Source organism: Streptosporangium sp. NPDC004379, from assembly GCF_042873875.1.
Taxonomy (GTDB): domain Bacteria; phylum Actinomycetota; class Actinomycetes; order Streptosporangiales; family Streptosporangiaceae; genus Streptosporangium.
In genome coordinates this window covers 9925-122114 of record NZ_JBIAMC010000017.1, presented here as the reverse complement: position 1 = coordinate 122114, position 112190 = coordinate 9925, and the positions used below count along the sequence as shown (strand labels likewise).

General features: G+C 72.9%; 110 protein-coding genes (1 of these 110 running past the window's edge). 68 read left to right on the top strand and 42 right to left on the bottom strand.

Features of this window, described 5'->3' with window-relative positions:
• On the top strand, positions 1 to 1206 hold the 3' portion of the coding sequence (locus ACFYSC_RS30015) for an FAD-dependent monooxygenase (RefSeq protein WP_389968353.1). Its footprint begins 486 nt before the window's first position; the window shows 1206 of its 1692 coding nt (coding positions 487-1692); its start codon lies beyond the left edge, outside the window; its stop codon occupies positions 1204 to 1206.
• A 285-nt stretch (positions 1207 to 1491) separates the two neighbouring features.
• Positions 1492 to 2493 (top strand): zinc-dependent alcohol dehydrogenase family protein, encoded by a 1002-nt coding sequence (locus ACFYSC_RS30010; RefSeq protein WP_389968351.1) that lies wholly within the window; start codon positions 1492 to 1494, stop codon positions 2491 to 2493.
• A 55-nt stretch (positions 2494 to 2548) separates the two neighbouring features.
• Here the strand turns inward: ACFYSC_RS30010 and ACFYSC_RS30005 are convergent, their stop codons facing one another.
• A complete protein-coding gene (locus ACFYSC_RS30005) occupies positions 2549 to 2929 on the bottom strand; it encodes a VOC family protein (protein WP_362944160.1) in 381 nt (126 codons plus the stop codon).
• Positions 2930 to 3017: 88 nt separating this feature from the next.
• Positions 3018 to 3383, bottom strand: coding sequence for a DUF488 domain-containing protein (locus ACFYSC_RS30000; protein WP_389968348.1), 366 nt, complete (start codon positions 3381 to 3383; stop codon positions 3018 to 3020).
• Between the two features lie 75 nt (positions 3384 to 3458).
• Between ACFYSC_RS30000 and ACFYSC_RS29995 the strand changes: the two genes are divergently transcribed.
• The gene (locus ACFYSC_RS29995) at positions 3459 to 4049 is read left to right on the top strand and encodes a DinB family protein (protein ID WP_389968346.1); all 591 of its coding nucleotides are present in this window, start codon (positions 3459 to 3461) and stop codon (positions 4047 to 4049) included.
• Positions 4050 to 4206: 157 nt separating this feature from the next.
• On the opposite strand, the gene ACFYSC_RS29990 is transcribed toward ACFYSC_RS29995, so the two are convergent.
• Complete coding sequence (locus ACFYSC_RS29990) at positions 4207 to 5250, bottom strand: DUF2776 family protein (RefSeq protein ID WP_389968344.1); 1044 nt, start codon at positions 5248 to 5250, stop codon at positions 4207 to 4209.
• Positions 5251 to 5815: 565 nt separating this feature from the next.
• Between ACFYSC_RS29990 and ACFYSC_RS29985 the strand changes: the two genes are divergently transcribed.
• Positions 5816 to 6073, top strand: coding sequence for a helix-turn-helix domain-containing protein (locus ACFYSC_RS29985; protein ID WP_389968342.1), 258 nt, complete (start codon positions 5816 to 5818; stop codon positions 6071 to 6073).
• Positions 6074 to 6198: 125 nt separating this feature from the next.
• On the opposite strand, the gene ACFYSC_RS29980 is transcribed toward ACFYSC_RS29985, so the two are convergent.
• A complete protein-coding gene (locus ACFYSC_RS29980) occupies positions 6199 to 6843 on the bottom strand; it encodes a TetR/AcrR family transcriptional regulator (RefSeq protein ID WP_389968340.1) in 645 nt (214 codons plus the stop codon).
• A 145-nt stretch (positions 6844 to 6988) separates the two neighbouring features.
• Here ACFYSC_RS29980 and ACFYSC_RS29975 point away from each other — a divergent pair, with 145 nt between their 5' ends.
• A complete protein-coding gene (locus tag ACFYSC_RS29975) occupies positions 6989 to 7768 on the top strand; it encodes a glucose 1-dehydrogenase (RefSeq protein WP_389968338.1) in 780 nt (259 codons plus the stop codon).
• The gene (locus ACFYSC_RS29970) at positions 7765 to 8241 is read left to right on the top strand and encodes a nitroreductase/quinone reductase family protein (protein ID WP_389968336.1); all 477 of its coding nucleotides are present in this window, start codon (positions 7765 to 7767) and stop codon (positions 8239 to 8241) included. The genes ACFYSC_RS29975 and ACFYSC_RS29970 overlap by 4 nt, the downstream gene beginning before the upstream one ends.
• 125 nt (positions 8242 to 8366) lie before the next feature.
• Here ACFYSC_RS29970 and ACFYSC_RS29965 read toward each other — a convergent pair whose 3' ends face one another.
• Positions 8367 to 9257, bottom strand: a complete 891-nt coding sequence (locus ACFYSC_RS29965; protein ID WP_389968427.1) for an alpha/beta hydrolase — start codon at positions 9255 to 9257, stop codon at positions 8367 to 8369.
• Between the two features lie 5 nt (positions 9258 to 9262).
• The gene (locus tag ACFYSC_RS29960) at positions 9263 to 9844 is read right to left on the bottom strand and encodes a TetR/AcrR family transcriptional regulator (protein ID WP_389968334.1); all 582 of its coding nucleotides are present in this window, start codon (positions 9842 to 9844) and stop codon (positions 9263 to 9265) included.
• Positions 9845 to 10145: 301 nt separating this feature from the next.
• On the opposite strand from ACFYSC_RS29960, the gene ACFYSC_RS29955 reads away from it, so the two are divergent.
• Together ACFYSC_RS29955 and ACFYSC_RS29950 are read left to right on the top strand one after the other, a co-directional pair.
• A complete protein-coding gene (locus tag ACFYSC_RS29955) occupies positions 10146 to 10658 on the top strand; it encodes a SigE family RNA polymerase sigma factor (RefSeq protein WP_389968332.1) in 513 nt (170 codons plus the stop codon).
• Positions 10655 to 11974 carry a hypothetical protein gene (locus ACFYSC_RS29950; RefSeq protein WP_389968330.1) on the top strand — a complete coding sequence of 440 codons (1320 nt, stop codon included), beginning with the start codon at positions 10655 to 10657 and terminating at the stop codon, positions 11972 to 11974. The genes ACFYSC_RS29955 and ACFYSC_RS29950 overlap by 4 nt, the downstream gene beginning before the upstream one ends.
• Positions 11975 to 12127: 153 nt before the next feature.
• On the opposite strand, the gene ACFYSC_RS29945 is transcribed toward ACFYSC_RS29950, so the two are convergent.
• Both ACFYSC_RS29945 and ACFYSC_RS29940 read right to left on the bottom strand, forming a co-directional pair.
• Positions 12128 to 13753, bottom strand: coding sequence for an amidohydrolase (locus ACFYSC_RS29945; protein ID WP_389968328.1), 1626 nt, complete (start codon positions 13751 to 13753; stop codon positions 12128 to 12130).
• Positions 13754 to 13903: 150 nt separating this feature from the next.
• Positions 13904 to 15304 (bottom strand): NAD(P)/FAD-dependent oxidoreductase, encoded by a 1401-nt coding sequence (locus ACFYSC_RS29940; protein WP_389968326.1) that lies wholly within the window; start codon positions 15302 to 15304, stop codon positions 13904 to 13906.
• A 165-nt stretch (positions 15305 to 15469) separates the two neighbouring features.
• Between ACFYSC_RS29940 and ACFYSC_RS29935 the strand changes: the two genes are divergently transcribed.
• Positions 15470 to 16582: a GNAT family N-acetyltransferase gene (locus ACFYSC_RS29935; RefSeq protein ID WP_362946000.1), complete on the top strand. Its 1113-nt coding sequence runs from the start codon at positions 15470 to 15472 to the stop codon at positions 16580 to 16582.
• A 24-nt stretch (positions 16583 to 16606) separates the two neighbouring features.
• Here ACFYSC_RS29935 and ACFYSC_RS29930 read toward each other — a convergent pair whose 3' ends face one another.
• A complete protein-coding gene (locus tag ACFYSC_RS29930; RefSeq protein WP_389968324.1) occupies positions 16607 to 17293 on the bottom strand; it encodes an alpha/beta fold hydrolase in 687 nt (228 codons plus the stop codon).
• Between the two features lie 178 nt (positions 17294 to 17471).
• On the opposite strand from ACFYSC_RS29930, the gene add reads away from it, so the two are divergent.
• The gene (gene add, locus ACFYSC_RS29925) at positions 17472 to 18521 is read left to right on the top strand and encodes an adenosine deaminase (RefSeq protein WP_389968322.1); all 1050 of its coding nucleotides are present in this window, start codon (positions 17472 to 17474) and stop codon (positions 18519 to 18521) included.
• A gap of 45 nt (positions 18522 to 18566) precedes the next feature.
• On the opposite strand, the gene pgl is transcribed toward add, so the two are convergent.
• The 6 genes from pgl to tkt form a co-directional block, all read right to left on the bottom strand.
• Positions 18567 to 19340, bottom strand: a complete 774-nt coding sequence (gene pgl / locus ACFYSC_RS29920; RefSeq protein WP_389968320.1) for a 6-phosphogluconolactonase — start codon at positions 19338 to 19340, stop codon at positions 18567 to 18569.
• Positions 19341 to 19531: 191 nt separating this feature from the next.
• On the bottom strand, positions 19532 to 20446 hold the full coding sequence (locus ACFYSC_RS29915) for a glucose-6-phosphate dehydrogenase assembly protein OpcA (RefSeq protein ID WP_389968318.1): 915 nt from the start codon (positions 20444 to 20446) through the stop codon (positions 19532 to 19534).
• Positions 20447 to 22222, bottom strand: coding sequence for a glucose-6-phosphate dehydrogenase (gene zwf / locus ACFYSC_RS29910; RefSeq protein WP_389968316.1), 1776 nt, complete (start codon positions 22220 to 22222; stop codon positions 20447 to 20449).
• Positions 22223 to 23851, bottom strand: a complete 1629-nt coding sequence (locus ACFYSC_RS29905) for a glucose-6-phosphate isomerase (protein WP_389968314.1) — start codon at positions 23849 to 23851, stop codon at positions 22223 to 22225.
• Positions 23852 to 23856: 5 nt separating this feature from the next.
• The gene (tal, locus tag ACFYSC_RS29900) at positions 23857 to 24960 is read right to left on the bottom strand and encodes a transaldolase (protein ID WP_389968312.1); all 1104 of its coding nucleotides are present in this window, start codon (positions 24958 to 24960) and stop codon (positions 23857 to 23859) included.
• 2 nt (positions 24961 to 24962) lie between these two features.
• The gene (tkt, locus tag ACFYSC_RS29895; protein WP_389968425.1) at positions 24963 to 26996 is read right to left on the bottom strand and encodes a transketolase; all 2034 of its coding nucleotides are present in this window, start codon (positions 26994 to 26996) and stop codon (positions 24963 to 24965) included.
• Between the two features lie 394 nt (positions 26997 to 27390).
• Between tkt and ACFYSC_RS29890 the strand changes: the two genes are divergently transcribed.
• Together ACFYSC_RS29890 and ACFYSC_RS29885 are read left to right on the top strand one after the other, a co-directional pair.
• Positions 27391 to 28347: a heme o synthase gene (locus ACFYSC_RS29890; protein ID WP_389968310.1), complete on the top strand. Its 957-nt coding sequence runs from the start codon at positions 27391 to 27393 to the stop codon at positions 28345 to 28347.
• A 114-nt stretch (positions 28348 to 28461) separates the two neighbouring features.
• Positions 28462 to 29610: a PrsW family intramembrane metalloprotease gene (locus ACFYSC_RS29885; RefSeq protein ID WP_389968308.1), complete on the top strand. Its 1149-nt coding sequence runs from the start codon at positions 28462 to 28464 to the stop codon at positions 29608 to 29610.
• Positions 29611 to 29715: 105 nt separating this feature from the next.
• Here ACFYSC_RS29885 and ACFYSC_RS29880 read toward each other — a convergent pair whose 3' ends face one another.
• On the bottom strand, positions 29716 to 30405 hold the full coding sequence (locus ACFYSC_RS29880) for a vancomycin high temperature exclusion protein (protein WP_389968306.1): 690 nt from the start codon (positions 30403 to 30405) through the stop codon (positions 29716 to 29718).
• Positions 30406 to 30599: 194 nt separating this feature from the next.
• On the opposite strand from ACFYSC_RS29880, the gene ACFYSC_RS29875 reads away from it, so the two are divergent.
• Positions 30600 to 31112: a DinB family protein gene (locus ACFYSC_RS29875; RefSeq protein WP_389968304.1), complete on the top strand. Its 513-nt coding sequence runs from the start codon at positions 30600 to 30602 to the stop codon at positions 31110 to 31112.
• 208 nt (positions 31113 to 31320) lie between these two features.
• A complete protein-coding gene (locus ACFYSC_RS29870; RefSeq protein ID WP_389968302.1) occupies positions 31321 to 31764 on the top strand; it encodes an NUDIX domain-containing protein in 444 nt (147 codons plus the stop codon).
• Between the two features lie 122 nt (positions 31765 to 31886).
• Here the strand turns inward: ACFYSC_RS29870 and ACFYSC_RS29865 are convergent, their stop codons facing one another.
• The gene (locus tag ACFYSC_RS29865; RefSeq protein ID WP_389968300.1) at positions 31887 to 32876 is read right to left on the bottom strand and encodes a heme A synthase; all 990 of its coding nucleotides are present in this window, start codon (positions 32874 to 32876) and stop codon (positions 31887 to 31889) included.
• 249 nt (positions 32877 to 33125) lie between these two features.
• On the opposite strand from ACFYSC_RS29865, the gene ACFYSC_RS29860 reads away from it, so the two are divergent.
• From ACFYSC_RS29860 to ACFYSC_RS29800, 13 genes are all read left to right on the top strand, one after another.
• On the top strand, positions 33126 to 34304 hold the full coding sequence (locus ACFYSC_RS29860) for an NAD(P)/FAD-dependent oxidoreductase (protein ID WP_389968298.1): 1179 nt from the start codon (positions 33126 to 33128) through the stop codon (positions 34302 to 34304).
• On the top strand, positions 34304 to 34612 hold the full coding sequence (locus ACFYSC_RS29855; RefSeq protein ID WP_389968296.1) for a (2Fe-2S)-binding protein: 309 nt from the start codon (positions 34304 to 34306) through the stop codon (positions 34610 to 34612). Before ACFYSC_RS29860 ends, ACFYSC_RS29855 begins: the two co-directional genes overlap by 1 nt.
• Positions 34609 to 36099 carry an FAD-dependent oxidoreductase gene (locus ACFYSC_RS29850; protein WP_389968294.1) on the top strand — a complete coding sequence of 497 codons (1491 nt, stop codon included), beginning with the start codon at positions 34609 to 34611 and terminating at the stop codon, positions 36097 to 36099. The genes ACFYSC_RS29855 and ACFYSC_RS29850 overlap by 4 nt, the downstream gene beginning before the upstream one ends.
• 5 nt (positions 36100 to 36104) lie before the next feature.
• On the top strand, positions 36105 to 36998 hold the full coding sequence (locus ACFYSC_RS29845; RefSeq protein WP_389968292.1) for a dihydrodipicolinate synthase family protein: 894 nt from the start codon (positions 36105 to 36107) through the stop codon (positions 36996 to 36998).
• A gap of 116 nt (positions 36999 to 37114) precedes the next feature.
• Positions 37115 to 38116 (top strand): proline racemase family protein, encoded by a 1002-nt coding sequence (locus ACFYSC_RS29840; protein WP_362947511.1) that lies wholly within the window; start codon positions 37115 to 37117, stop codon positions 38114 to 38116.
• Between the two features lie 259 nt (positions 38117 to 38375).
• Positions 38376 to 39545: a branched-chain amino acid ABC transporter substrate-binding protein gene (locus tag ACFYSC_RS29835; protein WP_389968289.1), complete on the top strand. Its 1170-nt coding sequence runs from the start codon at positions 38376 to 38378 to the stop codon at positions 39543 to 39545.
• A complete protein-coding gene (locus ACFYSC_RS29830; protein ID WP_362944052.1) occupies positions 39542 to 40435 on the top strand; it encodes a branched-chain amino acid ABC transporter permease in 894 nt (297 codons plus the stop codon). The genes ACFYSC_RS29835 and ACFYSC_RS29830 overlap by 4 nt, the downstream gene beginning before the upstream one ends.
• On the top strand, positions 40432 to 41427 hold the full coding sequence (locus ACFYSC_RS29825; RefSeq protein ID WP_389968287.1) for a branched-chain amino acid ABC transporter permease: 996 nt from the start codon (positions 40432 to 40434) through the stop codon (positions 41425 to 41427). The genes ACFYSC_RS29830 and ACFYSC_RS29825 overlap by 4 nt, the downstream gene beginning before the upstream one ends.
• Positions 41424 to 42194 carry an ABC transporter ATP-binding protein gene (locus ACFYSC_RS29820; RefSeq protein ID WP_362944056.1) on the top strand — a complete coding sequence of 257 codons (771 nt, stop codon included), beginning with the start codon at positions 41424 to 41426 and terminating at the stop codon, positions 42192 to 42194. Before ACFYSC_RS29825 ends, ACFYSC_RS29820 begins: the two co-directional genes overlap by 4 nt.
• A complete protein-coding gene (locus tag ACFYSC_RS29815; protein ID WP_362944058.1) occupies positions 42187 to 42894 on the top strand; it encodes an ABC transporter ATP-binding protein in 708 nt (235 codons plus the stop codon). The genes ACFYSC_RS29820 and ACFYSC_RS29815 overlap by 8 nt, the downstream gene beginning before the upstream one ends.
• 171 nt (positions 42895 to 43065) lie before the next feature.
• Positions 43066 to 44082 carry a proline racemase family protein gene (locus tag ACFYSC_RS29810; protein ID WP_389968284.1) on the top strand — a complete coding sequence of 339 codons (1017 nt, stop codon included), beginning with the start codon at positions 43066 to 43068 and terminating at the stop codon, positions 44080 to 44082.
• On the top strand, positions 44079 to 45116 hold the full coding sequence (locus ACFYSC_RS29805) for an ornithine cyclodeaminase family protein (protein ID WP_389968282.1): 1038 nt from the start codon (positions 44079 to 44081) through the stop codon (positions 45114 to 45116). The genes ACFYSC_RS29810 and ACFYSC_RS29805 overlap by 4 nt, the downstream gene beginning before the upstream one ends.
• Before the next feature lie 11 nt (positions 45117 to 45127).
• Complete coding sequence (locus tag ACFYSC_RS29800; RefSeq protein WP_389968280.1) at positions 45128 to 45847, top strand: GntR family transcriptional regulator; 720 nt, start codon at positions 45128 to 45130, stop codon at positions 45845 to 45847.
• An 81-nt stretch (positions 45848 to 45928) separates the two neighbouring features.
• On the opposite strand, the gene ACFYSC_RS29795 is transcribed toward ACFYSC_RS29800, so the two are convergent.
• The 3 genes from ACFYSC_RS29795 to ACFYSC_RS29785 all read right to left on the bottom strand — a co-directional run bounded on the left by ACFYSC_RS29795 (position 45929) and on the right by ACFYSC_RS29785 (position 48744).
• Entirely contained in the window at positions 45929 to 46843 is a 915-nt protein-coding gene (locus tag ACFYSC_RS29795; RefSeq protein WP_389968278.1) for a DMT family transporter, read from the bottom strand.
• Between the two features lie 100 nt (positions 46844 to 46943).
• The gene (locus ACFYSC_RS29790) at positions 46944 to 47711 is read right to left on the bottom strand and encodes an ABC transporter permease (RefSeq protein ID WP_389968276.1); all 768 of its coding nucleotides are present in this window, start codon (positions 47709 to 47711) and stop codon (positions 46944 to 46946) included.
• 124 nt (positions 47712 to 47835) lie between these two features.
• The gene (locus ACFYSC_RS29785) at positions 47836 to 48744 is read right to left on the bottom strand and encodes an ABC transporter ATP-binding protein (RefSeq protein WP_389968275.1); all 909 of its coding nucleotides are present in this window, start codon (positions 48742 to 48744) and stop codon (positions 47836 to 47838) included.
• A gap of 196 nt (positions 48745 to 48940) precedes the next feature.
• Here ACFYSC_RS29785 and ACFYSC_RS29780 point away from each other — a divergent pair, with 196 nt between their 5' ends.
• The 17 genes from ACFYSC_RS29780 to ACFYSC_RS29700 all read left to right on the top strand — a co-directional run bounded on the left by ACFYSC_RS29780 (position 48941) and on the right by ACFYSC_RS29700 (position 64909).
• Positions 48941 to 49753 carry a VOC family protein gene (locus ACFYSC_RS29780; protein WP_389968273.1) on the top strand — a complete coding sequence of 271 codons (813 nt, stop codon included), beginning with the start codon at positions 48941 to 48943 and terminating at the stop codon, positions 49751 to 49753.
• A 185-nt stretch (positions 49754 to 49938) separates the two neighbouring features.
• Positions 49939 to 51291, top strand: a complete 1353-nt coding sequence (locus ACFYSC_RS29775; protein WP_389968271.1) for a multidrug effflux MFS transporter — start codon at positions 49939 to 49941, stop codon at positions 51289 to 51291.
• Positions 51292 to 51396: 105 nt separating this feature from the next.
• The gene (locus tag ACFYSC_RS29770; protein ID WP_389968423.1) at positions 51397 to 52173 is read left to right on the top strand and encodes a helix-turn-helix transcriptional regulator; all 777 of its coding nucleotides are present in this window, start codon (positions 51397 to 51399) and stop codon (positions 52171 to 52173) included.
• Entirely contained in the window at positions 52170 to 53582 is a 1413-nt protein-coding gene (gene sufB, locus ACFYSC_RS29765) for a Fe-S cluster assembly protein SufB (RefSeq protein ID WP_389968269.1), read from the top strand. The genes ACFYSC_RS29770 and sufB overlap by 4 nt, the downstream gene beginning before the upstream one ends.
• Positions 53582 to 54703 carry a Fe-S cluster assembly protein SufD gene (gene sufD / locus ACFYSC_RS29760; RefSeq protein ID WP_389968267.1) on the top strand — a complete coding sequence of 374 codons (1122 nt, stop codon included), beginning with the start codon at positions 53582 to 53584 and terminating at the stop codon, positions 54701 to 54703. Before sufB ends, sufD begins: the two co-directional genes overlap by 1 nt.
• Positions 54700 to 55017: a non-heme iron oxygenase ferredoxin subunit gene (locus ACFYSC_RS29755; protein ID WP_389968265.1), complete on the top strand. Its 318-nt coding sequence runs from the start codon at positions 54700 to 54702 to the stop codon at positions 55015 to 55017. The genes sufD and ACFYSC_RS29755 overlap by 4 nt, the downstream gene beginning before the upstream one ends.
• Before the next feature lies 1 nt (position 55018).
• Positions 55019 to 55792 carry a Fe-S cluster assembly ATPase SufC gene (gene sufC / locus ACFYSC_RS29750; protein WP_389968263.1) on the top strand — a complete coding sequence of 258 codons (774 nt, stop codon included), beginning with the start codon at positions 55019 to 55021 and terminating at the stop codon, positions 55790 to 55792.
• The gene (locus ACFYSC_RS29745) at positions 55792 to 57051 is read left to right on the top strand and encodes a cysteine desulfurase (RefSeq protein WP_389968261.1); all 1260 of its coding nucleotides are present in this window, start codon (positions 55792 to 55794) and stop codon (positions 57049 to 57051) included. The genes sufC and ACFYSC_RS29745 overlap by 1 nt, the downstream gene beginning before the upstream one ends.
• A 19-nt stretch (positions 57052 to 57070) precedes the next feature.
• Complete coding sequence (sufU, locus tag ACFYSC_RS29740; RefSeq protein WP_389968259.1) at positions 57071 to 57508, top strand: Fe-S cluster assembly sulfur transfer protein SufU; 438 nt, start codon at positions 57071 to 57073, stop codon at positions 57506 to 57508.
• Complete coding sequence (locus tag ACFYSC_RS29735) at positions 57505 to 57873, top strand: metal-sulfur cluster assembly factor (RefSeq protein WP_389968257.1); 369 nt, start codon at positions 57505 to 57507, stop codon at positions 57871 to 57873. The genes sufU and ACFYSC_RS29735 overlap by 4 nt, the downstream gene beginning before the upstream one ends.
• A gap of 364 nt (positions 57874 to 58237) precedes the next feature.
• Positions 58238 to 59800 carry a DEAD/DEAH box helicase gene (locus tag ACFYSC_RS29730; RefSeq protein WP_389968255.1) on the top strand — a complete coding sequence of 521 codons (1563 nt, stop codon included), beginning with the start codon at positions 58238 to 58240 and terminating at the stop codon, positions 59798 to 59800.
• A gap of 363 nt (positions 59801 to 60163) precedes the next feature.
• Entirely contained in the window at positions 60164 to 60427 is a 264-nt protein-coding gene (locus tag ACFYSC_RS29725; RefSeq protein ID WP_012892448.1) for a phosphoribosyl-ATP diphosphatase, read from the top strand.
• Positions 60428 to 60491: 64 nt separating this feature from the next.
• Positions 60492 to 61337 (top strand): ATP phosphoribosyltransferase, encoded by an 846-nt coding sequence (hisG, locus tag ACFYSC_RS29720; RefSeq protein WP_362944088.1) that lies wholly within the window; start codon positions 60492 to 60494, stop codon positions 61335 to 61337.
• A 164-nt stretch (positions 61338 to 61501) separates the two neighbouring features.
• A complete protein-coding gene (locus tag ACFYSC_RS29715) occupies positions 61502 to 62389 on the top strand; it encodes an ABC transporter ATP-binding protein (protein WP_389968253.1) in 888 nt (295 codons plus the stop codon).
• A complete protein-coding gene (locus tag ACFYSC_RS29710) occupies positions 62386 to 63120 on the top strand; it encodes an ABC transporter permease (protein ID WP_389968251.1) in 735 nt (244 codons plus the stop codon). The genes ACFYSC_RS29715 and ACFYSC_RS29710 overlap by 4 nt, the downstream gene beginning before the upstream one ends.
• 50 nt (positions 63121 to 63170) lie before the next feature.
• Positions 63171 to 64307: a sensor histidine kinase gene (locus ACFYSC_RS29705; RefSeq protein WP_389968249.1), complete on the top strand. Its 1137-nt coding sequence runs from the start codon at positions 63171 to 63173 to the stop codon at positions 64305 to 64307.
• Positions 64304 to 64909, top strand: coding sequence for a response regulator transcription factor (locus ACFYSC_RS29700; protein ID WP_362944096.1), 606 nt, complete (start codon positions 64304 to 64306; stop codon positions 64907 to 64909). Before ACFYSC_RS29705 ends, ACFYSC_RS29700 begins: the two co-directional genes overlap by 4 nt.
• A gap of 82 nt (positions 64910 to 64991) precedes the next feature.
• On the opposite strand, the gene ACFYSC_RS29695 is transcribed toward ACFYSC_RS29700, so the two are convergent.
• Complete coding sequence (locus tag ACFYSC_RS29695) at positions 64992 to 65834, bottom strand: siderophore-interacting protein (protein WP_389968246.1); 843 nt, start codon at positions 65832 to 65834, stop codon at positions 64992 to 64994.
• Between the two features lie 279 nt (positions 65835 to 66113).
• Positions 66114 to 67211 (bottom strand): EAL domain-containing protein, encoded by a 1098-nt coding sequence (locus tag ACFYSC_RS29690; protein ID WP_389968244.1) that lies wholly within the window; start codon positions 67209 to 67211, stop codon positions 66114 to 66116.
• Between the two features lie 211 nt (positions 67212 to 67422).
• Here ACFYSC_RS29690 and ACFYSC_RS29685 point away from each other — a divergent pair, with 211 nt between their 5' ends.
• The 5 genes from ACFYSC_RS29685 to ACFYSC_RS29665 all read left to right on the top strand — a co-directional run bounded on the left by ACFYSC_RS29685 (position 67423) and on the right by ACFYSC_RS29665 (position 73144).
• Complete coding sequence (locus ACFYSC_RS29685) at positions 67423 to 68079, top strand: acVLRF1 family peptidyl-tRNA hydrolase (RefSeq protein WP_389968242.1); 657 nt, start codon at positions 67423 to 67425, stop codon at positions 68077 to 68079.
• 274 nt (positions 68080 to 68353) lie between these two features.
• Positions 68354 to 69949, top strand: coding sequence for a ribosomal protection-like ABC-F family protein (gene abc-f, locus ACFYSC_RS29680; RefSeq protein ID WP_389968240.1), 1596 nt, complete (start codon positions 68354 to 68356; stop codon positions 69947 to 69949).
• Positions 69950 to 70063: 114 nt separating this feature from the next.
• Entirely contained in the window at positions 70064 to 70279 is a 216-nt protein-coding gene (locus ACFYSC_RS29675; protein WP_030904785.1) for a helix-turn-helix domain-containing protein, read from the top strand.
• A 132-nt stretch (positions 70280 to 70411) separates the two neighbouring features.
• Positions 70412 to 71221 (top strand): enoyl-CoA hydratase/isomerase family protein, encoded by an 810-nt coding sequence (locus tag ACFYSC_RS29670; protein WP_389968238.1) that lies wholly within the window; start codon positions 70412 to 70414, stop codon positions 71219 to 71221.
• Positions 71222 to 71272: 51 nt separating this feature from the next.
• Positions 71273 to 73144, top strand: coding sequence for an ABC transporter ATP-binding protein (locus ACFYSC_RS29665; RefSeq protein WP_389968236.1), 1872 nt, complete (start codon positions 71273 to 71275; stop codon positions 73142 to 73144).
• A 100-nt stretch (positions 73145 to 73244) separates the two neighbouring features.
• On the opposite strand, the gene ACFYSC_RS29660 is transcribed toward ACFYSC_RS29665, so the two are convergent.
• Positions 73245 to 74126 (bottom strand): sulfotransferase family protein, encoded by an 882-nt coding sequence (locus tag ACFYSC_RS29660; protein WP_389968234.1) that lies wholly within the window; start codon positions 74124 to 74126, stop codon positions 73245 to 73247.
• Between the two features lie 30 nt (positions 74127 to 74156).
• On the opposite strand from ACFYSC_RS29660, the gene ACFYSC_RS29655 reads away from it, so the two are divergent.
• Both ACFYSC_RS29655 and ACFYSC_RS29650 read left to right on the top strand, forming a co-directional pair.
• A complete protein-coding gene (locus ACFYSC_RS29655) occupies positions 74157 to 75131 on the top strand; it encodes an LD-carboxypeptidase (RefSeq protein ID WP_389968232.1) in 975 nt (324 codons plus the stop codon).
• A 96-nt stretch (positions 75132 to 75227) separates the two neighbouring features.
• On the top strand, positions 75228 to 76151 hold the full coding sequence (locus tag ACFYSC_RS29650; protein WP_389968230.1) for a hypothetical protein: 924 nt from the start codon (positions 75228 to 75230) through the stop codon (positions 76149 to 76151).
• Between the two features lie 108 nt (positions 76152 to 76259).
• Here ACFYSC_RS29650 and ACFYSC_RS29645 read toward each other — a convergent pair whose 3' ends face one another.
• The 4 genes from ACFYSC_RS29645 to ACFYSC_RS29630 form a co-directional block, all read right to left on the bottom strand.
• Entirely contained in the window at positions 76260 to 78029 is a 1770-nt protein-coding gene (locus tag ACFYSC_RS29645) for a glycoside hydrolase family 15 protein (protein ID WP_389968228.1), read from the bottom strand.
• A 19-nt stretch (positions 78030 to 78048) separates the two neighbouring features.
• Positions 78049 to 79182, bottom strand: a complete 1134-nt coding sequence (locus ACFYSC_RS29640) for a hypothetical protein (RefSeq protein ID WP_389968226.1) — start codon at positions 79180 to 79182, stop codon at positions 78049 to 78051.
• Between the two features lie 10 nt (positions 79183 to 79192).
• Positions 79193 to 79765 carry an IS607 family transposase gene (locus tag ACFYSC_RS29635; RefSeq protein ID WP_389968421.1) on the bottom strand — a complete coding sequence of 191 codons (573 nt, stop codon included), beginning with the start codon at positions 79763 to 79765 and terminating at the stop codon, positions 79193 to 79195.
• Between the two features lie 90 nt (positions 79766 to 79855).
• Positions 79856 to 80461 carry a YitT family protein gene (locus ACFYSC_RS29630; protein WP_389968224.1) on the bottom strand — a complete coding sequence of 202 codons (606 nt, stop codon included), beginning with the start codon at positions 80459 to 80461 and terminating at the stop codon, positions 79856 to 79858.
• Between the two features lie 77 nt (positions 80462 to 80538).
• Here ACFYSC_RS29630 and ACFYSC_RS29625 point away from each other — a divergent pair, with 77 nt between their 5' ends.
• The gene (locus tag ACFYSC_RS29625; protein ID WP_389968222.1) at positions 80539 to 81972 is read left to right on the top strand and encodes a PLP-dependent aminotransferase family protein; all 1434 of its coding nucleotides are present in this window, start codon (positions 80539 to 80541) and stop codon (positions 81970 to 81972) included.
• Between the two features lie 28 nt (positions 81973 to 82000).
• Here ACFYSC_RS29625 and ACFYSC_RS29620 read toward each other — a convergent pair whose 3' ends face one another.
• Positions 82001 to 82621, bottom strand: coding sequence for a trimeric intracellular cation channel family protein (locus ACFYSC_RS29620; protein ID WP_362944126.1), 621 nt, complete (start codon positions 82619 to 82621; stop codon positions 82001 to 82003).
• A 40-nt stretch (positions 82622 to 82661) separates the two neighbouring features.
• Entirely contained in the window at positions 82662 to 84170 is a 1509-nt protein-coding gene (locus ACFYSC_RS29615) for a peptide MFS transporter (protein WP_389968219.1), read from the bottom strand.
• Positions 84171 to 84441: 271 nt separating this feature from the next.
• Between ACFYSC_RS29615 and ACFYSC_RS29610 the strand changes: the two genes are divergently transcribed.
• Both ACFYSC_RS29610 and ACFYSC_RS29605 read left to right on the top strand, forming a co-directional pair.
• Positions 84442 to 86277, top strand: a complete 1836-nt coding sequence (locus tag ACFYSC_RS29610; protein ID WP_389968217.1) for an AMP-dependent synthetase/ligase — start codon at positions 84442 to 84444, stop codon at positions 86275 to 86277.
• Positions 86278 to 86476: 199 nt separating this feature from the next.
• Positions 86477 to 87292, top strand: a complete 816-nt coding sequence (locus tag ACFYSC_RS29605) for a hypothetical protein (RefSeq protein WP_389968215.1) — start codon at positions 86477 to 86479, stop codon at positions 87290 to 87292.
• Between the two features lie 96 nt (positions 87293 to 87388).
• Here ACFYSC_RS29605 and ACFYSC_RS29600 read toward each other — a convergent pair whose 3' ends face one another.
• Genes ACFYSC_RS29600 through ACFYSC_RS29590 form a run of 3 tightly spaced genes read right to left on the bottom strand, consistent with a single transcriptional unit; the run spans position 87389 to position 90126 of the window.
• Positions 87389 to 88402: an NAD(P)/FAD-dependent oxidoreductase gene (locus tag ACFYSC_RS29600; protein WP_389968213.1), complete on the bottom strand. Its 1014-nt coding sequence runs from the start codon at positions 88400 to 88402 to the stop codon at positions 87389 to 87391.
• Complete coding sequence (locus tag ACFYSC_RS29595; protein ID WP_389968211.1) at positions 88399 to 88956, bottom strand: isoprenylcysteine carboxyl methyltransferase family protein; 558 nt, start codon at positions 88954 to 88956, stop codon at positions 88399 to 88401. The genes ACFYSC_RS29600 and ACFYSC_RS29595 overlap by 4 nt, the downstream gene beginning before the upstream one ends.
• Before the next feature lie 6 nt (positions 88957 to 88962).
• Positions 88963 to 90126 (bottom strand): type III polyketide synthase, encoded by a 1164-nt coding sequence (locus ACFYSC_RS29590; protein ID WP_389968209.1) that lies wholly within the window; start codon positions 90124 to 90126, stop codon positions 88963 to 88965.
• Positions 90127 to 90382: 256 nt separating this feature from the next.
• Between ACFYSC_RS29590 and ACFYSC_RS29585 the strand changes: the two genes are divergently transcribed.
• From ACFYSC_RS29585 to ACFYSC_RS29565, 5 genes are all read left to right on the top strand, one after another.
• Positions 90383 to 91279, top strand: coding sequence for a UbiA family prenyltransferase (locus tag ACFYSC_RS29585; RefSeq protein WP_389968419.1), 897 nt, complete (start codon positions 90383 to 90385; stop codon positions 91277 to 91279).
• 216 nt (positions 91280 to 91495) lie between these two features.
• On the top strand, positions 91496 to 92683 hold the full coding sequence (locus tag ACFYSC_RS29580) for an RtcB family protein (protein WP_389968207.1): 1188 nt from the start codon (positions 91496 to 91498) through the stop codon (positions 92681 to 92683).
• A gap of 297 nt (positions 92684 to 92980) precedes the next feature.
• Entirely contained in the window at positions 92981 to 93970 is a 990-nt protein-coding gene (moaA, locus tag ACFYSC_RS29575) for a GTP 3',8-cyclase MoaA (protein ID WP_389968205.1), read from the top strand.
• Positions 93967 to 94536: a molybdenum cofactor guanylyltransferase gene (locus tag ACFYSC_RS29570; RefSeq protein WP_389968417.1), complete on the top strand. Its 570-nt coding sequence runs from the start codon at positions 93967 to 93969 to the stop codon at positions 94534 to 94536. Before moaA ends, ACFYSC_RS29570 begins: the two co-directional genes overlap by 4 nt.
• A gap of 4 nt (positions 94537 to 94540) precedes the next feature.
• A complete protein-coding gene (locus tag ACFYSC_RS29565; protein ID WP_389968203.1) occupies positions 94541 to 94792 on the top strand; it encodes a DUF6457 domain-containing protein in 252 nt (83 codons plus the stop codon).
• Between the two features lie 280 nt (positions 94793 to 95072).
• Here ACFYSC_RS29565 and ACFYSC_RS29560 read toward each other — a convergent pair whose 3' ends face one another.
• On the bottom strand, positions 95073 to 95384 hold the full coding sequence (locus ACFYSC_RS29560; protein ID WP_389968201.1) for a DUF3099 domain-containing protein: 312 nt from the start codon (positions 95382 to 95384) through the stop codon (positions 95073 to 95075).
• An 84-nt stretch (positions 95385 to 95468) separates the two neighbouring features.
• On the opposite strand from ACFYSC_RS29560, the gene ACFYSC_RS29555 reads away from it, so the two are divergent.
• A complete protein-coding gene (locus ACFYSC_RS29555) occupies positions 95469 to 95681 on the top strand; it encodes a dodecin (RefSeq protein WP_389968199.1) in 213 nt (70 codons plus the stop codon).
• Between the two features lie 49 nt (positions 95682 to 95730).
• On the opposite strand, the gene ACFYSC_RS29550 is transcribed toward ACFYSC_RS29555, so the two are convergent.
• Positions 95731 to 97098, bottom strand: a complete 1368-nt coding sequence (locus tag ACFYSC_RS29550) for a metallopeptidase TldD-related protein (protein ID WP_389968197.1) — start codon at positions 97096 to 97098, stop codon at positions 95731 to 95733.
• Entirely contained in the window at positions 97095 to 98594 is a 1500-nt protein-coding gene (locus ACFYSC_RS29545) for a TldD/PmbA family protein (RefSeq protein WP_389968195.1), read from the bottom strand. The genes ACFYSC_RS29550 and ACFYSC_RS29545 overlap by 4 nt, the downstream gene beginning before the upstream one ends.
• Positions 98595 to 98671: 77 nt before the next feature.
• Here ACFYSC_RS29545 and fabG point away from each other — a divergent pair, with 77 nt between their 5' ends.
• Entirely contained in the window at positions 98672 to 99376 is a 705-nt protein-coding gene (gene fabG, locus ACFYSC_RS29540) for a 3-oxoacyl-ACP reductase FabG (RefSeq protein WP_389968193.1), read from the top strand.
• A gap of 2 nt (positions 99377 to 99378) precedes the next feature.
• On the top strand, positions 99379 to 100143 hold the full coding sequence (fabI, locus tag ACFYSC_RS29535; protein WP_389968191.1) for an enoyl-ACP reductase FabI: 765 nt from the start codon (positions 99379 to 99381) through the stop codon (positions 100141 to 100143).
• A 155-nt stretch (positions 100144 to 100298) separates the two neighbouring features.
• Here fabI and ACFYSC_RS29530 read toward each other — a convergent pair whose 3' ends face one another.
• Together ACFYSC_RS29530 and ACFYSC_RS29525 are read right to left on the bottom strand one after the other, a co-directional pair.
• Positions 100299 to 101309, bottom strand: coding sequence for a hypothetical protein (locus ACFYSC_RS29530; protein ID WP_389968189.1), 1011 nt, complete (start codon positions 101307 to 101309; stop codon positions 100299 to 100301).
• A 243-nt stretch (positions 101310 to 101552) separates the two neighbouring features.
• Positions 101553 to 102497: an aldo/keto reductase gene (locus ACFYSC_RS29525; RefSeq protein WP_389968188.1), complete on the bottom strand. Its 945-nt coding sequence runs from the start codon at positions 102495 to 102497 to the stop codon at positions 101553 to 101555.
• Positions 102498 to 102562: 65 nt separating this feature from the next.
• Here ACFYSC_RS29525 and ACFYSC_RS29520 point away from each other — a divergent pair, with 65 nt between their 5' ends.
• From ACFYSC_RS29520 to mshC, 4 genes are all read left to right on the top strand, one after another.
• Positions 102563 to 103261 (top strand): histidine phosphatase family protein, encoded by a 699-nt coding sequence (locus ACFYSC_RS29520; RefSeq protein WP_389968186.1) that lies wholly within the window; start codon positions 102563 to 102565, stop codon positions 103259 to 103261.
• A gap of 10 nt (positions 103262 to 103271) precedes the next feature.
• Positions 103272 to 103853, top strand: coding sequence for a DUF3090 domain-containing protein (locus ACFYSC_RS29515; RefSeq protein WP_389968184.1), 582 nt, complete (start codon positions 103272 to 103274; stop codon positions 103851 to 103853).
• Complete coding sequence (locus ACFYSC_RS29510; RefSeq protein ID WP_362937164.1) at positions 103850 to 104611, top strand: SCO1664 family protein; 762 nt, start codon at positions 103850 to 103852, stop codon at positions 104609 to 104611. The genes ACFYSC_RS29515 and ACFYSC_RS29510 overlap by 4 nt, the downstream gene beginning before the upstream one ends.
• Positions 104612 to 104734: 123 nt before the next feature.
• Positions 104735 to 105958, top strand: coding sequence for a cysteine--1-D-myo-inosityl 2-amino-2-deoxy-alpha-D-glucopyranoside ligase (gene mshC / locus ACFYSC_RS29505; RefSeq protein WP_389968181.1), 1224 nt, complete (start codon positions 104735 to 104737; stop codon positions 105956 to 105958).
• 76 nt (positions 105959 to 106034) lie between these two features.
• Here the strand turns inward: mshC and ACFYSC_RS29500 are convergent, their stop codons facing one another.
• Genes ACFYSC_RS29500 through ACFYSC_RS29490 form a run of 3 tightly spaced genes read right to left on the bottom strand, consistent with a single transcriptional unit; the run spans position 106035 to position 108275 of the window.
• Positions 106035 to 106847 carry a class I SAM-dependent methyltransferase gene (locus ACFYSC_RS29500; protein ID WP_389968179.1) on the bottom strand — a complete coding sequence of 271 codons (813 nt, stop codon included), beginning with the start codon at positions 106845 to 106847 and terminating at the stop codon, positions 106035 to 106037.
• A gap of 9 nt (positions 106848 to 106856) precedes the next feature.
• A complete protein-coding gene (locus tag ACFYSC_RS29495; RefSeq protein ID WP_389968177.1) occupies positions 106857 to 107312 on the bottom strand; it encodes a GbsR/MarR family transcriptional regulator in 456 nt (151 codons plus the stop codon).
• A gap of 33 nt (positions 107313 to 107345) precedes the next feature.
• Positions 107346 to 108275 (bottom strand): alpha/beta hydrolase, encoded by a 930-nt coding sequence (locus ACFYSC_RS29490; RefSeq protein ID WP_389968175.1) that lies wholly within the window; start codon positions 108273 to 108275, stop codon positions 107346 to 107348.
• Positions 108276 to 108457: 182 nt separating this feature from the next.
• Between ACFYSC_RS29490 and ACFYSC_RS29485 the strand changes: the two genes are divergently transcribed.
• Positions 108458 to 108985 (top strand): MBL fold metallo-hydrolase, encoded by a 528-nt coding sequence (locus ACFYSC_RS29485; RefSeq protein WP_389968174.1) that lies wholly within the window; start codon positions 108458 to 108460, stop codon positions 108983 to 108985.
• 151 nt (positions 108986 to 109136) lie between these two features.
• On the opposite strand, the gene ACFYSC_RS29480 is transcribed toward ACFYSC_RS29485, so the two are convergent.
• Together ACFYSC_RS29480 and def are read right to left on the bottom strand one after the other, a co-directional pair.
• Positions 109137 to 109340, bottom strand: coding sequence for a cold-shock protein (locus tag ACFYSC_RS29480; protein WP_179828083.1), 204 nt, complete (start codon positions 109338 to 109340; stop codon positions 109137 to 109139).
• Between the two features lie 217 nt (positions 109341 to 109557).
• Positions 109558 to 110037: a peptide deformylase gene (gene def, locus ACFYSC_RS29475; protein WP_362937184.1), complete on the bottom strand. Its 480-nt coding sequence runs from the start codon at positions 110035 to 110037 to the stop codon at positions 109558 to 109560.
• 376 nt (positions 110038 to 110413) lie between these two features.
• Between def and ACFYSC_RS29470 the strand changes: the two genes are divergently transcribed.
• Entirely contained in the window at positions 110414 to 111736 is a 1323-nt protein-coding gene (locus ACFYSC_RS29470; protein ID WP_389968171.1) for an MFS transporter, read from the top strand.
• Positions 111737 to 112190: the final 454 nt, after the last annotated feature.

The following is a 112190-nucleotide window of genomic DNA, read 5'->3' as shown; positions in this document are numbered from 1 at the left end:
CGGAAACTGGCGGGGATCGGCTTCCCCGGCGTGACGCGGGACTCCACGGTCTCCCGCACCGCGTCCGTCACCGTGCCGCCGGAACTGGTGGACCCGGCCACCGGCGGGCTGAACGTGCCCGGCTACGGACTCGTCCCGCCGTTCATGCACCACCGCACCGAACACGGGTTGTTCGTCTTCGCGCCCTTCCCCGGCCGCCCGGCCCTGGTGAGCACCATGGAATGGGAGCCCGCCGCGGCCGGGGGCGACGGTCAGCCGCCGCTGACCCTGGAGGAGCTGGGCGAGAGCGTCCGCCGCGTTCTCGGGGCCGATCTCCCCCTCGGCCCGTCCACGGGGTCCGGTCCGCACGTGATGCGCCGCCTGGCCGGTGGAAACACCCGGCTGGCCGACCGGTTCCGGGACGGCCGGGTGCTGCTGGCCGGTGACGCGGCCCATGTGCACTCGGCGATCGGTGGTCCCGGTCTCAACCTGGGCCTGCAGGATGTGGTCAACCTCGGCTGGAAGCTCGCCGCCGAGATCCACGGCTGGGCCCCGTCCGGCCTGCTGGACAGCTACGAGGCCGAACGGCGACCCGCGGCGGAGCGGGTCGTCATGCACAGCCAGGCGCAGTCCGCTCTCATCGCCCCGGGAGCGGAGGTCACCGCGCTGCGGCGGCTGTTCACCGAGTTGCTGGGCGACCGGAACGTCGTCCGGCACATCGCCGCCACCATGGCCGGATCGGACATCCGCTACGACATGGGCGCGGGCGACGGGGACGACGAGGGCGCGATCGGCGGGGGCGACGCCCATCCCCTGGTGGGCCGGTGGGCGCCCGACCTGTCGCTCGACACCGACACCGGCACCGGTCCGGTACGGCTCGCCGAGCTGACCGCGGACGCCCGGCCGCTGCTGCTCGACCTGACCGGGGACGCGTCCCTCTCCGGGGAACCGGCCGGATGGGACGACCGGGTCAAGGTGGTCGCCGCGCGCCTGCTGGGCCCGAGCGCCCCCGGTGCGCAGGGCGGTTCGGGTGCTCCGGACGGCTCGGGCGGCTCGAACGGCTCGAACGGGGAGGGCGGGACCGGTGAGATCACGGCCCTGCTGCTGCGGCCCGACTGCTACGTCGCCTGGGCCTCGTCCTCGCCCCGTCCGGACTCCGGTGAGCGCGAGGACCTCCGCGCCGCCCTGACCCGGTGGTTCGGGGCGCCGGCGACCGTACCCGCCTGAACCGTCGTGCCCGCCGTACGGCGGGCTCCCGCAGGGGACGCCCGCGGTGCGGCGGGCTTCCGCAGGGGGCGCCCGCCGTATGACGTGTCCGGTCCGCCGGGAGCATCGGGAACCCCGGGGCGGGGTCGTCCGCCCGCCACGGACGCTACAAAACACCATGGGACGCGATGGGACGCCGCGGATACGTTCGGCGCAGATCCTCTTAGTACGACGAACATCGTATTTTGACATCTATCGTACTTCCGTGTTTGAGTCGATCATCGTCTCTCACGGAGGAAGAACGACATGATGGCGAAGGCGGTGCTGTTCCACGAGCTCGGCGGCCCCGAGGTGATGAGGCTGGAGGACGTGGAGATCGGCGAGCCGGGTCCGGGCGAGGTCCGGATCCGCGTGGACGCGATCGGCCTGAACCGGGCCGAGGTGCTGTTCCGCACCGGCCACTACATCGAGCCGGTGAAGCGGTTCCCCGCCCGGCTGGGCACCGAGGCCGCGGGCGTGGTCGAGGCGGTCGGCGAGGGCGTCGAGGGGTTCCGGCCCGGACAGCCGGTCAGCACCGTGCCCGGGTTCTCGCAGAACGACCACGGGGTCTACGCCGAACGGGCGATCGTGCCCGCGGCTTCGGTGCTGCACCGCCCCGAAGGACTCGGCGCCGTCGAGGGCGCGGCGGTGTGGATGCCGTACCTGACGGCCTACGGCGCGCTGGTGGAGGCCGGGGGGATGCGTGCGGGGGACACGGTCGTGCTGAACGCGGCCTCCAGCAGCGTGGGGCTGGCCGCCATCCACGTCGCCGGCCGCGTCGGCGCCACACCCATCGCCCTCACCCGCACCGCCGCCAAGAAGGAGGCGCTGCTGAAGGAGGGCGCGGTGGAGGTGATCGTCACCGGGTCGGAGGACGTGGCCGAGCGGGTGCTGACGGCGACCGGCGGCCGGGGCGCCGAGTTCGTCTTCGACGCCGTCGCCGGTCCCGGCGTGCGGGACCTGGCCCGGATGGTCGCCGACGAGGGCACACTCCTGGTGTACGGCGCGCTGAGCGGCGAGCCGACCCCCTATCCGGGCATCGACCTCGGCATGCCCGCGCTGAACATGCGCACCTACACCATGATCGAGACGGCGAGCCGGCCGGAACGGCTGCGCCGGGCGGCCGCGTTCGTGACCTCCGGGCTGCGTTCGGGTGCGTTCCGGCCGGTGGTGGACCGCACCTTCGACCTGGGCGAGATCGTCGAAGCGCACCGGTACCTGGAGTCGAACGCCCAGGTCGGCAAGATCGTGGTCACCGTCGCGCACTGACCTCCGCAGGTCCTCCGCCGGCCCGCAGACCGGCCCCGTGGCCGGGGAGGCGGGATCAGGGCCAGACCTTGGCCTGGGACTCGAAGAGCTCCCGGTCGCTCTCCACGGGCAGGACGCAGACCAGGTGCCCGCCGGGCACCCGCAGCACGCGGCACTCCTGCCACCGTGACACCTGCTCGGCGCCGAGCCCGACCAGACGCGCGGTCTCGGCCTCGACGTCGTCGGTCTCGATGTCCAGGTGGAAGCGGGGCGCGTCGTCGACCGACTGGACGGCGGTGACCAGTCCGGGCAGGGCCTCGTGCAGCGTGACGAACTGCGGCTCGGAGGGGATGAGCTCGGTCCGCACGCCGAGCGCGGCGGACCAGAAGGCCGCGGCGTCGGCGGCCTCGGCCTCGGGGGCGTCGATCAGAACGGCGTATACGCGGCTTCGATGCATGTCCGCACCGTACCGGTTGGGTCTCCGGCCGGTGCCGACACCCGTGCGACGGCGATGCGGCCGCCGGCTTCGGGGACGTCCGAGAGGGTCAGCCGTCCGGCCCGGCGAGCCGGTCGCGCAGATACTCCCGCAGCACCACGGCGTTGTTGTGCTCGGTGTCCCTGGCCGCGTACAGCAGCGTGACCTTCCCCCCGCGCGCGGCCTCCAGCAGAGGCTGGACGGTGTCCGCCTCGCCGTCCAGCTCCTCGCGGTAGCGGCGGCGGAACTCCGCGAACCGCTCGGGGCGGTGCCCGAACCAGCGCCGCAGCTCCGCCGAGGGCGCGAGGTCACGGACCCAGCGGACCCGCTCCAGCTCGTCCTTGCGCACACCGCGCGGCCACATGCCGTCCACCAGGAACGCCGTCCCCTCGAACGGCCCGCCGTCGTACACCCGCCTGACGATGATGTCCCTCATCCCCGGGATCTACCCGGATGGCGTGCCGCGGAAGCGGCGGACCGGTTCGCGGCATCGGGTGGCAGGATGTCCGGCATGACTGCATCGGATCCGAAGTCGGATCTCCATCGTTACCTGAAGATCGCCCGTGAGGCCCTGGTCTGGAAGCTCGACGGACTGGCGGAGTACGACATCCGCCGGCCGATGACCCCCACCGGGACCAATCTCCTCGGATTGATCAAACATGTGGCCGGCACCGAGGCCGGGTACTTCGGTGACGTCTTCGGCAGGCCGTTCCCCGAACCGCTGCCCTGGATGGAGGACGAGGCCGAGGCCAACGCGGACATGTGGGCGACCGCGGAGGAGTCGCGCGACGAGATCATCGCGCTGTACCACCGGGTGCAGGCGCATTCGGACGCGACGATCGAGGCGCTGGAGCTGGACGCGACCGGCCGGGTGCCGTGGTGGCCGGAGGGCCGTGACGAGGTGACCCTGCACCGGATCCTGATCCATATGATCGCCGAGACCGACCGGCACGCCGGGCACGCCGACATCGTCCGGGAGCTCATCGACGGGGCCGCCGGACTGCGGCAGGACGCCGGGAACCTGCCGCCGGGCGACCGGTCGTGGTGGGAGGGCTACCGCGCCCGGCTGGAGGACTTGGCACGCGAGGCCGGCCGTGCCTGACGGGGCGATCCGGCCGGGGCGTCCTCTGGGATGAGACCCGCGGGGGCGGACCGCCCCCGCGGGTTCCCGGACGCGGACGGCGGGCGAGGCGGGAACCGGCCTGGTCGCACGGGACGCCGTCGCCGTCGGCGGCGTCCCGCCTGCGCGGTGGGCCCGGTCAGCCGGACGTCCCGGCCTCCAGGATCGAGACGATGGAGAAGAGGGTGAAGCACACCGCGCCCAGTCCCACCATCACCCGCGCGGGGACGAAGAACTGCGAGTCGGTGACGGCGGCCTCGAACAGGAAGGCGGAGAGGAAAAGACAGGTCAGTGCGGTGACGATCGGCAGGATGGGGATGCGGTCGGCGAGGGGGAAGGAACGGCGCCACACCAGGGCCAGCAGGAGCGCCTTGGACAGGATGCTGAAGCAGACCAGCGCGAGGCCGATCAGGATGAAACCGGGTGCGATGCGGTAGGGCCTGTCGGAGCCCAGCAGGACGTACAGGCCCAGCACGAGGTTGATCGTCCCCATGACGATGACCAGCCAGCTCCACCGGTACCGTTCGGTTTCGCCGAAGGTGTTGCGGACCTGGCGGACGATGCTCGCCACCAGGGCGGTCAGGCTGGCGCATATCGCCGCCAGCCCGAAGACGACGTGCCCGGCGACGTAGCCGGCGCTTCCTCCCCGGGTGAAGAGGACGAAGGCGAGGGTGAACCCCACGACGGCGCAGACCACCGGAACCGCCACGAGCACCATGCCCAGCCCTCGCAGGTAGGCGCCCTCCGGAGGACCGTCCTCCGGGCTGCCGGCGGCGTTGACCGGGATGAGGGCGAAGGCCGTGGAGGCCGTGGCCACCGTACTGACGCAGGTGGCGATGAGGCCGATGCCGAAGATCACGTGGCCGCCGACGACGAACTCGGCGGCGTCACCCCGGAGCACGGTGGCGACGCCCCAGCCGATGGTGACGAGCGCGACGACGTAACCCGACAACGGCAGTGCGACGCGCCAGAACAGGCTGTAACGGTTGATCAACTGGCGGATGATCGTCGCGGCGGTGGTGAAGAGCGCGTAGCAGATCGCGGCCAGCGCCATGTTCACGGAGCCCGCGACGAAGTGGCCGGCGTCCGCGCCGCCGCTCCTGATGTAGAGGCCGTACGCGAGACAGACCGCCCCGAACACCAGGGGTATGGCGCGGAACAGGACACTCACCACGAAGTTCATGGACCCCTCCAGCCGCCCCCGTCGTGTGGCCTGCCCTGCGATGCCCGACGTTGTCGCGTTTCACGCCAATGTAACCCGCTGACCTGGGCTTTAAGGCGGAGACTCGCCCTTGGCGCCCTTTCGGGGGACGGTCGGGCCCCGGGTGGTCTGCCCGGCTTCATGGGCTCAACCGGAGCCGGACCGTACGGCGGGCCAGGTGAAGTGGGGGGGCGCGGTCAGGCGCTCGCCCGAGTGGGTGGGCAGGGCGAAGCCGACCGCCTTACCGGGCGCTCCCGTCGTGAAGGAGGGCTCCGGGCCGGTCGGCGGGGCGGCAGGGGGATGAAGGCATGCGCGTCCTCCGTCGCCGTCGGTGACCGTCGTCCAGTAGGAGACGGCACCCGGAGCGGCGCGGGGGAGATCCCCCCGATGTCGTCGCCGTTCGCTGCGCGGGTCGTCCCACGGGTACGGCCGCCGCCGTACAGCGAGCGGATCACGCCGCCGGGTGGTCGTTTCCCGGTCGTTTCCGTCGCCGACACCCGACGCCCGTCAGTCGTGTTGACAATGGGTTCCGTATCGGTTGCCATGCGTGATCGGGGTGGCCATGGAGGGGCCGGGATGCGGCGCGGGGCGTCCGGAGCTGGTGCGGGCGCGCAAGCGGATGGGGATGAGCCAGAGTCAGATCGCACGGGCGCTGTGGGTGTCGCCGACGACGTGGAGCCGCTGGGAGCGGGGGCGGCAGGAGATCAGGCCGATCTACCGGGCGCGGATGGCCAAGGTGTTCGGGGCGGACCCGGCCGAGGCGGAGCGGTGGATCGAGGGCGCGTCCCGCTGGCCGGAGCCCTGACCTCCGCCCGCTCGGTCGAACGCCTCCGCCGCTTCTCCGCCCGCCTGGACCCGTACGGCACCACCATCCAGGTCAGAGAGTCCCGCGCAAGCCTGGACGCCGAACTCCTTTGGCGGCGGCGGGACTCAGTCGTTGGTGGACGCCCCCGGCCCAGTCGCGGCGTACCGGGCGGCGATGGTGCGGACGGCCTCGTCGACGACCTGAGCGACGCGTTCGGCGCTCACCTCCCAGCCCGGCACCAGGAGTTTCGGCCAGAAGACGTAATTGGAGATCATGCCTAGGAACTGGGTGGCTGCGAGGTCCACGTCCTCGACCCGCACCGTTCCCGCCTCGTGCTCAGCCAGAAGGTAGCTGCGGACGGACTCGAAGTAGGGCATCTTCCCGTGCGAGAACTGCGCATGGGCCAGCTCCGGGAACCGCGGCAGCTCGGCGATGACGATCCGGAACAGGTCGGTCATCTGGGGCCGGCTCAACAGCTCGGCGTAACGGCGGCCGATGGCGCTGAGCCCGCCGACGACGTTGCCCGCCGGCGGAGGATCCTCCTCGTCGGCGGTTGACCAGGACTCGGTGACGATGGCGTCGAACAGGGCGGCCTTGCTCGGAAATTGCTTGAACAAGGTGGCCCGCGAGACACCCGAGCGCTCTGCGATCCGCGCCAGCGATGTCCGGTCGTAGCCCAACTCGAGGAACAGCGCGGTCGCGGCCGTCACGATCAGCGCGCGCTTTTCCTGGGCGACGCGCTGGTGGTACGTCGGTACGACCCTGTTCATGGACCGAGCATACGAGGTGAGTGGCTTGACTCGCCACTGCCGCCGACCTACTGTCAAGGCAGTGGCGAGTCGCCCGGCTCACCATCGGCCGGCCGTTCATCGCAGATGATCCCGGTCGGTCACCCACGTACCGAAGGAACATCGGATGAACCGCTTCGGCAACCAGACCGTGCTCGTGACCGGTGGGACCGGTGGCCAGGGATCGAGCCACGTACGCGCCTTTCACGCGGAGGGAGCGAACGTGGTGATCGGCGACATCGACACCGAACGCGGCGCCGCTCTCGCCGGCGAGCTCGGGACCCGCGCTCACTTCACCCGCCTCGACGTCACCGACGAGAGTTCGTGGTCCGCTGCCGTGCTGGCCGCCGAGAGCGCCTTCGGCGCCCTGAACGTGCTCGTCAACAACGCGGGCGTCCAGAACCCGCCGGTGCCGATTGAGAACACGGACCAGGCCACGTGGTCGCGCATCCTCGACATCAACCTCACAGGGACCTTCCTCGGCATCAAGGTCGCCGCCCCCGCTCTGCGCCGCGCGACAGGGGGAGCCATCGTCAACATCGCCTCGACGATGGGCCTGGGCGGCACGGCGCACTACGCGCCGTACGTCGCCAGCAAGTGGGCCGTGCGAGGACTTACCCGAACGGCGGCGCTCGAGCTCGGCCGGGACCGCATCCGCGTGAACACCATCCACCCCGGCGTGATCGCGACTCCCTTCATCCAAGAACCAGCGGCCGGCGCCACCGCGGCAATCGCCGACTTCTACTCACCCGAGCCGTTCGCCATCCCCCGACTCGGAGAGCCGGCCGACGTCACCCGGCTTCTCCTGTTCCTCACGTCATCGGACGCGTCGTTCATCACGGGGTCGGAGTACGTCATCGACGGTGGACTCCTCCTCGGGCCCGCCCTTCAGACCGAGACCGCATGAGCAGTCCAGACACGACCGGATGGAACGACTCCGCACATGACGCGTCTTTGTCGCACCTGCCCGATCACGTCCGGCGAGCCATCGAGATCACACCTGCGGCAGGCACCAGCGAACGGATCATCGACATCACGACGCTGGGGCGCCGCACCGGCCGGCCACGCCACATCGAGATCTTCTTCTACCGTGCTGCGGGCACCACCTGCCTGTGCAGCGGCGCCGGCGGTGCCGAGACCGACTGGCATGCGAACCTTCTCGCCGATCCCGGCTTCACCTTCCACCTCAAGAACGGGATCCGCGCAGATCTGCCTGCACGGGCCATGCCTGTCACCGACCCAGCTGAACGTCAGGCCGTGCCGGCGGAGATCGTCGCGGATCTCAACCAGCCCCACGACCCCGGCACCGTCCGGCCGACTCGACTCGAGGACCGGGCTGACCGCCGGCTGATGCGCATCGGCTTCCGCCATCGGCAGTGATCGCGGATCCCCCGACAGATGCCCCGGATCGTCGGCAGTCACGGCAAGGCCGGCTCACCGTACGGCTTCGCCGCCCTGGCTCGCGCCGGCCCACCCGCGCGCCCGGCTGGAACGGGTGGAGGAACTCAGGTCCGGGGCCCTTCGATCATCGCGACGATCTCGTCGACGGCCCGTCTGGACTCGGGCAGGGAGTACAGGGGCCAGACGTGCATCATGCCGGGGTATTCGAACCACTCCAGGGACACGCCCTCCTGTCGTGCCCTGTCCCTGAGCCGGTGGGCGTCGACGTTGAGGATGTCGAGGGTTCCGGTGAAGACGGCGATGGGAGCCAGGCCGCGGAGCGAGCCGTACAGGGGGCTGACCACCGGATCACGCGGGTCCAGACCTCCCGCGTACAGACGACCGGCCTCGCGCACGCCCTCGGGGGCGAGGATCGGGTCGTCCCGCTCCAGCTTCGCCATCGCCGGATCGCTGCAGGAGACGTCGACGCACGGCGACACCAGCACCAGACGCGCCGGCTGCGGCAGGCCGGCCTGTCTGGCCTGCATGACCAGAGACAGGGCCAGGTTGCCCCCCGCCGAGTCGCCCACCACGGTCAGGCGCTCCGGGGAGGACTCCCCGGCGAGATCCCGGTAGAGAGGCAGGAGCATGGCCCACACGTCGCGGGCGCTGTGCTCGGGGGCGAGGGGGTACATGGGGACGGTGATCGAGCAGCCCAGCCGCTCGGCCAGCGTGCCGATGAGGTCCCAGTGCAGCGAGGTGATCGACAGGGACCAGCCGCCGCCGTGCAGATACAGCAGGTGACGGCCGGTGCGGCCGGTCTTCGGGCTCACCGTGTAGACGCGGTGAGCGGCCATGCGCCGCTCCTCGACGGAGAGCCGATCCTTGTATCCGGGTACGGCGGGGCCTCTCCTGCGATCCGCGGCGATGCTCCTGTGCACCTTCTCCGCGCTGCCGTACATGCGCCGTTTGACGCCCATCAGCCTGACCGCGACGGTGGTCAGCCGCGCCTGCATGCTCGTCACAGGCCGCACTCGATCAGGTCGAACGCCTCGTCGATCAGATCGTCCGGCGACCTGCCGGCGTCGTCCTGCCAGGAGGCCCGTACGGCCCACTCGATGATGGAGAACGTCGTGACGACCAGCACGCCGGGGTAGACCTCGCCGGGCGGACGCTTCGTCCGAGCGGCCACGGCCCGCATGAGGGTCGCGAAGATCCGCTCCTGGTCGGCGGGCCTGCGTGCCCGGGCGAGCAGTTCGGGGTTGCGGCGCCAGAGCGCGATCTGCTGTCGGCTGGGCACGAAGGAGTCGGCGATCTCCTTGGCCATGACCCGCATCGTCCGGACCGCCGGTTCGTCCGCGGGACGTGCGGCCACCAGCGCCGCCAGCTCCTCCGCCGACCGTGAGGGCCCGACGGTGAGAGCCTCCTCCTTGGAGGAGAAGTAGTTGAAGAAGGTCCGGGTGGAGATGTCGGCCGCCTCGGCGATCCTCTCGACGGTCAGGTTCTCCAGTCCCACCTCCAGGGCCAGGCCCACCGCCGTGTCCCCGATGAGCCGCCGTTTCCGCGCCCTGTTGCGTCCGCGACGCTCCTCCGCTGCATCCATGATTTGCACAATATGCAATAATTGCATTAAATGCAATCCTTGGTGACCCTGTCCTCAACCGACCACTTCGCCGCCCGGCTGTCGAGTCGGCAGGTAGGACGCCGAACCTCTTCCGTGACCCGGGAAGGGGTTCCCGGCATCACCTCATCGCAGGTCGACCCGGCTGAGCCGTGCGGGCTGGACGTCTCCCGATCGCCCCACCCTCCTACGGTGCCACAGTGGAAACCGGCCGATCCGGGACGACCGGCATAGATCCTCGGCTCGTCCGCGTCCTTGCTCTTTGACATGACGAGGAGGACGGGTGGATCCAGGATTCGAGGCGGACTTCCGGGAGTTCGTCGTCAACCGGTCGGCGGCGCTGTTCCGCACCGCGTATCTGCTGACCGGTGACCGGCATGTCGCCGAGGACCTGGTGCAGTCGGCACTGGCGAAGACGGCGGCCAGGTGGAGCGCTCTGCGCGACCCGGCGGCGATCGAGGGATACGTCCGCCGGGCCATGTACCACGAGCAGGTCAGCCGGTGGCGTCGCCGTTCCCGGGGGACGGAGACGGCCGTCGGATGGCTGCCCGAGCAGGTGGGGGAGGGCCACGCCGAGTCGGTGGACCTCCGGCTGACGATGCGGGCCGCTCTGGCCCGCCTGACGCCCCGGCAACGGACCATGCTGGTGCTGCGCTACTTCGAGGACCTGTCCGAGACCGACATCGCGCGGACGCTCGGCATCCGGGTGGGGTCGGTCCGCAGTCAGATCCACCGATCGCTGGAACGTCTGAGGAAGGTCGCCCCGGAACTGGACACGGTGAGGGAGTTCCGATGAACGTCGAAGACCTGTTGCGCGAGACCTTCGCCGAGATGGCTCAAGAGGAGCCGCCGCCGTCACCGGAGCGGTTCCTGCGGACCCGTGACGTACGGCCCCATGACGTACGGCGCCGCCGTCCCGGCCCCGTCCTGGCCGCCGCCGCGGCGGTCGCCGTGCTGGCGGTGGGTTCCACGCTCGCGGTCGAGGGGTTGTCCTCCGGCTCCGGATCGTCCGGGCAGGCGTCCTCGGAGGCTCCCGTTCAGAAGAGGACGCCCGCACCCCGTTCCGCCGCCTCGGTGCCTCCTGAGCCGGGGACCACCGACGAGGTCGCGCCGCCGCCTGCCAAGGTCTGGCCGGACGCGGTCCACACCATGCCCACGAAGCTGCCCGACGGCAGGAAAATGCTTCCGGAGCTGTTCCTCGACGAACGCACGCTGCTGGTCCGGACCGGGAGGAAGGACGTTGGGAACCGGCCCGACGAGTTCTGGGCCTACGACCTCGGCTCCGGTAGCGCCAGGCGGCTGGTCGACCTCGCTCCGCCCGCCGGCACGACCCACATCCGTTCCGCGGTGTCGGGTGAGGGCCGGCTGGCGTGGGCGACCGTCCGCTGGAAGGACCTCCGCTCGTTCGTGGACGTCTGGACCGCTCCGGTCACGGGCGGGACGCCGCGCCGGATCGCCTCGTTCCCGCAGACCATGAAATACGGCGACCTCGACATGATGGAGATCGCCGACGGGCACGTGGTGTGGTCGCGCGTGGTGAAAGGCGGCGTCTACCGGGTCTCACTCTCCGGCGGGAAGACGACGATGGTCCCTCGCTCCCAGGGATATCACCTTCTCCGGTGGCCCTGGGCCGGGTCAGGGAGCGGCCGCGACCCACAATCCGATTTCGACCGCATCGTCAACCTCGTAAACGGTGAGAAGCAGGGTGTCGTCAAGACCGGAAAGGAGCGGATCAGCGGCTGCGGGGTCACCTGGTGCGCGCTGACCCGGCCTGCCGCGGGCGGGGGCGCGGAGGTGGTCGCCCGCCGCCGCGACGGCTCCGGCGAGCGCGTGATCCCGGGAGGGCCGAGGGGCTTTCCGGCACTCGGCCGGTTCCTCACGTTCCCGCAGTACGGCACCCTCGGCGCCGGCACCGGCGATCAGCAGAGCCGTATCGTGCTCTACGATCTGGCCACCGGCCGCGTCGCCGACCTGGGCTTCCGCGACAGGCGAATGGACCGGGGGCGCAGTTCCCACCTGGAGGACACCTACCTGGACCACACCGCGCCGGGGCTGCTCGACTATGTCCTCAACGGCAGGCGGGTGGTGGTGAACCTCGCCGCCATCGAGTGACCCGTCGCGCCGGGGACGCCCGCTCGCCGCGGACGAAGCAGGCGAACGCCGTGGCGGCGTGCGAGGGACGCGGTCACGACGAAGCCACGGTGCGGCGTGTGCCGCGCCGTCCGGCCCGAGGGGGCCGTACGGCGCGGCGCGGGCGGCCCGACGTCAGCGGCCGTACACCTGCTCGCCGCGGACGAAGGTCGCCGCGACCCTCGTCCGCCAGATGTCGGCGGCGGGCTCGGTGAACGGGTCGCGGTCCAGCACGACGAGGTCGGCGCGGTTGCCCGGTGCGATGACCCCCGCGTCGTCGTCGCCGTTGATCCACGCCGAGCCCTCGGTGTAGGCGGTCAGCGCGGTCACGAGGTCCAGGGACTGACCTGGCAGGAACGGGGTCTGCGCCGTCGGGTAGTCCGCGTGCACCGAGCTCGGCGGCTCGGTGCGGTTGACCGCCACGTGCATGCCCTGGATCGGGTCGGCGCTGGAGACCGGCCAGTCGCTGCCCGCGCAGAACCGGGCGCCGGCCCGCAGCAGGTCGGCGAACGGGTACTGCCACGACGAGCGCTCCTCGCCGAGGAACGGGATCGTCAGCTCGTCCATCTGGGCGTGGTGGGTGGCCCACAGCGGCTGCAGGTTGGCCGTCACGCCCAGCTCCGCGAAGCGCGGGACGTCCGACGGCTCGATGATCTGCAGGTGCGCGACGTGGTGGCGGTTCGCCGGGTCGGTCCCGGCGAGGCTGTCGAGCACCTCGCGCACGGCCCGCTCGCCGATCGCGTGGAAGTGCACCTGGAAGCCGTGCCGGTCCAGCTCGGCGACGTGGCCCTTCAGCAGCTCGGGGTCGACGTACGACAGGCCCGTGCCGCCGCCCGCGCCGCCGCAGCGGCAGTAGGGCTCGATCACCGCGGCGGTGAAGTTCTCCGCGATGCCGTCCTGCATGATCTTCACCGAGGTGGCGCGGAACCGCTCCAGGCCCTCGGCGGCCTTCCGGCGTTCCAGCAGCTCGGGGATCTGCTCGGCGCCGCGCGTCCGGTCCCACCACAGCGCGCCCACCACCCGGGCGGTGAGCCTTCCTGCGGAGGCGGCCTCCAGGTAGGCGGGGAGCTGGTCGTGGGAGCCGGCGAAGGGGCCGACGATGGCGTCCTGCCAGGCGGTGACGCCCAGGGAGAACAGGTGGCGCTGGGCGTCCAGCAGCGCCGCGACCTGGTCGGCGGTGGTGGGCCGCGGGGCGAGCGGGCCGACGAGCTCCATCGCGCCCTCGTGCAGCACCCCGGTGGGCTCTCCGCCGGCGTCGCGCTCGATCCGGCCGTCGGCGGGGTCGGGGGTGTCACGGGTGATCCCGGCCAGCTCCAGGGCGCGGCCGTTCACCCAGGCGGCGTGGTGGTCACGCTGGACCAGGTACGCCGGGCGGCCGAGGAAGTCGAGCTGGGAGCGGTGCGGCAGGCCGCCGGGAAAGGCCGACATGTCCCAGCCGCCGCCCTCGATCCACTCCCGGTCCGGGTGCGCGGCGGCGTAGGCGGCGATCTTCTCCAGATACTCCGGCAGGCCGTAGACCTCCGCCAGGTCGCACTTGGCCCGCTCCAGGCCGGCCTGCACCGGGTGGATGTGCGCGTCGGTGAAGCCGGGGATGAGCAGGCCGCCGTCCAGGCCGACGGTCTCGCAGCCGGGGCCGGCCCGGCGTGCGACGTCGGCCTCGGAGCCCACGGCGGCGACGCGGTCGCCGCGGACCAGCACGGCCTCGGCGAAGGCTCCGCCGGGCAGGAAGACGCGCCCGCCGCGGAAGAGGATCTCGTTCACTCGGTCGCCGCCGGGGTGCGGGCGGCGGGACCGGGCAGGTGGGGCATGCTTCTCCTTCGGGCGGCGACGGAACCTCGGACGGCGACGGAACCTCGGACGGCGATGGAACCTCGGGCGGCGACGGAACCTCGGACGGCGATGGAACCGAACCTAGCGGCCGGTGATGGCGTCGGCGACGCGGGCCAGCGCCGAGGTGCGGCCGAGGCCGGCCTTCTCCCTGGCGTCGGCGCGGCGGTACAGGTCGTACATCGCGTGCACGCCGATCCAGCGCAGCGGCTCCACCTCCCAGCCGCGGACCTTCCGGTCCACCCACGGCAGCGCCACGAGGCCGGTGTCCTCGCGCAGGATCAGGTCGCGCAGGGTACGGCCGGCGAGGTTGGTCGCGGTGACCCCGTGGCCGGTGTAGCCGCCCGCCCAGCCGATCCCGGTCCCGTGGTCGACGTGCACGGTGGCGCACCAGTCGCGGGGCACGCCCAGCACGCCGGACCAGGCGTGCGCCACCCTCGACTCCCGCACGGCGGGGAACATGCCGGTCAGCAGCTCCCACAGCGCCTCGATCGTCCAGGCGTGGGTGCGGCCCCGGTCGTCCACCCGCGAGCCGTACAGGTACGGCTTGCCGCGCCCGCCGAACGCGATGCGGCCGTCGGCGGTGCGCTGGGCGTACATGTAGTAGTGGGCCATGTCGCCGAGCAGCTCGCGGCCCTCCCAGCCGATCGCGTCCCACAGGTCGCCCAGCGGCTCGGTGACGATCATCGAGCTGTTCATCGGCAGCCAGGCCCGGTGGTACTGCCGCAGCTCCGCGGTGAAGCCCTCGGTGGCGCGGATGACATGGCCGGCGCGGACCGTGCCGTACGGCGTGCGGGCCTCGTGCGGGACGATCTCGGTGACCGGGGTGCGCTCGAAGACCTCCACCCCGAGGTCGCGCACGACCCGGGCCAGGCCGCGGGCCAGCTTGGCGGGCTGGATCCGGGCGCAGTGCGGGCTCCAGATCGCGCTGACCGCGCCGTCCACCCGCAGGCGGCTCTCCCGCTCGGCCGGGTCCAGCAGCCGGACGTCCTCCTCGGTCCAGCCCCAGTGGCGCTCGTGGTCGAGCAGGGCGCGCAGCCGCCGGTCCTGGGCGGCGTTGGTGGCGACCGTGGTGACGCCGCCCTTGACGATGTCGGCGTCGATGCCCTCCTTGTCCGCGACGGCGATGACCTCGTCGATGGAGGAGAACATCTCCCGCTGGAGCCGCTTGGCCGCGTCCACGCCGTGCGTCCGGGCGTAGCGCTCGGGGGTGCCGGCCAGCTCGCCGACCAGCCAGCCGCCGTTGCGGCCGGAGGCGCCGTATCCGGCGAACTCCTTCTCCAGCACGGTGACCCGCAGATCGGGTCTGGCCCGCTTGAGGTAGTAGGCGGTCCACAGGCCGGTGTAACCGGCTCCGATGATCACGACGTCGGCCTCACGGTCGCCGTCGAGGGGTTCTCCTGCCACGGGGATGCCGAGGGAGCGGTACCAGAAGGAGACATCCCCGTTGACAAAGTCCCCAGACAGGGGAACTCGCGTGCTCATGGCCACATATCCTGCTATATCCGTCATGAGGCGTGCATCACCCCACGGAAACCGTTGTACAACCGCATCATCCACAACTCCCTTGAGACGTAACGGCGGGCTCACCCCGGTGTAGCGGGGCCGTAACAGGGCTCCGCCAAGCTGATGGCGATGGAGGGAGCTTTGATGGGGTTTCTGAGGATTCGTACTACCGTCGATGAGCGGCCGGGGCGGCTCGCCTCGCTGGCCACCGCGCTCGCCGAACGGGGCGGCAACATCCTGGGCCTGAGCGTCCAGTCCGACGCGGACGGCACCGTGGACGAGTTCGTGGCCGACATCCCCGCCGGCCCGGAGACCGTGCGCCGGGCGCTGGAGGCCGCCGGCGGACGTCGGGTGCAGGTCGTCCCCGCCACCGCCCACGAGCTGACCGACGAGCCCACCCGCGCGCTCCTGCTCGCCTCCCGGCTGCGCGCCGAGCCCTGGCGGCTGCCCGCGTTGCTGGGCGAGCTGCTGCGCGCCGACGACTCCCGCTGGGTCTACGGCGCCGACATGAGCGAGCTGCCCGACCCCACACAGCTCACCGTGCCGGTCGCACCGCGCCGCGCCGTACGGCTGCGCCGCGCCGGGCTGCCCTTCACGCTGACCGAGGCCGCCCGCGCGGCCTCCTTCGTACGGCTCGCCCAGCCGGCCTGCCACCGCCCGCCCGGGGCGACGCGGACCGCCAGGCTGACCGACGGCACCGAGACGCAGGTGCGCCCGGTCACCCGGCTCTACCGCGAGGCCGTCCGCGACCTGCACGACCGCTGCTCGCCGGAGTCGCGCCGGTTCCGCTACTTCACCCCCGTGTCCACGCTGCCGGACCGCGTCTTCGACCGGCTCTGCGACCGCGCGCACGGCCACTCGATGGTCGCCGGGCACGACGGCCAGGCGATCGCACTGGCCAGCCTGATGTTCACCCCCGACCCGGGCATCGCCGAGCTGGCCCTGCTCGTCGAGGACCGCTGGCAGGGCCGGGGGCTGGGCTCGGCGCTGGCCGGGATCCTCCTCGCCGAGGCCCGCGACCTCGGGCTCGCCGAGGTCCGGGCGAGCATGCTGGCCGGCAACACGCGTATGCGCAGGCTCATGTCCTCGCTGGGCGCGACCCTGACCCTCACCGACGACCCGGGCGTGGTGGAGGCCAGGCTCGCGGTCGGCGTCACGGCGACGCCCAGACGGGGCGCCTCCATGGCGTCCCCGGAGTCCGGGACGCCCGTGAGGTCCGGGCCGCCCGCGGAGTCCCGGGCGGCGTCCGCGGCCTGACCCGCGCGGTCTCACAGCGCGGTCCTACAGCGCGGTCCGGAACGCCTCCAGGCGCTCGACGAGCTCCTCCGGGTGGCTCAGCGGCGCGAGGTGGCCGCCGGCCGTCTCGTCGGGGACGATGCCGAGCCGCTCGCGGACGACGCGCCGCTGGAAACCGGCGGGGAAGAAGCGGTCGTCGCGGCAGACGAGGAACCGGGTAGGCACGTCCGGCCACGCCGGCAGCGGCCACGGCTTCAGGAACGGCGTGCCGGACTGGCTCAGCGAGTGCTCCTCCACCTGGGTCGCGATCTCCGGCGGGACGCCGTTCAGGAAGGTGAAGTCCAGGTCGAAAGGGGCGTCGGCCGGTCGGCCGTGGCGCTCGTTCACCTCGCGCACGGCCTGGGCGTGACCGGTGGCGGCCCACCAGTCACCCGGTGACTCGCCGGGCGAGGGGACCATCGCGGTCAGCAGCACCATCAGGCCGACCGGCAGCCGCTCGCACACCAGCGGCGCGGTGAAGCCCCCCATGGAGTGGGCCACCAGCACCAGGTCGGCGCGGTCGCCGACGGCCGTCACGACCGCGTCGGCGTACTCGGCCAGCCCGGCCGAGTCGTCCTCGCAGGGCAGCTCGACCGCCACCGTGTCGTGGCCGCGAGCCCGCAGCAGCGGCGTCACCCGGTGCCAGAGCCACGCGTCGCAGCCGGCGCCGGGGATCAACACGTACGTCGCCATGCGGTTCACCTTTCTGAGCCGGTCGTCCCCGGGGCGCGCCCGCGAGGCGCCGGAGACCCGGAGTCCGTGTCCGCCCAGTCAAGCCTGTGCCACCGACAGAAATGAACATGACTTTTTAGTGTCAGATTCGTCGGTAATCGCTACCGCTGAGAGAGAAGAGGTCCGTAAGGTCTGCGCCATGACGATCGACGCCTTCATCGACGCGCTGCCCAAGGCCGAACTGCATGTCCACCTCGTCGGCTCCGCGTCGGTGCCCACCGTCCTGGAGCTGTCGCGCCGCCATCCGGACAGCCGGGTTCCCACCACCGAGGAGGAGTTGCGGGACTTCTACCGGTTCCGGGACTTCGGGCACTTCGCCGAGGTGTACCAGGCGGTCAACGCCCTGGTGCGCGAGCCCGAGGACGTGGCCTCCCTGGTGACCGGTCTCGCCCGGGACCTCGCCGCGCAGAACGCCCGCTACGTCGAGCTGACCGTCACCCCCTACTCCCACCACGTCGTGGGCATGCCGATGCGGGAGGTCACCGAGGCGCTGGACCTGGCCGCCCGCGCCGCCCTCGGCGACCACGGCGTCCGCGTCGCCTACGTCTTCGACATCCCCGGCGAGTGCGGGGCCGAGAGCGCCCGCGTCACACTCGACCACGCGCTGAGTGAACCTCCCCAGGCGCTGGTAGGTTTCGGCCTCGGCGGAAGCGAACACGTGCGCCCCAGGTACCGAGAGGCGTTCCGCGACGCCTTCCGCGCCGCCGTCGCCGCCGGGCTGCACAGCGTCCCGCACGCGGGGGAGATGACCGGTCCCGAGAGCGTCTGGGAGGCCGTCGAGGGGCTGCGCGCCGAGCGGATCGGCCACGGCATCGGCTGCATGGGAGACCCCCGCCTGGTCGCCTACCTGCGTGAGACCCGCATCCCGCTGGAGGTCTGCCCCACCTCCAACCTCCGCACCGGCCAGATCGCCGACCTCGCCGAGCACCCCCTGCCCCGCATGCTTCAGGAGGGCCTGTTCGTGACCGTCAACAGCGACGACCCGCCCATGTTCGCCACCACCCTCCGCGGCGAGTACCGCGCCGCCGCCGGGATCCTCGGCCCCGACCGGGAGGCGCTCGCCGGTCTGGCCCGCAACGCCGTCGTCGCCTCCTACCTCGACCCGGCCGGCAAGCAGGCCCTCCTCGCCGAGATCGACGCCGTCGTCGCCGCTCAGACCGGCTCGGGAACGCCGGAACCGGCACGCTGACCGCCGCCCGGCCGGACGGCTCGCGCGTCCGGCCGGGGAGGCGGGTCAGGGGGAGGAGATGCGGCTCAGGGAGGAGGGGATCTTGGAGGCGGCGGCGCGGTCCAGCAGGAACAGCGTCCGCTGCCGGCCCCGGGCCCCGGCCGCCGGGACCTGCATCGGCCCCGACTCCGACAGCGCCAGCCGTACGGCGCCCGCCTTGTCCTCACCCGCGACGATCACCCACACCTCGCGGGAGTTCCGGATGACCGGCAGGGTCAGCGAGACGCGGACGGGAGGCGGCTTGGGGGAGCCGTGCACCGCCACCACGGGCCGCTCGTCGTACAGCGCCGGCATCCCGGGGAACAGCGAGGCCACGTGCCCGTCGGGGCCCATGCCCAGCATCATGACGTCGAACGACGGCGCCGGCCCGTGGTCCTCCGGCCGGGCGGCGCGGCGCAACTCCTCCACGTAGGCCTCGGCCGACTCCTCGGCGGTCATCCCCGAGTCGGGGCCGCGCATCGGGTGGACGCGGGCCGCATCGAGGTCGACGTGGTCGAGCAGGGCCCGCCGGGCGCCGGTCTCGTTGCGCTCGGGGTCGCCGTCGGGCAGGAAGCGCTCGTCGCCCCACCAAACGTCCAGGTTGCGCCAGTCGACGGCGTCGCGGGCCGGGCTGGCGGCGATCTCGGCCAGCGTCGCGGTGCCGACGGTGCCGCCGGTCAGCACCAGGGACGCCGACCCCTTGGCGGACTGGGCGTCGACGGTGCGGGTGATCACCCTCGCGGCGACGGCCTTGGCGAGCATGTCGGCGTCACGATGGACGATCACGGTGGGAACGCTCACGGAACCTCTCATTCAACGGGAAGTCGGTACGGCGGGCGAAGGGGGACGTGCGACAGCAGGCTCCCATCGGAGGACCGGCGACGCGAAGACGCCCCGCGGCGTGCCGCAGGGCGTCTCCCGCGTCGGCGGTCCCACCGGGAGACCGCCTCGGCGACCGCGCGGGCGCCCGGGACCGCCGGGCGCCCGCCGCGTCAGCCCTCCGGGCCGCCGCGGGCGATCCGCCGGATCGCCCCCTCGTAGATCTCGTCGGGGTCCAGCCGGCGCAGCTCCTCGGCCAGCAGTTCCGACAGCGGGCGGCGGGTCAGCGCGACCTGCCGGTCCGGCTGGCCGGGCCGCTGCAGGGTGGCCACCCGGGCGTCCTCGCGCAGGATGGCGATCTCCCCGCCGGGGGTCTCCAGCCGGACCGCGGTCAGGCCGGGTCCCGCGGAGTCGGCCACCTTGATCGGGACGCCGAGGCACCCGCCGAGCCAGGCCGCCAGCAGCGGGGCGCTGGCGTGCCCGGGAGCCGCCTCGACCGTGCCTCCGGTGACCTGGCTGACCTGCTGGTCGAACGCGGCGGCCAGCAGGCTCCGCCACGACGTCAGCCGGGTCCAGGCGAGGTCGGTGTCGCCCGGCAGGTAGGCGTCGGCGCGGGAGGAGATCGCCGCGACCGGGTCGGGCGCGGCGTGCGCGTCGACGATGCGGCGCTGGGCCAGAACGCCGATGGCGTCCTTGGACGGCGACTCCGGGCAGTGGCCCGGCCACCACGCCACCACCGGGGTGTCGGTGAGCAGCAGGGGGCTGACCACCGAGTCGGCGTGCCGGGTCAGCTCGCCGTACAGGCGCAGCAGGATCACCTCGCCCGGGGTGGACTCCCCGAGCCGGATCTCGGCGTCGAGCCGGTTCGGCTCGGACGCGTCGCGGGCGATGACGACCAGTATCCGGGAGGGGTGCTCCCGGGCGGCGTCGGTCGCGGCGCGGACCGCGTCGTACTGGTTGCTCTCGTCGCAGACGACGACCAGGGTCAGCACCATGCCGAGCGCGGGCGTGCCCATCTGGTGCCGCAGCTGGGTGAGCTGGGAGGAGATCTTCGACGCGGTCGTGCCGCTGAGCATGAAGTTCGCCATCTACAGCCTCCTCCACGCGCGGCCGTCACGGGCCATCATCTCGTCGGCCGAGGCCGGGCCCCACGTCCCGGAGGGGTACTCCTCCGGCGGGCCCTGCGACGTCCAGAACTCCTCGACCGGGTCGAGGATCTTCCACGACAGCTCGACCTCGCGCTGGTGCGGGAAGAGCGGCGGGTCGCCGATCAGCACGTCCAGCAGCAGCCGCTCGTAGGCCTCCGGGGAGGACTCCATGAACGACTCGCCGTAGGCGAAGTCCATCGAGACGTCCCGGACCTCCATGGCCGTGCCGGGCACCTTGGAACCGAAGCGCACCGTGATGCCCTCGTCCGGCTGGACCCGGACGACCAGGGCGTTCTGCCCCAGGATCTCGGTCTCGTCCTTGCTGAACGGCAGGTGCGGCGCGCGCTGGAACACCACGGCGACCTCGGTCACCCGGCGGCTCAGCCGCTTGCCGGTGCGCAGGTAGAACGGCACGCCCGCCCAGCGGCGGTTGGCGATCTCCAGCTTGACGGCGGCGTAGGTCTCCGTCGTGGAGTCCGGAGAGATGCCGGTCTCCTCGGTGTAGCCGACGACCGGCTCGCCGCCCTGCCAGCCGGCGGCGTAGCGGCCGCGCGCGGTGCCCAGGGCGAGGTCCTGCGGCAGCCGCACCGCCTTGAGGACCTTCTCCTTCTCCCGGCGCAGCGAGTCGGCGTCGAAGGACGTCGGGTCCTCCATCCCGACCAGCGCCAGCAGCTGGAGCAGGTGGTTCTGGATGACGTCGCGGGCCGCGCCGATGCCGTCGTAGTAACCCGCCCGGCCGCCGATGCCGATGTCCTCGGCCATCGTGATCTGGACGTGGTCGACGTAACCGCGGTTCCAGATCGGCTCGAACAGGTTGTTGGCGAAGCGCAGCGCCAAGATGTTCTGGACCGTCTCCTTGCCGAGGTAGTGGTCGATGCGGAACACCGAGCTCTCGGGGAAGACCGCGCTGGTGACGGCGTTGAGCTCCTGCGCGCTCTTCAGGTCGTGCCCGAACGGCTTCTCGATCACCACCCGCCGCCACGACCCGGGGGGCGCGTCGGCGAGGCTGGTCCGCTTGAGCTGCTCGATCACGACCGGGAAGAACTTCGGCGGCACCGACAGGTAGAAGCCGTAGTTGCCGCCGGTGCCCCGGGTCTCGTCGATCTCCTTGAGCATCATGGCCAGCGCGTCGAACGCGCCGTCGTCGGTGAACTCGCCGGGGCAGAAGAAGATGCCCTCCGACAGCTGCTTCCAGACCTCCTCGCGGAACGGCGTGCGCGCGTGCTCCTTGACGGCGTCGTGGGCCAGCCGCGCGAAGTCCTGGTCCTCCCAGTCGCGGCGGGCGAACCCGACCAGCGAGAAGCCGGGAGGCAGCAGCCCCCGGTTCGCCAGGTCGTAGATCGCCGGCAGCAGCTTCTTGCGCGCCAGGTCGCCGGTCACGCCGAACAGCACCAGCACGCACGGCCCGGCCACCCGAGGCAGGCGCTTGTCGCGCGGGTCGCGCAGCGGGTTGGCCGCCACCACCGCGTCGGTGGTGCCCGCGGTGGCCCCCGCCGAGGCGACGGCCACCGAGTCGGAGGTGTGCAGGTCATCGCCGCGGCGGGCGCCGTCCTCCGGCGTCCCGGCGCGCGACGCGGCGCGTGCCCCGTCGCGCGTCTCGGCGGACGTCTCAGCCGACGTGCCGGCGGATGCTTCGGCGGGCGCCGCGGACCGCCCGTCGCCCGTGCCGTCGGGAACGGCCGCCTCGGCGGCCTTCCCGGCTCTCTGCTTGCTCATTCAGACCTCCCGCGCTGCCTCTAGCAGGCGTGCGACCCCGGCGGCCCGGTCGGTCAGGTGCAGCCGCACCGCGGGCCGGCCGCGGTCGGCCAGCGCGCCCAGATCGCCCAGGGCCTGCGCGAGCTGGAGCCTGCCCAGGGTGTACGGCTTGCCCGGCACCTCGACGTCGGTCTCGTTCGCCCCGGTGATCTGGAGGAAGACGCCGTCCTGCGGGCCGCCCTTGTGGTACTGGCCGGTGGAGTGCAGGAACCGGGGACCCCAGCCGAAGGTCACCGGCCGGTCGGTGCGGACGGCCAGCAGCCCGCGCAGCGTGGCCGGGTCGGCCGCGCTCCAGGCGTCGGTCATCTCCTCGAACGAGGCGCCCTCGGCGTGCGGGGCGTCGAACGCGGCCTCCCTGTCGAGGTAGGCCATGACCGCGAGGTAGCCCCGCTCGGGGATGGCCTCCAGCAGCGCGGTGAGCACCTCGGAGAGGTCCTTGGGAGCCGGGGAGCCCGGCACCTCGCCGTACACCTCCACCGGGCCGTCCACCAGGACCGGCGTACCGGTCGGCGGCTCGGCGCGGTCGAGGATCTTGGCGGTGTTCTCCTTCGACTCGGCCACGTTGGGCTGGTTGAAGGGGTCGATGCCGATGACGCGGCCGGCGACGGCCGTGGCGTACTCCCAGATCAGGAACTGCGCGCCCAGCGGGCCGCTGACGGTCACGTCGCCGCCGGACTCGATCCCGGCGACCAGCTCGTCGTCGGTGTCGTTGGGGTCGGCGCCGACGACCGGCAGGATGCCCCGGCCCTGCTTGCCGGTGGACTCGGCGACCAGCTGCTCGATCCAGTCGGGCAGGCCGTTGATCTCCGCGAGGCTGTCCTCCAGGACGAGCTTGTCGCGCCCGGCGGCCGCGGCCGCGCCCAGGGCGGCGCCGAGCGTGAGACCCGGGTTGCCCTCCGCCTGGGCCAGCAGCGGGCGCACGGCCTCGGCGTCGTCGAGGAGCTTCTCGATGTCGGCCCCGGCCAGCGCGCTGGGCACCAGGCCGAACGCCGACAGGGCGCTGTAGCGGCCGCCGACGTTGGGGTCGGCCAGGATGACCGGGTAGCCCGCCTCGATGGCGGCCTGCTCCAGCGGCGATCCCGGGTCGGTGACCACGACGATCCGCTCGGCGGGGTCGATGCCCGCCTCGCGGAACGCCTGCTCGTAGATCCTGCGGTGGCTGTCGGTCTCGACGGTGCCGCCGCTCTTGCTGGCCACCACCACGATCGTGCGCTCCAGCCGGTCGGCCAGCGCGCGGCGCACCTGGCCGGGGTCGGTGGTGTCGAGCACGGTCAGCGGGACGTCCGCGGTGGTCGTGATGACCTCGGGCGCCAGGGAGGAGCCGCCCATGCCGGCCAGGACCACGTGGTCCAGGCCCTGGGCGCGGGCCCGCTCGACCAGCTTGCCGATCTCCGGCAGCAGCTCCCGGCTGGTCAGCGGGAGGTTGAGCCAGCCGAGGCGGATGGCCGCCTCGGCCTGCGCGTCCGGGCCCCACAGGCCGGGATCGCCGTTCGCCAGGGCCTGGTGGAAGCCCGTGGCGACGAGGTCCTTGACGGTCTCGGCGGCCCGCTCGGCCAGCCGCTCGTTGCCGATCGTCACGGATGCCGTCATGTGCCTCACGCCTTCCGCAGCTCGGACTCGACCGTGGCCAGCAGTTCCTTCCAGGACGCCTCGAACTTCTCCACGCCCTCACGCTCCAGCACGGCGACCACGTCGTCGTAGTCGATGCCGGCGTCCTTGAGCGCCGCCATGGTGTTCCAGGCGTCCTCGTAGGAGGGGCGGACCGTGTCGCCCTCGATCCGGCCGTGGTCGGCCGCGGCGTCGAGGGTCTTCTCCGGCATCGTGTTGACCGTGCCGGACGTGACGAGCTGGTCGACGTAGAGGGTGTCGGGGTAGCTGGGGTCCTTGGTGCCGGTGGAGGCCCACAGCGGGCGCTGCGGCCGGGCGCCGGCCTCCTTGAGGGCCTGCCAGCGCGGAGAGTTGACCACGTCCTCGTAGGCGGCGAAGGCCAGGCGGGCGTTGGCGACCGCGGCCTTGCCCTTGAGGGCCTTGGCCTCGGGCGTGCCGATCTCGTCGAGCCGCTTGTCGATCTCGGTGTCCACCCGGCTGACGAAGAAGGAGGCCACCGAGTCGATGCCGGAGAGGTCCAGGCCCTTCTCCTTCGCCTGCTCCAGGCCGGCCAGCCAGGCGTCCATCACCGCGCGGTAGCGCGCCAGGGAGAAGATCAGCGTGACGTTGACGCTGATGCCCTCGGAGATCGCCTTGGTGATCGCGGGCAGTCCCTCGACCGTGGCCGGAATCTTGATCATCGTGTTGGGGCGGTCGACCAGCCACCACAGGGCGCGCGCCTCGGCGATCGTCTTGTCCGTGTCCTTTGCCAGGCGCGGGTCCACCTCGATGGAGACCCGGCCGTCCAGGCCGCCGGTGGCGTCGTAGACCGGCCGCAGCACGTCGGCGGCCCAGCGGATGTCGTAGGTGGTGATCGCGCGCACCGCCTCCTCCAGGTCCACCCCCCGCACGGCGAGGTCGTGGATCTGGACGTCGTAGGCGTCGCCCTTGCTCAGCGCCGAGGCGAAGATCGTCGGGTTGGAGGTGACGCCGACCACGTGCTTGTCGCGGATGAGCCCCTCCAGGTTGCCGGTGCGCAGGCGCTCGCGGCTGATGTCGTCCAGCCAGATGGACACGCCCTGGTCGGAGAGGTTCTTCAGGATCTCGCTCATGATCAGTTTCCCGTCGTCTCGCCCTTGTCGGCCCCGACCCGGGCGAGGCTCGCCTTGGCGGCGGCGGCCACGCGCTCGGCGGTCAGGCCGAACTGCTCGTACAGGGTCTTGTAGGGAGCCGAGGCACCGAAGTGCTCCAGGCCCACCACTTCCCCTTCATCTCCCACGAACTGCCGCCAGCCCAGTGTGATTCCCGCCTCCACCGCGACGCGGGCGCGGACCGCCTTGGGCAGCACCAGCTGCCTGTACGCGGTGTCCTGCTCCTGGAACCACTCGACGCACGGCATCGACACCACGCGGGCCGGGATGCCCTCCTCCTCCAGCAGCTTCCGGGCCCCGACGGCCAGCTCGACCTCCGAGCCGGTGGCGATGAGGATGACCGCGGGCTGGCCGGTGGAGGCCTCCTCCAGCACGTAGGCGCCCTTGGAGACCTTGTCGTAGTCGAGGGTGCCCTCGTAGACCGGGAGGTTCTGCCGGGTCAGCGCCAGGCCGGCCGGGCGGTCGGTGTGCTCCAGGATGGCGCGCCAGGCGGCGGCCGTCTCGTTGGCGTCGGCCGGCCGGACGATGTCCAGCCCCGGGATGCCGCGCAGCGCCCACAGCTGCTCGATCGGCTGGTGGGTCGGGCCGTCCTCGCCCAGGCCGATGGAGTCGTGCGTCCACACGTAGGTGACCGGCAGCTTCATCAGCGCGGCGAGCCGTACCGAGGGCCGCATGTAGTCGCTGAAGACCAGGAACGTGCCGCCGTAGGGGCGGGTGCCGCCGTGCAGCGCGATGCCGTTGAGGATCGCCCCCATGCCGTGCTCGCGGATGCCGAAGTGCAGCGTCCGGCCGTAACGGCTGCCGGGGAACTCCTTGGTCTGGAACTCCTCGGGGATGAAGGACGGCTCGCCCTTCATCGTGGTGTTGTTGGACTCGGCGAGGTCGGCCGAGCCGCCCCACAGCTCCGGCAGGACCGGCGCGAGGCTGTTGAGCACCTCGCCGGAGGCCTTGCGGGTGGCGACGGACGCGCCGGGCTCGAACGTCGGCAGCGCCTCGGTCCAGCCGGCCGGCAGCCGCCGGTGGCTGATCCGGTCGAACTCCGCGGCCCGCTCCGGGTTGGCCTCCCGCCAGCTCGCGTAGGCCCGCTCCCACTCGTGGCGGGCCGCCCGGCCGCGCTCGACGACCTCGCGGGTGTGCTCCAGCACCTCCGCGGGGACGTCGAAGCTCTTCTCCGGGTCCATCCCCATGATCTGCTTGGTGGCGGAGATCTCCTCGGCTCCCAGGGCCGAGCCGTGGGCCTTGCCGGTGTTCTGCTTGTTGGGCGCGGGCCAGCCGATGATGGTGCGCAGCCGGATGAACGACGGCCTGCCGGTCTCGGCGCGGGCGGCCTCCAGGGCCTGGTTCAGCGCCCCGACGTTCTCGCTGTACTCGCCGTCGCCGGTCCAGTCGACGGTCTGGACGTGCCAGCCGTAGGCCTCGTAGCGCTTGGTGATGTCCTCGCTCAGCGCGATCTGGGTGTCGTCCTCGATCGAGATGTGGTTGCTGTCGAAGACGACGACGAGGTTGCCCAGCCTCTGGTGGCCGGCGAGGGCGCTGACCTCGTGGCTGACGCCCTCCTCGATGTCGCCCTCGGAGGCGATGCACCAGATCATGTGGTCGAACGGGCTGGTGCCCTCGGGGGCGTCGGGGTCGAACAGGCCCCGCTCGCGGCGGGCGGCCATGGCCATGCCCACGGCGTTGCCGATGCCCTGGCCCAGCGGGCCGGTGGTGGTCTCCACGCCGACGGTGTGGCCGTGCTCGGGGTGACCCGGGGTGAGACTGTTCCACTGCCGCAGCGACTTCAGGTCGTCGAGGCTCAGGCCGTAGCCCGACAGGAAGAGCTGGATGTACAGGGTGAGGCTGGAGTGTCCGGCGGACAGGACGAACCGGTCGCGACCCACCCACGTCGGGTCGGAGGGATCGTGCCGCATCGCCTTCTGGAACAGGAGGTAGGCGGCGGGGGCCAGGCTCATCGCGGTGCCGGGGTGGCCCGACCCCGCTTTCTCTACCGCGTCCATCGCCAGAGCCCGTACGACGTCGACCGCCCTGCGGTCGAGGTCGTTCCATTCAAGGGTTGGCACGAGTTCGCTGCTCAAGTGCTCGATCTCCGGATCTTGTCGTGTGATGGTGGCGCCGGTTTGGCTTTTCCCGCCCACACCGGACCCTAACGGGTCGGCCTCCCCAGCGTCGCGCAGGCCGATCACCGGCGGCTCCGTCGGGCGCTCACCAGCGCGGACGACTCACGGGAGGTACCCCATGGCCGTCCGCTCACACCGCTTTCCGCACCCTGTGCCGGGACCGCCCCTCTCAGCAACTACAGTTGAGACCTCAAGGCTGGCTGGTGCCCGCATTCACGGATCCGCTCTAATCAGAGGTTACGCGTTGACCCCGCACGTGCTGGAAGCGCCTTAGATGGTGCTGACCGACAAGCAACCGACGACGGCCCCGCTTCACGCGGGCGCTGCGGCGTCCGCCGCTCCGCGCTCGTTCGGCGCCGTCGTGAAGGCATACGTCGCCCTCACCAAGCCGCGGATCATCGAACTGCTGCTGATCACGACGCTACCGGTGATGTTCATGGCCGCGCGGGGCCTCCCCCCGCTGTGGACGGCCGTCTCGACCCTGGTCTTCGGCACCCTGTCGGCGGGCAGCGCCAACGCGCTGAACTGCTACATCGACCGCGACATCGACGCGGCGATGCGCCGCACCCGCCGCCGGCCGCTGGCCCGCGAGCAGGTTCCGCCGGGCAACGCGCTGATCTTCGGCGTCGCCCTCGGCGTCCTGTCGACTCTTGGCCTGGGTTTTGCGGTGAACTGGCTCGCCGCCGGCCTCTCCCTGGCCGCGAACCTGTTCTACGTGTTCGTCTACTCGATGTTCCTGAAGCGCCGCACCTCGCAGAACGTCGTCTGGGGCGGCATCGCCGGCTGCATGCCGGTGCTGATCGGCTGGGCGGGCATCACCGGCGACCTCGACTGGGCCCCCGTGGTGCTGTTCGGGGTGGTGTTCTTCTGGACGCCCCCGCACACCTGGACCCTCGCCATGCGCTACCGGGAGGACTACGCCGCGGCGAAGGTCCCGATGCTGCCGGTGGTCGCCACCGAGCGCCGCGTGGTGCTGGAGAGCCTGGCCTACACCTGGGCCACGGTGCTGTGCTCGCTGCTGCTGTGGCCGGTGGCCCGCACCACCCTGCTCTACCCCGTCGTGGCGGCCGTCCTGGGCGGCGCCTGCCTGTGGGAGGTCTACCGCCTCCTCGGCCGGGTCAAGGCCGGCCGGACCGGTGTGGACCTGCGCCCGATGCGCTTCTTCCACTGGTCCAACGCCTACCTGGCGCTGCTCTTCCTCACCGTCGCCATCGACTCGATGTTCGTCTGACCCACCCGCCCCGTACGGACGTCCGGAGGCGGGCCGATGGCCGTCCCCGGCCAGGGCGCCCCCCGCGGGGGGCGGGATTGGGACACCTCGTGGTTGTTCCGTTACGGTTGCCACATGGCGAGCCGTGACCCCCGCTGGGTGCTGAGGGACCGCCCGTCCGTCGCGCTGATCTCCGGGCTCGTCGTGACCGGGCTGTGCGCGCTGGTGTCGTTCTCCTTCGACGTGCTCAACGGCGACCCGGTGTACTTCTTCATCGCGCTCGCCCTGGCCCTGGCGCCCGTGCCGGTCCTGCTGGCGGCCGTGCTGGCCCTGGACCGCATGGAGCCCGAGCCGCGCAGCAACCTCGTCTTCGCCTTCGCCTGGGGCGCGGGGGTGGCGGTGCTCGTCGCCGGCGTGATCAACTCCTTCAACCTGCTCTACATCGAGAACGCCGCCCAGCTGGGCCCGGGCGCGGCCCGCGCCGTCGCGGCCACCTTCGGCGCGCCGGTGGTCGAGGAGACCATGAAGGGCCTGGTGCTGCTGGGCCTGCTGCGGTTCCGGCGGGCCGAGCTGGACGGGCCCACCGACGGCGTCATCTACGCGAGCATGGTCGGCCTGGGCTTCGCGATGAGCGAGAACGTCAGCTACTACATCGCCGCCCTGTCGGAGGCCGGCACGCACGGCCTGGCGGTGACGGTCGTGCTGCGGGGCGTGCTGTCGCCGTTCGCCCACCCGCTGTTCACCTCGATGATCGGCGTCGCGGTGGCCTACGCCGCGCTGCGCCGGGGCCCGGGCCGGACCTGGGTGGTCCTGGCGGGCTGGGCCGGGGCGATGCTGCTGCACGGCATCTGGAACGGTTTCACCACCTACGCCGGCATCACCGGCCTGGCCGTGGCCTACCTGCTGCTGATGGTCGTGCTGGTGGTGCTCATCGTGATCGTCTTCCGCGACCGCAAGCGCACCGTCGCCCTGATCCAGACCTACCTGCCCGCCTACCAGCCGACCGGCCTGGTGGGCCCGTACGACGTCTTCATGCTCTCGTCGCTGCCGGCCCGCCGCCAGGCGCGCGACTGGGCCAAGAACCACGGCGGCCGGGCCGGGCGGCGGGCGATGAGCGACTTCCAGCTCGCCGCGACCGAGCTGGGACTGCTGCACGAGCGGGCCCGGCGCGGCGTGATCGACGAGCGGACGTTCGACGAGGAGCAGCAGGCGCTGCTGCGCTGCATCGCCGGCGCCCGCGCCTCCTTCCCCGCGCCCGCGCGGACCGTCCCGCCCGTCCGCTGAGCCCGCCGTACGGCCGCGGTGGGCCCGCCGGGTGAGCCCGTACGGCCGACCGGCCCCGTACGGTCGCCCGACCCCCGCACGGCTTTCGGTCGACCGAAGGGCTGCTCAGGGCGCGCCTGCGGCCCGCAGGGCGGCGTCCAGGGTCGTCTCGCGCGGTCCGGCGAAGGTCGGGGAGGAGCGCAGCGCCGTGTCCAGCAGGGCCTTGGCCGAGGCGCCGAACTCGCGGACGGCGTAGGCGTAGGTGGTGGAGGCCCACCGCAGCGAGGAGTCGTCGCCGACGCCGAAGGCCGACAGCCCCGCCGCCCGGCACAGCGCGACGGCCCTGGGCAGATGGAACACCTGGCTCACCACGGTCACCCGGGTGGCCCCGAACACCTCGCGGGCCCGCACGCACGAGTCCCAGGTGTCGAAGCCGGCGTAGTCGAGGACGAGCGCTTGGCCGGGGACGCCGCGGGCGAGGAGGTAGTCGCGCATCACGGTCGGCTCGTCGTAGCCGGGGCGGCCGTTGTCGCCCGACAGCAGGATCGCCCGGACCCTGCCCGCCCGGTACAGCTCGGCGGAGACGTCCAGACGGCGGGCGAGCATGGGGGTGGGGGTCCGGCCGTTGACCCTGGCGCCCAGCACCAGCGCCACCGGCGCCGGCGGGACCTCCGAGAGCCAGCCGGGGGAGGCGTCGGCGACCGCCCGGTGCCCGGAGCTGGCCAGCCACGCCCAGGTCATCGGGGCGAGCGCCAGCACGCTCGACAGGACGGCCGCCAGATAGGAACGCCGGAGAAGCCCGCGAGACAACTGCATGCCCCCATTGTCCCGTCGCGCGGGCTCGCTGTCCCGATCATGCCGGGACGTGACCAGATCACCTGGTGCGGTGACCATGAACGTTCACCGGGTGGACAACACGCCGGCTTGGCCGCGCTCACGTTGATCCATGCGGTTGCCGATCTCGTTGTTGTATGGTCTGAAATCCACAAATATCGGGGGAGAGCAAGGCTGTGGAGCGCGAAACACTGCTCGGTTACCTGGACTCGCAGCGCAAGCACGTCCTGGGCATCCTGGACGGCCTTGGCGAGGGGGACCTACGCAAGGCGGTGCTGCCGTCCGGTTGGTCACCCCGCGACCTGGTGCACCATTTGACCTGGTCCGAGGCGCTTTGGTTTCGTGGAGCGATGACCGCCGATCGCCAGGTCATCGACACGCTCGTGGCCGGCGAGTTCGGTTGGAAGGTCCCCGAGGAGTTCTCCGGCGCGGACGTGCTCGCACGGTATCGACAGACGATCGAGCAGTCGAACAGGGTCATCGGGGCGACGGCGATCGATGCCGTGCTGGCCTGGTGGCCGACGAAGATGTTCGGTTCGGGGCCATGGCGGCTGGGGTCTTTGCGCGAAGTGCTGATGCACGTGATCGTCGACACTGCGACGCACGCCGGACAGCTCGACGCGGTCCGGGAGCTGATCGACGGGCGGCAGTGGCTGGTCAACGACGACCGACCGGCCGCAGATCACTGAACTCGGTGAACGCTGGTGCGCTCACCGGGGTTGATCATGCCGCTGCTCGGCGTGGTCGGCCCCAGCGTTGCCGGCGTTCGCTGCGGATGCGGGCGCGTTCGCGGCGTTGGGCGGCCAGGACGTCGGGGTGCAGGGAGGGGAGGATGTCAACACGGGTCAGTCCCTCCATGTCGACGGCGGATGGCTGCTGCACTGAAAGGACGCCCGCATGCGGGAACGAGTCCGTGGCGTTCTGGTCACCCCGACCGGGTGCCTGTTGACCATCAGACGTCTCCGACCCGGCGTCGCACCGTACTGGGTGCTGCCCGGCGGCGGAGTCGAGGACGGCGACGCGAGCCTGGAGGCGGCGCTGCACCGGGAGATCCGCGAGGAACTCGCCGGAGCCGCCACCGTCCACGCGCTGATCCACATCGAGGACGGGGACGACCGCCAGTACTTCTTCCTGGCCCGGATCCATTCCTGGGATTCGGCTCGCCGGGACGGGCCGGAGTTCGCCGACCCGGCGCGTGGCGAGTACGTCGTCGAGGAGGTCCCGCTCACCTCGGCGGGTCTCGCCGGAATCGACCTCGTGCCGGCCTCCGTCGCCCGCCTGCTGGCCGACCATGCCCACGAGCTGTTCCGGCTCCCCGACCTAAGGGTGGCCCCGGCCTGACCCGGCGCGGGAACGGCCTTCTTCTCCTGACCACGCCGGACGCGACCGGGCCTCCCGTCGTCGGGGCGGCTCCGGTCACGCTCTGACGCGGTCGGTAGGCCCGTCGCCCGTTGCGAGCCCGGTCAGGCCGGGACGGGGGTGAGTCTCTCCGGTTCGGCGGAGGGGACGGCGAGCGCGGGCCGGGTCCGCAGGGCGTACACCGCGCGCAGCGTGAAGATCCACACCAGCGTCGCCCCCAGCACGTGCACACCGACCAGTACGGCGGGCACGGCCAGGAAGTACTGGACGTATCCCACGACCCCCTGGGCCAGCTCCACGCCCAGCAGTACCAGCGCCGCGCGCCGCGCGTGGGCCGGGGCTCCGCTGACCCGCAGGGTGAGCAGCAGGGCGAGGGTGAGTCCGAGGACGACGTAGACGACGTCGGCGTGGAGCCGGACCACCGCCTGGATGTCGAACGGGAACCGGGTGGCGATCTGGTCGCCGGAGTGGGGGCCGGTGCCGGTCACCACGACGCCGACCACCAGCAGCACCGCCACGGCGGCGACCAGCACGCGGCCGAGGATCCGGATGTCGCGGTGGACCAGCGGCTCGGGGGCGCCGTCGCCCTCCCCGGCGCGGGCGTAGAGGGCGAAGCAGGCGGCGATCAGGGCGATGGAGAGCAGGAAGTGCACGCTCACCGTGACCGGGTTGAGCGCGCTGCGCACGACGAGGCCGCCCCAGAGGGCCTGCGCGACCACGCCGGCCGGCTGTACCAGTGCCAGGCCGATGAGGACCCGGCGGCGGGGCGAGAGCCGCGCCGCCGCGATCAGGCAGCCCAGGCCGGCGGCCAGGACCATGAAGGTCAGCAGCCGGTTGCCGAACTCGACGGCCATGTTGGCCGCCGAGATGCCCTCGTGGGCGGTCGGCAGCAGGCTCTCGGGGGTGCACCGGGGCCAGGTCGGGCAGCCGAGGCCCGACTTGGTGACCCGTACGGCCGCGCCGGTCACGGTGATTCCGGCGTTGGCCACCACCGCGGCCAGCGCCCAGCGGCGCATGGTGGCGGTCGTGGGTGACCACACGGACAGCCACATGCCCGCGGCGCGGTGACGAGCCTGGTCGAAAAGGTGGTTCACGGCTCACATGCTAGGCGGCGCGAGGGATGGTCCCGCCTTCGCCCCCGGGTCCTCGGGAGCGGCGGGGCCGCGCGCCGGACGCCCCGGCGGAGGCCGTACGGGGCCGGGGCGGTGGGGGAAGGCCGGGGCGACGGGGCAGGGCGTGGGAGGTGAGGGCGGCGGAGGGTGGAATCAGGACGGGAAGGCATTGATCGCCCTTGAGGTATGTGACATAGTACCGGCGGGCCGGACGAGGAAACGAGGTGGGCCGTGCCGGATGTCGTCGTGATCGGCGCCGGGGTCGTGGGCGCCGCCTGCGCCCACTACGCGGCGCGGGCCGGGCTCGACGTGGTCGTGCTCGACCGCGGGCCGGTGGCGGGCGGCACGACCGGAGCAGGGGAGGGCAACGTGCTGGTCTCCGACAAGGAGCCCGGCCCCGAACTGGACCTGGCCGTGCTCTCCGCCGGCCTGTGGCGCGAGCTGGCCGGGCTCGGCGGGTTCGAGTACGAGCCCAAGGGCGGCCTGGTCGTCGCCGAGGACGACGCGGTGCTGTCCGCCCTCACCGCGCTGGCGGCCGGGCAGGGCGTCGAGCACACCGTGGTCGAGCCCGGAGGGCTCGCCGACTACGAGCCCCACCTGGCCCCGGGCTTCGCCGGGGGCGTCTTCTACCCCCAGGACGCCCAGGTCCAGCCCATGCTGGCCGCGGCCACGCTGCTCCGCGAGGGCGCCCTGGACGCCCGGGGAGCCGGGCACGGCACGCTGAGCCTGCGCACCGGCGTCACGGTCACCGGCTTCCTCCGCGACGGCGAGCGCGTCACCGGCGTGCGGACCGACCACGGCGACATCCCGGCCGGGGCCGTCGTCAACGCCGCCGGCACCTGGGGCGGCGAGGTCGCCGCGCTGGCCGGGGTGTACCTGCCGATCCTGCCGCGGCGCGGGTTCATCCTGGTCACCGAGCCGCTCGACGAGCCGCTCGTGCTGCACAAGGTCTACACCGCCGCCTACGTCACCAACGTCGCCAGCGACTCGGAGGGCCTGGAGACCTCGGCCGTGGTCGAGGGCACCCCGTCGGGACCGGTCCTCATCGGCGCCAGCCGCGAACGGGTCGGCTTCGACCGCACGGTCTCGATCCCGGTCCTGGAACGGCTCGCCCGCCAGGCCGTCGAGCTGTTCCCCGCGCTGGCGGCGCGCCGGGTGATCCGCGCCTACTGCGGATTCCGCCCCTACTGCCCCGACCACCTCCCGGTGATCGGCGAGGACCCCAGGGCCCCGGGCCTGCACCACGCCTGCGGCCACGAGGGCGCGGGCATCGGCCTGGCCCCGGCCACCGGGCACCTGATCGCCCAGGCCCTGACCGGCGTCCGGCCTGGCCTCGACCTGGACCCCTTCCGCCCGGACCGCTTCGAGCCGGACGGTTCCGGCACCGGAACACCCGCGAAGGAGGACTGATGCGGTCACCGTACGAGCTCGTGGGGGCGCGTCCCGACCCCGCGTTCGAGATCAGCGTGGACGGCAGGGCCGTCCCCGTCGTCCCCGGTCAGAGCGTCGGCGCGGCGCTGCACGCCGCGGGTGTCCGCTCCTGGCGCTCCACCCGGTTCGGGGGCCGTCCCCGGGGGCTGTTCTGCGGCATCGGGGTCTGCTTCGACTGCCTGGTCACCGTCAACGACGTCCCCGCCCTGCGGGCCTGCGTGACCGAGGCCCGCCCCGGCGACCGGGTCCGCACGTCCGCGGGGGAGGAGGGGGTGAGCGGACGGTGACGCGCGTGTACGACCTGGCCGTCATCGGCGCGGGCCCCGCCGGGGTCGCCGCCGCGCTGGAGGCTTCCCTCGCCGGGCTGGACGTCGTGGTGATCGACGCCGCGCCCCGGCCCGGCGGCCAGTACCACCGCCACCTGCCCGAGACCTTCCACGCCCGGCGACCCGGGGCGCTGCACCACGGCCTGGAGCGGTTCATGCGGCAGTGGGAGGCGCTGCGGTCGCGCGCCGAGACGCTGCTCGGCCACCGCGTCTGGGCGGTCGAACGGACCGGCGGCGCGGCGGGCGCCACGGCGGGCCCCACCGAGGACGCCCCGGCGGACGACGCGGTGAACGGTGTGGCGAGCGGCTCGGCGGGTTCCGCCGCCGGAACGGTGGACGGTGCGGCGGGCGCCGCGGTGGTCGTGCGGTGCCTGGCCGGGGACCGCGAGGAGCGGCCCCGCACCGTCCACGCCCGCGCGCTGCTGATAGCCGCCGGAGCGCACGACCGCCCGCTGCCGTTCCCCGGCTGGGACCTGCCCGGCGTGCTCACCGCCGGCGGGGCCCAGGCGCTGCTCAAGGGCTCCCTCGTCGTGGCGGGCCGCAGGGTCGTGGTCTCCGGGACGGGTCCCTTCCTGCTGCCGGTCGCCGCCGGGCTGGCCAGGGCCGGCGCCGACGTGCGCGGCGTCTACGAGGCGGGCGGCCGGTTCGGCCTGGCCCGGCACCCGCTGCTCGCCGCGGGCAAGGCCGCCGAGGCCGCCGGCTACGCCGCCGTCCTGGCCCGCCACCGGGTGCCCTACCGCGGCCGCCATGCGGTCGTCGCCGCGCACGGCGAGGACGCGTTGACCCACGTCACCGTCGCCCGGCTCGACGCGGACTGGCGGCCGGTCGCGACGAGGACCGTCGAGTGCGACACCCTCGCCTTCGGCTACGGGTTCGTCCCCCAGCTGGAGCTGCCCGTCCAGCTGGGCTGCGCGACCCGCCGCGACGCCGACGGCACCCCCGTCGTCGCGGTGGACGCGGGCCGGCGCACCAGCGTGGCCGGCGTCTACGCGGCGGGGGAGACCACCGGAGTGGGCGGCGCGGAGGCGGCCGAGGCCGAGGGCCGCCTGGCCGGCCGTACCGTCGCCGCCGACCAGGGCCGTCGCGTCCCGCCGCTGCCCGCCCTGGCGCGGCGCGTGGACCGGCTCGCGGCCTTCGCGCGGGCGCTGCACGAGGCCTACCCGGTACGGCCCGGCTGGCGCGACTGGCTGCGCGACGACACCCTGGTCTGCCGCTGCGAGGAGGTGCCGCTGTCGGCCGTGCGCGAGGCACGCCGCCTGGGCGCCGTCGACGCGCGCTCCGTGAAACTCCTGGCCCGGCCCGGCATGGGCTGGTGCCAGGGCCGCATGTGCGGCTACGCCGTGGCGTGCCTGGCGGGCGAGGACCCCGCCGCGCCGCGGCGCCCGATCGCCCAGCCCGTCCGGCTCGGCGACCTCGCCGGCCTGGAACGCCCCCCTTCGGAAGGATGACCGTGATGACCCGTGAGAAGCCCTGGCGCGGAGTGATGGTGGCCACCGCGCTGCCGCTCGGCGGCGAGGACCTGGCGCCCGACTTCGGCCGCTACGCCGAGCACTGCCGCTGGCTGGTCGCCGGCGGCTGCGACGGCGTGGTGCCGAACGGCTCGCTGGGCGAGTACCAGACGCTGACCGCCGAGGAGCGGGCCCAGGTCGTGGAGACCGCGGTCGAGGCGGTCGGCGGCGACCGCGTCATGCCGGGGATCGCCGCCTACGGCGCGCTGGAGGCGCGCCGCTGGGCCGAGCAGGCCCGCGACGCCGGCTGCGGGGCGGTCATGCTGCTGCCGCCCAACGCCTACCGGGCCGACGAGCGGGCCGTGCTGGAGCACTACCGCGAGGTCGCCCGGGCGGGCGTGCCGATCGTGGCCTACAACAACCCCTTCGACACCAAGGTGGACCTCACCCCCGCGTTGCTGGCCCGGCTCCACGAGGAGGGGCTGATCGTCGCGGTCAAGGAGTTCACCGGCGACGTGCGCCGGGCCTACGAGCTGGCCGAACTGGCTCCCGGCCTGGACCTGCTGGTCGGCTCCGACGACGTGCTGGTGGAGCTGCTGCTGGCCGGCGCGGTCGGCTGGGTGGCCGGTTACCCCAACGCGCTGCCCGAGTCGTGCGCGGCCCTGTACGCCGCGGCCGCGGCCGGTGACCTGGCCACCGCGCTGCCGCTGTACCGTTCGCTGCACCCGCTGCTGCGCTGGGACTCCAAGACCGAGTTCGTCCAGGCCATCAAGCTGTCCATGGACCTGGCCGGCCGGCCGGGCGGCCCGTGCCGCCCGCCGCGCACACCGCTGACCCCCGAGCAGGAGGCCGCGGTGCGCACCGCGACCGAGAAGGTCCTGGCGGAGGGCCTGCGCTAGCACCGCGGGTCCTGAGGGCGCCCGCCGTACCTCCCCGGCAGGGGAGGCCGAACGTCCCCGAGGGAGGGAGACCGAGCCCTCCCGAGGGGGAACCGAACGTCCCCGAGGAGGGGGAGATGAGAACGAAACGGGTCTTCCACGCGGTGGACTCCCACACCGAGGGCATGCCCACCCGGGTGATCACCGGGGGGGTGGGGGTCATCCCCGGGGCCACCATGGCCGAGCGCCGCGAGCACTTCCTGGCCGAGATGGACCACGTCAGGACCCTGCTGATGTACGAGCCGCGCGGCCACTCGGCCATGAGCGGCGCCATCCTGCAGCCGCCCACCCGGCCCGACGCCGACTACGGCGTGCTCTACATCGAGGTGTCCGGCTGCCTGCCGATGTGCGGCCACGGCACCATCGGCGTGGCGACCGTGCTGGTGGAGACCGGGATGGTCGAGGTCGTCGAGCCGGTCACCACCATCCGGCTCGACACCCCCGCCGGGCTGGTCGTCGCCGAGGTGCGCGTCGAGGACGGCGCGGCCGTCGCGGTCACCATCGTCAACGTGCCCTCCTTCAGCGCCGGCCTGGACCGGGTGGTCGAGGTGCCCGGCCTGGGGGAGGTCCGCTACGACCTGGCGTACGGCGGCAACTTCTACGCGATCGTGCCGATCGAGTCGGTGGGCCTGCCGTTCGACCGCGCCGCCAAGGACCGCATCCTCGGCGCGGGGCTGGAGATCATGAAGGCGGTCAACGAGCAGGACGAGCCGGTCCATCCGCTGGACGACGGCATCCGGGGCTGCCACCACGTGCACTTCACCGCCCCGGGGTCCGACGCCCGCCGCTCGCGGCACGCGATGGCGATCCACCCCGGCTGGTTCGACCGTTCGCCGTGCGGCACCGGCACGAGCGCCCGGATGGCGCAGCTGCACGCCCGGGGCGAGCTGGGCCTGGACACCGACTTCGTCAACGAGTCGTTCATCGGCACCCGGTTCGTCGGGCGGCTCGTCGCTGAGACGGAGGTGGCGGGCCGGCCCGCGGTGGTCCCGGCCATCACCGGGCGGGCGTGGGTCACCGGGACCGCGCAGTACTTCCTCGACCCGCGCGACCCCTTCCCCGCGGGCTTCCTGCTCTGATCCGGGTGTGATCCCGGGCCGGGTCCTGACCCGGCCCGGCCCGCACCCGCCTCCGTCGTCCCGTGCCCCGGTACGGCGGGCCGTTCCGCACCGGCCCGCCGTACCGGTTCCGCGTGCCGTGCCGCGGGCGTCCGCGGGGTGCCGGACGCCGGTAGATGAAGGTTCGGGACGAGAAGGCTAACGGTCTTGTTTCGGTCCTTGACGGCTCAGGGCCCACCTATGTGCAATGTCACACATCACTAGCCGTGAGGAGCCGCACATGCGTGCCATCCCCCTTGCCCCCATCGCCTCGCTGGCCGCCGTGGCCCTGCTCGCCACCGGATGTGGCCAGGGGCTGCTCGGCGGCGGCGACGGAGGCGACACCGCCAAGACGAACGAGCCGATCGTCCTCGGAATGCTGATCCCCCAGTCGGGCAGCGAGGCCGCGATCGGCCCCTATATGAGCAACGCGGCCCAGCTCGCCGTGGACGAGATCAACGCCAAGGGCGGGGTCCTCGGCCGAAAGCTGGAGCTCAAGACCGCCGACGACGCCTGCGACGCCCAGTCCGCGGCGGCCGGAGCCAACAAGCTGGTCACCGAGGGGGTGGACGTCTCGGTCGGAGGATACTGCTCCGGCGCGACGCTGCCCACCCTTCCCATCTTCGGGAAGTCGAACATACCGATGATCATCCCGGCGGCCAACTCCCAGGAGCTGGTCGACCAGAAGCTCAAGCACGTCTTCCTCATCAACGGCACCGGCACCCAGCAGGCCGCCGCCGCCGAGAAGTGGATGACCAAGCAGGGCGCCAAGAACGTCGCGCTGATGCACGACAACACCAGCTACTCCAAGGACATCGCGCTGCGCACCAAGACCCTGCTGGACGCCCCCGGCGGCCCCGACACCGCGCTCGTCGAGGCGGTGACCCCCAAGGAGAGCGACTACAGCGCCAACATCACCAACGTGCTGGCCAAGAAGCCCGACTTCGTCTACTGGACCGGCTACTTCCAGGAGGGCGGCCTGATCGCCCGCCAGCTCCGCCAGGCCGGGTACAAGGGCTCCATCATGGTCGGCGACGGCTCGGTCTCGCCCAAGCTCGTCGAGATCGCCGGGCCCGAGGCCGCCGAGGGCGTCTACGCCACCATGACCCAGACCCCCGACACCCTGGAGGGCGCCGAGGGCTGGATCGAGGCGTACAAGAAGAAGTTCGGCACCGAGCCCGGCCCCTACTCCAACCAGGCCTACGACGCCGTAAGGCTGGCCGCCGAGGCCGTCGGCAAGGCGGGCGGCACCGACGGCGCCAAGGTCATCTCGGCGCTGGAGGCGATCGACGGGTTCCAGATGTTCTCCGGCCCGCTGAAGTTCACCCCCGAGCACACCCTGTCCAACGGCGGCTTCCAGATCCTGGTCGTCAAGGACGGCAAGATCACCCTGCAGGACTCCCTGAAATGACGCAGCTCATCTGGAACGGGCTGTTCGTCGGCTCGTTCTACGCCCTGGTGGCGCTGGGCTACAGCATGGTCTACGGGATCATCAAACTGCTCAACTTCGCCCACGGCGACCTGTACATGCTCGGCGCGTTCGCCGGCTTCGCCATCCTCGGCGCGGTCGGCGGCGTGTCCTCCTCGATGGCGCTGCCGGTGCTGCTGGCCGTACTGGTGGTCACCATGGCCGTCACCGGCCTGGCCGGGGTGGCGCTGGAACGGATCGCCTACCGGCCCCTGCGCCGCGCCCCCCGCCTCTCCCTGCTGATCACCGCGGTCGGCGCGTCCTTCGCCCTGGAGTACGGCATGCGCGCCGCCGCCGGGGCCGACCCGCGGGTCTACCCGCTGCGGCTCGGCGGCACCTCGCTGGAGGTCGCCGGGGCCAGGCTGACGCTCGCGCAGCTCGTCCTGGTCGGGGTGGCCGTGGTCCTGATGATCGGGCTGAACCTGCTGGTCACCCGGACCCGCGAGGGCCGCGCCATGCGGGCCATCGCCCTGGACCCGGCCACCAGCTCGCTGATGGGCATCGACGTCAACGCCGTCATCTCCCGGACCTTCTTCATCGGCTCGGCCCTCGCCGGAGCCGCCGGGGTGATGGCGGGCGCCTACTACGGCAAGATCGACTTCCTGATGGGGTTCCTGATCGGGCTCAAGGCGTTCACCGCGGCCGTCATCGGCGGCATCGGCAACATCCCCGGCACGATGCTCGGCGGGCTGGTGCTCGGCCTGCTGGAGTCGTTCGGCACGTTCTGGCTGGGCGGCGAGTGGCGCGACGTCTTCGCCTTCGGGGTGCTGATCCTGTTCCTGACCGTGCGGCCCACCGGCCTGCTCGGCGAACGCGTGACGGAGCGAGTGTGACCCGCATCCCCGACGCCACCCCCGAAGACGTCAAGACCCCGGAGGTCCGCCGCCGCGGCGCCGGCAAGCCGCCCACCCGCGCCTCCCGGCTGCTGCAGAACCGCTGGGCCGGGCTGGCCGGCCTGCTCGTCGCGCTGCTCGCGCCGTTCGTCGACGCCACGCCGTACGCGCTGTCGGTCATGACCAGCGCGGCCATCTTCGTGATGCTCGCCGCCGGGCTGAACATCGTGGTCGGCTACTGCGGCCTGCTCGACCTCGGCTACGTCGCGTTCTTCGCGGTCGGCGCCTACACCAGCGGCGTGCTGGCCACCCGCCTGGACCTGCCGCTGGTGGCCACCGTGCCGGCCGTCATCGTCGTCACGGTCGTCGCGGGCGTCGTCATCGGCGCGCCCACCCTGCGGCTGCGCAGCGACTACCTCGCCATCGTCACCCTCGGCTTCGGCGAGATCATCCGGATCACCGCCAACAACCTGGACGTCACCGGCGGCCCCTCGGGCATCTACGGCATCCCCGGCCTGACCGGGAGCCCGGTCGCGTTCTACTACCTGACCGTGGTCGTCGTCGCGCTGGCCGTCCTCGGCGCCGCCCGGCTGGGCCGCTCCCGCATCGGCCGGGCCTGGCGGTTCGTCCGCGAGGACGAGGACGCCGCCGAGGCCATGGGCGTGCACACCTACCGCGTCAAGCTCGCCGCCTACATCGCCGGCGCCGTCTGGGGCGGCCTGGCCGGGGTGCTGTTCGCCGCCCACCTGTCGGCGATCTCCCCGGGCAGCTTCACCTTCCTGCAGTCGGCCCTGGTGCTGATGGCCGTCGTCCTGGGCGGCATGGGCTCGATCCCCGGCGTCGTCATCGGCGCCATCGTGATCAGCATCCTGCCGGAGATCCTCCGCGACCTGGCCGACTACCGGTTCTTCCTGTTCGGAGTCCTGCTCATCGCCGTCATGCTGCTGCGCCCGCAGGGGCTGTGGCCCGCCCGGTCCAAGGAGGTCCCGTGACGACCCTGCTCAGCGTTTCGGACCTGCGCCTGGCCTTCGGCGGGCTGCTGGCCATCGACGGGCTGACGTTCTCGGTGAACGAGGCGGAGGTCGTCTCGGTCATCGGGCCCAACGGCGCCGGCAAGACCTCGGCATTCAACTGCGTCACCGGCTTCTACCGCCCCACCGCCGGGGAGATCACCCTGCGCGGCCGGAGCCTGCGCGGCCTGCGGCCGTCGGCCGTCGCCGCGCTCGGCGTCGCCAGGACCTTCCAGAACCTGCGCCTGTTCGGCGAGCTGTCGGTCCTGGACAACGTGAGGGCCGGCGCCCACCTGTGGCTGCGGCAGAACGTCCTGGACGCACTGCTGCACACCCCCCGCTACCGCCGCTCCGAACGTGAGTGCACCGAGCAGGCCCACCACTGGCTCGACTTCGTCGGCCTGCGCGGCGACCGGTACGGCGAGGCCCGCCACCTGCCCTACGGCGAGCAGCGCCGCGTCGAGATCGCCAGGGCGCTGGCCCGCCGCCCCGACCTGCTGCTGCTCGACGAGCCCGCCGCCGGCCTCAACCACGGCGAGAAGACCGAACTGCTCGACCTGATCCGCCGCATCCAGGCGCTGGGCGTGGCCATCGTCCTCATCGAGCACGACATGGGCCTGGTCATGGAGGTCTCCGAGCGCGTGGTCGTGCTCAACTTCGGCAAGGAGATCGCCGACGGCCGCCCGGAGGACGTGCGCCGCGACCCGGCCGTCATCGAGGCCTACCTCGGGAGCGACACCCATGCTTGAGATCAGCGGACTCGACGTCCACTACGGCGGCGTGCACGCCCTGCGCGGGCTGTCGCTCACCGTCGGGCAGGGCGAGATCGTCGCCCTGCTCGGCAACAACGGCGCCGGCAAGACCACCACCCTGGCGGCGGCCTCCGGGCTGGTGCGGCCCAGCGGCGGCACGGTCGTCTTCGACGGCCACGACGTCACCGGCGCGAAGCCGCACCGCGTCACCGCCCTGGGACTGGTCCACGTCCCCGAGGGCCGCCGGGTCTTCAGCACCCTCACCGTCCACGAGAACCTCCAGATCGGCGGCTACCTCGTCCGTGACCAGGCCGAGGTGCGACGGCGGATCGACCGGGTCTACGGGCTGCTGCCCCGGCTGGCCGAGCGGCGCGCCCAGCAGGGCGGCACGCTGTCCGGCGGCGAGCAGCAGATGCTCGCCATCGGCCGGGCCCTGGTCACCGGGCCCAGGACGCTGCTGCTCGACGAGCCGTCCATGGGACTGGCCCCGCTGGTGGTCGCGTCGGTGATGGAGCTGATCGCCCAGATCAACGCCGAGGGCACCTCGGTGCTGCTCGTCGAGCAGAACGCCACCGCCGCGCTCGGCATCGCCCACCGCGGCTACGTGATCGAGAACGGCGAACGCGTGCTGGAGGGGCCGGCCGCCGAGCTGCGCGACGACCCCCGGGTGGTCGAGGCGTACCTGGGCGGCGTCTGACGGCACCGTGGGGCGTCCCACGGCGTCCCACGGCGTCCCATGACGTCCCACAGTGCCGCACGGTGCCGCACGGCGCCGCGTCCCGGAGCAGGACCTTCACGGGGCCGCCCCGGGGAGAAGACCCCACGGAGGGCGGCCCCGCACCGGGCCGGAACGACAGAACGGGAGAACATGCGGATCCACACGGTGGACTACCACACCGGCGGCGAGCCGTTCCGGATCGTCACCGCCGGGACGCCGGACATCCCCGGCGGCACCGTCCTCGAACGCCGCGAGGCGGCGCGGGCCCCCGAGGTCGACGCCGTGCGGCGGCTGCTCTGCCACGAGCCGCGCGGCCACGCCGACATGTACGGCTGCTTCCTCGTCCCGCCGGACGACGACGGAGCCCACCTCGGCGTGCTGTTCTGGCACAAGGACGGCTACTCCACCGCCTGCGGGCACGGCACCATCGCGCTCGGCGTCCACGCCGCCGAGACCGGCCTGGTCCCGACCGACCCGGACGGTGAGACCGACGTCGTGGTGGACGTCCCCTCCGGACGGGTGACGGCCCGGGTGCGCCGCTCGGCGGGCCGCGTCGAGGCCGTCACCTTTCGCAACGTCCCCTCCTACGTGCTCGCCAGGGACGTCGCCCTCGGCCCGCTCGCCGCCGCGGCCGGCCCGGCCGCGTCCGTCCCCGGACTCCCCGGCCTGGCCGGGGTGACCGCCGACGTCGCCTACGGCGGGGCCGTCTACGCCTCCGTCCCGGCCGCCGCGTTCGGCCTCAGCGTGGCCCCCGAGCACCTGACCGCGCTGATCGCGCTCGGCCGGGCCGTCAAGGCCGCCCTGGCCGGCCATCCCGCCGCCCGCCACCCGCGGGACGAGAGGCTGTCGGGGATCTACGGCGTCATCTTCCACGACGAGGCGGGCCTGGGCCACCAGCGCAACGTGACGGTCTTCGCCGACGGAGAGGTGGACCGTTCGCCCTGCGGCTCGGGCACCGCCGCCCGGCTGGCGCTGCTGCACGCCGACGGCTTCACCGGCACGCTCGTCCACGAGGGCGTCGTGGGGACCTCCTTCCGGGCGTGGGTGGCCGAGGAGACGGAGGAGGGCGTCGTCCCCGAGATCGAGGGCATGGCCTACCGCACCGGCGAGCACCGCTTCACCCTGGACCCGTGTGACCCGCTGGGCACCGGGTTCACGCTCCGATGAGCACGCCCCCCTACCTGGACGGGCCGGCGCTGCGCGAGCTGGTGCCGATGGCCGCGGCCGTACGGGTCCTGGAGGAGGCGCTGCTCGCCGGGCTCGACCCCGAGGACGGCCCGCGGCGGCCCGTCGTGGAGGTCCCCGCCGGGCAGCTGCTGCTGATGCCCGCCGCCTGGGGCCGCTTCGCCGGGATCAAGGTGGCCGGCGTCGCCCCGGGCAACCCCGCCCGCGGCCTGCCCCGGATCTGCGGCACCTACCTGCTGATGGACGGCGAGACCCTCGTCCCGCTGGCCCTGCTGGACGGAGCCGCCCTCACCGCGCTGCGCACCCCGGCCGTCTCGGCGCTGGCCGTACGGCACCTGGCCGCCGGGGACGCCGGGCACCTGACGGTGTTCGGCACCGGGCCGCAGGCGTGGGGGCACGTGGAGGCGCTGCGGACGGTCCGGCCGTTGCGGCGCGTGACCGTGGTCGCCCGGGATCCGGTCCGGGCGGGGGAGTTCGCCGCCCGCTGCGCCGCCGCGGGCCTGCGGGCCGACGCCGTGCCCGCCGCCGCGTACGCGGCCCCGTCCGGCGCGGCGTCCGGCGCGTACGGAGTCCCCGGCGGCGCGACGGCGGGCGCGGAGCCCGGAGCGGCGCACGTCGTGGCCGATCCCGGACAGGGCGGTCTCGTGGCCTGCTGTACCACCTCCAGGACCCCGTTGTTCGACGGTAGGATGATCCGCGACGGCGTGACCGTGATCGCGGTCGGCTCCCACGAGCCGGACGCCCGGGAGATCGACGACGATCTCGTCGCACGGTCCACCGTGGTCGTCGAGGCGCGCCGCGCCGCCCTCGCCGAGGCGGGTGATCTGGTCATCCCGCTGCGGAACGGTACGATCACCTCCGGTCATCTCGCCGGGAACCTCGCGGACCTGGTCACCGGCGCCGTGTCCCCCGGCCCGGGGCCGCGGGTGTTCAAGAGCGTGGGCATGGCATGGGAGGACCTGGTGGTGGCGGGAGCCGCCTACGAGGCGTGGCTGCGGGCCCGGATGACGAGATGAGAGGCGCGGGGATGGCTCCTTCGGCGGACGACCGGCTCGACCTGCCGGCGGTGGGTGAGCGGCAGAGCCTGCGGGAGCAGGTGGCGCACGCCCTGCGGGCCGCCCTGATCACCGGTGAGATGCGGCCCGGCGTCGTGTACTCGGCGCCCGTGCTGGCCGCCCAGTTCGGCGTCTCGGCCACCCCGGTGCGCGAGGCGATGCTCGACCTCGCGAAGGAGGGTCTGGTCGAGGCGGTGCGCAACAAGGGCTTCCGGGTCACCGAGCTGTCCGACCGCGACCTGGACGAGCTCACCGAGATCCGCCTGCTCATCGAGGTGCCCACGGTGACCCGACTGGCCGCCGGGAACGGCGCGGGCGGGGGAGCGGACGGCGCGGGAGGCACCGGCGGCGCCGCGAGGTTCGATCCGCTGCGCCCGCTGGCCCAGCGGATCGTCGACGCGGCAGACCGCGGCGACCTGCTCGCCTACGTCGACGCCGACATCCGCTTCCACCTGGAGCTGCTGGCGCTGGCCGGCAACGCGCACCTGGTGGACGTGGTGCGCGACCTGCGCGGCCGCGCCCGCCTGTACGGCCTGCCCGCCCTCAGCGCCCGGGGCGGCCTGGCCGGCTCCGCCCGCGAGCACCTCGACCTGCTCGACCTGCTGGCGGCCGGCGACCGGGAGGGCACCGAGCGGCTGATCCGCCGCCACATCGGCCACGTCCGCGGCATCTGGGCCGGCGGCGCCGAGTAACGTCCCGGGCCGCCCCGGCCGGAAGGCCGCGCGCCGTACGTCCGGGAGAACCGGGGCCCTACGCCCCGGGCCGGGCGTGGGTCAGCGGGCGCCGCGGGTGGAGCCCACGCTGGCGGCGACCACGCAGGCGATGGCGGCCCACTCGCGCGCGTCCAGCACCTCGCCCAGCACGACCAGCCCGATCAGCGCCGCCGCGGCCGGCTCCAGGCTCATCAGGATGCCGAACACCTGCTTGGGCATCCGGCGCAGCGCCTCCAGCTCGATCGAGTAGGGGATGACCGATGACAGCAGGCCCACCCCGAGCCCGATCAGCAGCACCTCCGGCCGCAGCAGATCCGCGCCGCCCGTTCCGACGCCCAGCGGCGCGATCACCACGAACGCCACGATCATCGCGAAGGACAGGCCGGTCGTGCCGGGGAAGCGCCGGCCCACGGCCGCCGACAGCACGATGTAGCCGGCCCAGCAGAGCGCGGCCACCAGCGCGAAGGCGATTCCGGTCCAGCTCGTCCGGGCCGCCGAGCCCCACGGGGCCAGCAGCGCGATCCCCGACCCGGCCAGCACGACCCAGAGCAGGTCCAGGCGGCGGCGCGAGGCGGCCACCGCCACCCCGAGCGGCCCGAGGAACTCGATCGCCACCGCGATGCCCATGGGCAGCCGGGCCAGAGCCTCGTAGAAGGACAGGTTCATCACGCCCAGGATCACGCCGAACGCCACCCCGGCCGCGACGTCCCGCCGGGTCAGGCCCCGCAGCCGGGGCCGGGCGACCACGCCCAGGACCAGCGCGCTCATCGCGATGCGCAGGAACACCACCGCGCTCGGCGGCAGCTGCGCGAACAGGTCCTTGGCGAAACCCGCGCCGAGCTGCACCGACAGGATGGCCAGGATGACCAGCCCGGACGGAGGGACGGCGTCGGCGGCGGTCCGCAGCAGCGCTCCCGGCCCCGGCAGCCCCCGCCGGTACGGCTCCGCCGGCCCGGGCAGCCCCTCGGCGGTCATGAGACTCCCCCTATGTCAGTGCCGTATCGACTTTCAGACCTTACTCGCCGGGCCCGGGGCGGGCGGACGCCGTCCGGGATGTGAGATCACCGGCGGCGGGTCATTCCCACCTGAAGGTGCGGGAGGCCAGGGCCAGGGAGGCCGCCGCCCAGACGGCGAGGATCGCGACGGCGCCCAGGGGGAGCGCCGCACCGCCGGTCAGCACCGCGCGCAGCCCGCCGGTCAGCGCGGAGATCGGAAGCAGCCGCAGCACAGGCTCCACCGCCGCGGGGAAGGCCGTCAGCGGGAAGATCACCCCGCCGCAGCCCAGCAGGACGAGGTAGACCAGGTTGGCCCCGGCGAGCGTGGCCTCGGCGCGCAGGGTGCCGGCCATCAGCAGCCCGAGGCCGCTGAAGGCGGCGGTGCCGAGCAGGATCAGCGTCAGCGCGGCCAGGGGGGAGCCCGAGGGCCGCCAGCCCAGGGCCACCGCCACCGCGCCGATGACGACCACCTGGACGACCTCCACGGCGATCACCGCGAGCGTCTTGGCCAGCATCAGCCCGGTCCGGGACAGCGGGCTGGCGCCCAGCCTCTTGAGCACGCCGTACCGGCGTTCGAAGCCGGTCGCGATGGCCTGGCCGGTGAAGGCGGTGGACATCACCGCGAGCGCGATCACACCGGGGGCGATGAAGGCCACCCGGGAGCCGCGGCCGACGTTCACCAGCGACGTGGTGGAGAAGCCGACGAGCAGCAGCACAGGGATGATCAGGGTGAGCAGGAGCTGCTCGCCGTTGCGGAGGGTCGACTTGATCTCCGCACCCGCCTGCGCGAGCACCATCCGCGGCAGCGGGGCGGCGCCGGGCGCCGGGGTGAGGTCGAGGGTGGTCACTGCGCTCTCCGTGCTCTCTGCGCCCTCAGGGCTCTCAGGGCTCGCTGTGTTCTCAGTGCCGGCTGTGCTCCCGGCGCTCCCGGTGCTCGCGCTCCGCCGGCGGGTCCGCCGCGGGGCGTGGCGGTCATCGGAGCTCCCGGCCGGTCAGCTCGAGGAAGACGTCCTCCAGCGTGCGGCGCTCGATGCTGAGGTCGGCGGCCGTGACGCCCTCCGCGGCGCACCAGGTGGTCACGGTGGCCAGCAGTTCCGGGCCGACCTGCCCCTCGATGATGTAGTGCCCCGAGGGGGACTCCTTGGCCGTGCTGCCGGAGGGCAGCGCGGCCAGCAGCTCGTCCAGCGACAGGCCCGGCCGGGCGCGGAAGCGCAGCTGCCGCTCGGCGCCGGTGAGGCTGCTCGGGGTGCCCTCGGCGACCACCCCGCCGTGGTCGATGATCACGACGTGGTCGGAGAGCCTCTCGGCCTCGTCCATGTGGTGGGTGGTGAGCACCACCGACACGCCGGCGGCCCGCAGGTCGGCGACGAGGTCCCAGCAGGCGTGCCGGGCCTGCGGGTCCAGGCCCGCGGTCGGTTCGTCGAGGAAGACCAGCTCCGGACGGCCGACGACGGCCGCGGCCAGCGAGACGCGCTGCTGCTGCCCGCCCGACAGCCTGCGGTACGGCGTGCGGGCGTGCTCGGTCATCCCGAGCCGCTCCAGCAGCGCCGCCGGGTCCAGGGGGTGGGCGTGGAAACGCGACATCAGGCGCAGCCACTCCCCGCAGCGCGCCGCCGGGGGGACGCCCCCGGCCTGGAGCATCACCCCGACCCGGGCGCGCAGCTCCGGCCGGGCGGGCGGGAGGCCCAGCACCCGGACGGTGCCGCCGTCGGGCCGCCGGAACCCCTCGCAGATCTCGATGGTCGAGGTCTTGCCCGCCCCGTTGGGGCCGAGGATGGCGGTGACCGCGCCGCGGCCCGCGGTGAGCGTGAGACCGTCGATCGCGGTGGTGCGGCCGTATCTCTTGACCAGATCGATGATCTCGACGGCTGGGGACTCCATGACCACGAGTTTAGGGACCACCCCGGGTGCTCCCGCTGCCGGACCTGCGGTTGTTCCCGGCGTGGCGGCGAGCCGTCCCCGCGTCCGGTAAAGGCTTCGGGCGGATCCCGCCAAGGCTCCCGATCGGCCGCCCGGTCCGCCGAGGGCCGCGTGCCACTCTGTGCCTGTCCCGAATCACGACATGAGGAGGTTCGGCGTGTCCGAGCGGAGTGGCTGCAAATCAGGTGTCCCGTGCTGGGTGGAGCTGTCGAGCGCCGACGTCACCCTGTCGGTCCGGTTCTACCGCGAGGTCTTCGGCTGGGAGGCGGTGTTCGACCCGCGTCCGGAGTCGGGAGGGTACGGCCGGTTCACCCTCGGCGGCAGGGCCGTGGCCGGCGTCGGGCCGGGCTCGGGCGACGGCGTCCCCTCGGTCTGGAACACCTATGTGGCCACCGACGACGCGGGCGTCACGGCGCTGAAGGTCCGCGCCGCCGGGGGAGAGGTCGTCTGCGAGCCGGCGGAGGTCCTCGGCGAGGGCGTCGCCGCGGCCTTCCAGGACCCCTGGGGCGCCGTCTTCGCCGCCTGGCAGCCGGGCCTGCACCGGGGCGCGGAGGTGACCGGCGAGCCGGGCGCGTTCGCCTGGAGCGAGCTGGTGACCGCCGACCCCCGGGGCTGCGACCCCTTCTACGCGTCCGTCTTCGGCTGGAGCCGCGCTGACGGCGAGGCCGGCGGGGCCGGTGGGACCGACGCGATCGGCGGGCCGGACGGCGACCGCGTCGAGTGGCGGGTGGACGGCCGTCCCGTCGCCGGGGCCTCGGCGGCCCGGGGGCCGCTCCCGCCCGGCGCGCCGCCGTACTGGCTGGTCTGCTTCGCCGTCGAGGACGTCGGCGAGGCCGTGGCGAGGATCGTCCACCTGGGCGGCTCGCTGGAGACGCCGCCCACGACGACGCCGGCGGGCAGGACGGCGGTCGTCGCCGACCCGCAGGCGGCCCTGTTCGCCGTGGTCGGCCCGCGGGAGGCGACCGGCTGACCCCGTGACCGGAGTGCCGGCCGCGACCGGCCGGCACCGCCGTCGCGGCGCCGGCCGTACGGCGAGCGCTAACCTTTTTTCCTCATATTTCCGAAATTTGGGAATTCGGATGGCCTGATTGCGGTTCCAGACCCCTGGCCCTCAAGGGCCCGTCGTGGCCCGTGAGGGAAAAGGGGTTGGAGTAGATGACCGCGGCAGCCGCCGAGTCAGAGAAGGCGTCCGTCGAGCCCGCGGAGGCCTCGGCCGCGCCCGAGGGGGTGCTCGCCGAGCCCGCCGGGCCCGTGGAGGCGGTGGAGGCGTCCGCCGGATCCGTGGAGGCGCCCGCCGCGCGGCGCAGGGGGACGCTGCTGCTCATCCTGGGCGCGCTGTCCGCGATCGGCCCGCTGTCGATCGACATGTACCTGCCGGCGCTGCCGGCCATCGCCGCCGAGATGGACGCCGGCCAGTCCCAGGTGCAGCTCAGCCTGACCGCCTGCCTGATCGGGGTCTCGGCGGGGCAGATCCTCGCCGGCCCGATCAGCGACGTGCGGGGACGGCGGAAGCCGCTGCTGATCGGCATCGCGGCCTACGCCGTCGCCTCCCTGCTGTGCGCGTTCTCGCCCGGCGTCTACGGCCTTGTCGGGTTCCGGCTGCTGCAGGGCGTTGCGGGCGGCGCCGCGCTGGTGATCGTGCGGGCCGTCGTCCGCGACCTCTACCAGGGCGCGGCCATCGCCCGCATCTTCGCCACCCTCATGCTGGTCAGCGGCCTCGCGCCGATCCTCGCCCCCATCGCGGGCGCCCAGTTGCTGGCCCACACCTCCTGGCGGGGCGTGTTCGTCTCGCTCTCCGTCGCGGGGCTGCTCCTGCTGGCGGCGGCCCTGTTCGGGGTGCGCGAGACGCTGCCGCCCGGCAGGCGCGAGGAGGGCGGGCTGCGGCACACCCTCGTCACCTTCTGGCACCTGCTGCGCGACCGGTCGTTCATGTCCAGCGCGCTCACCGGCGGCCTGGGCTTCGGCGCGATGTTCGCCTACATCTCCGCCTCGCCGTTCGTGGTCCAGGAGGTCTACGGCGCCTCCCCGCAGACGTACTCGCTGCTGTTCGCGCTGAACGCCTTCGGGCTGACCGTCGCCGCGCAGATCGGCGGGCGGCTGGCCGGGCGCAGGGTCGCCCCCTCCCGGCTGATCGTCATCGGCCTGGTCCTCTTCGCCGCGGGCGCCGCGGTGCTGATGGCCACCGCCCTCGCCCACCTGCCGCTGCCGGTGCTGGCCGCCGGCCTGTTCGTCATGATGTGCGGGGGCGGGCTGGTGATGCCCGGCGCCGGGGCGCTCGCCCTGGCCGGGCAGCCGCAGCAGGTCGCCGGGAGCGCCTCGGCGCTGACCGGTGTGCTGCAGTTCGCGCTCGGCGCCGTCGCCGCGCCGCTGACCGGCCTGGCGGGCGGGGGAGCGCTGCCGATGGCCGCGGTGCTCGCCGTCTTCGCGCTGGCCGCCCTCGCCGCCTTCACCGTGCTGCGCCGCGGCGCCTCCTCCGTCGTCCCGGTGGATGTCGTCCCGGCGGATTAGGTAAGCCTTTCCTGCGTGATGAACAGCACGAGAGGGACCGCACGCAGCGGTTTGTCAGGCGGGAAGGAATTACGCCACACTGATGTTGTGAAATACGTGACCGAGATGCATGACACCCCGGAGGCCGCCATCGCGCGGCACTCGGGCGTGTCCGCCGAGCGCAGCACGCGCGCGCGTGTCGCCCGGCTCATCCTGGAGCACGGACCCATCACCGCCGCCGCCCTCGGCGAACGGCTCGGGCTGACCCCCGCCGCCGTCCGCCGCCACCTGGACACCCTGCTGGCCGAGGGCATGATCGAGCCCCGTACGGCCAGGCCCAGGGGCCAGCGCGGACGCGGGCGGCCGGCGAAGCTCTTCGCCATCACCGACGCGGGACGCAGCGCCTTCGAGCACGCCTACGACGGGCTCGCCGGCAACGCCCTGCGTTTCATCGCCGACCGCATGGGATCGGACGCGGTGGCCGAGTTCGCCCGTTCGCAGGTGTCCGGCCTCGTCGGCCGCCTGCTGCCCAGGATGCGCGAGGTCCCCGCCGACCAGCGCGTGCGCGTCCTGGCCGAGGCCCTGTCGGACGACGGCTACGCCGCCTCCGCCAGCGGGGCCGGATCCGGGGGCGAGCAGCTGTGCCAGCACCACTGCCCCGTGGCTCACGTGGCGGCGGAGTTCCCCCAGCTGTGCGAGGCCGAGACGGAGGCGTTCGCGCGCATCCTCGGCACTCCGGTGCAGCGGCTGGCGACCATCGCCCACGGCGACGGCATCTGCACCACGCACGTGAGCCCGCGCAGGACGCCCGGCCCGGACGCGCTCCGGCGGGCGGCCGGGTCCGAGCGGCCCGCACCGCGTCAAGACACATCCGACGATATGAGCAAGGAGACCGGAAGGTGACTGTCACCGACCGCCCGGAGCTGGATGGCCTCGGGAACTACAAGTTCGGCTGGGCCGACCCGGACACCGCCGGAGCCGCCGCCCGCCGCGGCCTGTCCGAAGAGGTCGTCCGCAACATCTCCGCGCTCAAGAACGAGCCGGAGTGGATGCTGGACCTTCGCCTGAAGGGCCTGCGCCTGTTCGGCAAGAAGCCGATGCCCACCTGGGGCTCCGACCTCACCGGCATCGACTTCGACAACATCAAGTACTTCGTCCGCTCCACCGAGAAGCAGGCCACCTCCTGGGACGAGCTGCCCGAGGACATCAAGTCCACCTACGACAAGCTCGGCATCCCCGAGGCCGAGAAGCAGCGCCTCATCGCCGGCGTCGCCGCCCAGTACGAGTCCGAGGTCGTCTACCACAAGATCCGTGAGGACCTCGAGGAGAAGGGTGTCATCTTCGTCGACACCGACACGGGCCTGCGCGAGCACGAGGAGCTCTTCAAGGAGTACTTCGGCACCGTCATCCCGGTGGGCGACAACAAGTTCGCCGCGCTCAACACCTCCGTGTGGTCGGGCGGCTCGTTCATCTACGTGCCGCCGAACGTCACGGTCGAGATCCCGCTGCAGGCCTACTTCCGGATCAACACCGAGAACATGGGCCAGTTCGAGCGGACCCTGATCATCGTGGACGAGAACTCCTACGTCCACTACGTCGAGGGCTGCACCGCGCCCATCTACTCCTCCGACTCGCTGCACAGCGCGGTCGTCGAGATCGTCGTGAAGAAGGGCGCCCGCTGCCGCTACACGACCATCCAGAACTGGTCGAACAACGTCTACAACCTGGTCACCAAGCGCGCCGTCGCCTACGAGGGCGCCACCATGGAGTGGATCGACGGCAACATCGGCTCCAAGGTCACCATGAAGTACCCGGCGGTGTACCTCATGGGCGAGCACGCCAAGGGCGAGACCCTCAGCGTCGCCTTCGCCGGTGAGGGCCAGCACCAGGACGCCGGCTCCAAGATGGTGCACCTGGCGCCGAACACCAGCTCCACCGTGATCTCCAAGTCCGTCGCCCGCGGCGGCGGCCGCGCCTCCTACCGCGGCCTGGTGCAGATCGAGGAGGGCGCGCACGGCAGCGCCAGCACGGTCAAGTGCGACGCCCTGCTGGTCGACCAGATCAGCCGGTCCGACACCTACCCGTACGTCGACGTGCGCGAGGACGACGTGTCCATGGGCCACGAGGCCACCGTCTCCAAGGTCTCCGAGGACCAGCTCTTCTACCTGATGAGCCGCGGCCTGAACGAGGACGAGGCGATGGCGATGATCGTGCGCGGCTTCGTCGAGCCGATCGCGCGCGAGCTGCCCATGGAGTACGCCCTGGAGCTGAACCGCCTGATCGAGCTGCAGATGGAAGGGGCCGTCGGCTGATGGGTCTCGAGACAAAGCCCCTGTCGACCCTCCACGAGAGGTCCTCCTACGACGTCGAGGACTTCCCGGTCCCCACGGGCCGCGAGGAGGAGTGGCGCTTCACCCCGCTGTCGCGCCTGAAGGGCCTGCACACCGGCGCCGCCGCCTCCGGCGGGGGCGTCGTGGTCGCCGTGGAGGCGGCCCCCGAGGTCACCGTCGAGACCGTGGGCCGCGACGACCCGCGGCTCGGCCGGGCCTACGTCCCCGGCGACCGCGTCAGCGCCCAGGCCTACGGCGCCTTCGAGAAGGCGACCGTGATCACGGTTCCGCGCGAGGCCGTCGCCTCCGTCCCGACCGTGGTCACCGTCACCGGGTCCGGCGACGGGGCCGCCTACGGCCACACCCTCGTCAACGTGGAGCCCATGGCCGAGGCCGTCATCGTCCTCGACCACCGGGGCAGCGCGGTCTACGCCGACAACGTCGAGTTCGCCGTCGGCGAGGGCGCCACCCTCAAGGTCGTCAGCCTCCAGGACTGGGCCGACGACGCGGTGCACGTCTCGCACCACCACGCCCGGCTCGGCAAGGACGCCACGTTCAGGAGCTTCGTGGTCACCCTCGGCGGCGACGTCGTGCGGCTGTCGCCCTCGGTCTCCTACACCGGCCCCGGCGGCGACGCCGACCTGACCGGCCTGTACTTCGTGGACGCCGGCCAGCACCTGGAGCACCGCCTGCTCGTCGACCACTCCCAGCCCAACTGCCGCAGCAACGTCGTCTACAAGGGCGCGCTGCAGGGCGACGGCGCCCACGCCGTGTGGATCGGCGACGTCATCATCCGGGTCGAGGCCGAGGGCACCGACACCTACGAGCTCAACCGCAACCTGCTGCTCACCGACGGCGCCCGCGCCGACTCCGTGCCCAACCTGGAGATCCTCACCGGCGAGGTCGCCGGGGCGGGTCACGCCAGCGCCTCGGGCCGGCTCGACGACGAGCACATCTTCTACCTCCAGGCCCGCGGCATCCCCTTCGAGGAGGCCCGCCGCCTGGTCATCCGCGGATTCTTCGCACAGCTCCTGGAGAAGATCGAGCTGGAGGAGCTCCGCGAGCGCGTTCTCGCCAAGGTCGAGGCGGAGCTGGAGAAGTGACGTTCGAAAAGGTCTGCAAGCTCGGCGACATCCCCGACGGCGGAGTGATCGCCGTCGAGGTGGAGGGCACCCCGGTGGCCCTCGTGCGCAAGGGGCACGAGGCATTCGCGCTGCACGACGTGTGCTCCCACGCCGAGGTCGCCCTCAGCGAGGGCGACGTCTACGACGAGACGCTGGAGTGCTGGCTGCACGGCTCGTGCTTCGACCTGCGCACCGGCAAGCCCACCGGGCCTCCCGCCACCAGGCCCGTCCCTGTCTACCAAGTGAAGATCGACGGCGATGACGTCCTCGTCTCGCTCTCGAAGGAGTCATAAAGTGTCTGATTCGACCCGGGTCCCCGCGGGCTCCACGCTCGAGATCCGCGACCTGAAGGTCTCCGTCGCGGACAAGGAGATCCTGCGCGGAGTCAACCTGACCGTGCGGGCCGGCGAGACCCACGCCATCATGGGCCCCAACGGCTCCGGCAAGTCCACGCTCGCCTACGCGATCGCCGGCCACCCGAAGTACACCATCACCGGCGGCCAGGTCCTGCTCGACGGGGCCGACCTGCTGGAGATGTCGGTGGACGAGCGTGCCCGCGCCGGCCTGTTCCTCGCCATGCAGTACCCGGTCGAGGTCCCCGGCGTCAGCGTCTCCAACTTCCTGCGCTCGGCGGTCACCGCCGCCCGCGGCGAGGCCCCGAAGCTCCGCCAGTTCTCCAAGGACCTCAAGGGCGGCATGGACGCCCTGTCGATCGACGCGGCCTTCGCCCAGCGCAACGTGAACGAGGGCTTCTCCGGAGGCGAGAAGAAGCGCCACGAGATCCTCCAGCTGGAGCTGCTCAAGCCGAAGATCGCCGTCCTCGACGAGACCGACTCCGGCCTCGACGTCGACGCCCTGCGGGTGGTCTCCGAGGGCATCAACCGCTTCCGCGCCGGCGGCGACACCGGCGTGCTGCTCATCACCCACTACACCCGCATCCTGCGCTACGTGAAGCCGGACTTCGTCCACGTCTTCGCGGCCGGCCGGATCGTGGAGCAGGGCGGCCCCGAGCTCGCCGAGAAGCTGGAGGCCGAGGGCTACGAGGCGTACACGAAGGCAACGGCCTGATGACGACCGGCTTTGACGTGGAGAGGATCAGGAAGGACTTCCCGGTCCTCTCCCGCGAGCTGCCCGGCGGCCGGCCGCTGGTCTACCTCGACTCGGCCAACTCCGCGCAGAAGCCGACCCGGGTGGTCGAGGCGATGCGCGAGCACATGGCCATGCACTACAGCAACGTCGGCCGGGCCATGCACGCGCTGGGCGCTGAGTCCACCGAGGCGTACGAGGCCGCCCGCGACAAGGTCGCCGCGTTCGTCGGCGCGCCGAGCCGCGAGGAGATCGTCTTCACCAAGAACGCCTCCGAGGCGCTCAACCTGGTGGCCTACTCCTTCGGCAACCGCACCAACGACGACCCCCGGTTCCGGATGGGTCCCGGCGACGAGATCGTCATCTCCGAGATGGAGCACCACTCCAACATCGTGCCGTGGCAGATGCTCGCCCAGCGCACCGGCGCCACGCTGCGCTGGTTCGGGGTCACCGACGACGGCCGCCTCGATCTCTCGGGCCTGGAGGAGCTGGTCAACGAGCGGACGAAGATCGTCTCGATCACGCACCAGTCGAACGTCCTCGGCACCGTCAACCCCGTCGAGCGGGTCCTCGCCCGGGTCCGCCAGGTCGGCGCGCTGATGATGCTGGACGCCTCGCAGTCGGTCCCCCACCAGCCGGTGGACGTCGCCGCGCTCGGCGTCGACTTCCTCGCCTTCACCGGGCACAAGGTCGTCGGCCCCTCCGGCGTCGGCGTGCTGTGGGGCCGGGGCGAGCTGCTGGACGCCATGCCCCCGTTCCTCGGCGGCGGCGAGATGATCGAGGCGGTCTGGATGGACCGCTCGACCTACGCGCCCGCGCCGCACAAGTTCGAGGCCGGCACCCCGCCGATCGTCGAGGCCATCGGCCTCGGCGTCGCCGTCGACTATCTGTCGGAGATCGGCATGGACGCGGTGGCCCGGCACGAGCGGGAGCTCACCGCCCACGCGCTGGAGGCGCTGGCGGAGGTCCCGGGGCTGAAGGTCATCGGACCGCGCGACCTCGACATGCGCGGCGGCACGGTCTCCTTCACCCTGGAGGGGATTCACCCGCACGATGTGGGGCAGATCCTGGACGACGACTTCGGTGTGGCCGTGCGGGTCGGACACCACTGCGCCCGCCCGCTGCACCTGAGGTTCGGGATCCCCGCCACCACGCGGGCGTCCTTCTACCTCTACACCACACCGGCCGAGATCGACGCCCTGGTCCGCGGCCTCCACCATGTGCGGAAGGTGTTCGCCTAGCAATGCCGGAGCAGTTGAGATGATCGCCGAGTCGATGTACCAGGAGCTGATCCTGGAGCACTACAAGCACCCCCAGGGCCGGGGGCTGCGCGAGCCGTACGACGCCGAGGTCCACCACGTGAACCCGACGTGCGGTGACGAGATCACCATGCGGGTGAAGCTCGGCGACGGCGGCAAGATCGAGGACGTCTCCTACGACGGCCAGGGCTGCTCCATCAGCCAGGCCGCGGCCTCGGTGCTGTACGAGCTGACCGAGGGCTCCACCGTGGACGAGACGCTCGCCGTGGTGGAGGAGTTCACCCGGCTCATGCAGAGCAGGGGGCAGGTCGAGGGCGACGAGGAGGTGCTGGGCGACGCCGTGGCGTTCGCCGGCGTCTCCAAGTACCCCGCCCGCGTCAAGTGCGCCCTGCTGGCCTGGATGGCCTACAAGGACGCGGTCATGAGGAGTTCTGAGTGAGCAAGCCTGTGGAGACGCCCACCTCGGCGTCGTATGACGGAGAGACCACCCTTGACGAGGTCATGGAGGCGCTCAAGGACGTCGTCGACCCCGAGCTCGGCATCAACGTCGTCGACCTCGGCCTCATCTACGGGGTCAACCTCGACGCCGGCGAGGCCGGCGCCGCGCCGATCGCCACCATCGACATGACGCTGACCAGCGCGGCCTGCCCGCTGACCGACGTCATCGAGGACCAGGCCCACTCGGCCCTGGACGGCATGGTCTCGGACGTGAAGATCAACTGGGTCTGGCTCCCGCCGTGGGGCCCGGACAAGATCACCGACGAGGGGCGCGAGCAGCTGCGCATGCTCGGCTTCAACGTCTGACCGTCCCGCCGGTCGCGGCCCGCACCCGCCGGTGCGCGCCGCGGCCGGATTATGTGAGAGGATGCCCGATACCGGGGAACAAAACCCCGGTGCGGAGCGTTGACTCCGTCGTCGGACAAGCGCCCGTCTCCCGCGGAGCGCCCCGAGTTCGGCCTGGCACTGCGAACGCCAGGCATGCTTGATCGTGGTTCGACTGCGTGCGGGTGATCACACCCGCCTCCGTGCGGTGCGCCTCGACTTGCACCGCACCACCGCCCCTCATGGGCGTCGCTCGAGCGCGGCCCACGCCGCGCGCTTCAGGCTCGTCCTTTCGCAGAAGTGACGTGCCCCGTACTTCTATCGAAAGGCACGAATCTTCGTGACCATGCTCGACGCTGCCCTGCCCGAGATCACCCAGTCCGCCGCAGCCCCCGCGGGCGTCTCCGAGTTCACCCTCCTGGGTCTGCCGAAGCCGCTGGTGACCGGTCTCTCCCGCCAGGGCATCGAGGCCCCCTTCCCGATCCAGCGGGCCACCATCCCCGACATCCTCGCCGGCAGCGACGTCCTCGGCCGCGGTCAGACCGGCTCCGGCAAGACCCTCGCCTTCGGCCTTCCCACGATGGCCCGCGTCGCCGGGACCAAGGCGCGCCCGGGCCGCCCCCTCGCCGTCATCCTGGTGCCGACCCGCGAGCTGGCCATGCAGGTGACCGACGCGCTGGAGCCGCTCGGCCGCGGCCTGTCGCTGCGGATGAAGACCGTCGTCGGCGGCATGTCCATGGGCCGCCAGATCGAGGCGCTGCGCCGCGGCGTCGAGATCGTCGTGGCCACGCCGGGCCGGCTGACCGACCTGATCCAGCAGGGCGAGTGCGTCCTGGACGAGGTCCGGGTGACCGTCCTGGACGAGGCCGACCACATGTGCGACCTGGGCTTCTTCCCGGTGGTCAGCGCGATCCTGCAGCAGACCCCGGCCAAGGGCCAGCGCCTGCTGTTCTCCGCCACCCTCGACGGCGACGTGGACAAGCTGGTCCGCCGCTTCCTCACCGACCCGGTCACCCACTCCCTCGCCCCGGCCTCCTCGCCGGTGGACACCATGGAGCACCACCTCCTGGAGGTCCACCGCGACGACAAGTTCGCGGTGACCGCCGCGATCGCCAACCGCGAGGGCCGCACCATCGTGTTCGCGCGCACCCAGCACGGCGTCGACCGGCTGTGCAAGCAGCTCGCCCAGGTCGGCGTCCGCGCCGGCGGCCTGCACGGCGGCAAGCGCCAGAACCAGCGCACCCGCATCCTGGCCGAGTTCAAGGAAGGCACGATCGACGTCCTGGTCTGCACCGACGTCGCCGCCCGCGGCATCCACGTCGACAACATCAGCCTCGTGCTGCACGTCGACCCGCCGCAGGACCACAAGAGCTACCTGCACCGCGGCGGCCGTACGGCCCGCGCGGGGGAGAAGGGCACCGTCATGACGCTGGTGCTCCCCAGCGAGCGCCGCTCCACCGACGCGATGGCCCGCCGCGCGGGCATCAAGCCGTTCCGCCTGCGGGCCACCCCGGGCCACCCGCGCCTCTCGGAGATCGCCGGAGCGCGCACGCCCAGCGGCGAGGCGGTCCCGGTCTGGGAGCCCGCCGCTCCCGCGACCAAGCAGCGCGAGCGCCGCAGCGGCGGTGGCTTCGGCGGCGGCGGCCGCGGCCCGCGCCGGTTCCGCGAGCGGCCCGCCCGCGGCGAGGACGGCCAGCGCTCCCGTGAGCATGGCGCGGGCGAGCCCCGCGGGAACGTCTCGGAGCTGCGCGGCCAGTACCGCTCCGAGCGCCGCTCCGACGGCCACCCCGACTCGAGGCCCGGCGCCCGCCGCGGCGGGCGTTCCGGCGGGGAGCGCGAGTCGTTCCGCGGCGAGTTCCGCTCCGGGGGCCGCCCCGAAGGGCGCGGCAACCGCCACCACGGCCGCTGAGGGCCGCCGGCGCGCGTGCCGGCCTGACTGACTGACCGACCGTGAGGGCCGGTACGGCGATGCCGTGCCGGCCCTCACGCGTCCGCCCGGGTGGACGTGCCGGCCGGGTCCGCCGCTCAGGTCCGGTGCGGCCCCTCCGCGGACGCCCGGACAGACGCCCGGACAGATGCCCGGACGGACGCCCGGGTCGGTCCGCCCGGATGGACGGTCCGGCGGGCCGATCCAGGACGAAGCATCCCGGATGCGTCCGCCCGGTGCGGGCCGCCGTCCTCGTACCCGTCCCGAAGTGCGAACACCCACCCCGCACGTCCCGGGGTCCGGCTACCCTTGACGGGTACATCCGACGACTTTCCGAGAGAGACCATGAAGACCTTCGAAGAGCTGTACGCCGAGCTGTCCGACAAGGCGCGCACCCGGCCCGAGGGGTCGGGGACCGTGGCCGCGCTGGACGCCGGGGTCCATGCCATCGGCAAGAAGGTCGTCGAGGAGGCCGCCGAGAGCTGGATGGCCGCCGAGCACGAGTCGAACGAGCGCGCCGCGGAGGAGATCTCCCAGCTCCTCTACCACGTGCAGGTCCTCATGATCGCCAAAGGGATCGGGCTGGACGAGGTCTACAAGCATCTGTGAGCCGGTCCGCCCGGCTCGCAGATCCCGTGACACCTCTCCCGCCCGTGTAAGGAACTTCCACGCCATGCTGCGTCTCGCCGTCCCCAACAAGGGGGCCCTCACCGAGGGCGCCCAGACCATGCTCAAGGAAGCCGGCTACCGCCCGCGCAAGGACAGCAAGGAACTGGTGGTCGTCGACCCCGACAACTCCTGCGAGCTGTTCTTCCTGCGGCCCAAGGACATCGCCGTCTACGTCGGAGAGGGCACCCTCGACGCCGGGATCACCGGCCGCGACATGCTCCGCGACTCCGGCGCGCAGGTCGAGGAGGTCCTGCCCCTCGGCTTCGGCGGCTCCACCTTCCGCTTCGCCTCCGTCCCCGGCCGCTTCTCCGGCGTCGCCGACCTCAAGGGCAGGCGCGTCGCCACCGCCTACGCCGGCCTGCTGGAGGCCTACCTCGCCGAGCAGGGCGTGGACGCCCGGGTGATCAAGCTGGACGGCGCGGTCGAGACCGCCGTCCGGCTGGGCGTGGCCGACGCCGTGGCCGACGTCGTCGAGACCGGCACCACGCTGCGCAACATGGGCCTGGAGGTGTTCGGCGAGCCGATCGCCCGCTCCGAGGCGGTGCTGATCAGGCGGGTCGGCGCCCCCGAGACCCAGGGAATGCAGCAGATCCTGCGCCGCCTGCGCGGCGTGCTGGTGGCCCGCGACTACGTGATGATGGACTACGACATCCGCGTCGAGCGGATCGAGGAGGCCATCGCCCTCACCCCCGGCATGGAGGGGCCCACGGTCTCCCCGCTGCACCGGGAGGGCTGGGTGGCGGTCCGCGCCATGGTGCCGCGCAAGGGGCACCAGCAGGTGATGGACCGGCTCTGGGAGATCGGCGCCAAGGCCATCCTGGTCACCGCCATCTTCGCCTGCCGTCTCTGATCCGTCCTCTCCGGCCGCGCGCCGTCTCTCGCCGGTCTGGCCGCCCGCCGTACGGCCCGCGGCGGGCGGCCGTACGGCCGGCGGGGCGGATCTGACAAATGTCACCGCCGATCCCGGACGGCGGGCACTGAGCCCCGCGTCCGGGCGTGCCTAGCGTTGCGCCCATGAACGCCATCTCCTTCGCCGACGTGAGCAGACGCTACGGCGACGTGCTCGCCGTCGACGGCCTGGACCTGACCGTCGAGGCCGGCCGGACCGTCGCCCTGCTCGGCCCCAACGGGGCCGGCAAGTCCACCTCGATCAACATGCTGCTCGGGCTGCTGCGCCCCACCCGGGGCCGCATCGAGGTCTTCGGCCACTCCCCGGACGAGGCCGTCGCCAGGGGAGAGGTCGGCGCCATGCTGCAGAGCGGCGAGCTCATCCCCGAGCTCACCGTCCGGGAGCTGGTCGCCTTCGTGCGGCGGCTCTACCCCTCCCCGCTCGGCCTGGACGAGATCCTTGCGATGGCCGACCTCACCGCCCTGGCCGGGCGCCGGGCCGTCAAGCTGTCCGGGGGGCAGGCGCAGCGGGTCAGGTTCGCCCTGGCCGTCGCCGGGGCGCCCAGACTGCTGGTGCTGGACGAGCCCACCGCGGCCATGGACGTGGAGTCGCGGCTGCGGTTCTGGGAGGCGATGCGCTCCTACGCCGCGGGCGGCCGGACCGTCCTGTTCGCCACCCACTACCTGCACGAGGCCGACGAGAACTCCGACCGGGTGATCGTCATCACCGGGGGACGCGTCGTGGCCGACGGCACCGCCGCCGAGATCAAGGCCGGGGCGGGCGGCCACACCGTCCGCTTCACCCTCGGCGGCCAGGCGGCGGCCGGCCTGGAGGCCCTGCCGGGCGTCTCCGACGTGGAGATCTCCGCCGGTACCGCCACGCTCCGCACCGCCGACCCGGACGCCACCGTCGCGGCCCTCTACCGCGGCACCACGCTGGAGGTCCGCGACCTGCGGATCGACGGCGCCGACCTCGAAGACGCCTTCCTCTCCCTCGTCCAGGAGTCACGATGACGGACTACGTCAGGCTCGAAGCCCTGCGGATGCTGCGCAACAAGCGCTACGTCATCTTCGTCGTGGTCTTCCCCGTCGTCTTCTACCTCATCTTCTCCAGCGTCTACGGCGACCAGGCCGACGCCGGGGGGCTGAGCGGCAGGGCGTACTTCCTGGTCTCGATGAGCGCCTACGGCGGCCTCGCCGCCTCCCTGATGAGCACCGCCGTGCCGTGGGCGCAGGAACGCGGGAGCGGCTGGCTGCGTCAGCTCCAGATCACCCCGCTGGCCGGCTGGAAGATCATCACGACCAAGCTGATCGCCTCCATGCTGCTGGTGCTGCCGGCGATCCTGCTCGTCAGCGCCGCCGCCATGCTGTTCCAGGGCGTCTCGATGCCTCCCGGGCGGTGGCTCGGCCTGCTGGCGGCGATGTGGCTCGGCGTGGCGCCGTTCACGGCGCTGGGCCTGGCCGTCGGCTCGCTGCTGCCCCCCGACACCGCGCAGCCCGTGTCGATGATGGGGATGTTCGCGCTGGCGCTCTTCGGCGGTCTGTGGATCCCGCTGGAGGTCATGCCCGAGGGGATGCGCGGCGTCGCCCGGCTGCTGCCGTCCGCCGACTACGTCGGCGTGGGGCACGGCATCGTCGCCGGGGACGGCCTGCCGCCGGGTGACCTCCTGGCCCTCGCCGGCTGGGCGGTGGTCCTGGGCGTGATCGCGGTGCTCGCCTACCGGCGGGCCGTCGCGCGCGCCTGAGATCCCCGAGCCGCGCGCGCCTGAGATCTCCTGATGGGAGGATTCCCGACGTGAAGACCCTCTCCGCGCGGCTCCTCCGCGAGGTGGACGGCGACCGCGTCAGGCTGCTGGCCAAGCTGTCCACCGGCCTGGTCTACATGTGCTTCCCGATCCTGGAGATCGTCACCGGGGAGCTGACCGGCGCGAGGGCCGCGTGGGGCGTCCTCGGGCTGGTGGTCTTCACGGCCTGCTACGCCGCCGCGGTGCTGCTCGTGCGGACGTTCGGCGAGCCCGACCGCTCCACCTACTGGCTGCTGGGCGCCGCCACGGTCCTGGCCGTCGCGCTGGCGGCGACCCTCGGCGGCAGCTGGACGGCCCTGCCGATCTTCGCCGTCGTGCTGCACGCCGGCATGCTGCGCCCGCGCCAGTCGATGGCCTGCATCGCCGCGATGTGTCTCGTCGTCACGCTGGTCGGCCTGCTGGAGGAGCACGACCTCGGCCTGACCCTACTGTTCCTGCTGCAGGCCGTCACCCTCGGCGCGCTGTTCCGGGGCATGCGCTCCACCCGGCTGCTGGTCGCCCAGCTGCGCCGGGCGCAGGAGGAGATGGCCCGGCTGGCGGCGGGAGAGGAACGGCTGCGCATCTCCCGCGACCTGCACGACCTGCTCGGCCACAGCCTGTCGCTCATCGTGCTGAAGAGCGAGCTGGCCGGGCGGCTGGCGGCGGAGGGCTCGGAGCGGGCGCTGCCGGAGATCCGCGACGTCGAGGCGGTGGCCAGGAAGGCGCTGGTCGAGGTGCGCGAGGCCGTCGCCGGTTACCGCAGGCGCGGCCTGCCGGAGGAGCTGGACGGCGCCCGCGCGGCCCTGGAGGCCGCCGGGACGCACGTGACGGTCCGCCTGGCGGGCACGCCCCTGCCGGAGGAGCTGGACGGTCTGCTCGGCTGGGCGGTGCGGGAGGGCGTCACCAACGTCATACGGCACGCCCGGGCGGGCCGGTGCGAGATCGGCGTGACCTCCGACGGCGGCGCCACCGTGCTGGAGATCGCCGACGACGGGCGCGGGGCGGGGCCGTACGAGCCGGGCAGCGGGCTGCGCGGCCTGGCCGAGCGGGTGGAGGCGGCCGGCGGCGTGGTCAGCGCCGGGCCGCGGAGGAACGGGTTCGTCCTGCGGGTCACGGTCCCCGCGGCGGCGGGGGAGGCGCGGGCGTGATCAGGGTGCTGCTGGCGGAGGACCAGGCGATGGTCCGGGGCGCGCTGGTGTCCCTGCTCGGGCTGGAGCCCGACATCGAGGTGGTGGGGGAGGCCGCCTCCGGCCCGGAGGCGGTCGCCGTGGCGCGTGAGGTCCGCCCGGACGTCGCACTGCTCGACATCGAGATGCCCGGCGGCGACGGCATCACGGCCGCGGCGATGATCCGCGAGGAGGTGCCGGACTGCAGGGTCGTGATCCTGACGACCTTCGGCCGCCCCGGCTACCTGCGCCGGGCGATGGAGGCCGGGGCGGTGGCGTTCCTGGTCAAGGACAGCCCGGCGCGCGAGCTGGCCGCCGCCGTACGGCGGGTGCGCCGCGGCGAGCGGGTCATCGACCCGGACCTGGCCGCGGCGGCGCTGAGCGCCGGCCCGAACCCGCTGTCGCCCCGTGAGCGCGACGTCCTGGCCGCCGCCGCCGACGGCTCCACCGTCGGCGACATCGCCGGGCGCCTGCACCTGTCGGAGGGCACGGTCCGCAACTACCTGTCCTCGGCCATCCACAAGACCCACGCCCGCAACCGCATCGAGGCGGTCCGGCGCGCCCGGTCGCAGGGCTGGCTCTGACCTCGCCACGGGGCCGCCCCGGCTCCGCTCCGGGCGGCCCGTGTCCGGGCCCGGCGGGCTCCCGGCCCCGTGACGCCGCGCCTCAGGCCGACAGCAGCGCGGACTCCTCCTCCTCGATCCGCCGGTTCCACTCCTTCTTCGTGGCGCGCCAGGACTCGTCGTCGCGGCCCGTGCGCCAGTAGCCGGAGATGGACAGCCGCGACAGCGGCAGGCCGCGCTCGGCCCGCAGGTGACGGCGCAGGTCCCGGACGAACCCCGCCTCGCCGTGCACGAAGACGTGCGGCTCGCCCTCGGGGAAGGCGAACGCCCGCACGGCGGCGACCAGCGCCTCGCCGACCGGCGCGTCGCCGCGGTGCAGCCACACGATCTCCGTGTCCGCCGGGTGGTTCAGCGGCTGCTCCTCCTCGGGGCCGGCCACCTCCAGGAACACGTGGGCGCGGGCGGTGGCGGGGAGGCGCTCCAGCGAGGCGGCGATGGCCGGCAGGGCGCTCTCGTCACCCGCCATAAGGTGCCATCCGGCCTCGGGGTCGGGCGCGTAGCCCCCGCCGGGACCCAGGAAGTGGATCTCGTCGCCGGGCCGTACCCGGGCCGCCCAGGGGCCGGCCAGGCCGCTGTCGCCGTGGTGGACGAAGTCCAGCGTCAGCTCGCGAGCCGCGGGGTCCCACGCCCGGACCGTGTAGGTCCGCGTGGTGGGCCACTGCTCACGGGGCAGGTCGCGCTGGACGGCGGCCAGGTCGAACGGCTCGGGGTAGGTCACCCCGGCCGGGGGGAACAGCAGCTTCACGTAGTGGTCGGTGAACTCGCCCGCCTCGAACCCGGCCAGGCCGTCGCCGCCGAGCACCACCCGGATCATGTGCGGGGTGAGCCGCTCCACCCGCACCACCTCGCCGCGGGTCGTCCTGCGCGCCGGTCTGCCCTCTGCCATGATCACTCCGATAGGGAAGGTTAGGTTCGCCTAATTCGTAGGATACGGGCATTTGCCGGACTTGCTCCCGCGGGGGGCGCGCCACGGGGCCGGGAGCGCTCCGGCGCCCGCGGGCGCTCCGCCCGTCCGTCCTCGGGCGGCCCGTCCGCGCCTTCCCCCGGCGCGCTCGCACGCGGAGCGCGAACTATGAATCTACGATGTAAAGAAACCGGGTCCGGACGGTGATCCGCGGGAACGGCCGACCGCCGGTGAGCCGGGGGAACGGCGGTGACGAGAAGCTCAGCGCGTCTCGGCCGTGACGTGACGGATGAGGTCCGAGACGCGGACGATCCCGATGCAGCGGCCCATCTCGTCGATGACCACCAGGTCGTCGTAGACCCGCGCCGGATCATGCCCGGCGGCCCGCATGGCGGTGACGGCGGGGGTGGACCTGGGAACGGTGCGGGCCGGGTCGGCCAGGCGGGCGGCAGGCCTGCGGGCGTGCAGCGCATGCCCGAAACGGCCGGCGACGGCCAGCAGGAAGCGTCCCCGGTCGAGACTCGACCGGGGACGCTGGTACTCGTCCACCAGCACCACGCTGGTGATCGACGGCTCTCCACCGAAGGCCGCGGTCACCTCCTCGGCGGTGGCCTCGCAGGGCAGGGTCACCGCCGGGAGCAGGAACTCCTGGACGCGAGGGCCGAGGGGGGCCGCCGCCAGCTCCCGCTCGGCGACGGGCAGCGGTACGTGCACCCGCCCGGAAGGACCGGGGACCAGCAGCGGCCCCTGCGCCAGTCGTACCCCCCAGGAGCGCACCGCGGCGAGCTGGCTCTCCCGGGTCACGGCGGGGGCGAGCATGTGGACGCCGAGACTGCGCGCGAGGCCCGAGAGGGACTCCGCGAGCGTGGCGCGCCGCCGGTCCCGCGGCACCTCGGCCATCAGTGCGGGGGAGAGCGCCGCCAGGTACGGCGCGGCGTCGGCGAGCAGGTCCAGCGGGACGTGGCCGGTGCCGAGCCCGCCGATCGCCGTCAGGTAGCCGACGGCACGTATCCCCTCCAGCCCGGTGAGGAGGGTCCGGCGCTCGATCGGGGCGAAGTCGCCCTGCACCAGCAGGATCACCTCCGGGGGGCGACGCCCGCTGACGCGCAGGGCCTCGTGCAGCGGCGCCAGCGCGGCCGATCCGCCGATCACCACCGTCGACGGCAGGGGGAGCAGCAGCGGCATGCGGGTTCCGGCTCCGGCGACGTGCGGAATCGCCCGCAGCACCGAGGAGAGGTTCTCACCCCGGACCGCGGGCTGGAGGGCGATGACGCCCCCGGTGGCGAGATCGACGACGGGCGCGGGGGCCGCGGCGGCGGGCCCGGAAGCCGGCGAGAAAGGGGGCGTTCCACTCGGCACGTTCCGAGGATGGGGCCTCTCCGGTGCGCTTCTGAACCGGGCGCGGGGATGTTCACCGAGTCTTCTCCGGGGGTTGCGCTGAGCGGCCGGTCACCGTGGCGGAAACGTCACGTGGCGGGCCGGACGCCGCCGTGGACATGCCGCCCGTGGCGGATGCGTCCCCCTCCCGGCGGGGTCCGGGGCGGCGACGGGGCCGGTAGGGTCGGTTCCCGTGACATCACGACCGGCCGGGGGCGGGGCCCGCTGGGTGTCGGTGGGGCCGGAGCGGCTCGGCCGCTGGATCGACGGCTTCGCCGCCCGGCACGGCCCGCTGGAGACGACGGCGGGTGACGGGACCGTACGGCTGGCGGCCGCCGACGGCGCGGTGGCCGAGTGTCACGTGCCGTTCCCGCCGCTGACGCCCGACGGAGGCGGCCCGCTGGCACGGCTGATCACCCACGCCCGCGCCGAGCGCCGCGTCGGCGTGCTGCTGGTGCGGCTCGGCGGCCACGCGGCCGGGGTCTTCCAGGGGGAGACGCTCCTGGCGTCCAAGGTGGGCTCTCGGCTCGTGCACGGGCGCAGCGCGGCGGGCGGCTGGTCCCAGCAGCGGTTCGCCCGGCGCAGGGACAAGCAGGTGGGGGAGGCCCACGCGGCGGCGGCCGAGGTCGCGCTGCGGGTCCTGGCCCCGCGTCTGGCCGAGCTGGAGGCGGTGGTCCTGGGCGGCGACCGGCGCGCGGTGGACGCGCTGCGGGCCGACCGCAGGCTGGAGGGGGTCTTCGCGCTGGAGGCCGGGCCCTTCCTGACGGTCCCCGATCCCCGGCTGGCCGTGCTCCGGACCGCCCCGGGCCTGTTCCGCGCGGTCCGCATCCGGCTGGCCGATCCGACCTGACCGGCCCCGCCGGGCCGTACCGGGGGCGCGGCCGGCCGTACCGGTGGCCCGGCCGTACCGCACCCGCGGCACGGCCGGTCCGGCGCGACCTGGGGAGAGCCCTCGTACGCGCGCCGTACACTGATCGGTATGCGCACTTCCGATTGACGCCGCCCCGCGAGGCGAGACGGCCGGGCCGGGGGCCTGAGGAGCACACGACGGCCGGTTCGGCGGTACTTCGGCGGTACTGGCAGTACGGTGAGCCGTCCCATCCCATTCTGGAGTGTTTTCCACCATGATCGTGGCTTCTGACATCGAGCTGCGCGCCGGGGCCCGGCTGCTCATCGAGGGCGCGTCGTTCCGGGTCAACCCGGGTGACAAGATCGGGCTCGTCGGCCGCAACGGCGCGGGCAAGACCACCCTGACGAAGGTGCTGGCGGGGGAGGCGCTGCCGGCGTCGGGCACGGTGACCACCACCGGCGCGGTCGGCTACCTCCCGCAGGACCCCCGCACCGGCGACCTGGAGGTGCTGGCCCGCGACCGCATCCTGTCGGCCCGCGGGCTGGACGAGGTGCTGCGCGAGCTGCGCGCGGCCGAGGCGGGCATGTCCTCGGCGGACGACCGGACCCGCGACCGGGCGGTGCGGGCCTACGGGCGGCTGGAGGACCGGCTGCACGTCCTGGGGGGATACGCCGCCGAGTCGGAGGCGGCCTCGATCGCCTCCAGCCTCGGGCTGCCGGACCGGGTGCTCGGGCAGCCGCTGTCCACCCTCTCGGGAGGTCAGCGCAGGCGGGTGGAGCTGGCGCGGATCCTGTTCAGCGGGGCGGAGACTCTCCTGCTTGACGAGCCGACAAACCACCTCGATGCCGACTCAATCGGGTGGCTTCGTGATTTTTTACGATCCCATCAGGGCGGTTTGATCATTATCAGCCACGACGTGGGGCTTCTTGAAGCGACGGTAAACCGGGTCCTGCACCTCGACGCCAACCGCTCGGTGGTCGACACCTACAACGTCGGCTGGAAGGCCTACCTGACCCAGCGGGAGACCGACGAGAAGCGCAGGAGGCGCGAGCGCGCCAACGCCGAGAAGCAGGCCGCGGCCCTGATGTCGCAGGCCGACCGGATGCGCGCCAAGGCCACCAAGGCCAAGGCGGCCCAGGACATGCAGCGCCGTGCCGAGCGCCTGCTGTCGGGCCTGGAGGCCGAGCGGCAGGGCGACAAGGTCGCCCGGCTGCGCTTCCCGCAGCCCGCGCCCTGCGGCCGCACGCCGATCACCGCCGAGGACCTGTCGAAGTCCTACGGCTCGCTGGAGGTCTTCACCGGCGTCGACGCCGCCGTCGACCGGGGCAGCAGGGTCGTCATCCTCGGCCTGAACGGCGCCGGCAAGACCACCCTGCTGCGCATCCTGGGCGGCCTGGAGCAGCCGGACACCGGCGCCGTCAAGCCCGGCCACGGCCTCAAGCTGGGCTACTACGCCCAGGAGCACGAGACCATCGACCCGGACCGGACGGTGCTGGAGAACATGCGCTCGGCCAGTGAGCTGGCCGACGTCGAGCTGCGCAAGGTCCTGGGGTCGTTCCTGTTCACCGGGGACGACGTGGACAAGCCGGCCGGGGTGTTGTCGGGCGGGGAGAAGACCCGGCTGGCCCTGGCCACCCTGGTGCTGTCCGCGGCCAACGTGCTGCTGCTCGACGAGCCCACGAACAACCTCGATCCCGCCAGCCGTGAGCAGGTCCTCACTGCACTAAAGTCCTATTCTGGGGCGATTGTGCTCGTCACGCATGATGAGGGTGCAGTCGAGGCGCTACGACCCGATAGGGTGATCTTGCTACCTGACGGAGTCGAAGATGCTTGGAGTGATGAATTTTCCGATCTTGTGGCACTTGCCTGATCTTAATTTGAGCGGGTACGGATCTTTTCCCATGGAGTAGGTAGCCGATCGCGCTGAAATGACTGATCATGGCGTGAGTAACGCTGCGGAAGTCTGGCACTACAGGAGGTACTCGTGGCCGAGACTCTCAAGAAAGGCACCCGGGTCACCGGGGCCGACCGTGAAAAGCTGGCCTCCGACCTGAAGAAGCGCTACAGCGCGGGTGAGAGCATCCGCGCCCTGGCCGCTTCGACCGGTCGGTCGTACGGCTTCATCCACCGCATCCTGAGCGAGTCCGGTGTGACTCTGCGAGGGCGCGGCGGCGCCACCCGGGGTAAGTCGAAGCGCTGACACCGCCTCGGAACGCGCGACCGCAGCCGCTCGTCCCCCACGCTGAGACGTCCCGCTCGGGCCTGTAGAACCTCGTTCTGGAGAATCGATAGGCTCGGGCGAGACGGAAGACGGCAGCTGGGAGAGCGAGCCATGACGGAAGCGGTGTTCGCGGGAAGCGCGGAGGGGCCCTCCCCGGAGGAGGCCGGTCTGCGTTACGAGGTGGACGGCGAGATCGCGACGATCACGCTGGACCGGCCGGACAAGCGGAACGCTCAGACGTTCGCGACCTGGTCGGCGCTGGCCCGGATCGGTGACAGCCTGCCGCAGCAGGTGAGGGTCGTCGTGGTCAGGGGCGAGGGACCGTCCTTCTCGGCAGGGATCGACCTGCGGATGTTCACCCCGCAAGGGGTGCCGGGCCAGGGATCGTTCGCGTCCTCGGCGACGCTCGACGACTCGGTCTTCGAACAGCGGATAGCCCAGGCGCAACGGGGGTTCCTGTGGCTGCGCCGCCCCGGCGTCGTCTCGATCGCGGCCGTCCAGGGATACGCGATCGGCGCCGGATTCCAGCTCGCCCTCGCCTGTGACCTGCGCGTCCTCGCCGACGACGCCAAGCTGTGCATGAAGGAGCCCGCCCTCGGGCTGGTGCCCGACCTGACCGGCACCAAGCCGCTGGTCGACATCGTGGGCCTGCCCAGGGCCCTGGAGATCTGCCTCACCGCCCGCACCGTGGGAGCCGAGGAGGCCGTCCGGCTGGGCCTGGCCGAACTCGTGGTCGCCCCGGACGAGCTGGCCGGCGCCGTACGCGACCTGGCCGCCGCGCTGCTGGCGGTGGACCGCGACGCCGCGACGGCCACCAAGCGCCTGCTCCAGGGCGCCGCGGGCCGTACGCTGGAGGAGCAGGCCGCCGCCGAACGGCGCGAACAGGTCGCCCGGGTCAAGGCGCTGTTCGCCGGAAGCTGACGCCGGAATGGAAGGAACCCGGCCGGCGCTCCTCCCGGTGGAGGAGGCCACATGGCGATGATGGGCGGGGGGTTCGGCCCCCAGGCGATGCGCTCGCTGCGGCGCGACAGCTCGGTGACCAAGGAGCGCCTCGCGCCGGGCACGGTCAGGCGCATAGCGCGCTACGCGCGGCCGTTCGCCCGGCAGATCACGGCGTTCCTGGTGCTGGTCGTGGCGGGCTCGGTCATCGTGATCGCCAACCCGCTGCTGATGAAGGCGATCATCGACGACGGCATCGCCCAGAAGCGGCCCGGCGTGGTGCTCGCCCTCTCCGGGGTGATCGCGGCCCTGGCGCTCGCCGACGCGGCCCTCACCCTCGGCCAGCGCTGGTTCTCCGCCCGCGTCGGCGAGGGACTGATCTACAACCTGCGCACCGAGGTCTTCGATCACGTGCAGCGGATGCCGGTGGCGTTCTTCATGCGCGCCCAGACCGGCGCCCTGGTCTCCCGGCTGAACACCGACGTGATCGGCGCCCAGCGGGCGCTGACCAGCACCCTGTCGTCGGTGGTGTCCAACGTGGTCATGCTGGTGCTGGTGCTCGGCGCGATGCTGGCGCTGTCGTGGCAGATCACCCTGGTCGCCCTGGTGCTGCTGCCGGTCTTCCTCTTCCCGGCCCGCTGGGTGGGCCGCAAGATGTCCGGCCTGACCCGTGAGCAGATGCAGCTCGACGCCGAGATGAGCTCGCTGATGACAGAGCGGTTCAACGTCGCCGGCGCCATGGTCGCCAAGCTGTACGGGCGCCCCGACGAGGAGGCCGCCGACTTCGGCAGCCGGGCCGGGCGGGTGCGCGACGTCGGCGTCACCGTCGGCATGTACGGCACGTTCTTCCGCGTCGCGCTCGGCCTGGTCGCGGCCCTGGCCACCGCGCTGGTGTACGGCGGGGGCGGCCTGCTGGCCATCGACGGCGCCTTCGAGCTCGGCACCCTGGTGGCGCTCGCGGCCCTGCTGATGCGCCTGTACGGCCCGCTGACGAGCCTGTCCAACGTGCACGTGGACGTGATGACCGCGCTGGTGAGCTTCGACCGGGTCTTCGAGGTGCTCGACCTGAAGCCCATGGTCGCCGAGCGGCCCGGTGCCCGGTCCGTCCCGGACGGTCCGGCCTCGATCGAGTTCGACGGCGTCCGGTTCACCTACCCCGCGGCCTCCGAGGTGTCGCTGGCCTCGCTGGAGTCGGTGGCCCGCCCCGACCCCGGGCCCGGCCAGGAGGTGCTGCGGGACGTCTCCTTCACCGCCCGGCCGGGTCAGATGATCGCGCTGGTCGGACCGTCGGGCGCCGGCAAGACCACCATCACCGGCCTGGTCTCGCGGCTGTACGACGTGAACGAGGGGGCCGTGCGCATCAACGGCCTGGACGTGCGCGACGCCACCTTCGAGTCGCTGCGCGACACCGTGGGCGTGGTGATGCAGGACGCCCACCTCTTCCACGACACCATCGGGGCCAACCTCGCCTACGCCAGGCCCGGGGCCGGCGACGAGGAGATCTGGGAGGCCCTGCGCGCCGCGCAGATCGCCGACCTGGTCGAGGCGCTGCCCGAGGGCCTGGAGACCGTGGTGGGCGACCGGGGCTACCGCCTGTCCGGCGGGGAGAAGCAGCGCCTGGCCCTGGCCCGGCTGCTCCTCAAGGCGCCCCGGGTCGTCGTCCTCGACGAGGCCACCGCCCACCTCGACTCCGAGTCCGAGGCCGCGGTCCAGCGGGCGCTGAAGACAGCGCTGGACGGCCGGACCTCCCTGGTCATCGCGCACCGGCTGTCCACCGTCCGCGAGGCCGACCAGATCCTGGTGATCGTCGACGGGCAGGTGGTGGAGCGGGGCCGCCACGAGGAGCTGCTGGCCGGCGGCGCCGTCTACGCCGAGCTCTACCGCACCCAGTTCAGCGGCGACTGACCTCCCCGTGCGGCCCGGCGGCGGGCCGCACGGGGACCATCGGCGGCCCGGGGATCTGAGGGAACCCGCGGATCCGGGACGGACCGGGCCGGAGGCGCGGTCACCGGTAGCCCAGGCGGGTGAGCTCGGTGCGGGCCACCTTCTCCACCAGGGCGGCGTCCTCGCCGTGCAGCCTGCTCCGCCACACGCCCGCCCTGGGGGCGTGCCCGCCGTACAGGGCGACCTTGGACACCCGGGCCTGGAGGAAGGCCGACAGCTCCTCCACGGTCCGGGCGGGGGAGGAGGCCAGCTCCTCGTAGCGGAGGGTCAGCAGCTGCCCGCGCGGCAGGTCGCGGTGGAGCGCGGCCGACAGCCGGACCGCGCTGCGCCAGCGCAGCGCGCACTTGCCCGCGGTGGGCATCTCCTTCCAGCGGTCGCGGTGCTCGGCGGCCTTGACGCCGAGGAACGGGTTGGGGAACTCGGTCTCCTCGCTCAGCATGGCCGGCTTGAACCACGCCAGCGCCGCCGGGTCGGCCAGCATGTCGGCCACCACGTCCCGGCCGTCCCTGATCAGCTGGACGAACCGGGCGTCGGGGAACGCCTGGAGCAGCACCTGGGCGCTGTAGATCAGGTCGGGGCTGGCATCGCCGAACCGCGCCACCGCGCCCGGCGCCGCGCACGGCCCGGCACCGGTCACGCCGCCCGCCTCCCGGCAGGCGGCCGGGCACTCGCCGCAGGCGCCGGGGAGGATCTGCCAGGACTCGGCCAGGGCGTCGCGTAGCACCCGGGTGGCCCCCATGCCCCGGCCCGCGATGGACGGGCGCCGGGCGAAGGCGTACACCACGTGGGCGACCGGGGCGCGGCCGATGGTGACGTGGAAACCGGGGGAGCGTTTCAGGGCGCGGGCCAGCAGGTCCGAGCCGGAGTGCGGGGCGGCGAGCACGAACACCGGCTGACGGACCTTGATGCCGTTGACCACGAGGATGTGGGGCGGAGGTCGCATATGTGTGCCCAGTGTGGCACCGTTTCCAGCGTGAACGAACCGGCCCTGCCCACACCATCCCTCACGGACGGCGCGGCCGTCCGGCCCGCCGTCGTCCCGCCCCGGCTGCGCCCCGGCGACACCGTCGCGGTGGTCTGCCCGTGCGGCCCGCCCGACCCGGCGCAGCTGCGGCGCGGCGCGGGTGTGCTGGAGGAGCTGGGACTGAAGGTCGTCATGGGCGAGCACGTCCTCGACCGCGACCGCTATCTCGCCGGCTCCGACGCCGGCCGGGCCGCCGACCTGCAGCGGGCCTGGTGCGACCCGGCGGTCGCCGCGGTGTTCTGCGGCCGGGGCGGCTACGGGGCCTCACGGATCCTGCACCTGCTCGACTGGGAGGCCATGCGGGCCGCCGGGCCCAAGACCCTCGTCGGCTCCAGCGACGTCACCGCGCTGCACCAGGCGTTCTCCGTCGAGCTGGGCGTGGCCTCGCTGTTCGGCCCGATGGCCGCCTGCGACGCGCTCAGCGGCCCCGCCGGCTCCGAGCCCCGGACCCTGGAGCACCTCGCCGCCGCGCTGTTCGGCGAGCCCGGGCCGATCACCGGGGACCGGGTCATCGTCCCCGGACGGGCCGTCGCACCGGTGACGGGCGGTAACCTCAGCCTGCTGGCCGCGCTGTGCGGCACGCCGCACCAGATGCGGGCCCGGGGCCGGATCGTCCTGCTGGAGGACATCGCCGAGGAGCCCTACCGCGTCGACCGGATGCTCACCCAGCTCCTGCGCTCGGGCTCCCTGGACGGCGCGGCCGGGTTCGCCCTGGGGTCCTGGGTGGGCTGCGGCGACCCCTACCCGACGCTCGTCGAGCGGCTCGCGCCGCTCGGGGCGCCGGTGGTCGCCGGGCTTCCCGTGGGCCATGGGACACCACAGTTCAGTGTGCAGTTGGGGGCACTTGGTGCTATTGATGCAGAATCGTGCTCTCTGACGGGCTCACTCACCGATCCCGGGAAGGCACCCTGGGTGCAGACCTAGGGGGACGGGAGAGGGGAAAAGTGCGTGAGGCTGTTCCGGCGGCACCGTGATCGGCGGGTTGCGCCCTCGGCGAACCCGGTGGACTCGGCGAAAACGGTGAACGCGGCGAGATCGGCCCCGCCTGGGCCGGCCCGCCCGGTCGAGGAGGTCGATCTCGACTCCCTGCTCGCCCTCGTCGCCGACACCCTCGGCTACGGCTGCTCCTTCGAGCCCGGCGGCGCCACGCTGACCCTGTCGGGCCCCCGCACGATCGAGGTACGGCTGGCGGGCCTGCGCGCCGAGGCGCGCCGCCGGTCGCGGGAGGACTGGCCGGTGTTGGTGTCCGGGCACCTCTCCCACGTGCTGGCCACGGCGGGCGAGCCGTTCGACGCCTGCGACCTGGCCCAGGCCGGCCCGCTGCTGGGCACCCGCGTCCGCTTCGACGACGGCCTGGACGACGGCCTCGTGGTCGGCCGCCACCTGGCCGCCGACCTGGTGGAGGTGCTGACCGTCGGGCACGGCGCGGCCGAGCGGCCGGTCCGCCCCGAGGAGGCCGGCTGCTGGCCGGTCACCGCGGCCCAGGCGCTGGAGCTGGCCGCGGCCAACGTCCGCGGCGGACGGCCCGCGGTGAACGAGGCCGACCTCGGCGGCGTCGCGGTCCTGAACCTGGACGGCGCGGGCGCCGCCTCCTGCCTGCGCCGCCTGGACGAGCACCTGCCACTCCCGGCCGACGGCGCGCTGGTCGCGCTGACCGGGCCGGCCACCGTGGTCGTCCACCCGGTCGAGGGCCTCGGCGTGGTCCGCGCGATCGAGCGGCTGCGGCTGTTCGCCCAGCGGGAGTTCGAGCGGCGCGCCGGCGCCCTCAGCCCGCACGTCTACTGGTGGCACGGCGGCGGGCTCGCCCTGGTCCGGGCCGACCTGGTCGCCCAGGACGGGCAGGTCCGCCTGGTGGTGGCCCCGCCACCGGAGTTCGCCCGCGTCATCGCCGCCCTGGCAGTTCGGCCCGACACCGACACCGACGCCGAGACCCCCGAGCGCTGACCCGCACCGGTACGGCGGGCCCGGCGCCCCACCGGGCGCCAGCCCTCCCGGCACGTCTTGTACGGCGGGCCCGTCCCCTCGCGTGCCCGGCCGGGCGGCCGCGTCCGGTCAGTCGTCCCCGGCGAGCGCGCGGGCGGCGTGGATCAGCGGCACGTGGCTGAACGCCTGCGGGAAGTTCCCCACCTGACGGCCGTGACGGGGGTCGTACTCCTCGGCGAGCAGGCCCACGTCGTTGCGCAGCGCCAGCAGGCGCTCGAACAGCTCCACGGCCTCGTCCCTGCGGCCGATCATCGCCAGCGCCTCGGCCAGCCAGAAACTGCACGCCAGGAACGCGCCCTCGCCGCCGGGCAGGCCGTCGAGGTTGCCGTCATCCGACACCGGGTAGCGCATCACGAAGCCGTCGGTCATCAGCTCCCGCTGGATCGCCTCGACCGTGCCGACGACCCGCGGGTCGCCCGGCGGCAGGAACCCGACCATCGGGATCATCAGCAGCGCGGCGTCCAGCTCCCGCGAGCCGTACGACTGGGTGAAGGTGTTGCGGGCCGCGTCGAACGCCTTGTCGCAGACCTCGGAGTGGATCTGCTCGCGCAGCGCCTTCCACCGCTCCACCGGCCCCGGCCGGCCGAAGTCCTCCGCCTGCCTGATGGCCCGGTCGACCGCGACCCAGCACATGACCTTGGAGTGGGTGAAGTGCCGCCGCGGGCCGCGGACCTCCCACAGACCCTCGTCGGGCTCGTCCCAGTGGGCCTCCACGTAGTCCATCAGCTCCAGCTGGATGGTCCAGGCCCGGTCGTCGGGCTCCATGCCCGAGGCGCGCGACAGGTGCAGGGAGTTCATCACCTCCCCGTAGACGTCGAGCTGGAGCTGGGTGACCGCGCCGTTGCCGATCCGGACCGGACGGGAGCCCTCGTAGCCCGGCAGCCAGTCGAGCTCCAGCTCGGTCAGCCGCCGCTCCCCGGAGACGCTGTACATGATCTGCAGGTCCTGGGCGCGGCCGGCGATGGCCCGCAGCAGCCAGGCGCGCCAGTCGCGGGCCTCGCCGAGATAGCCGGCGCCGATGAGCGCGTCCAGCGTCATGGTGGCGTCGCGCAGCCAGCAGAAGCGGTAGTCCCAGTTGCGGACCCCGCCGATGTTCTCGGGCAGCGAGGTGGTGGGGGCGGCGACGATTCCGCCGGTGGGTTCGTAGGTGAGGGCCTTGAGCGTGATGAGGGAGCGGACCACGGCCTCGCGCCAGGGCCCCTGGTAGGTGCACTGCTCGACCCACTCCTCCCACAGCCCCTCCGTCTCGGTGAGCTGCTCGAGCGGATCGATCTCCACGGGCCGGGGCTGGTGGGAGGGGTGCCAGGTGAACACGAACGGCACCCGCTCGCCCGCCGAGACGGAGAACTTCGCGCGGTGGGCGTAGTCGCCGCCGTGCAGCGGGACGGGGGAGTGCAGCCAGATCGAGTCGGGGCCGCCGACGGCGTGCAGCAGCCCGTCGGTGCGGCGCACCCAGGGCACGATGCGGCCGTAGTCGAAGCGGACGCGGACCTCGGTGGACATCTCGACGGTCCCCGACACGCCCTCCACGATCCTGACCAGGTCGGGGTTGGCGTGCCTGGCGGGCATGAAGTCGATCACCCGGACCGTGCCGGTGGGGGTGTCCCACTCGCTCTCCAGGACCAGCGTCTCGCCCCGGTAGCGCCGCCGGGTGGCGGGCGGCCGCCCGGGGCCGGACGGGCCCAGCCACCACTGCCCGTTGTACTTGTCGCCGAGCAGCGCCGCGAAGCACGCCGGGGAGTCGAAACGTGGCAGGCAGAGCCAGTCGATGGAGCCGTCCCGCCCGACCAGGGCGGCCGACTGCATGTCGCCGATGAGCGCGTAGTCCTCGATCCGCATGGCTCCGACGCTACCGTTCCTAGGCAGTGTCCAGGAGCGGCATCTGATGCCGGCTTCCGGAACCGCGCGCATCCCGAACGGTGTTGGACGCGCTGGTCTCCCGCGTTCGCTGAGTCCTCGTCCGGCGGCGTGCATCGTGTGCAGGTTCCGTGACGAGTGGGCGGGTTCCCTCACGCTCTCGGTCACCCGGTCGGGCCTGGGCGGTCCGATGCCCGCGACGATCACTCTGGTCGTCGCGGGGCGGTGCCGCCCGTCGCCGGATCGGGTGTCCGAGGGCGCGTCGCCCGATCGCGATGCCGGCGGCATCGTGTCGGGACATCTTTCGTTTGCCGCTGGTGAGGGGCTTGCGCCAGTGCTCATCGCCCCACATCGAGGTATACGCCGGATCCACTGCGACGATGGCGAGGTCCCGCTCGGCAGCCATCGAGACCAGCCGGGCTTTGAGCCTGCCGGTCGGGATTCCAGAGATGATCTGCCGCAATCGCTTCTTGCGGCCATGCTTCTCGCGGGTCTTCTCGTTGCCCAAGTGCTTGCCGGACTCGCCGTCGGCGGACAGGAACCAGCGCGCGGCCTCCCAACGCTCACGCCACTGGGGTTCGGTGAGCCGGGCGGCTTGGAGGTTGTGACGGTTGTTGAGCAACTGACGCCCGCCGCGCACCACATGCACGACGTGGGCCTCACGCTCATCCCGGGCGACATCGAGGCGGCGTTGCAGGGCCGCCAGGCGGCGGGACTTGTGAAACCACTCGCCCTTGGAGCGGTATCCGCCGGGCGCCTGCTTGGTGCCCTTTTCCCCGATCGGCCGGGACAGGCGGTGCATCAGGATGCCGACACCGGCCTGCAGGCCCTGGATGTGAGCGAGCCGGCAGCGCCGGCAAAGCGCCCACTGATCGTGGGTGGCCTTGGTGATGCTGCCCGCCCAGCGGGACGACGATTCGGCCGTCAGGCCCTGCTTGCGGGCCGCCCAGGTGCCCGGGCTGTGATCTGCGCCATCGATGCGGCGGGCCTTGAGATCCAGCGACGCCAAGCGGCCGAGATGCTCGCCGACCAGCCGCAACACCGTGTCGTCCTCGGGCGTCAGATGCTTGAGACGGTCGCGTATCGCCACACCGGCCGGGCCGGGCGCGACGAACGGCGCGTCGATGGCACGCAACCGCTTACGCTCACTCATCGGCAGCCGCCGCTTCCAGCGCTTTACGGGCCCGCCTCTTCGCCGACCGGCGACCGTACAGGCGCTCGCACAACGACGTCAGCACCTCTGCCATGTCCCGCACCAGATCGTCGTCGACCTCGCCGTCATCCAGCACGACCAGGCGACGACCCGTGGCGGACAAGGCGGCTTCGACCAACTCGACGTTCATCCGGCCGAGGCGGTCCTTGTGCTCGACCACCACGGTGGTCACCTTCGGATCGGCCAGCAGGCGCCCGGCCTTCGAGCGGCGGCCGTTCACGCCCGAGGCGATCTCGGATTCGATGCGCACGATCCTGTGCCCGGCCTTCGCGGCCCACGCCGACAGACGTGCCGTCTGCCGGTCCAGGTCGGCCTTGTGATCGTGGGACGAGACTCGGGCATACAGGCCCACGCCACCGGTCACCGGTGGGGAGGTGTTCGCGTCGATGTTCACCAGGATCGTGCGCGGTCCCACTCGTTCCGCAGGGACCGGCAGCATGCCCTCGCGGAACCAGCGGTACGCGGTACGCGGGGCGATCCCTTGTGCGCGCGCCCATTCCGTCAGTTCATACGCGAGATCATAAGTCACTCATCGCATCCAAAGGACACTCATGGACACTTATTCGAGAGCAGGTTGAACCCCGGCCGCGGCGGATCAGCCGCGCGGCCGCATGAACGGCATGAAGAACTGCGTCAGGGGCCCGATGGCCAGGGCGAACACCACGGTGCCGACGCCCACGACGCCGCCGAGCAGCCAGCCCGCGGCCAGCACCGTGATCTCGACGAGGGTGCGGGCCACCCGGATGCTCAGGCCGAGCCGGTTCAGGCCGGTCATCAGCCCGTCGCGCGGGCCGGGGCCGAGGCCGGCGCCGATGTACAGGCCGGTCGCCGCGGCGGTGACGACGACCCCGGTCAGCAGGCAGGCCCAGCGCGCGGCCAGCGGGCCGGGCGAGGGGACCAGCCACATGACCGCGTCGGCGAACACGCCGACGAGGATGACGTTGCTGATGGTGCCGATCCCGGGCCTCTGCCGCAGCGGGATCCACAGCAGCATGACCAGGGCGCCCACGATGATGATCCACGTGCCGACCGAGAGGCCCATGTGGACGGCGAGGCCCTGGTGGAAGACGTCCCAGGGGCTTCCGCCGAGGCTCGACTCGATCTGCAGGGCGATGCCGGCGCCGTACAGCGCGAGCCCCGCGTACAGACGCAGGAGGCGGTTCGGCAGGGAGCCCAGGGATGAGATGGATGCTTCACTCATAATGGCCTTCATTCTTCAAGGCCACTGATCCACGGCAAAAGGGCCAATCATCGATAAATGGCCTTACAGTGGCATGCGTGAACCGGTATCTGAGCGGCCCGCAGCTGGCCCGCCTGGTGGCGCTCGACCCCGGAGCCCGGCCGTACTACCGGGCGCTGGCCGAGACCGTGCGGGCGCTGATCCTCGACGGGCGGCTCCCCGTGCGGGTCCGCCTCCCGGCCGAACGCCACCTCGCCCAGGAGCTGGGCGTCAGCCGCACCACCGTGACCGCGGCCTACGACCGCCTGCGCGAGCAGGGCTACCTGGACAGCAGGCAGGGCGCGGGAAGCTGGACGGCGCTGCCGCGCCCCTCCGAGATGGGTCCCGACAACCCCTGGATCGCCTCCCAGGAGGACGGCCTGCTGCCGCTGCACATCGCCGCGCCGCCGGCCCCCCCGATATTGCCCGAGGCCGTCGCGGCCGCCGCCGAGCGCTATCCGTGCCGCATGCTCGGCACGGGCTACGAGCCCCCCGGGATCACCCCGCTGCGCGAGGCGGTCGCGGCCCGCTACACCCATCGGGGGCTGGCCACCCGGCCCGAGCAGATCCTCGTCACCACCGGTGCCCAGCAGGCGATCCACCTGGTGATGGCGATGCTGCTGGCGCCGGGCGATCCGATGCTGCTGGAGTCGCCGACCTACCCGCACGCGATCGACGCCGCCAGGGCGCGTGGCGCGCGGATCGTCCCGGTCGGCGTCCCCGACGACGGCTGGCACCTCGACCTGCTCACCTCCGCGCTGCGCCAGTCGGCCGCCCGCCTGGCCTACGTGATCCCCGACTTCCAGAACCCGACCGGCCACCTGATGGACGACTCCGTCCGGGCCGGCCTGGTCGGCGCGGCCAGGAGGCACGACACCGTCCTCATCGTGGACGAGACCTGGAGCGAACTGGCCATCGACGAGGTGCCCCGCACGGTCCCGCTGGCCGCCTTCGACACCGACGGGCGGGTGATCAGCATCGGGTCGGCGTCCAAGCTGTGGTGGGGCGGCCTGCGGATCGGGTGGATCCGCGCGACCGCCGCCATGGTGCGCCGCCTGGCCGTGCTGCGCGCCGCCGTGGACATCGCCAGCCCGGTGTTCGAGCAGCTCGTGGTGACCGAGCTGTTCGGCAGGATCGAGGAGACCAGGGCGGATCGCCGCCGGACCCTCGGCGCCTCCCGCGCGGCCCTGGTCGCCGCGCTGGCCGAGCACCTGCCCGACCTGACCTTCACCGTGCCCGCAGGCGGCGGCGCGCTGTGGGCACGGCTGCCCGGCCCGTCGGCCGTCGCGCTCGCCGACGCGGCGGCCTGCCACGGCGTGCGGCTCGCCCCGGGCCCCTGGTTCGGGATGAACGGCGCGCTGGAGGGCCGGCTGCGCCTGCCGTTCACCCAGCCGCCCGCGGTCCTCACCCAGGCGGTGGCGCGCATCGCCGAGGCCAGGGTCAGGGGCCCGTACGGCGCCCGCCCCGCCGAGCCGCTCACCCCGGTCCTCTGAGCCGCCCCGAACCGGATCGGGTGCGGGATCAGGGGCCCTGGTCGGAGGCCACGCCCCGGGCCAGCGGCGCGCGCAGCCGCAGCTTCATGGCGGCGATGCGCAGCCCGAAGGCCAGCACCGCCGCGGCCAGCGTGGCCGGCCAGCCGTGCAGGTCGAGGGTGTAGAGCGCGGCCATGACCGCGGAGCCGAGCATGGCCGGCACCGCGTACAGCTGGCGGTCGTACAGCAGGAGGGGGATCTGCCCGGCCAGCACGTCGCGCAGGATGCCGCCGCCGACCGCGGTGGTGACGCCGAGCAGGGCGCCGTGCAGCGGGCTGAGGCCGTAGTTCATCGCCTTCTCGGTGCCGACCGCGCAGAACAGGCCCAGCCCCGCCGCGTCGAGCACGTCCACCGCGGGCATGACCCGCTCCACCTGGGGATGCCAGAAGAACACGATCGCCGCGGCCACGGCCGGCACGACCACGTAGCCGGTGCTGGAGAAGGCCGCGGGCCGCACGTTGAGGATCAGGTCGCGCAGGATCCCGCCGCCGAGGGCGGTCATCTCCGCCAGCACGGTCATGCCGACCACGTCCAGCCGCCGCCGGACGCCGACCAGCGCCCCGGAGAGCGCGAAGACGAAGATCCCGATGAGATCGAGGGCGTGAATCACCGTCTAATCATCCCATGACCGGATATATGTGGTCACCGTTTCAGGCGGACGGTGAGCCGGCCGCCGCCCCCTCCCCGTGATGCTCCCGCATCAGCCGGTTGAGCCGGGGGACGAACGCGAACATCAGCGCCCCGGCGGCGAGCGCGATCAGCGCCAGCGTGAGGAAGTACATGGGCTCCGACACGTAGTCGCGCAGCCGCGCGGTCTGCCCGCCCACCGCGTCGCCCACCGCGATGGCGATGAACCACACCCCCAGCATCTGGCCCTTGAACGCCGCGGGGGCCAGCCTGCTGGTGATCGACAGGCCGATCGGGCTCAGCGCCAGCTCGCCGAAGACCTGCACGAGGTAGACCAGCACCAGCCACCACACCGAGATCCTGCCCTGCTCGGCCAGCTTGGCGGCCAGCGCCATGACCACGAAGCTCAGCCCGTTCATGAACAGGGCGATGGCGAACTTGTGCGGGGTGGTCACCCGGTTGCCCAGCCTGACCCAGAGCGCCGCGAAGACGGGGACGAGGAGCGCGATGAACAGCGGGTTGAACGCCTGGGTGGTCGCCGCGGTGATCCTGACGCCGAACAGCGACAGGTCGGTGCGGTCCTGGGCGAAGAACAGCAGCACGGTCGGGGCGAGGTCGTAGAGCATCCAGAAGATCGCCGCAGCGGTGAACAGCCAGACGTACGCCTTCATCCCCGAGCGCTCGTCCTCGGTCAGGTTGTGGCTGCCCAGCAGGATGTAGGCGAAGTAGCCCACCGGCACGGCGACGATGAGCAGGGTCACCACCAGTGAGAACGCGCCCAGGCTGAACGTGCCGGAGACCGCCCAGAGCGCCAGCGCGACGGCCGCCGCGGCGACGGCGCCCCCGGCCACGGCGGTGAAGCGCCGCCGCTCGCGCGGGGTCAGCCGGTGGCCGGGCGCGTCGCCCGCGCCCCGCAGGTGGCGGCGGCCCGCCGCGTACTGCGCGAGCCCCAGCGCCATGCCGACGGCCGCCGCGCTGAAGCCCAGGTGCCAGCGGTCGCCGGAGGCCAGCCAGCCCACGATGAGCGGCGCGGCGAAGGCGCCGATGTTGATGCCGAGGTAGAAGATCGAGAAGCCGGCGTCCCGCCGCGCGTCGTCGTCCTCCGGGTACAGCTTGCCGACCATCGCGGAGATGTTCGGCTTCAGCAGCCCGGTGCCGGTGATGATGAGCAGCAGGCCCAGGGCGACGAACACGCCCCCGCTCACCGGGATCGCCATGCTGATGTGGCCGCACATGATGATGAAGCCGCCCCACAGCACCGCCCGGCGGGCCCCCAGGACCCGGTCGGCGATCCAGCCCCCGGGCAACGCCACGAGGTAGATCAGCGCGCCGTAGACGCCGACGAGCGCCGTGGCGGTCTGCTGCGACAGCCCCAGGCCCCCGGCGACGGGGGAGGCGGCCATGAAGGTGGCCAGGATGGCGCGCAGGCCGTACCAGCTGAAGCGTTCCCACATCTCGGTGCCGAACAGCGTGGCCAGGCCACGTGGATGCCCGAAGAAGGTCTTCTCCTCGGTGCGGGTCTCCGCGGACATGTGAGCCCCCCGGCCTCGTCGCGTGATGACACTCCACCCTACGTAGCGGAGGGGGGTGGCCCGACCCGGCGGGGGGTGCCCGTTTCGAGGCGTTCGCACAGGTCATAGCGGTTTCCGCTTCCGTGGGCGGCGCCGGCGGCGCCGCCCGCCCCGGGCCGGGGCGCTTCTCGCTTTTGGGCCTTGTCCCAGGTCCGTGGCGTGTGGTGCGATGCATCCCAACCGGGCGGGTGAACACGTCGCGAACACGTTGCGAACACGGTGCGGAGGCGTCATGGCGGGTGTCCTCGAAGAGCGCGCGGAGATCGAGCGGGAGATCGGCGGCCGTACGGTCTGCGACCTGCTGCGGGAGGCGGCCGAGCACCATCCCGACGCCCCCGCCTACTCCGACCCGGACGGTGACGGCTGGGTCACCCTCACCTACGGCGACGCCCGCCGCCGCGTCCTGGAGATCGCCGCCGGCCTCGCCGCCCTGGGACTGCGGCCCGGTGAGGCGGTCGCGCTGATGATGGTCAACCGCAGCGAGCACGTTCTGGCCGACCTGGGCACGGTGCACGCGGGGGGCGTCTCCTGCTCGGTCTACGCGACCTTCACCCCCGAGCAGGTCGCCTTCGTCGCCGACGACGTCGGCGCCAGGATCGCGGTGCTGGGCGGCCCCGCGGAACTGGCCAGGTGGGAGCCGGTGCTGGACCGCCTCCCCGCCCTGGAGAAGGTCATCGTGCTCCAGGACGCCCCGGCGGGGAGGAGGTTCCTCTCCTGGGACGACTTCCTGGCCCTGGGCCGCGAGCGGCTCGCCGCCGACCCGGGCGCCGTCGAGGCCCGCTGCGAGGCCGCCCGGCCGGACGACGTCCTGACCGTGCTCTACACCTCCGGGACCACCGGGAACCCCAAGGGCGTGCCGCTGACCCACGCCAACGTGCTGTTCGAGGTGGCGGCGACCACCCGGATGGCCGACCTGCCGCAGCGGGGCACGCAGATCTCCTACCTCACCTACGCGCACATCGCCGAGCGGGTCCTCAGCCTCTACCTGCCGCTGCTGAAGATCTCCCACACCCACTTCTGCACCGACATGACCCGTCTCGGCACGGTCCTCGGCCAGGTGTCGCCGGTGCTGTTCTTCGGCGTGCCGCGCGTGTGGGAGAAGATGATGGCCCGCCTGCAGGCGCTGCTGGTCTCCCAGCCGGAGGAGCGGCAGCGCGACGTGCGCGAGGCCATGGCCGCCGGGCTCGCCTACCTGGAGGCCGGGCAGTACGGCGGCAAGCCCTCGCCCGAGGTGCGGGCCGCCTACGAGCGGGCCGACGCCGGGCTGCTGTCGGTGATCCGCTCCATGATCGGCCTCGGCGGCGCCGCCTGGCTGGGCAGCGCCGCCGCGCCGATGCCGCTGGAGGTCCAGCGCTTCTTCGCCGGCCTCGGCATGTGCGTGCTGGACGTGTACGGCATGACCGAGACGACGGGCGCCTTCACCGCCAACGCCCCGGACCGCTACAAACTCGGCACGGTCGGCCAGGCCGGGCCGGGCGTGGAGGTCCGCATCGCCGAGGACGGGGAGATCCTCACCCGCAGCCCCGCCAACACCCGCGGCTACCTGAACCGCCCCGAGGCGACCGCCGAGCTCATCGACGAGGACGGCTGGCTGCACACCGGCGACATCGGCACGATCGACGACGACGGCTTCGTCCGCATCGTGGACCGCAAGAAGGAGCTCATCATCACCGCCGGCGGCGAGAACATCTCCCCGGCCAACATCGAGAACCACCTCAAGGAGCACCCGCTGATCGGCCAGGCCCTCGCCTACGGCGACGGCAGGCCGTACCCGGTGGCGATCCTCACCCTCGACGGCGAGGTCGCCCCCGGCTGGGCGCACAGCCGCGGCATCCCGCCCACCGACCTCGCCGGCCTGGCCGGGCATCCCGAGGTCCTGGCGGAGGTCGGGGCCGCCGTCGCCGCCGCCAACGAGCGCCTGGCCCGCGTCCAGCAGGTCAAGCGCTGGCGGCTGCTGCCGGCCGAGTGGACCGCCGAGACCGAGGAGCTGACCCCCAGCCTCAAGCTCAAGCGCCGGGTCGTGCACGCCAAGTACGCCGAGGTCATCGACGAGCTGTACCGCGACTGACGGGCACGGCGGGCACGGCGGGCGCGGCGGGGACGGCGGGCGCGGCGGGGACGGCGGGCGCGGCGGGGACGGCGGGCGCGGCGGGGGCGGCACCCGCCACCGGCCGGAGCGTCGCGATCTCCGCCGGGAGCCGTCGTTTTGCCAACCGGGCGTGTGTCGCCTGCCCGGTCGTTACCGGGCGTTTCCTAACGTCCTGGGCATGGCAATGAGACTCCTTCTGCCGCTCCTGGCGTCGGGGGCCGCCCTGTCCGCGCAGGCGGGGCCCGCCACCGCCGCGGAGGAGCCGGTGATCCGTTCCGTGACCCTGCGCCCCGGCACCCCCGTGGTCGGCCCGACCGGCTCCCTGCGCCTGGTGATCGACGTGGTCGCCCGCGGGGCCGCCGGGCCGGACGCGGTGGCCGTCCGGGTCGAGCCCGGAACCCCGCCCGCCGGCGGCCCGGTGCTCCGGCCCGAACCCCTGCCGCCCACCCTCCAGCAGTGGGGGACGCCGATCCCGGCCCACGCCGTCTTCTCGCGTCCCGCCGCCTCCCGGGCGCCCGCCGTACGGAGGACCGGCGGCGGATGGGAGACGTGGCGGTTCCTGCCCGACAAGCAGCTCAACCGCTGGTACCCCACCGGGCCCTGGATGGTCATCGCCACCGCCAGGGGCGCCGGCGGCGCCTCCGCCACCGGGTACGCCCGCTTCGAAGTGAAGCGCGCCACCCGGTTCAGCTCGATCGAGGCGGCCCGGGAGGGCCGGGACGTGAGGGTCACGGGCGTGCTGAACCGGGTCGATCCGCAGGGCTACCTCGACTACGCCCCGTTCCCCGGCCAGCCCGTCGAGATCCTGCACCGCGAGGACGGGCGGGAGGGCTGGGCGACGGCGGCCACGGCCGTCACCGACCGGCAGGGACGCTTCACCCGCCGGGTGCCGGGAGCCGCCCGCGGGGGAGGAGGCGACTGGCGGATCCGGTACGCCGGGGCGTCCGGCCACGCCGCCCGGCTGAGCGTCATCCACCCGACCGGCGGCCGGTGACACCCGGAACCCCCGCGGGGCACGGGCACGCGCCGGGCCCCGCTGCGGAGACGGGCACGGGTACGGCCGGCCGTCCGCGCCGGACGCGGCGCCGGCTCAGGCCAGGGCGTGCACGACCGCGCCGAACAGGGCCGGCAGCCGCTGCGCCGCCGGGACCACCAGCCGCGGCACCGCCCGGTGCCGGCGCGCCGACACCAGCGCCCCGGTGAGCAGCCGGTGCCGCCGCGACAGCCGCAGCCAGGCGCCCTCGTAGGCCTGCGGGACGCCGGCCCGCAGGCAGCCCACCAGCACCCGCGCCGACGCCAGCGCCAGGGACACCCCCTCGCCGGTCAGCGCGTCGACGTACCCGGCCGCGTCGCCGACCAGCAGCACCCGGCCGGCGACGCGGGCCCGGACCCGCTGACGCAGCGGACCGGCGCCGCGCACCGGGGTCACGGCCCGGCCGTCCAGCCGCTCCAGCAGTGCGGGGAAGTCCGCCAGGTGCTCGGCGTACCCGCGCCGCCGCGAGCTCAGCACGGCCACCCCGACGAGCTCGTCGCCCACCGGCGTCACGTACGCCTCGCCGTCGGCGGCCCAGTGGACCTCCACGAAGTCGCTCCAGGGGGCGACGCGGTAGTGCCGCCGCAGGCCGTACCGGCGCGGCCCGGGATCGGGCAGGCCCAGCCCCAGCATGGCCCGCACCGGGGAGTGCAGGCCGTCGGCGGCCACCAGCCAGCGGGCGCGCAGCCCGGCGGCCCCGACCCCCTCGCCGTCCTGCCGGACCTCCTCCACCCTGCCGGGCAGGACCTTCACCCCCAGCTCGGCGGCGCGCGCCGACAGCGCGGCGTGCAGCTCCGTGCGCCGCGTCCCCAGCCCAGGTCCGTCGCGGAACGCCGCCTGCGCCCGGTGCCGCCCGTCGAGATAGCTGATGCCGCGCAGCGCCCGGCCCGGCGGCCGCACGCCCAGCGCCCCCAGCGCGGCGACGCCGCTCGGCATCAGCCCCTCGCCGCACGCCTTGTCCACCGGCGCGAGGCGGGGCTCGACCACGACCGCCTCCATGCCCGCCAGCGTCGCGTGGATCGCGGTGGCCAGGCCGGCCGGCCCGCCACCGGCGACCAGCACGTCGATCACGCCGGGGCCCGCCCGGGCACCGGCGGAGCCGCCGTGGCCAGTGCGGCGTCCTCACACCGGATCCGCACCACCATCAGCGCGGCGTTGAGCACGGTGAAGACGGCCGCGGTGACCCAGGCGCCGTGCACCAGCGGCAGCGCCGCGCCCTCGGCCGCCACCGCCACGTAGTTGGGGTGGCGCAGCCAGGACAGCCGGTACGGGCCCCGCTCCACCAGCGGCAGGCCCGGCACCACGATCACCTGCGTGTTCCAGCGCGGGCCCAGCGCCGCGATGCACCACCAGCGCAGCGCCTGGGCGGCGACCACCACGGCCAGCATCGGCCAGCCCAGCGCCGGGACGAACGGCCGGTCCGCCAGCCCGGCCTCCAGCAGGCACCCGGCGAGCAGCCCGGTGTGCAGGGCGACCATCCACGGGTAGTGGCCCTGCCCGTACACCACCCCGCCCCGCTCCAGGCTCCAGCGGGCGTTGCGGCGGGCGACCACCAGCTCGGCGAGCCGTTCGGCCCCGACGAGCAGGACGAGCAGCGGGTACCACATCGAGAGATCCCAGGTCATCGGTCCCTACCAGCGCAGAAGGACGAGTTCCGAGCAGAAGCCGGGGCCCATCGCGATGAGCAGCCCCGGGGTGCCCGGCGGTGGCCGCAGGGCGATGGTGTCACGCAGCACGTGCAGCACCGAGGACGACGACAGGTTGCCCACCTCGGCCAGCGAACGCCAGGTGACGTCCAGCGCGCCGGCGGGCAGCTCCAGCGCCTCGGAGACGGCCTCCAGCACCTTGGGGCCCCCGGGGTGGCACACCCACGCCGTCACGTCGGAGGAGGCGAGGCCGTGGTCGGCCAGGAAGCCGTGCACGTCGTCGGCGAGATAGGCGCGCACCACGTCGGGCACGCCCGGGTCGAGCAGCACCTTGAAGCCGCTGTCGCGGACGTCCCAGCCCATCACGTGCCCCGAGTCGGGATACAGGTGGCTGCGGGTCGCCACCACCCGCGGGCCCGCCCCGCCGTCCGCCCCGCGACCCGCCGGGGCCGCCCCCCGGCCGCCCCCGGCACCGTCTCCCGCAGCCGCAGCCGCAGCCGCAGCCGCAGCCGCGGGCGCCACGGCGCCGTCTCCGGCGGCCCGCCCGTCACCGCAGGCCACCACCGCCGCCGCGCCGTCGCCGAACAGCGCGCCGGCGACCAGGTTGGCCGGAGACGCGTCGTCGCGCTGCAGGGTCAGCGAGCACAGCTCCACCGACAGCAGCACGGCCACGTGGTCGGGCCAGCCGCGCAGGTAGTCGTGCACCCGGGCGATCCCGGCGGCCCCCGCCACGCAGCCGAGCCCGAACACGGGCACCCGCTTGACGTCGGGGCGCAGGCCCAAGCGGCCGGCCAGCCGGGCGTCCACCGAGGGGGCGGCGACACCGGTCACCGAGGTGAACATGATCATGTCGACGTCGCGGGGTTCGAGTCCCGCCGCGTCCAGCGCCGCGCCGACGGCCTCGGCGCCCAGGTCCACGGCGGTCTCGACGAACACGTCGTTGGCCGCGCCGAACCCGTCGAGCTTGGCGTACCCGTCGAGGGGGAGTGCCAGGTGCCGTGAGCGGACCCGGGCGCTTCCGTGCAGCCGGTCCAGCAGCCGCCGGCCGGTGCCTTCGAGCCCGCACATCCGCGCGACGGCGTCGGTGATCTCGGCCTGGGAGTAGCGGTTCGGTGGCAGCGCGCCGCGCACGGCGGCGATTCGCGTCATGTGGCAGGTACCCCCCGCACGGAGGAAAGCGGTCACCGGCTTCCTTGCCCACCTACGTCTGTGACATGCCTCACCCGCCCTAACAGTAGTGTGACGTCCCACCCGCCCCAGGCGGCGACGCGCCGCCCCGGCCCAGGGCCTGCCCGGCGCCCCGCGACGGCCTGGTCTCGCACCTGCCCGGTGGGATCCGCCCGGCCGGACGCGGGCCCGTGCCGGGTGGCCGCGCGACCTTCCCCTCTACGATCGGTCCGTGACGATGAGCGGGCATTCGCGGGAGCACGGGCACCCCGCCGGGCGGGAGGGCCGCCGGGGTCCGGCGGGCATGATCCGGGTGCCGTGGGCGCTGGCGCGGGCCTGCCATCCGGGGCCGACCGCGGCGGTCACCGCCATGGTGGCCGCGCTCGCCGTGGCGAGCGGCCGCGACGCCGCCGGCTGCGTCCTGGCGGCCGCCGCGGTGCTGGCCGGGCAGCTGTCCATCGGCTGGTGCAACGACGCGGTGGACGCCGGGAGGGACGTCGCCGCCGGCCGTACCGGCAAGCCGGTCGCCGAGGGCGCGGTGGGCGCGCGGACGGTGTGGGCCGCCGCCGCGTCCGCCGCGGCGCTGTGCGTGCCGCTCTCGCTGGCCTCCGGGCCCGCGGCCGGGACCGCGCACCTGATCGGCGTGGCCGCGGCCTGGGCCTACGACCTGGGGGTGAAGGCCACCGCGCTGTCGTGGCTGCCGTACGCCGTGGGGTTCGGCTCGCTGCCGGCGTTCGTGGCCCTCGGGCTGCCGGGCCGCCCCTGGCCCGCCTGGTGGGCGGTCCTGGCGGCGGCGTTGCTCGGCTGCGGCGCGCACCTGGCGAACGTCCTGCCCGACATCCCGGGCGACCTCGCCACCGGGGTCCGCGGCTGGCCGCAGCGGCTGGGCGAGGCCCGCGTCCGCGTGCTGGTCCCGCTGCCGCTGCTGGCGGCCACGGCGGTGCTGGCCCTCGCCCCGCCGGGACCGCCCGGCGCGGGAGGCTGGGCCGCCCTCGCCGCGGCCGTCGCGCTCACCGGCGCCGGGACGCTGCTGGGCGGGCGCTCGCCGCGCGTCCCGTTCGCCACGGCGATCGCGGTGGCGGCGGTCGGGGTGGTCCTACTGCTGGCCCGCGGCACCGAGATCACCGCCGCCTGACCCCGGCCGTCCCGGAGACCGCGGCCGCCGTCTCCGGCTCCCGGACACCGCCCGCGACCTCGCGGTTCATCGCGGCCGGCCCCGGGAGCGCGGTCCCGGCGGCGGGTGCGGGGATCTTTAATCGGTTGCGGCTTCCCAGGCGTTCTGGCGTCATTGGGAGCGATCGACAGCGATCAGCGGCGATCGGCGGACCGTACGGAAGGAGGCGATGCGACGATGGCGTACAACGAGGTGGCCGGCGGGCGGGCCCCGATCCGCATGTGGGCAGACCCCGACGGGGTCGAGCCCGAGGTGATGCGGCAGCTGCGCAACGTGGCGAACCTCCCCTGGACCCACGGCGTCGCCGTGATGCCCGACGTCCACCACGGCAAGGGCGCGACGGTCGGCTCGGTCATCGCGATGCGGGACGCCGTCTCGCCGGCCGCGGTCGGGGTGGACATCGGCTGCGGCATGACCGCGGTGAAGACCTCCCTCACGGCCGCGGACCTCCCCGACGACCTCGGCCGCCTGCGCTCGAAGCTGGAGCAGGCGATCCCGGTCGGCTTCGGCCTGCACAAGACCCCGGTCGACCCGTCCAGGCTGCACGGGGTCCGGACCGCCGGCTGGGAGGGCTTCTGGAAGGACTTCGAGCGCCTCGCCCCGGCCGTCCACCCGAAGCGTGAGCGCGCCGAGGCGCAGATGGGCACCCTCGGCGGCGGCAACCACTTCCTGGAGGTCTGCGCCGACGACCGGGACGGGATCTGGGTCGTGCTGCACTCCGGCTCACGCAACATCGGCAAGGAGCTGGCGGAGCACCACATCGGGCGGGCCCGCGCGCTGCCGCACAACCAGGACCTGCCCGACCGGGACCTCGCGGTGTTCGTCGGGGGCACACCGCAGATGGACGCCTACCGCCGCGACCTGTTCTGGGCGCAGGACTACGCGCGGCGCAACCGGACGGTCATGATGGCCCTGGCCTGCGACGTGCTCCGGCGCCAGCTGCCCGGCGTCACCTTCGAGCAGCCGATCTCCTGCCACCACAACTACGTGGCGGAGGAGCGGTACGACGACGTGGATGTGCTCGTCACCCGCAAGGGCGCGATCCGCGCGGGATCCGGCGATCTCGGCATCATCCCCGGCTCGATGGCGACCGGCACCTACATCGTGAAGGGTCTGGGGAACGCCGCGGCGTTCAACTCCGCCTCACACGGTGCCGGTCGCCGGATGAGCCGCAGCAAGGCGAAGCGGACCTTCACCCTCGCCGACCTCAAGGCGCAGACCGACGGCGTGGAGTGCCGCAAGGACACCGGTGTGATCGACGAGATCCCCGGCGCCTACAAGGACATCCGGTCCGTCATGGCCGCGCAGTCCGACCTGGTCGAGGTCGTCGCCCGGCTGCGCCAGCTCGTCTGCGTCAAGGGCTGACGCGGCCCGTCCGCGCCGGGGGACGACGGCGATGTGACGGGCGTCTCCCGCGGCCGCCCCCCGGACCTCCCCCCAGGGACGGCCGCCGCCGGTCGGCGGCGGCCGGGGCTTCAGGGGAGGTACGGGGCCGATCAGGGGATGGCGGTCCGGCGGCGGTGCGAAAGAATGGGCGTCCGCCCGCGGAACCGGCGATCCGGCCGATGATGTCCTCATCGGCCGGACGTGGTTTCATGGGCGCACCGGGCCGGTTTCCGACCGGTCCCGTCCGGTCAGCACTGACAAGGGAGGTGACGTCCCATGTTGCAGGACTCGTTCGGCCGGGTGGCGACGGACCTGCGGGTGTCCCTCACCGACCGCTGCAACCTGCGGTGCTCCTACTGCATGCCGCCCGAGGGCCTCGACTGGCTGCCCAAGGCCGGGCTGCTGACCGCGGACGAGATCGTCCGCTTGGTGACCATCGGCGTGGAGCGCCTCGGCATCACCGAGGTCCGCTACACCGGCGGTGAGCCGCTGCTCCGCCGCGAGCTCCTCGACATCGTGACCCGCACCGCGGCGCTGGACCCCGCCCCCCAGGTCTCCCTGACCACCAACGGCATCGGGCTGGCCCGGCTGGCCGCGCCGCTCGCCGCGGCGGGCCTGTACCGGGTGAACGTCTCCCTCGACACCCTCGACCGGGAGACCTTCAAACGGCTCGCGCACCGCGACCGGCTCGCCGACGTCCTCGACGGCCTGGCCGCCGCCGACGCCGCCGGGCTGCGCCCGGTCAAGGTCAACGCGGTGCTGATGCGCGGCGTCAACGACCACGAGGCGGTGCCGCTGCTGCGCCACTGCCTGGAGCGGGGATACGAGCTGCGGTTCATCGAGCAGATGCCGCTGGACGCCCAGCACGGCTGGCGCCGGGACGACATGATCACGGCCGACGAGATCCTCGCATTGTTGAAGGAGTCCTTCGACCTGGTCCCCGACTCCCCGGTGGAGCGCGGCAGCGCCCCGGCGGAGCTGTTCGTCGTCGACGGCGGGCCGGCCAGGGTCGGGGTCATCGGCTCCGTCACCCGGCCGTTCTGCGGCGCCTGCGACCGCGTACGGCTCACCGCCGACGGCCAGATCCGCAACTGCCTGTTCGCCACCGAGGAGTCCGACCTGCGCGCGGCCATGCGCTCCGGCGCCGGTGACGACGAGCTCGCCGAGCGGTGGACGGCCGCGGTCCGCGGAAAGAAGGCGGGCCACGGCATCGACGACCCGGCGTTCCTGCAGCCGTCCCGGCCGATGTCGGCCATCGGCGGCTGAGTGTGCGCTACGACGCGTGCGTGCTGGCGGGCGGCCAGGCCAGGAGGCTCGGCGGACGCGACAAGCCCGGCATGCTCGTCGCGGGCCGCCCGCTGATCGAGACGGTCGCCGCGGCCGTCGCCGACGCCGGGCGGCTCGTCGTCGTCGGGCCGCCCCGTTCCGGCCTGCCGCGCGCGGTCTTCCTGCGGGAGGACCCGCCCGGCGGCGGACCGGTCCCCGCGCTGCGGGCGGGGCTGGCCGAGGTTACCGCGCCGCTGGTCGCGCTGCTCGCCGCCGACCTGCCGTTCCTCACCGCCGGCCACGTCCGGGCGCTGCTGGAGGCGGCCGACCCCGGGGCGGTGCTCCTCGACGACGAGGGCCGGGAGCAGTGGCTCGCGGGGGCCTGGCGCACCGCGGAGCTCACCCGGGCCCTCGCGCGTTACGACGGGCGATCCCTGCGCGGGCTCCTCGCCCCCCTGGCGCCCGCCGGGCTCCGTCTCGGAGGATCGCCGTGGTTCGACTGCGACACGATGGACGATCTGCTACGCGCCCGGGGTGAGACCGGGCCGGTTCCTGACGAGGAGTGAACAGGTGAACGTGCTGACGGAGTGGACCGCCCTGGCCTGCCGCGAGCTGGGCATCGACCCTTCGGTGGTCGACCGCGACGCGCTGCTGGACCTGACCAAGGAGGTCGCGCACGGCGTGACCCGCCCGGCCGCGCCGCTGACGGCGTATCTCCTGGGGCTGGCCCAGGGCGCGGGCACGGCGCCGCCGGACGCGGTGGAGCGGCTGACCGGACTGGCCAGGGACTGGGAACGGCGGGCCGGCGGCGAGACCGCGTAGTCACCGCCTCCGCGCCGGAGAGGCGGGCGGGGGAGGACCGCCGCGCGGCGGAGAGGGACGGCGAAGCCGACCGTCTCCGCTCGCATGCCGGAGAGCCTGCGCGTCGGAGAAGAAAGAGGGAGAAAAGGCGACGCCGGGTGGTTACGGGGGCAAACCACCCGGCGCCGCTTCATCGGCGTTCCGACGGGGGCCCGGAACGCCGGCACCAGTGCCCCGACGGGGGACCAGGGCACTTGGCTAAAGCGTACACCTACTACCCCCAAGGTGCGTCAAGACTTAGTCACGACCCGATCTCGCGTCGGTGGCGAGGTATTTCACTCTGTCCCGTTTCGTGCATGTCAGGGTCAAGCGGTGGGCCCTTCTGCGGGGCGTTGGCCCCGATCACGGCAACGTACGGCAAAAAAATCGCCCCCGCGAAGAGCAGGAGCCGCACGGGCAGTGGGGCGGGCACGGTGAAGGCGAGGATCAGGCAGGCCAGCCGGATCCCCATCTTGATCAGATAGCTTTTCTCGCGCTTGCCGATGTCCTCGGTCAGGGACGGGCGGGCATCGGTGACCTGGTGGACCGTCTGGCGCCTGTGCCATACCTTCACGTATCCAACCTAGACCTCGGCCGGGGCGGGTCCAACCCGGGCCTCGTGGACGGCCGTGCGATCATGGCCATGGAGGAGGACGGTATGACGGATCGAACGTACCGGGTGACCGAGATCGTCGGAACCTCGGAGGAGAGCATCGAGGCGGCCGTCCGCAACGGCGTCCGGCGCGCCTCGCAGACCCTGCGTCACCTCGACTGGTTCGAGGTGACCGAGGTCAGGGGACACATCGTCGACGGCGAGGTCGGGCACTTCCAGGTCGGGATGAAGATCGGCTTCCGCCTGGAGGACGCCTGACCGTACGGCGGGGCCCCGGAGCCGGGGTCCCGCCGTACGGCGGAGGCGGTCAGCTGGCCTGGCTGACCGTGGACATGTTGAAGTCCGGCACCCGGACCGGCGGCATGACGGCGCGGGTGAAGTGGTCGTTCCACTCCCGGGGCAGGGTCTGCTCGGAGGCGCCGACCTCGGTGAGGCGGCCGAGGAGCCCGACCGGGCTCTCGTTGAAGCGGAAGTTGTTCACCTCGCCCACGACCTCGCCGTTCTCCACCAGGTAGACGCCGTCCCGGGTCAGCCCGGTCAGCAGCAGGCTCTGCGGGTCGACCTCGCGGATGTACCACAGGCAGGTGAGCAGCAGGCCGCGCTCGGTGGAGGCGATCATCTCCTCCAGCGACCGCCCGCCCCCGGGCCCCTCCATGAGGAGGTTGTCGACGGCCGGCGTCACCGGCAGGCCGGTCAGCCCGGCCGAGTGCCGGGTCTGGATCAGGCCGGACAGCGCGCCGCCGGAGATCCAGTCGGTGGGCGCCAGCGGCAGGCCGTTGTCGAACACCGAGCTCTGCCGGCCGGAGGAGTGCGCCACCACGAACGGCGCGCACTCGACGCCCGCCGCGGCCGGGTCGCTGTACAGGCGGACCGGCAGCCGGGCCAGCGACTCCCCGACGCGGGTGCCGCCGCCGGGCTTGGAGAAGACCGTGCGGCCCTCCAGGGCGTCCCGGGCGCCGGCCGTCCAGTACATGTAGATCATGAGATCGGCGACGGCCGACGGCGGGATCAGCGTCTCGTACCGGCCCGCGGGCAGGTCGATCCGCCGCTCGGACCACTTCAGCCGCCGGGCCAGCGAGGCGTCCAGCGCCGCCACGTCGACGTCGGCGAAGTCGCGGGTGGCCACGCCCGTCCAGGCCGAGCGCCTCATGTCGGCCGACTTGGCGTTGAGCTCCAGCCGGCCGGTGGGCTGGGTGTGCCGCAGCCGGGTCCCGGCCGAGGTGCCGACGTAGGTCGTGGTCACGATGTGCTCGGCGAAGCCGTACAGCCTGCGCCCGCCCGCCTCGGCGGCGGCGAACGCCTCGCCCAGCGCGGGGGCGAAGTCGCCGAACACTCCGATGGAGGTGGGTTCGGCGGGGTCGTCCCAGCCGGCCGAGCGGGACCCCTCGACCAGGGGGCGGGCGTCCTCGGACGGGGCGGCGTCCTCGGCGGCGTGGTCGGCCTCGGCGACGATGTCGGCGAGCTGCTCGGGGCGGACCGCCGACCGCGACACCACGCCCACGCCCCGCCCGGCCACCGAGATCACGGTGAGCCGCGTCGAGCGGGTCACGCCGTTGGTGGTCAGCGTATTGCCCGCGAAACGCAGGTTGGCGCTGGAGCTCTCGTCCGCGATCACCACGACGTCGTCGGCCGTGGAGAGGTCGAGAGCCTTCTCGATCATCTCCTGGGGGCTCACTTGCCACTCTCCTTGAGGGTGTTGAGGATGCGCACGCCGCGGAAGAGCGCCGACGGGCAGCCGTGGCTGACCGCGGCGACCTGGCCGGGCTGCCCCTTGCCGCAGTTGAACGCGCCGCCCAGGACGTAGGTCTGCGGCCCGCCCACGGCCTCCATCGACCCCCAGAAGTCGGTGGTCGTGGCCTGGTAGGCGACGTCGCGGAGCTGCCCGGCGAGCCGGCCGTCCTCGATCCGGTAGAACCGCTGGCCGGTGAACTGGAAGTTGTACCTCTGCATGTCGATGGACCAGCTCTTGTCGCCCACGACGTAGACGCCGCGCTCCACGCCGGAGATCAGCTCCTCGGTGGAGGGGCCGCCGTCGGCGGGCCGCAGCGAGACGTTGGCCATGCGCTGCATCGGCATGTGCCCGGGGGAGTCGGCGAAGGCGCAGCCGTTCGAGGCGCCCAGCCCCTTGAGCAGCGCCATCCGCCGGTCGAGCTGGTAGCCGGTCAGGATCCCGCCGGAGACGATGTCGAACTCCCGGGTCGCCACGCCCTCGTCGTCGTAGCCGACGGTCGCCAGGCCGTGCTCGACGGTGCGGTCGCCCGTCACGTTCATCGCCGGCGAGCCGTACACCAGCGAGCCGAGCCGGTCGAAGGTGGCGAAGCTGGTGCCGGCGTAGGCGGCCTCGTAGCCCAGGGCGCGGTCCAGCTCGGTGGCGTGCCCGATGGACTCGTGGATCGTCAGCCACAGGTTCGACGGGTCGACGACCAGGTCGTAGACGCCGGCCTCGACGGAGGGGGCCTTGAGCTTCCCGTCGAGGTGCTCGGGGAGGGCGGCCAGCTCGGCGGGGAAGTCCCAGCCGGTGCCGGTGAGGTACTCGTAGCCCCGGCCGACCGGTGGGGCGAGGGTGCGCATCGAGTCGAAGCGGTCGGCCTCGACCTTCGTCGCCTCCAGATACGGGTGCAGGCGCACCCGCTGCTGGGTGGTCACCGTGCCCGCGGTGTCGGCGTAGAACTTCTGCTCCTTGACCTGGTTGAGGTAGGCCCGGACGTGGTCCACGCGCGGGTCGCGCAGCAGGCCGTCCGACCACTCGGCGAGGAGCGCCGCCTTGTCGCGCGCCGGCACCTCGAACGGGTCGATCTCGTAGGAGGAGACCCAGGTGACGTCGGAGTGGACCGGCTCGGGGGCCAGCTCGACCGGCTCGCGGTTGACCGCCGCGGAGACGGCCGCCACCTCCACCGCCTGCTCGGCGACCCGCGCCGCCGCCTCGGGGGTGAGGTCGATGCCCGCGGCGAAGCCCCAGGTGCCGTCCTTGACGACCCGTACGGCGTAGCCGAGGTCGTCGGCGTCCATGGAACCTTCCAAGGAGGCGTCCGACAGCCGAAGCACCTCCGACCGGATGCGCTCCAGCCGGAAGTCGGCGTGCTCGGCGCCGAGGTCGCGGGCGCGCTGCAGGGCCGCGTCGGCCAGCCGTCTCAGGGGAAGGGCGAGGAAATCGGAGTCGATCTGGCGCATGTCGACGATCCTAGCCCTGTGATCTTGTCCCTGGCGGACAAGAGGTTTACCCCCCGGTAGGCGATAGCGTCGCTCACATGGCTCGATCTGTTCTCGTAACCGGCGGCAATCGCGGCATCGGCCTCGCGATCGCCCGCGAACTCGCCAAGGCCGGTGACTCGGTCGCCGTGACGTACCGTTCCGGGGAGCCCCCGGAGGGCTTCCTCGCCGTGCGGTGCGACGTGACCAGCGCGGCCGACGTCGACGAGGCGTTCGGGAAGGTCGAGGCCGAGCAGGGCCCGGTCGAGGTGCTGGTCGCCAACGCGGGCATCACCCGCGACACCCTGCTTCCGTTGATGAAGGAGGAGACCTTCACCGACGTCATCGACGCCAACCTGACCGGCGCGTACCGGGTGGTCAAGCGGGCCACCCGCGGCATGCTGCGCCTCAGGCGCGGCAGGATGGTGCTGATCTCCTCGGTGGTGGCCATGCTGGGCTCCGCCGGCCAGACCAACTACGCCGCCTCCAAGGCCGGCATGATCGGCTTCGCCCGCTCCGCGGCGCGTGAGCTCGGCTCGCGCGGCATCACCGTCAACGTCGTCGCCCCGGGTTTCGTGGAGACCGACATGACGGCGGAGCTGGAGGAGGCGCACCAGGAAATGATCCGCAAGAACATCCCGCTGGGCCGCTACGCGAGCGCCGACGAGGTCGCCCGCGTGGTCAGGTTCCTGGCGAGCGAAGACGCCGCCTACATCACCGGGGCGGTCATCCCCGTCGACGGCGGCCTGGGAATGGGGCACTGAGCATGGGAATCCTCGAAGGCAAGCGCATCCTGGTCACCGGAGTGCTGACCGACGCCTCGATCGCCTTCTCCGCGGCGAAGCTGGCCCAGGAGGAGGGGGCGCAGGTCGTGCTGACCGGCTTCGGCCGGCTCAGCCTGGTCGAGCGGATCGCCAGACGGCTCCCCGAGCCGCCGCCGGTGATCGAGCTGGACGTGCAGAACACCGAGCACCTCGACTCGCTGGCCGACCGGGTCGGCGAGCACGTCGGGGGGCTCGACGGCGTGGTCCACTCCATCGCCTTCGCCCCGCAGAGCTGCCTGGGCGGCAACTTCCTCAACACCTCATGGGAGGACGTCTCCACCGCCCTGCACGTCTCCACCTTCTCGTTCAAGGCACTCGCCCAGGCCTGCCTGCCGCTGATGAAGGAGGGCGGCTCGATCGTCGGCCTCGACTTCGACGCCAGCAAGGCCTGGCCCGTCTACGACTGGATGGGCGTGGCCAAGGCCGGCCTGGAGTCCTGCTCCCGGTATCTCGCCCGTGACCTCGGCGGGCACGGCATCCGGGTCAACCTCGTGGCGGCCGGGCCGCTGCGGACCATGGCGGCCAAGAGCATCCCGGGCTTCGCCGAGTTCGAGGACAGCTGGCCCGGCAAGGCGCCGCTCGGCTGGGACCTGGGCGACACCGTGCCCGCGGCCAAGGCGTGCCTGGCGCTGCTGTCCGACTGGTTCCCCGCCACGACCGGTGAGATCGTGCACGTCGACGGGGGCGTGCACGCGATCGGCGGCTGACGGGCCGTACGGCGTGCCGAAGCGGGGGCCGGCGTCCATGGCGCCGGCCCCCGTGCTTTCCGGCGTCTCGCGGACCCACGTCTCCGGGGCTCTCCGGCGTCGGGAGCCGGTGAACCGCCCGGATCGGGCGGGATCCCTGCGGAGCCCTGGGCCGCTCAGAGCCGGGAGGCCGGCGCCGTCCGGTGCCGGCCGAGTCTCAGCGGCTCGAAGGGCATCGACTCCCTGCCGCCCCGCCGGACGTACAGCAGGCGGACCGCGAGGATCGCCACGACGAGCAGCACGGTGGTGAGCGCCGTGCCGGCCGGGTCGGACGACCGGGTGGGCCTGACGGGCCGGTCCGTGGGCATCCGGTCGCGCAACTCGTGCATCCCGGCGCCCGGCCACAGCAGCTCCACCCGCGGAGCCTCGGGATCGGCCACCGGGGGGGACGGTTCGGCGGTCACCGGCCCCGCGTCCGTGTCGCGGACGGGCGGGGTCGCCTCCGGGCGGGGCGGGCCGTACGACGTGTCCCGCCGTACGGCCTGCTCGGGCTCGTCGCTCCGCGAGGGGCGGGGGAGCGGCCTCGCGGTCGGCGGGACCTTGCCGAGGGGAGGCTTCCGGCCGGAGCGCTCGGCCTCCTCCGCGCACGGGGAGGAGACCGCTGGGGCGCAGGGGCCGGCGGAGGCCCGCGGCGCGGCGGTGGCGGGTCCGGCCGCGCCGTCTCCCGGTGGAGAGGAGTCGTCGCCCGGTCCGGCGGACCGGGGAGCGGCGTCGGAGGTCTTCGTCCCGGCGCCGGTGTCCGGGCCGGTGGTACGGGTGCCGGTGGTGACGCCGACCTCGACGCCGAGACCGGTGTCGCCGGTGCCGGAACCGGTGCCGGTGGTGGTCTCGGCGGTGACGCCGAACCGTCCGGTGTCCACCGTCTCGCCTGGGCGGTCCACGGCGCCGCCCACCGTCTCGCCCACGCCGTCCACCGCCTCGCCGACGCCGTCCACCGTCCTGCCGACGGTGTCGCCGACGGTGCCGAGGGTCTCGCACAGCCCGCCGGTCACGCCGCCCAGCGGCCCCCGGTGCTCGCAGCCCGGCTGCGCCGGCCACACGGCGGCCCCCGCGGGCGCCGCGGCGGCCAGGGGGACGGCCCCGATCAGTGCGAGCACGAGCGCACCGGCCGAGATCGCAGTTCGCAACGGTCCCCCTCGCTCGACGACGCCTCGCTGGCCACCGGGCTCCCCTCCCGATGCGCTAATCGACAGTTTTGCGGGAAGGGCCGGTCTCGCCAGATGAAGGGACGATTCGGTATTGACGCGTGATAAACGAGATCGATTCTTGTTCTACTCGTCGGCGTCCGTTCCGCGCGGGCCGTCATCACCGATCTCCGGCCCGGGGAGGCGTCGCACGCGGTGCCCGGCCGGTGCCCGCTCCGGCGGGCCTCAGTCGGCCGAGACGTCGTCCAGCGCCTCCCTGATCTCCAGCGGCAGCGTCAGCTCCTCGGATTGGAGCGCTCCGGCGAGCTGGGCGGAGGTCCGGGCGCCGACGATGGCCGCGACGACCCCCGGCTGGTCGCGCACCCAGGACAGCGCGACCGAGAGCGGCGAGACGCCCAGGCCCTCGGCCGCGGTCGCCACCGACTCCACGACCCGGCGCGACCGCTCGTCGAGGTACGGCTTGACGAAGTCGGCGAAGTGCGGGGTCGCCGCCCGGGAGTCGGCGGGGACGCCCGTGCGGTACTTGCCGGTCAGGACGCCTCTGCCGAGCGGGGACCAGGCCAGCACGCCGGCGCCCGAGTGCTCGGCCGCCGGGATCAGCTCCCGCTCGGCGTCCCTGGCCAGCAGGGAGTACTCGACCTGCGCCGCGACGATCGGCGCCCGGCCGTGGACCGCCCGCTGCCCGGCCGCGGCCGCCGCCAGCTGCCAGCTCGTGTAGTCGCACACCCCCGCGTACGCCGCCCGCCCGGACGCCACGATGGTGTCCACCGCGGCCAGGGTCTCCTCCAGCGGCACCTCCGGGTCGAAGGCGTGCAGCTGCCACAGGTCCACCTCGTCCACGCCGAGACGGGCCAGCGAGGCGTCGGCGGCGGCGATCAGGTGCCGTCTGGAGGCGTCCCGGGGCCGGCGGCCGGCCGGGGTGAGCACCGCCTTGGTGGACAGCACCAGCCGCGACCGCGGCACCGTGTCGCGGAGCAGCCGCCCCAGCAGCTTCTCGGCCTCGCCGCCGGTGTAGACGTCCGCGGTGTCGATGAGCGTGCCCCCGGCCTCGGCGAAGGCGCGGAGCTGGGCCGCGGCCTCCTCGGCGGCGGTGTCGCTCCCCCACGTCATCGTCCCCAGTCCGAGGCGGGAGACCGACAGCCCGCTCCGGCCCACATAGCGCTGCTCCATGATCCGGCCAGGTTACCGTCCGGCCAGTTAAAAGTAGTGGAGCACCGCCTGCAAGACTTGGCCGCGTGACGACCCTGCTGCTGGCCAGACACGGCCTCACCCACCTCACCGGCCCGGTGCTGGCCGGATGGACCCCCGGAGTCCACCTCAGCGACAGGGGCCGAGAACAGGCCGGGGCGCTGGCCTCCCGGCTCTCGGCCCTGGAGCTCGACGCGATCGTCTCGAGTCCCCTGGAACGCTGCCAGGAGACGGCCCTGGCGGTCGCCGCCGGCCGGGAGACGCCGGTGCGGACCGACGAGCGGTTCGGCGAGTGCCGCTACGGCGACTGGACCGGGCGCCCGCTCGGCGAGCTCGCCAAGGACCCGCTCTGGCCGGTCGTGCAGAACCACCCCAGCGCCGTCACCTTCCCCGGCGGCGAGTCCCTCGCGGCGGTCCAGCACCGCGCGGTGAGCGCCGTCAGGGAGTGGAACGAGCGGCTGGGCCCGAAGGCCGTCTACCTCGTCTGCAGCCACGGGGACGTCATCAAGGCGATCGTGGCCGACGCCATGGGGCTCCACCTGGACCAGTTCCAGCGGATATCCGCCGACCCGGCGTCGCTCACCGCGATCCGCTACACCCCCATGCGTCCCTTCGTGCTCAGGCTCAACGACCTCGGGGGAGACGTGGCCGGCCTGCGGCCCCCGGAGGGCGCGGACGACGCCGGCGGAGGAGAAAACCCGTCCGGAAGCGACGCCGCCGTCGGCGGCGGAGCCGGAACGACGTAAGGTCAGGACTATGCCGGTCTTCGACTACGACCCGCCCGACAGATTCGTGGCCGGTGCCGTTGGGCAGCCGGGGTCACGCGCCTTCTTCCTCCAGGCCAGGGCACAGGGCAGACTGACCACCGTCTCCCTGGAGAAATTCCAGGTCACGGCCCTGGCCGATCGCCTGGACGAGCTTCTCGACGAGGTGCTGCGGCGCAGCGGGGGCACCGCGGAGGTGCCCGCCGCCGCGCCGCTCGCGCTCACCGACAACGACCCGCTCGACATGCCCATCAGCGAGGACTTCCGGGTCGGCACGATGGCGCTCGCCTGGGACGCCGACGCCTCCATGGTGGTCATCGAGGCCCAGGAGGTCACCGCCGAGGGCGCCGAGGGCGAGGTGTTCGAGGAGGAACTCGCCGAGCCGGCCCTGCTGAGGGTGCACATCACCCCCGGTGCGGCCCGCGCGTTCAGCAAGCGCGCCCTGGCCCTCGTCGCGGCCGGGCGGCCGCCGTGCCCGCTGTGCGGCCAGCCTCTCGACGCCGAGGGGCATATCTGCGTGCGTCTCAACGGTTATCGGGGTAGGAGCGTTTCACCGGGCGAGGGAGGCGAATGAGTGCCGAGAGCGAGCCTGCGCTGAGCGCGGCGTCCACGGCGGGAATGGACGACGAGACCGCGCTGCGTCTGCTCCGCGAGGGGCATATGGAGATCGCCGGGCGGCTGGTCGAGGCGACCAACATGACGCTCTACTGTTCGATCCGGCACGGCGGGCTGACCGCCGCCTGCGTCTACAAGCCCGTGCGGGGGGAGCGTCCCCTGTGGGACTTCCCCGACGGCACCCTGGCGGCCCGCGAGGTGGCCGCCTTCGAGGTGTCGGCGGCGACCGGCTGGCGGATCGTGCCGCCGACCGTCTACCGCGAGGGCCCCTTCGGCCCCGGCATGTGCCAGCTGTGGGTCGACGCCGACCCCGAGGCCGACCTGATGGCGCTGATCCGCGGACGCCAGCCGGCCCTGCGCCGGATGGCCGTCTTCGACGCCGTCATCAACAACGCCGACCGCAAGGGCGGGCACCTGCTCCCGCTGCCCGACGGGCACGTCTACGGCGTCGACCACGGCGTCTGCTTCTCCACCGACGACAAGCTGCGCACCGTGCTGTGGCAGTGGCGCGGCAAGCCCCTGTCGCGCGAGGCCATGAACGTCCTGGCCCGCCTGGAGCGCGACCTGGAGCAGGGCCGCCTCGGCCGCCGGCTGCGTGAGCTGCTCACCCTCGCCGAGGTCGAGGCCACCTGGGTCAGGGTCCGCAGGCTCCTCGACACCGGCCTGCACCCGCTGCCCTCCCAGGACTGGCCCGCCATCCCCTGGCCCCCCATCTGACGCCGCCCGATGCCGCCCCGGCCGGAATGAGCCGGTGCGTCACCGCGGTTGACATCATTGCCCTTTGTGTGTCCACCGCCCCGAGGCGATCGGGGCGGTCTGTCTGCTGGATAGGTTCGTCATATGAAATCGTGGTCTGCGCCGAAGGTCCCTCCGCTCCCCGGTGCCGGTGTCCCGTTGCGGCTGTTCGACACCGCCGCGGGAGAGGTCGTCCCCACCCGGCCGGGCCCCACGGCGCGGATGTACGTCTGCGGCATCACGCCCTACGACGCGACCCACCTCGGCCACGCCAACACCTATCTCGCCTTCGACATGGTCAACCGCGTCTGGCGGGACGGCGGGCACGAGGTGCACTTCACCCAGAACACCACCGACGTGGACGACCCGCTGTTGGAGCGCGCCGAGAAGACCGGCGTCGACTGGCGTGACCTGGCCGAGCGGGAGATCCGGCTGTTCCGCACCGACATGGAGGCGCTGCGGATCATCCCGCCGCGCGAGTACGTCGCCGTGACCGAGGCGATCGGCCAGGTCGTCGAGCTCATCGAGACCCTGCGCGACAAGGGCGCCGCCTACGACCTCGACGGCGACGTCTACTTCGACGTCGCCGCCGCCCCCAAGTTCGGCGCCGTCTCCGGGTACTCCGAGGAGACGATGCTGGCCCTGTCCGCCGAGCGGGGCGGCGATCCCGGCCGGGCGGGCAAGAAGCACCCCCTCGACTGGCTGCTCTGGCGCGCCGAGCGTCCCGGCGAGCCCTCGTGGCCCTCGCCGTTCGGGCCGGGCCGGCCGGGCTGGCACATCGAGTGCACCGCGATCGCGCTGGACAACCTCGGCAGCGGTTTCGACGTCGCGGGCGGCGGCTCCGACTTGATCTTCCCGCACCACGAGTGCGGCGCCCACGAGGGGCACGTCGCCTGCGGCGAGTGGCCCTTCGCCAGGGCGTACGTCCACGCGGGGATGGTCGCCCTCGACGGCGAGAAGATGTCCAAGTCCAAGGGCAACCTCGTGTTCGTCTCGCGGCTGCGCGAGGAGACCGACCCGATGGCCATCCGGCTGGCCCTGCTGGCCCGCCACTACCGCGCCGACTGGGAGTGGACCGCCGGCCAGCTCGCGGACGCCGAGGCCCGGCTGGCCCGCTGGCGCTCGGCCGCGGCGCTGCCCGCCGGTCCGGACGCCCTGGCCCTGCTCGGCGAGGTCCGCGCCCGCCTGGCCGACGACCTCGACACCCCCGGGGCGCTCGCCGCAGTCGACGCCTGGGTGGAGGAGGCCCTGGCGGGCGGCGGGGCCGAGCCGCAGGCGCCCGCCCTGGTCCGCGACCTCGCCGACGCCCTGCTGGGCGTCGCCCTCTGAAGCCGCCTCGCCGGCCGGCCGGGCTGACACCGGCCTCGCCGGTCCCGCGCGCGGACGCCGCGCGGGACCGGGGCGGTCAGAATCGGTAGCGGAGAATGCGGGCCCCTTGCCGCGACAAGGCCGTACTGCGGGCGGTGAGACGGGTGAGCGCGCGTAGGGGTTGCGGGAACCGGGCCACTTCCGGTGCGCGGGTGAGGATCTGCTCCTCGATCAGTTCGAGGCCGGCGTCCCAGGACTCCGGTTCGTGCGGGTCGTCGAAGCCCTGGGCGGCTTTGATGCCGAGCGCCTTGATGGTCGGGTGGTACTTCATGGCCCAGGCGGCGAAGCGGGTGTAGCCGTTGAGCGCGAGCTCGCCCGAAGGGAAACGGCCGGCCAGCGCGCGGGTCATCGCCTGGAAGGAGTCGCCGGGCATGAAGGGGAGCAGCCCCTCGGCGACGATCATCGCCGGCCGGTCACCGGGGATGGCCGTGAGCCAGTCGGAGCGGGTGAGGTCGGCTCCGACCAGGTGGGAACGGCCGGGCAGACATCCGGCCCGCAGGTGCACCACTTCCGGGAAGTCGATGTCGTACCAGTCGACGCCGGGCGGGGGATCACAGCGGAGCATCCTGGTGTCCAGGCCGCAGCCCAGGTCGAGCACCACGCATCCGGGGTGAGCGGCGACGTAGGCGCGGACGACACCGTCGAGCTTCTTGGCGCGCAGTGCCGTGGTGAGGACGAGGCTGGGTTTGACCCGCAGCCTGGCGAAGTCGTAATCGATCTTGCCGGCCAGATCGGCGGAGAACGTGTCGCCGAGGATCGGGCTGGGCCGCCCGGCGTCCAGGGCTCTGGCGTGGAGGGTGAGCAGCAGCGTTTCCTGGATCAGCCCGAGCTCGGGTCGCCAGCGGTGCATGGGGATTCCTCAACGGCGTAGCGGATGACGGGCCGCGAGGTTCTGCAGCCACGTCAGGGAGTCGTGGGCGGCCTTGATGCGCTCGGTGCGGTGTCCCTCGCCGCCCGCGATGCCGAACCCTTCGTCGGCGATCTCGCCGAACGCGCTCAGGCTTTCGAGCTTGCGCTGGATGACCTTCTGCCAGGCGTCGTCTTCGATGCGGTAGTAGGAGACGCGATCGCCGGGTCTTCTCACCTTCTTGACCAGGCCGATGGCCGTGAGAAACCGCATGTTCGAGGTGAGCGAGGCCCGGCTGGCCTGGATGACCTCCGAGATCTGCCCGGCGGACTGCTCGGCCGGATCGCAGATCATGAGCCAGCCGAGGATGCGTCCGGTGATGGGCGGCAGCCCCCACTCCTCGACGCAGAAGGTGGCCACCCGCTCCACCCAGCGGAGCAGCCGGTCCTGCTGTTCCTCAGTGCTCATCGTCGCATCCTCCGTTGTCGATCGCGTGCGGGTTCACTGTGTCATGGCGGCCACCGACTCGTAGGTGGGTGCCGGGGTGATGTCCGCGAGCCGGGTCCTGCGCAGGTAGAGGTCGAACCAGTCGATCGCGAGCGCCATCGCCTCCTCCAGGCCCGGACCGGTGTAGAGGCCGAGCACGTCGTAGGGCAGCACCACGAGCCGCTTGGGCTCGCCCGCCTTGGCGAAGGCGCTTTGCGCCTCCTTGAGCATGTGGTACGGGTCCCAGCCGCCGTTGGCGATCATCAGCAGCGGCGTCGGCGCGAGCCGGTGGATGAGGTTCTCCGGTGCGAAGGTGAGCAGGTGCTCGGCTGAGTCGAGGGTCTTCTCGTTGCGATAGGCGGGAAACAGGTGGGTCGACATGTCCGGGGTGTCCTTCACGCTGTCGCCCTCCAGCGTCAGGTGCGGCACGCGGGCGCTCTGCCCGCCTTCGTAGCGCCGCTGCCAGTCCTGCTGCAGCCGGTCGCGCAGCGCGTGGACACCGGCACGACCCAGGAGGCGTTCCATGTACCGCCATCCGTTCCACAGGCTGGGACTCTGCACCACGACGCACTTGATGCGCCGATCGAGCACGGCGGCCTGGGCCGCCACCGAGCCGCCGATGCTCACCCCCCACACCCCGATCCGCTCCGGCTGCACTTCGGGACGGGTCTGCAGGTAGGACACGGCGCTGCGGAAGTCCTCCACCTGCCGTTCCGGGTGGTCCAGGCCGCGCGGCTCGCCTTCGCTGGAGCCGACCGTGCGGTAGTCGATGGCCAGCACCGCGAAGCCGGCCTTGACGAAGTGCGGCGCGAAGAACGCCAGCGCCTCTTTGACCATCACCCCGCTGTGCCCGAGCACCAGCCCGGGGGCCGGGCCGCTCGTCTCGGGCAGGTAGAGATCGCCCGCGCAGCGGGTGCCGAGGCTGTTGAAGGTCACGTGTTCCATGGCCTGCTCCGTGCTTGTTGGCTAGTTATTTCAAACATGACTGAAATAGCTAGCAATGTCAATCCGGAAGGCTGCGTCCACGGAAGAGGGCTGCGCGCCGCTGGTCACCTCGGCGCATCGGCGGTGTCCACGAGTGACGGGGAACGAGCCTTCGCACGGTCCCCGCACGGCTCTCGCGTGGCGTGAACCTATTGCAGGATGGCTTTCAGGCCGCTCCCGGGGCACCACGGTCGAACGGGACGATCGTCGGCATGAACCACCGCACCTCGCCATCCGCCCTTTCCCTGACGTCCGTTCCGGCCGCCGGCTCGGGCCGGGGAGGGGCTGAGGGCGGCGAGCACCTGGTCGGCGAGGTCGCCGGGTTCGTGCTGTCGGGGGAGGACCCGCCGACCGTCTACGTCGGCGGGGACAACGCCTCTCTCCGGATCGTGCGCGAGATGGCCGCGCGGACCGGCCCGATCGACGTGGCGGTCCTCTTCGCGGGCGCGGCGCGGACCGCGCTGATCGACGGCCACCGCACGCTCACCGGCGCCCAGGCCGCCGAGGCGGCGGCCCTCCTCGGCGCCCGGCACGTGGTTCCGCTGCGCTTCGAGGGCTGGAGCCACTTCACCGAGGGCGGCGACGAACTGCGTGAGGCGTTCAGCCAGGCCGGACTCGCCGACCGGCTCACCCTGCTGAGCCCCGGCCGGAGCGCCGTCGTCGCCCTCTGATGCCGGAGAACGAGTCCGGGCCCGCACCGCCGAAGCGGTGCGGGCCCGGATGGAAGCCCATGGCCCCCTCAGGTCCTGTTCTCGTGGATCCTCACCGTGGTGAGGATCCACAGAAGCAGGGCCCAGACCGGTCGAGCGCGGTCAGCCCTGATTAGAGAGGCTGAACCTGCTCGGCCTGCGGGCCCTTCTGGCCCTGAGTGGTGACGAAGCTGACACGCTGGTTCTCCTCCAGGCTGCGGTAGCCGCTGGAGGCGATGGCCGAGTAGTGCACGAAGACGTCGGCGCTGCCGTCATCCGGCGCGATGAATCCGAAGCCCTTTTCGGCGTTGAACCACTTGACGGTGCCCTCAGACAAAACTTTTTCTCCTGATCTAGTCTCACCGATCCGTCAGGTGACGGCTCGGGGCTGCGCGGACCACCTCGTATCCGCCAGAATCACCGGAGAAAATGGGGCGCCCGTTGTCGGCGGCTTCCCGGAACACCTGAGCTGACAAACGTCGTCAAGCGTCATCAAGAACTGCGACTGCAACACCACAACTCTACATGCTCCCGGCGGCGAACGATACCGACACTCAGGAGGAGATCTCCTGCAGGAATCGTTCGCGCTCGTCATCGGGCAGGCGGTCGACGAACAGGACGCCGTCGAGATGGTCGGCCTCGTGCTGCAGGACCCGCGCGAGCGTGCCCAGACCGCGGAGGGTGACGGGCTTGCCGTACATGTCGCGCCCGCGGGCGGTGACCATGTAGGAACGCTCCAGCGGCCACCAGACGCCGGGCGCCGACAGGCACGCCTCGTCGGCCAGCACCGTTCGCTCGGACGCCTCGACGCGCGGGTTGACCAGGTGGCCGGACCGGCCGTCCACGTCGTAGACGAAGACCCGCAGCGGGACACCGATCTGCGGGGCGGCCAGGCCCGCCCGGCCGGCGCCTGCGCGCAGCGTGGCCTGGAGCGACTTGACCAGCTCCCGCAGGGACCGGTCGAAGGCGGTCACCGGCTCGGCGGCGGTGCGCAGGACGGGATCGGCGAACAGTCGGATCGGCTGGACGGCCACGCGCACTCCCCGGGGCGGCGAAACGACAGGCGGAAGGTCAGGCGGACGATTCCCGCTCCGGCGTCGTCTCAACCGCGGATCACCGGGTCCTCCCCGCGGTCCGCCGAACCCCCGCCGGTCGTCCTCTCCGCGCGCGCCCGGCATCCGGCTCCGGCCCGGCACGGCCCGCCGGGTGGCGGGCCCTACCGCCGCCGGGTTTCCGGGATGTTTCATCCGTGCGGCTCGTGCGTTGCGCATTTCCACGGTTAGCCGTATTTAACCGGCTCACTATCCCGAGTCACGAAAGTGAGTAACCAACCCTCCTAGGATGCTGGCTGATCTTGCCGGACGAACCGCGTCCGGCGGTCCGACAGGACAGAAGCGAGCAGGAGGAACGATGGCGAACCGCTGGATCGCCGAGTGGCGGCCCGACGACCCCGGGTTCTGGGCCGATAGGGGGCGGAGGATCGCGCGGCGCAACCTCGTCTTCTCGATCTTCGCCGAGCATCTCGGCTTCACACTCTGGACGGTGTGGAGCATCGTAGCCGTGCAGCTCGGCTCCTACCGGTTCTCCACCGACCAGCTCTTCTGGATCGTCTCCCTGCCCAACCTGGTGGGCTCGGCGCTGCGCCTTCCCTACACCTTCGGCCCGGCGAGGTTCGGCGGCCGGAACTTCACCGTGGTCAGCGTGCTGCTCCTGCTCGTCCCCGCGGTGTTGCTGGCCGTCGCGGTGAGCGACCCGGCCACGCCGTACTGGATGTTCCTGGTGATCGCGGCCACCGCGGGCCTGGGCGGCGGCAACTTCGCCTCCAGCATGGCCAACATCACCCACTTCTACCCCCAGGAACGGCAGGGCGCGGCGCTCGGCCTCAACGCGGCCGGCGGCAACATCGGCGTCAGCTCCGTCCAGCTCCTCATGCCCCTGGTGATCGGCGCCTTCGGGCTGGCCGCCGCCGGGCTGTTCTGGATCCCCTTCATCGTCGCCGCCGCGCTCGGCGCGTTCTTCTTCATGGACAACCTGTCGGCCGCCCGGGCCCCGGCGCGCGAGCAGCTGAGAATCGCCGGACGGGCCCAGACCTGGATCATGTCCCTCCTCTACATCGGTACCTTCGGCTCCTTCATCGGCTACTCCACCGCGCTGCCGCTCCTGATCAAGAGCCAGTTCCCGGAGCGGGCCTCCCTGGTCTGGCTGGCCTTCCTCGGCCCGCTCCTCGGCTCGCTGGTCCGCCCGGCCGGCGGGTGGCTGTCGGACCGGCTCGGCGGGGCACGGGTGACGCTCGTGAACTTCGCCGCGATGGCGGCGGCGGCCGCGCTGGTGTGGCAGGGCCTGGCCCGGCACGACTTCCTCCTGTTCTTCGGCGCCTACCTGCTCCTGGTCGCCGCCACCGGGGTCGGCAACGGCTCCACCTACCGGATGATCCCGGCGATCTTCCGGGCCAAGGCCACGGCGGGGCTCGCACCCGGGACCCCCGCCCACGAGGCCGCCCTGGCAGCCGGTCGGCGTGACGCCTCGGCCGCGGTCGGGATCATCTCCGCGATCGGCGCGTTCGGCGGCTTCTTCATCAACCGCGGGTTCGGCAGCTCGATCGCCGGGACCGGCGGCGCGGGCGCCGCGCTGGCCGCCTTCGCCGGCTTCTACGCGGTGTGCGCGCTGCTGACGTGGGCCTGCTACCTGCGGTCGGCCGGGCCGGTGACGGGCCTGGCCACCGCCCGGGTCTGAGCCGCCCACGGAGGGTTCACACCCGTCGATCGCCGATGTGAACCGCGTTGGCGGCTTGTAGCACACCAGTAACAGAGGGGACCCAGCGGTGAAACCGCCTGAAAGCACCATCGGACACATGACGATCTCACCCGCCGCTCCCGCGCCTGTGAGGGCGGATACCGCGAGGGGGCGCCGGTGTCTGGACTGAGGGGCGCCGCGAGGGGCGCCGGTGTCTGGACTGAGGGGCGCCGCGAGGGGCGCCGGTGTCTGGACTGAGGAACGCAGGAGCGGAGTGACGGAGTGACGAGGGAAGACACCGGATCCAGAGCCCCGAGCCGCGACACGCAGTGTCGCCATCAGCAGGGAGCGGAGCGGCGGAGTGACGAGGGAAGACACCGGATCCAGAGCCCCGAGCCGCGACACGCAGTGTCGCCATCAGCAGGGAGCGGAGCGGCGGAGTGACGAGGGAAGA

Bases quoted from the DNA above. Each gene is read 5' to 3' on its own strand.
- ACFYSC_RS30010 (WP_389968351.1), top strand. From the start codon at position 1,492: ATGATGGCGAAGGCGGTGCTGTTCCACGAGCTCGGCGGCCCCGAGGTG.
- ACFYSC_RS30005 (WP_362944160.1), bottom strand. From the start codon at position 2,929: ATGCATCGAAGCCGCGTATACGCCGTTCTGATCGACGCCCCCGAGGCC.
- ACFYSC_RS30000 (WP_389968348.1), bottom strand. From the start codon at position 3,383: ATGAGGGACATCATCGTCAGGCGGGTGTACGACGGCGGGCCGTTCGAG.
- ACFYSC_RS29995 (WP_389968346.1), top strand. From the start codon at position 3,459: ATGACTGCATCGGATCCGAAGTCGGATCTCCATCGTTACCTGAAGATC.
- ACFYSC_RS29990 (WP_389968344.1), bottom strand. From the start codon at position 5,250: ATGAACTTCGTGGTGAGTGTCCTGTTCCGCGCCATACCCCTGGTGTTC.
- ACFYSC_RS29980 (WP_389968340.1), bottom strand. From the start codon at position 6,843: ATGAACAGGGTCGTACCGACGTACCACCAGCGCGTCGCCCAGGAAAAG.
- ACFYSC_RS29975 (WP_389968338.1), top strand. From the start codon at position 6,989: ATGAACCGCTTCGGCAACCAGACCGTGCTCGTGACCGGTGGGACCGGT.
- ACFYSC_RS29970 (WP_389968336.1), top strand. From the start codon at position 7,765: ATGAGCAGTCCAGACACGACCGGATGGAACGACTCCGCACATGACGCG.
- ACFYSC_RS29965 (WP_389968427.1), bottom strand. From the start codon at position 9,257: ATGCAGGCGCGGCTGACCACCGTCGCGGTCAGGCTGATGGGCGTCAAA.
- ACFYSC_RS29960 (WP_389968334.1), bottom strand. From the start codon at position 9,844: ATGGATGCAGCGGAGGAGCGTCGCGGACGCAACAGGGCGCGGAAACGG.
- ACFYSC_RS29950 (WP_389968330.1), top strand. From the start codon at position 10,655: ATGAACGTCGAAGACCTGTTGCGCGAGACCTTCGCCGAGATGGCTCAA.
- ACFYSC_RS29940 (WP_389968326.1), bottom strand. From the start codon at position 15,304: ATGAGCACGCGAGTTCCCCTGTCTGGGGACTTTGTCAACGGGGATGTC.
- ACFYSC_RS29935 (WP_362946000.1), top strand. From the start codon at position 15,470: ATGGGGTTTCTGAGGATTCGTACTACCGTCGATGAGCGGCCGGGGCGG.
- ACFYSC_RS29930 (WP_389968324.1), bottom strand. From the start codon at position 17,293: ATGGCGACGTACGTGTTGATCCCCGGCGCCGGCTGCGACGCGTGGCTC.
- add (WP_389968322.1), top strand. From the start codon at position 17,472: ATGACGATCGACGCCTTCATCGACGCGCTGCCCAAGGCCGAACTGCAT.
- ACFYSC_RS29915 (WP_389968318.1), bottom strand. From the start codon at position 20,446: ATGGCGAACTTCATGCTCAGCGGCACGACCGCGTCGAAGATCTCCTCC.
- zwf (WP_389968316.1), bottom strand. From the start codon at position 22,222: ATGAGCAAGCAGAGAGCCGGGAAGGCCGCCGAGGCGGCCGTTCCCGAC.
- ACFYSC_RS29905 (WP_389968314.1), bottom strand. From the start codon at position 23,851: ATGACGGCATCCGTGACGATCGGCAACGAGCGGCTGGCCGAGCGGGCC.
- tal (WP_389968312.1), bottom strand. From the start codon at position 24,960: ATGAGCGAGATCCTGAAGAACCTCTCCGACCAGGGCGTGTCCATCTGG.
- tkt (WP_389968425.1), bottom strand. From the start codon at position 26,996: ATGGACGCGGTAGAGAAAGCGGGGTCGGGCCACCCCGGCACCGCGATG.
- ACFYSC_RS29890 (WP_389968310.1), top strand. From the start codon at position 27,391: ATGGTGCTGACCGACAAGCAACCGACGACGGCCCCGCTTCACGCGGGC.
- ACFYSC_RS29885 (WP_389968308.1), top strand. From the start codon at position 28,462: ATGGCGAGCCGTGACCCCCGCTGGGTGCTGAGGGACCGCCCGTCCGTC.
- ACFYSC_RS29880 (WP_389968306.1), bottom strand. From the start codon at position 30,405: ATGCAGTTGTCTCGCGGGCTTCTCCGGCGTTCCTATCTGGCGGCCGTC.
- ACFYSC_RS29870 (WP_389968302.1), top strand. From the start codon at position 31,321: ATGCGGGAACGAGTCCGTGGCGTTCTGGTCACCCCGACCGGGTGCCTG.
- ACFYSC_RS29855 (WP_389968296.1), top strand. From the start codon at position 34,304: ATGCGGTCACCGTACGAGCTCGTGGGGGCGCGTCCCGACCCCGCGTTC.
- ACFYSC_RS29845 (WP_389968292.1), top strand. From the start codon at position 36,105: ATGACCCGTGAGAAGCCCTGGCGCGGAGTGATGGTGGCCACCGCGCTG.
- ACFYSC_RS29840 (WP_362947511.1), top strand. From the start codon at position 37,115: ATGAGAACGAAACGGGTCTTCCACGCGGTGGACTCCCACACCGAGGGC.
- ACFYSC_RS29835 (WP_389968289.1), top strand. From the start codon at position 38,376: ATGCGTGCCATCCCCCTTGCCCCCATCGCCTCGCTGGCCGCCGTGGCC.
- ACFYSC_RS29830 (WP_362944052.1), top strand. From the start codon at position 39,542: ATGACGCAGCTCATCTGGAACGGGCTGTTCGTCGGCTCGTTCTACGCC.
- ACFYSC_RS29815 (WP_362944058.1), top strand. From the start codon at position 42,187: ATGCTTGAGATCAGCGGACTCGACGTCCACTACGGCGGCGTGCACGCC.
- ACFYSC_RS29810 (WP_389968284.1), top strand. From the start codon at position 43,066: ATGCGGATCCACACGGTGGACTACCACACCGGCGGCGAGCCGTTCCGG.
- ACFYSC_RS29805 (WP_389968282.1), top strand. From the start codon at position 44,079: ATGAGCACGCCCCCCTACCTGGACGGGCCGGCGCTGCGCGAGCTGGTG.
- ACFYSC_RS29800 (WP_389968280.1), top strand. From the start codon at position 45,128: ATGGCTCCTTCGGCGGACGACCGGCTCGACCTGCCGGCGGTGGGTGAG.
- ACFYSC_RS29795 (WP_389968278.1), bottom strand. From the start codon at position 46,843: ATGACCGCCGAGGGGCTGCCCGGGCCGGCGGAGCCGTACCGGCGGGGG.
- ACFYSC_RS29785 (WP_389968275.1), bottom strand. From the start codon at position 48,744: ATGGAGTCCCCAGCCGTCGAGATCATCGATCTGGTCAAGAGATACGGC.
- ACFYSC_RS29775 (WP_389968271.1), top strand. From the start codon at position 49,939: ATGACCGCGGCAGCCGCCGAGTCAGAGAAGGCGTCCGTCGAGCCCGCG.
- ACFYSC_RS29770 (WP_389968423.1), top strand. From the start codon at position 51,397: ATGCATGACACCCCGGAGGCCGCCATCGCGCGGCACTCGGGCGTGTCC.
- sufD (WP_389968267.1), top strand. From the start codon at position 53,582: ATGGGTCTCGAGACAAAGCCCCTGTCGACCCTCCACGAGAGGTCCTCC.
- ACFYSC_RS29745 (WP_389968261.1), top strand. From the start codon at position 55,792: ATGACGACCGGCTTTGACGTGGAGAGGATCAGGAAGGACTTCCCGGTC.
- sufU (WP_389968259.1), top strand. From the start codon at position 57,071: ATGATCGCCGAGTCGATGTACCAGGAGCTGATCCTGGAGCACTACAAG.
- ACFYSC_RS29730 (WP_389968255.1), top strand. From the start codon at position 58,238: ATGCTCGACGCTGCCCTGCCCGAGATCACCCAGTCCGCCGCAGCCCCC.
- ACFYSC_RS29725 (WP_012892448.1), top strand. From the start codon at position 60,164: ATGAAGACCTTCGAAGAGCTGTACGCCGAGCTGTCCGACAAGGCGCGC.
- hisG (WP_362944088.1), top strand. From the start codon at position 60,492: ATGCTGCGTCTCGCCGTCCCCAACAAGGGGGCCCTCACCGAGGGCGCC.
- ACFYSC_RS29715 (WP_389968253.1), top strand. From the start codon at position 61,502: ATGAACGCCATCTCCTTCGCCGACGTGAGCAGACGCTACGGCGACGTG.
- ACFYSC_RS29710 (WP_389968251.1), top strand. From the start codon at position 62,386: ATGACGGACTACGTCAGGCTCGAAGCCCTGCGGATGCTGCGCAACAAG.
- ACFYSC_RS29695 (WP_389968246.1), bottom strand. From the start codon at position 65,834: ATGGCAGAGGGCAGACCGGCGCGCAGGACGACCCGCGGCGAGGTGGTG.
- abc-f (WP_389968240.1), top strand. From the start codon at position 68,354: ATGATCGTGGCTTCTGACATCGAGCTGCGCGCCGGGGCCCGGCTGCTC.
- ACFYSC_RS29670 (WP_389968238.1), top strand. From the start codon at position 70,412: ATGACGGAAGCGGTGTTCGCGGGAAGCGCGGAGGGGCCCTCCCCGGAG.
- ACFYSC_RS29665 (WP_389968236.1), top strand. From the start codon at position 71,273: ATGGCGATGATGGGCGGGGGGTTCGGCCCCCAGGCGATGCGCTCGCTG.
- ACFYSC_RS29660 (WP_389968234.1), bottom strand. From the start codon at position 74,126: ATGCGACCTCCGCCCCACATCCTCGTGGTCAACGGCATCAAGGTCCGT.
- ACFYSC_RS29645 (WP_389968228.1), bottom strand. From the start codon at position 78,029: ATGCGGATCGAGGACTACGCGCTCATCGGCGACATGCAGTCGGCCGCC.
- ACFYSC_RS29630 (WP_389968224.1), bottom strand. From the start codon at position 80,461: ATGAGTGAAGCATCCATCTCATCCCTGGGCTCCCTGCCGAACCGCCTC.
- ACFYSC_RS29615 (WP_389968219.1), bottom strand. From the start codon at position 84,170: ATGTCCGCGGAGACCCGCACCGAGGAGAAGACCTTCTTCGGGCATCCA.
- ACFYSC_RS29610 (WP_389968217.1), top strand. From the start codon at position 84,442: ATGGCGGGTGTCCTCGAAGAGCGCGCGGAGATCGAGCGGGAGATCGGC.
- ACFYSC_RS29605 (WP_389968215.1), top strand. From the start codon at position 86,477: ATGGCAATGAGACTCCTTCTGCCGCTCCTGGCGTCGGGGGCCGCCCTG.
- ACFYSC_RS29595 (WP_389968211.1), bottom strand. From the start codon at position 88,956: ATGACCTGGGATCTCTCGATGTGGTACCCGCTGCTCGTCCTGCTCGTC.
- ACFYSC_RS29590 (WP_389968209.1), bottom strand. From the start codon at position 90,126: ATGACGCGAATCGCCGCCGTGCGCGGCGCGCTGCCACCGAACCGCTAC.
- ACFYSC_RS29585 (WP_389968419.1), top strand. From the start codon at position 90,383: ATGAGCGGGCATTCGCGGGAGCACGGGCACCCCGCCGGGCGGGAGGGC.
- ACFYSC_RS29580 (WP_389968207.1), top strand. From the start codon at position 91,496: ATGGCGTACAACGAGGTGGCCGGCGGGCGGGCCCCGATCCGCATGTGG.
- moaA (WP_389968205.1), top strand. From the start codon at position 92,981: ATGTTGCAGGACTCGTTCGGCCGGGTGGCGACGGACCTGCGGGTGTCC.
- ACFYSC_RS29555 (WP_389968199.1), top strand. From the start codon at position 95,469: ATGACGGATCGAACGTACCGGGTGACCGAGATCGTCGGAACCTCGGAG.
- ACFYSC_RS29545 (WP_389968195.1), bottom strand. From the start codon at position 98,594: ATGCGCCAGATCGACTCCGATTTCCTCGCCCTTCCCCTGAGACGGCTG.
- fabG (WP_389968193.1), top strand. From the start codon at position 98,672: ATGGCTCGATCTGTTCTCGTAACCGGCGGCAATCGCGGCATCGGCCTC.
- fabI (WP_389968191.1), top strand. From the start codon at position 99,379: ATGGGAATCCTCGAAGGCAAGCGCATCCTGGTCACCGGAGTGCTGACC.
- ACFYSC_RS29525 (WP_389968188.1), bottom strand. From the start codon at position 102,497: ATGGAGCAGCGCTATGTGGGCCGGAGCGGGCTGTCGGTCTCCCGCCTC.
- ACFYSC_RS29515 (WP_389968184.1), top strand. From the start codon at position 103,272: ATGCCGGTCTTCGACTACGACCCGCCCGACAGATTCGTGGCCGGTGCC.
- ACFYSC_RS29510 (WP_362937164.1), top strand. From the start codon at position 103,850: ATGAGTGCCGAGAGCGAGCCTGCGCTGAGCGCGGCGTCCACGGCGGGA.
- mshC (WP_389968181.1), top strand. From the start codon at position 104,735: ATGAAATCGTGGTCTGCGCCGAAGGTCCCTCCGCTCCCCGGTGCCGGT.
- ACFYSC_RS29500 (WP_389968179.1), bottom strand. From the start codon at position 106,847: ATGCACCGCTGGCGACCCGAGCTCGGGCTGATCCAGGAAACGCTGCTG.
- ACFYSC_RS29495 (WP_389968177.1), bottom strand. From the start codon at position 107,312: ATGAGCACTGAGGAACAGCAGGACCGGCTGCTCCGCTGGGTGGAGCGG.
- ACFYSC_RS29490 (WP_389968175.1), bottom strand. From the start codon at position 108,275: ATGGAACACGTGACCTTCAACAGCCTCGGCACCCGCTGCGCGGGCGAT.
- ACFYSC_RS29470 (WP_389968171.1), top strand. From the start codon at position 110,414: ATGGCGAACCGCTGGATCGCCGAGTGGCGGCCCGACGACCCCGGGTTC.